Source organism: Prevotella fusca JCM 17724 (genome assembly GCF_001262015.1).
In the GTDB taxonomy this organism is placed as follows: Bacteria; Bacteroidota; Bacteroidia; order Bacteroidales; family Bacteroidaceae; genus Prevotella; species Prevotella fusca.
The window spans coordinates 313185-428527 of sequence record NZ_CP012074.1; the positions used below are offsets into that span (position 1 = coordinate 313185).

Annotated in this window: 81 protein-coding genes, 1 tRNA gene, 1 other RNA gene and 9 pseudogenes (2 of these 92 cut by a window edge); 38 read left to right on the top strand and 54 right to left on the bottom strand. The window is 44.8% G+C overall.

Going from position 1 to position 115343, the window contains the following annotated elements:
* From ADJ77_RS01250 to lysS, 3 genes are all read right to left on the bottom strand, one after another.
* Window positions 1–468: the beginning of a glucose-6-phosphate isomerase gene (locus tag ADJ77_RS01250; protein ID WP_050695947.1), read on the bottom strand. It extends 888 nt beyond the left edge of the window; the window shows 468 of its 1356 coding nt (coding positions 1–468); the start codon lies at window positions 466–468; its stop codon lies beyond the left edge, outside the window.
* Window positions 469–475: 7 nt separating this feature from the next.
* Window positions 476–1471: an NAD(P)H-dependent glycerol-3-phosphate dehydrogenase gene (locus ADJ77_RS01255; protein ID WP_025077964.1), complete on the bottom strand. Its 996-nt coding sequence runs from the start codon at window positions 1469–1471 to the stop codon at window positions 476–478.
* A gap of 154 nt (window positions 1472–1625) precedes the next feature.
* The gene (lysS, locus tag ADJ77_RS01260; RefSeq protein ID WP_025077963.1) at window positions 1626–3362 is read right to left on the bottom strand and encodes a lysine--tRNA ligase; all 1737 of its coding nucleotides are present in this window, start codon (window positions 3360–3362) and stop codon (window positions 1626–1628) included.
* Window positions 3363–3801: 439 nt separating this feature from the next.
* Here lysS and ADJ77_RS01265 point away from each other — a divergent pair, with 439 nt between their 5' ends.
* From ADJ77_RS01265 to ADJ77_RS01275, 3 genes are all read left to right on the top strand, one after another.
* Complete coding sequence (locus tag ADJ77_RS01265) at window positions 3802–4656, top strand: NgoPII family restriction endonuclease (RefSeq protein ID WP_025077962.1); 855 nt, start codon at window positions 3802–3804, stop codon at window positions 4654–4656.
* Window positions 4653–5663: a DNA cytosine methyltransferase gene (locus tag ADJ77_RS01270; RefSeq protein WP_025077961.1), complete on the top strand. Its 1011-nt coding sequence runs from the start codon at window positions 4653–4655 to the stop codon at window positions 5661–5663. The genes ADJ77_RS01265 and ADJ77_RS01270 overlap by 4 nt, the downstream gene beginning before the upstream one ends.
* Before the next feature lie 154 nt (window positions 5664–5817).
* Window positions 5818–6972: a TlpA disulfide reductase family protein gene (locus ADJ77_RS01275; RefSeq protein ID WP_025077960.1), complete on the top strand. Its 1155-nt coding sequence runs from the start codon at window positions 5818–5820 to the stop codon at window positions 6970–6972.
* A gap of 1303 nt (window positions 6973–8275) precedes the next feature.
* On the opposite strand, the gene ADJ77_RS01280 is transcribed toward ADJ77_RS01275, so the two are convergent.
* From ADJ77_RS01280 to ADJ77_RS01290, 3 genes are read right to left on the bottom strand one after another with little or no spacing between them, the layout of a single operon-like run.
* Window positions 8276–9367, bottom strand: coding sequence for a DNA/RNA non-specific endonuclease (locus ADJ77_RS01280; RefSeq protein WP_025077959.1), 1092 nt, complete (start codon window positions 9365–9367; stop codon window positions 8276–8278).
* 12 nt (window positions 9368–9379) lie between these two features.
* Complete coding sequence (locus ADJ77_RS01285) at window positions 9380–9589, bottom strand: hypothetical protein (RefSeq protein WP_234398068.1); 210 nt, start codon at window positions 9587–9589, stop codon at window positions 9380–9382.
* A gap of 16 nt (window positions 9590–9605) precedes the next feature.
* On the bottom strand, window positions 9606–11339 hold the full coding sequence (locus tag ADJ77_RS01290; RefSeq protein WP_050695948.1) for a hypothetical protein: 1734 nt from the start codon (window positions 11337–11339) through the stop codon (window positions 9606–9608).
* Between the two features lie 36 nt (window positions 11340–11375).
* Between ADJ77_RS01290 and ADJ77_RS14530 the strand changes: the two genes are divergently transcribed.
* Window positions 11376–11744: a hypothetical protein gene (locus ADJ77_RS14530; RefSeq protein ID WP_025077957.1), complete on the top strand. Its 369-nt coding sequence runs from the start codon at window positions 11376–11378 to the stop codon at window positions 11742–11744.
* A 617-nt stretch (window positions 11745–12361) separates the two neighbouring features.
* Here the strand turns inward: ADJ77_RS14530 and ispF are convergent.
* From ispF to rplM, 8 genes are all read right to left on the bottom strand, one after another.
* Window positions 12362–12865 carry a 2-C-methyl-D-erythritol 2,4-cyclodiphosphate synthase gene (gene ispF / locus ADJ77_RS01300; RefSeq protein WP_025077956.1) on the bottom strand — a complete coding sequence of 168 codons (504 nt, stop codon included), beginning with the start codon at window positions 12863–12865 and terminating at the stop codon, window positions 12362–12364.
* Between the two features lie 186 nt (window positions 12866–13051).
* Window positions 13052–14218 (bottom strand): type IX secretion system outer membrane channel protein PorV, encoded by a 1167-nt coding sequence (gene porV / locus ADJ77_RS01305; protein ID WP_025077955.1) that lies wholly within the window; start codon window positions 14216–14218, stop codon window positions 13052–13054.
* 193 nt (window positions 14219–14411) lie between these two features.
* Entirely contained in the window at window positions 14412–17984 is a 3573-nt protein-coding gene (gene porU / locus ADJ77_RS01310; protein ID WP_050696206.1) for a type IX secretion system sortase PorU, read from the bottom strand.
* A gap of 203 nt (window positions 17985–18187) precedes the next feature.
* Window positions 18188–18805, bottom strand: coding sequence for a fumarylacetoacetate hydrolase family protein (locus ADJ77_RS01315; protein WP_025077954.1), 618 nt, complete (start codon window positions 18803–18805; stop codon window positions 18188–18190).
* A 430-nt stretch (window positions 18806–19235) separates the two neighbouring features.
* Window positions 19236–20234, bottom strand: a complete 999-nt coding sequence (gene tsf, locus ADJ77_RS01320; RefSeq protein WP_025077953.1) for a translation elongation factor Ts — start codon at window positions 20232–20234, stop codon at window positions 19236–19238.
* 124 nt (window positions 20235–20358) lie between these two features.
* Window positions 20359–21174: a 30S ribosomal protein S2 gene (gene rpsB, locus ADJ77_RS01325; protein ID WP_025077952.1), complete on the bottom strand. Its 816-nt coding sequence runs from the start codon at window positions 21172–21174 to the stop codon at window positions 20359–20361.
* A gap of 236 nt (window positions 21175–21410) precedes the next feature.
* On the bottom strand, window positions 21411–21797 hold the full coding sequence (rpsI, locus tag ADJ77_RS01330) for a 30S ribosomal protein S9 (protein WP_021671639.1): 387 nt from the start codon (window positions 21795–21797) through the stop codon (window positions 21411–21413).
* Window positions 21798–21808: 11 nt separating this feature from the next.
* Window positions 21809–22273: a 50S ribosomal protein L13 gene (gene rplM / locus ADJ77_RS01335; RefSeq protein WP_025077951.1), complete on the bottom strand. Its 465-nt coding sequence runs from the start codon at window positions 22271–22273 to the stop codon at window positions 21809–21811.
* Window positions 22274–22727: 454 nt separating this feature from the next.
* On the opposite strand from rplM, the gene ADJ77_RS01340 reads away from it, so the two are divergent.
* On the top strand, window positions 22728–23825 hold the full coding sequence (locus ADJ77_RS01340) for a lactonase family protein (protein WP_025077950.1): 1098 nt from the start codon (window positions 22728–22730) through the stop codon (window positions 23823–23825).
* A gap of 472 nt (window positions 23826–24297) precedes the next feature.
* On the opposite strand, the gene ADJ77_RS01345 is transcribed toward ADJ77_RS01340, so the two are convergent.
* From ADJ77_RS01345 to ADJ77_RS01355, 3 genes are read right to left on the bottom strand one after another with little or no spacing between them, the layout of a single operon-like run.
* Window positions 24298–24720, bottom strand: coding sequence for an RNA-binding S4 domain-containing protein (locus tag ADJ77_RS01345; protein WP_025077949.1), 423 nt, complete (start codon window positions 24718–24720; stop codon window positions 24298–24300).
* Window positions 24721–24751: 31 nt separating this feature from the next.
* Complete coding sequence (gene pth / locus ADJ77_RS01350) at window positions 24752–25324, bottom strand: aminoacyl-tRNA hydrolase (protein ID WP_050695949.1); 573 nt, start codon at window positions 25322–25324, stop codon at window positions 24752–24754.
* Between the two features lie 32 nt (window positions 25325–25356).
* The gene (locus ADJ77_RS01355; RefSeq protein ID WP_025077948.1) at window positions 25357–25962 is read right to left on the bottom strand and encodes a 50S ribosomal protein L25/general stress protein Ctc; all 606 of its coding nucleotides are present in this window, start codon (window positions 25960–25962) and stop codon (window positions 25357–25359) included.
* A gap of 263 nt (window positions 25963–26225) precedes the next feature.
* Between ADJ77_RS01355 and nusB the strand changes: the two genes are divergently transcribed.
* The 5 genes from nusB to ADJ77_RS01380 all read left to right on the top strand — a co-directional run bounded on the left by nusB (window position 26226) and on the right by ADJ77_RS01380 (window position 29940).
* Window positions 26226–27290: a transcription antitermination factor NusB gene (gene nusB, locus ADJ77_RS01360; RefSeq protein ID WP_025077947.1), complete on the top strand. Its 1065-nt coding sequence runs from the start codon at window positions 26226–26228 to the stop codon at window positions 27288–27290.
* Window positions 27291–27542: 252 nt separating this feature from the next.
* Entirely contained in the window at window positions 27543–27872 is a 330-nt protein-coding gene (gene yajC / locus ADJ77_RS01365) for a preprotein translocase subunit YajC (protein WP_025077946.1), read from the top strand.
* 32 nt (window positions 27873–27904) lie between these two features.
* Window positions 27905–28915, top strand: a complete 1011-nt coding sequence (locus ADJ77_RS01370) for a CdaR family protein (protein WP_050695950.1) — start codon at window positions 27905–27907, stop codon at window positions 28913–28915.
* Entirely contained in the window at window positions 28912–29475 is a 564-nt protein-coding gene (gene coaE, locus ADJ77_RS01375) for a dephospho-CoA kinase (RefSeq protein WP_025077945.1), read from the top strand. Before ADJ77_RS01370 ends, coaE begins: the two co-directional genes overlap by 4 nt.
* Before the next feature lie 27 nt (window positions 29476–29502).
* Window positions 29503–29940, top strand: a complete 438-nt coding sequence (locus ADJ77_RS01380; protein ID WP_025077944.1) for a DUF5606 family protein — start codon at window positions 29503–29505, stop codon at window positions 29938–29940.
* A 137-nt stretch (window positions 29941–30077) separates the two neighbouring features.
* On the opposite strand, the gene ADJ77_RS01385 is transcribed toward ADJ77_RS01380, so the two are convergent.
* Both ADJ77_RS01385 and ADJ77_RS01390 read right to left on the bottom strand, forming a co-directional pair.
* Window positions 30078–30908, bottom strand: a complete 831-nt coding sequence (locus tag ADJ77_RS01385; RefSeq protein ID WP_050695951.1) for a DUF4846 domain-containing protein — start codon at window positions 30906–30908, stop codon at window positions 30078–30080.
* A gap of 585 nt (window positions 30909–31493) precedes the next feature.
* Entirely contained in the window at window positions 31494–31901 is a 408-nt protein-coding gene (locus ADJ77_RS01390; RefSeq protein WP_025077943.1) for an Hsp20/alpha crystallin family protein, read from the bottom strand.
* Between the two features lie 332 nt (window positions 31902–32233).
* Here ADJ77_RS01390 and ADJ77_RS01395 point away from each other — a divergent pair, with 332 nt between their 5' ends.
* Window positions 32234–35080, top strand: coding sequence for a choice-of-anchor J domain-containing protein (locus tag ADJ77_RS01395; protein WP_050695952.1), 2847 nt, complete (start codon window positions 32234–32236; stop codon window positions 35078–35080).
* A 326-nt stretch (window positions 35081–35406) separates the two neighbouring features.
* Here ADJ77_RS01395 and ADJ77_RS01400 read toward each other — a convergent pair whose 3' ends face one another.
* The gene (locus tag ADJ77_RS01400; RefSeq protein WP_025077942.1) at window positions 35407–35748 is read right to left on the bottom strand and encodes a DUF488 domain-containing protein; all 342 of its coding nucleotides are present in this window, start codon (window positions 35746–35748) and stop codon (window positions 35407–35409) included.
* Between the two features lie 396 nt (window positions 35749–36144).
* On the opposite strand from ADJ77_RS01400, the gene ADJ77_RS01405 reads away from it, so the two are divergent.
* Window positions 36145–36816 (top strand): Crp/Fnr family transcriptional regulator, encoded by a 672-nt coding sequence (locus ADJ77_RS01405; RefSeq protein ID WP_025077941.1) that lies wholly within the window; start codon window positions 36145–36147, stop codon window positions 36814–36816.
* Window positions 36817–36864: 48 nt separating this feature from the next.
* A complete protein-coding gene (locus tag ADJ77_RS01410) occupies window positions 36865–37800 on the top strand; it encodes a calcium/sodium antiporter (protein WP_050695953.1) in 936 nt (311 codons plus the stop codon).
* A gap of 1019 nt (window positions 37801–38819) precedes the next feature.
* Here ADJ77_RS01410 and ADJ77_RS01415 read toward each other — a convergent pair.
* On the bottom strand, window positions 38820–39656 hold the full coding sequence (locus tag ADJ77_RS01415; RefSeq protein WP_025077940.1) for a peroxiredoxin family protein: 837 nt from the start codon (window positions 39654–39656) through the stop codon (window positions 38820–38822).
* Between the two features lie 401 nt (window positions 39657–40057).
* Here ADJ77_RS01415 and ADJ77_RS01420 point away from each other — a divergent pair, with 401 nt between their 5' ends.
* The 5 genes from ADJ77_RS01420 to ADJ77_RS01440 all read left to right on the top strand — a co-directional run bounded on the left by ADJ77_RS01420 (window position 40058) and on the right by ADJ77_RS01440 (window position 44592).
* Window positions 40058–41725, top strand: coding sequence for a hypothetical protein (locus ADJ77_RS01420; RefSeq protein WP_025077939.1), 1668 nt, complete (start codon window positions 40058–40060; stop codon window positions 41723–41725).
* A gap of 17 nt (window positions 41726–41742) precedes the next feature.
* Window positions 41743–41949 (top strand): hypothetical protein, encoded by a 207-nt coding sequence (locus ADJ77_RS01425; RefSeq protein WP_025077938.1) that lies wholly within the window; start codon window positions 41743–41745, stop codon window positions 41947–41949.
* 243 nt (window positions 41950–42192) lie between these two features.
* On the top strand, window positions 42193–42885 hold the full coding sequence (locus tag ADJ77_RS01430; RefSeq protein WP_025077937.1) for a queuosine precursor transporter: 693 nt from the start codon (window positions 42193–42195) through the stop codon (window positions 42883–42885).
* Between the two features lie 121 nt (window positions 42886–43006).
* Window positions 43007–43462, top strand: a complete 456-nt coding sequence (queF, locus tag ADJ77_RS01435; protein WP_025077936.1) for a preQ(1) synthase — start codon at window positions 43007–43009, stop codon at window positions 43460–43462.
* Between the two features lie 32 nt (window positions 43463–43494).
* Window positions 43495–44592 carry an SGNH/GDSL hydrolase family protein gene (locus ADJ77_RS01440; RefSeq protein WP_025077935.1) on the top strand — a complete coding sequence of 366 codons (1098 nt, stop codon included), beginning with the start codon at window positions 43495–43497 and terminating at the stop codon, window positions 44590–44592.
* A 364-nt stretch (window positions 44593–44956) separates the two neighbouring features.
* On the opposite strand, the gene ssrA is transcribed toward ADJ77_RS01440, so the two are convergent.
* Window positions 44957–45357, bottom strand: a transfer-messenger RNA (tmRNA) gene (gene ssrA, locus ADJ77_RS13125).
* 211 nt (window positions 45358–45568) lie between these two features.
* Here ssrA and mfd point away from each other — a divergent pair.
* From mfd to ADJ77_RS01460, 4 genes are all read left to right on the top strand, one after another.
* Window positions 45569–49099: a transcription-repair coupling factor gene (gene mfd / locus ADJ77_RS01445; protein WP_025077934.1), complete on the top strand. Its 3531-nt coding sequence runs from the start codon at window positions 45569–45571 to the stop codon at window positions 49097–49099.
* Between the two features lie 516 nt (window positions 49100–49615).
* Window positions 49616–49945, top strand: a complete 330-nt coding sequence (locus ADJ77_RS01450; RefSeq protein WP_050695954.1) for a nucleotidyltransferase domain-containing protein — start codon at window positions 49616–49618, stop codon at window positions 49943–49945.
* Complete coding sequence (locus ADJ77_RS01455) at window positions 49939–50337, top strand: HEPN domain-containing protein (protein WP_025077932.1); 399 nt, start codon at window positions 49939–49941, stop codon at window positions 50335–50337. The genes ADJ77_RS01450 and ADJ77_RS01455 overlap by 7 nt, the downstream gene beginning before the upstream one ends.
* Before the next feature lie 32 nt (window positions 50338–50369).
* Window positions 50370–51731, top strand: a complete 1362-nt coding sequence (locus tag ADJ77_RS01460) for a dipeptidase (protein ID WP_025077931.1) — start codon at window positions 50370–50372, stop codon at window positions 51729–51731.
* Window positions 51732–52307: 576 nt separating this feature from the next.
* Here the strand turns inward: ADJ77_RS01460 and ADJ77_RS01465 are convergent.
* The 9 genes and pseudogenes from ADJ77_RS01465 to ADJ77_RS01510 form a co-directional block, all read right to left on the bottom strand.
* The gene (locus tag ADJ77_RS01465; protein ID WP_025077930.1) at window positions 52308–53054 is read right to left on the bottom strand and encodes a polyprenol monophosphomannose synthase; all 747 of its coding nucleotides are present in this window, start codon (window positions 53052–53054) and stop codon (window positions 52308–52310) included.
* A gap of 266 nt (window positions 53055–53320) precedes the next feature.
* The gene (locus ADJ77_RS01475) at window positions 53321–53536 is read right to left on the bottom strand and encodes a hypothetical protein (RefSeq protein ID WP_050696207.1); all 216 of its coding nucleotides are present in this window, start codon (window positions 53534–53536) and stop codon (window positions 53321–53323) included.
* A gap of 70 nt (window positions 53537–53606) precedes the next feature.
* Complete coding sequence (locus ADJ77_RS01480) at window positions 53607–54428, bottom strand: lysophospholipid acyltransferase family protein (protein WP_050695955.1); 822 nt, start codon at window positions 54426–54428, stop codon at window positions 53607–53609.
* Window positions 54429–54440: 12 nt separating this feature from the next.
* Window positions 54441–55619, bottom strand: coding sequence for a metallophosphoesterase (locus ADJ77_RS01485; RefSeq protein ID WP_025077927.1), 1179 nt, complete (start codon window positions 55617–55619; stop codon window positions 54441–54443).
* A pseudogene (locus tag ADJ77_RS01490) lies at window positions 55616–55913 on the bottom strand (vitamin B12 dependent-methionine synthase activation domain-containing protein); the annotation flags it as partial. The pseudogene ADJ77_RS01490 and the gene ADJ77_RS01485, both read right to left, overlap by 4 nt.
* Window positions 55909–57258, bottom strand: a complete 1350-nt coding sequence (locus tag ADJ77_RS01495; RefSeq protein WP_025077926.1) for a dihydroorotase — start codon at window positions 57256–57258, stop codon at window positions 55909–55911. The gene ADJ77_RS01495 and the pseudogene ADJ77_RS01490, both read right to left, overlap by 5 nt.
* Before the next feature lie 109 nt (window positions 57259–57367).
* Entirely contained in the window at window positions 57368–58219 is an 852-nt protein-coding gene (locus ADJ77_RS01500) for a DUF4369 domain-containing protein (RefSeq protein ID WP_025077925.1), read from the bottom strand.
* A 107-nt stretch (window positions 58220–58326) separates the two neighbouring features.
* Window positions 58327–58761 (bottom strand): hypothetical protein, encoded by a 435-nt coding sequence (locus tag ADJ77_RS01505; RefSeq protein ID WP_025077924.1) that lies wholly within the window; start codon window positions 58759–58761, stop codon window positions 58327–58329.
* On the bottom strand, window positions 58745–59089 hold the full coding sequence (locus ADJ77_RS01510) for an FtsB family cell division protein (protein WP_025077923.1): 345 nt from the start codon (window positions 59087–59089) through the stop codon (window positions 58745–58747). The genes ADJ77_RS01505 and ADJ77_RS01510 overlap by 17 nt, the downstream gene beginning before the upstream one ends.
* Window positions 59090–59245: 156 nt before the next feature.
* Here ADJ77_RS01510 and ADJ77_RS01515 point away from each other — a divergent pair, with 156 nt between their 5' ends.
* Together ADJ77_RS01515 and ADJ77_RS01520 are read left to right on the top strand one after the other, a co-directional pair.
* Window positions 59246–61057: a DNA polymerase III subunit gamma/tau gene (locus tag ADJ77_RS01515; protein WP_025077922.1), complete on the top strand. Its 1812-nt coding sequence runs from the start codon at window positions 59246–59248 to the stop codon at window positions 61055–61057.
* A gap of 382 nt (window positions 61058–61439) precedes the next feature.
* The gene (locus tag ADJ77_RS01520; protein WP_050695956.1) at window positions 61440–64286 is read left to right on the top strand and encodes a putative LPS assembly protein LptD; all 2847 of its coding nucleotides are present in this window, start codon (window positions 61440–61442) and stop codon (window positions 64284–64286) included.
* 123 nt (window positions 64287–64409) lie between these two features.
* Here the strand turns inward: ADJ77_RS01520 and ADJ77_RS01525 are convergent, their stop codons facing one another.
* The 8 genes and pseudogenes from ADJ77_RS01525 to ADJ77_RS01555 form a co-directional block, all read right to left on the bottom strand.
* A complete protein-coding gene (locus ADJ77_RS01525; protein ID WP_050696208.1) occupies window positions 64410–65207 on the bottom strand; it encodes a class I SAM-dependent methyltransferase in 798 nt (265 codons plus the stop codon).
* Window positions 65208–65217: 10 nt separating this feature from the next.
* Window positions 65218–65751, bottom strand: a complete 534-nt coding sequence (locus tag ADJ77_RS01530; protein WP_025077921.1) for an HXXEE domain-containing protein — start codon at window positions 65749–65751, stop codon at window positions 65218–65220.
* A gap of 25 nt (window positions 65752–65776) precedes the next feature.
* Window positions 65777–66328 (bottom strand): GNAT family N-acetyltransferase, encoded by a 552-nt coding sequence (locus ADJ77_RS01535; protein ID WP_025077920.1) that lies wholly within the window; start codon window positions 66326–66328, stop codon window positions 65777–65779.
* Between the two features lie 59 nt (window positions 66329–66387).
* Window positions 66388–66546 (bottom strand): annotated as a pseudogene (locus ADJ77_RS13130) (ClbS/DfsB family four-helix bundle protein); the annotation flags it as partial.
* 6 nt (window positions 66547–66552) lie between these two features.
* A complete protein-coding gene (locus tag ADJ77_RS01540) occupies window positions 66553–68823 on the bottom strand; it encodes a cation:proton antiporter domain-containing protein (protein ID WP_050695957.1) in 2271 nt (756 codons plus the stop codon).
* Window positions 68824–68973: 150 nt separating this feature from the next.
* Entirely contained in the window at window positions 68974–70197 is a 1224-nt protein-coding gene (gene pepT, locus ADJ77_RS01545; protein ID WP_025077919.1) for a peptidase T, read from the bottom strand.
* Between the two features lie 185 nt (window positions 70198–70382).
* A complete protein-coding gene (locus ADJ77_RS01550) occupies window positions 70383–71549 on the bottom strand; it encodes a dicarboxylate/amino acid:cation symporter (protein ID WP_025077918.1) in 1167 nt (388 codons plus the stop codon).
* A gap of 190 nt (window positions 71550–71739) precedes the next feature.
* Window positions 71740–71813, bottom strand: a tRNA-Arg gene (locus ADJ77_RS01555).
* Between the two features lie 1040 nt (window positions 71814–72853).
* Here ADJ77_RS01555 and asnA point away from each other — a divergent pair.
* On the top strand, window positions 72854–73891 hold the full coding sequence (gene asnA, locus ADJ77_RS01560) for an aspartate--ammonia ligase (RefSeq protein WP_025077917.1): 1038 nt from the start codon (window positions 72854–72856) through the stop codon (window positions 73889–73891).
* A gap of 73 nt (window positions 73892–73964) precedes the next feature.
* Here asnA and ADJ77_RS01565 read toward each other — a convergent pair whose 3' ends face one another.
* The 4 genes from ADJ77_RS01565 to ADJ77_RS01580 form a co-directional block, all read right to left on the bottom strand.
* Window positions 73965–74849 carry a carbon-nitrogen hydrolase gene (locus tag ADJ77_RS01565; protein ID WP_025077916.1) on the bottom strand — a complete coding sequence of 295 codons (885 nt, stop codon included), beginning with the start codon at window positions 74847–74849 and terminating at the stop codon, window positions 73965–73967.
* A gap of 99 nt (window positions 74850–74948) precedes the next feature.
* Window positions 74949–76007 carry an agmatine deiminase family protein gene (locus tag ADJ77_RS01570; RefSeq protein WP_025077915.1) on the bottom strand — a complete coding sequence of 353 codons (1059 nt, stop codon included), beginning with the start codon at window positions 76005–76007 and terminating at the stop codon, window positions 74949–74951.
* A gap of 1112 nt (window positions 76008–77119) precedes the next feature.
* Window positions 77120–78601, bottom strand: coding sequence for a hypothetical protein (locus ADJ77_RS01575; protein WP_025077914.1), 1482 nt, complete (start codon window positions 78599–78601; stop codon window positions 77120–77122).
* Window positions 78602–78723: 122 nt separating this feature from the next.
* Window positions 78724–81051, bottom strand: coding sequence for an outer membrane beta-barrel family protein (locus ADJ77_RS01580; protein WP_244148547.1), 2328 nt, complete (start codon window positions 81049–81051; stop codon window positions 78724–78726).
* 602 nt (window positions 81052–81653) lie between these two features.
* Between ADJ77_RS01580 and ADJ77_RS01585 the strand changes: the two genes are divergently transcribed.
* The 3 genes from ADJ77_RS01585 (at window position 81654) to ADJ77_RS01595 (ending at window position 84439) form a co-directional block, all read left to right on the top strand.
* Window positions 81654–82562 carry a Cbp1 family collagen-binding glycoprotein adhesin gene (locus ADJ77_RS01585; protein ID WP_025077913.1) on the top strand — a complete coding sequence of 303 codons (909 nt, stop codon included), beginning with the start codon at window positions 81654–81656 and terminating at the stop codon, window positions 82560–82562.
* Between the two features lie 86 nt (window positions 82563–82648).
* Window positions 82649–83464: a Nif3-like dinuclear metal center hexameric protein gene (locus ADJ77_RS01590; protein ID WP_025077912.1), complete on the top strand. Its 816-nt coding sequence runs from the start codon at window positions 82649–82651 to the stop codon at window positions 83462–83464.
* 150 nt (window positions 83465–83614) lie between these two features.
* Entirely contained in the window at window positions 83615–84439 is an 825-nt protein-coding gene (locus ADJ77_RS01595) for a zinc ribbon domain-containing protein (RefSeq protein ID WP_025077911.1), read from the top strand.
* 795 nt (window positions 84440–85234) lie between these two features.
* Here ADJ77_RS01595 and ADJ77_RS01600 read toward each other — a convergent pair.
* Window positions 85235–85981 (bottom strand): peptidylprolyl isomerase, encoded by a 747-nt coding sequence (locus ADJ77_RS01600; RefSeq protein WP_025077910.1) that lies wholly within the window; start codon window positions 85979–85981, stop codon window positions 85235–85237.
* A 227-nt stretch (window positions 85982–86208) separates the two neighbouring features.
* Window positions 86209–87027 carry a DnaJ domain-containing protein gene (locus ADJ77_RS01605; RefSeq protein ID WP_050695959.1) on the bottom strand — a complete coding sequence of 273 codons (819 nt, stop codon included), beginning with the start codon at window positions 87025–87027 and terminating at the stop codon, window positions 86209–86211.
* Window positions 87028–87256: 229 nt separating this feature from the next.
* On the opposite strand from ADJ77_RS01605, the pseudogene ADJ77_RS01610 reads away from it, so the two are divergent.
* Window positions 87257–87677 (top strand): annotated as a pseudogene (locus ADJ77_RS01610) (IS1380 family transposase); the annotation flags it as partial.
* Between the two features lie 200 nt (window positions 87678–87877).
* On the opposite strand, the pseudogene ADJ77_RS01615 reads toward ADJ77_RS01610, so the two are convergent.
* Window positions 87878–88639 (bottom strand): annotated as a pseudogene (locus ADJ77_RS01615) (IS1595 family transposase); the annotation flags it as partial.
* Window positions 88640–88772: 133 nt separating this feature from the next.
* Between ADJ77_RS01615 and ADJ77_RS01620 the strand changes: the two are divergent.
* From ADJ77_RS01620 to ADJ77_RS13150, 3 pseudogenes are all read left to right on the top strand, one after another.
* Window positions 88773–89207, top strand: a pseudogene (locus ADJ77_RS01620) (IS1380 family transposase); the annotation flags it as partial.
* 564 nt (window positions 89208–89771) lie between these two features.
* Window positions 89772–90682: pseudogene (locus ADJ77_RS01625) on the top strand (IS1380 family transposase); the annotation flags it as partial.
* Between the two features lie 166 nt (window positions 90683–90848).
* Window positions 90849–91019 (top strand): annotated as a pseudogene (locus ADJ77_RS13150) (IS5/IS1182 family transposase); the annotation flags it as partial.
* A 119-nt stretch (window positions 91020–91138) separates the two neighbouring features.
* Here the strand turns inward: ADJ77_RS13150 and ADJ77_RS01630 are convergent.
* The 6 genes from ADJ77_RS01630 to ADJ77_RS01655 form a co-directional block, all read right to left on the bottom strand.
* A complete protein-coding gene (locus ADJ77_RS01630; RefSeq protein ID WP_025079113.1) occupies window positions 91139–93457 on the bottom strand; it encodes a glycoside hydrolase family 3 N-terminal domain-containing protein in 2319 nt (772 codons plus the stop codon).
* Window positions 93458–93507: 50 nt separating this feature from the next.
* A complete protein-coding gene (locus tag ADJ77_RS01635) occupies window positions 93508–94494 on the bottom strand; it encodes a hypothetical protein (protein ID WP_234398182.1) in 987 nt (328 codons plus the stop codon).
* Window positions 94495–94579: 85 nt separating this feature from the next.
* The gene (locus tag ADJ77_RS01640) at window positions 94580–96355 is read right to left on the bottom strand and encodes a SusD/RagB family nutrient-binding outer membrane lipoprotein (protein ID WP_050695961.1); all 1776 of its coding nucleotides are present in this window, start codon (window positions 96353–96355) and stop codon (window positions 94580–94582) included.
* Between the two features lie 58 nt (window positions 96356–96413).
* Window positions 96414–99590 carry a SusC/RagA family TonB-linked outer membrane protein gene (locus ADJ77_RS01645; RefSeq protein WP_050695962.1) on the bottom strand — a complete coding sequence of 1059 codons (3177 nt, stop codon included), beginning with the start codon at window positions 99588–99590 and terminating at the stop codon, window positions 96414–96416.
* 27 nt (window positions 99591–99617) lie between these two features.
* Complete coding sequence (locus tag ADJ77_RS01650) at window positions 99618–100832, bottom strand: glycoside hydrolase family 5 protein (RefSeq protein ID WP_025079111.1); 1215 nt, start codon at window positions 100830–100832, stop codon at window positions 99618–99620.
* A 230-nt stretch (window positions 100833–101062) separates the two neighbouring features.
* A complete protein-coding gene (locus ADJ77_RS01655; RefSeq protein ID WP_042741104.1) occupies window positions 101063–105079 on the bottom strand; it encodes a hybrid sensor histidine kinase/response regulator transcription factor in 4017 nt (1338 codons plus the stop codon).
* A 465-nt stretch (window positions 105080–105544) separates the two neighbouring features.
* On the opposite strand from ADJ77_RS01655, the pseudogene ADJ77_RS01665 reads away from it, so the two are divergent.
* Together ADJ77_RS01665 and ADJ77_RS01670 are read left to right on the top strand one after the other, a co-directional pair.
* A pseudogene (locus tag ADJ77_RS01665) lies at window positions 105545–105964 on the top strand (IS1380 family transposase); the annotation flags it as partial.
* Window positions 105965–106553: 589 nt separating this feature from the next.
* Window positions 106554–107452, top strand: a pseudogene (locus tag ADJ77_RS01670) (IS1380 family transposase); the annotation flags it as partial.
* A 214-nt stretch (window positions 107453–107666) separates the two neighbouring features.
* On the opposite strand, the gene ADJ77_RS01675 reads toward ADJ77_RS01670, so the two are convergent.
* Entirely contained in the window at window positions 107667–108116 is a 450-nt protein-coding gene (locus tag ADJ77_RS01675) for a type I restriction enzyme HsdR N-terminal domain-containing protein (protein WP_025078386.1), read from the bottom strand.
* Window positions 108117–108341: 225 nt separating this feature from the next.
* Here ADJ77_RS01675 and holA point away from each other — a divergent pair, with 225 nt between their 5' ends.
* Window positions 108342–109367, top strand: coding sequence for a DNA polymerase III subunit delta (holA, locus tag ADJ77_RS01680; protein WP_025078385.1), 1026 nt, complete (start codon window positions 108342–108344; stop codon window positions 109365–109367).
* 837 nt (window positions 109368–110204) lie between these two features.
* Window positions 110205–110675 carry a helix-turn-helix domain-containing protein gene (locus tag ADJ77_RS01685; protein ID WP_025078384.1) on the top strand — a complete coding sequence of 157 codons (471 nt, stop codon included), beginning with the start codon at window positions 110205–110207 and terminating at the stop codon, window positions 110673–110675.
* An 849-nt stretch (window positions 110676–111524) separates the two neighbouring features.
* Here the strand turns inward: ADJ77_RS01685 and ADJ77_RS01690 are convergent.
* Window positions 111525–112904 carry a hypothetical protein gene (locus ADJ77_RS01690; protein ID WP_050695963.1) on the bottom strand — a complete coding sequence of 460 codons (1380 nt, stop codon included), beginning with the start codon at window positions 112902–112904 and terminating at the stop codon, window positions 111525–111527.
* An 872-nt stretch (window positions 112905–113776) separates the two neighbouring features.
* On the opposite strand from ADJ77_RS01690, the gene ADJ77_RS01695 reads away from it, so the two are divergent.
* Both ADJ77_RS01695 and ADJ77_RS01700 read left to right on the top strand, forming a co-directional pair.
* A complete protein-coding gene (locus ADJ77_RS01695) occupies window positions 113777–114553 on the top strand; it encodes a dihydroorotate dehydrogenase electron transfer subunit (RefSeq protein WP_025078383.1) in 777 nt (258 codons plus the stop codon).
* 170 nt (window positions 114554–114723) lie between these two features.
* Window positions 114724–115343: the 5' portion of a dihydroorotate dehydrogenase gene (locus ADJ77_RS01700; protein ID WP_025078382.1), read on the top strand. 289 nt of this gene lie beyond the right edge of the window; only the first 620 of its 909 coding nucleotides appear in the window; the start codon lies at window positions 114724–114726; the stop codon falls past the right edge of the window.

Here is a 115343-nt window from a genome sequence, read left to right on the forward strand (position 1 = left end):
CAAAAGACGGAATGCGAGTGCTGTCTCTGTTGTTGTACCTGACTTAGATATGTTGATAACACCGAACTTCTTGTCCTTCAGATAGTCTGTCAACTCAGCGAGGTAATCCTCGCCAATATTGTTACCTGCAAAGAGAATGGTCGGATTCTTCTTGTCATTTACAAGCCAAGCAAAGCTGTTACCTAATGCTTCGATGACAGCGCGGGCACCGAGGTAAGAGCCACCGATACCAGCAACGACAACCACTTCGCACTTCTCACGGAGTGTATTGGCTACCGCCTGAATCTCACCGAGGAATGCTGGAGTAATGCTTGATGGCAAATGCAACCATCCAAGGAAATCATTACCAGGACAAGTAGCTTTCTCCAAAGCGTCCTGAGCAGCAGCTACGTGAGGAGCATAAGCCTCTACTGCGCCCGGATTCAAGAACTGGGCGGCTTTCGTGATGTCTAACTTAATACTTTCCATATTCTGTTTATCTAAATGAATCTGTTAATAATTTTATTTCTATTTGTGGACTGATACGCTCATAAAGGATGTTGTAGACAGCATCAAGGATAGGCATATTGACGTGCAGACGACGGTTAATCTCCTTCATACACTTTGTTCCGAAATATCCCTCAGCAATCATTTCCATCTCAATCTGTGCCGACTTGACGCTGTAACCCTTACCAATCATCGTACCGAAGGTATGGTTGCGAGAGAACTTACTGTATCCCGTCACCAATTGGTCACCAAGATATACGCTGTCAATGATGGAACGCTGAATTGGATTTATCGTATTGAGAAACCTGTCCATTTCCTGCATTGCATTCGACATCAGCACTGCCTGGAAGTTATCACCATATTTCAAACCAGAACAAATACCAGCCGATATGGCATAGACATTCTTCAGAACAGAAGCATACTCAATTCCAAGAACATCGGGCGAGGTCTTGGTCTTGACATAGTTTGATACCAATACCTCCGTAAAGGCACGTGCCTTCTCAAGGTCGGAACAGCCTACAGTAAGATAGGTGAGGCGTTCCATCGCTACTTCCTCCGCATGGGACGGTCCACCAATAACTGCAAGATTGTCGTAAGGAACACCGTATGCCTCATGAAAATACTCTGAACAGACGAGGTTCTCATCAGGAACAATACCCTTGATAGCCGTTACTATCAGCTTTGTACTGAGCTTTGTCTTCAGTTTCTTCAGCAAGGCTTTCAGATAAGGAGAAGGAGTTACAAACACCAAAGTATCATACTCCTGTACAATCTTGTTGATATCCGAAGAGAGTACCACCTCATTCATATTAAACCTCACACTTGTAAGGTAAGAAGGATTGTGTCCTCTGCGCTTGAACTCCTCTATCTTTTCGTCACGTCGGAAGTACCAACCGATATGGTGCGTATGCTCCACAACAATCTTAGCGATAGCCGTTGCCCAGCTACCGCTTCCAATGATTGCTATTTTACCAACGTCGAACATAGGCGTTAAGAATAAGAGTAAAAAGGTGAAGAGATGAAACTGTAAAAGGTATGAGCATCGTATTATAACCTAATATTATTTGTTATAATAGTACTTCTCCTTTAACTATTCGTCCTGCTTTCTACCCTTTTTACTTTTTTATCCTTTTACTTTTTTACTTTTCCTTAGCTCCGTCAATCCACTGCTGAATATCGTCGACAGAGGGCTTCTCATAACCGAGCTTGTACTTCTTGTTGATTTCTCCGAGCTTCTGCTGCAAGCCTTGAGCCTTCTCGTCTCTGATATCAGAGATGAGGTTGAAGCCTGCCTTGCGCAGAACATATACCCAGTCTTCAGCAACACCAAGCTCAGCCCATTCCTTGACAGAAGACTGCGGAATCTTTGGCTCTGGCTTCATCTGTGGGAAGAGCAATACTTCCTGGATGTATTCCTTGCCAGTCATCAGCATTACCAGACGGTCAATACCGATACCGATACCAGAAGTTGGAGGCATACCATACTGCAAAGAGCGGAGGAAGTCCTGATCGATTATCATCGCCTCATCGTCACCCTTGTCTGCCAAGTGCATCTGATCGAGGAAACGCTCCTCCTGATCAATCGGGTCATTCAGCTCTGAATAGGCATTTGCAAGTTCCTTACCGTTCACCATCAACTCAAAACGCTCTGTCAGTCCTGGCTTAGAACGGTGCATCTTTGTCAGCGGTGACATCTCAACAGGATAGTCAGTAATGAAGGTTGGCTGAACGTATGTTCCCTCACAGAATTCACCGAAGATTTCATCAATGAGCTTACCCTTACCGAAACTTTCGTCAATCTCTTCCAACTTCAGCTCGTTGACGGCGATATGGCGGATTTCCTCCTCTGTCTTTCCATTGAGATCGAAGCCTGTCTTCTCCTTGATAGCATCGAGGATAGGCAGACGACGGAATGGAGCCTTGAAGCTGATAACCTTGTCACCAACCTGTACTTCCGGCTTGCCATTTACCTCTGTACATATCTTCTCAAGCAGACGCTCTGTGAAAGACATCATCCAGTTGTAGTCCTTGTACTGTACATAAAGTTCCATACAAGTAAACTCTGGATTATGGAAACGGTCCATACCCTCGTTACGGAAGTTCTTGCCGATTTCATATACACCCTCGAAACCACCAACGATCAGACGCTTCAGATAAAGTTCTGTTGCGATACGCATATACATATCGACGTTGAGGGCATTGAAATGGGTAATAAATGGACGTGCGCTCGCACCACCTGCAATACTCTGTAAGGTGGGAGTTTCAACCTCAGTATAACCAGCCTCATCGAAGAACTGGCGCATCGTACGCAATACGGTTGCACGCTTCAAGAAAGTATCTTTCACACCTTCGTTCACAACGAGGTCAACATAACGCTGACGGTAACGCTGCTCCGGGTCCTCAAACTTGTCGTATGCCTCGCCGTCCTTGTACTTAACAACTGGCAGTGGCTTCAAGCTCTTTGCCAGGAGGGTAATCTCTTTGGCATGCACAGATATTTCTCCCATCTGTGTCTTGAACACTTCACCCTTCACTCCGATGAAGTCACCAATATCCAGCAACTTCTTGAACACCTTGTTATATAATTCTTTATCCTCACCCGGACAGATGTCGTCACGAGTGATATAAACCTGGATTCTGCCCTTGCTATCCTGTAATTCTGCGAAGGAAGCCTTGCCCATGACACGGCGTCCCATCATACGACCAGCGATTACAACCTCACGCTGTTCGTCCTCCTTGAACTGCTCTTTGATATCAGTAGAGTAAGCATTCGTTGGAAACTCTGCTGCTGGATAGGGGTCAATCCCCATCTCACGCAATTCCTGCAGGCTTTGGCGGCGACCAATCTCCTGCTCAGATAATTCTAAAACGTTCATATTTATATTTAAATCGAATATATTCTTATAGGTTGCAAATTTAATAAATTATTCGCAAACTATAGCTGGTTTTTTGTTTTTTATGGCTTTGTTACTCACCATATAATTGCAGTATGAGGATAATAAAGCCGTGACTGTGGGGGGCATACCTTGCTTTGACATTGTTTGAGACTATGTTCTGGTAACGATTTCCAGTGAGTTTGTCGAATTCTTTTCATGAAAACAATTCCATGAAGGTCATTTTGTTTTTATTTGAAGATTCAAAAAACATACATAATGAGTCCCATATAGAGATTTTTTAGTACCTTTGCTAATCGGTTATCATGGTAGTCATTTGCTCTATTGTTTTTAGATGTAGACGAAAGTGGGGGTATTTAATGACATGTAGTGATTAAAATAGTTTTCAATGTACAGTGTTTAACTAATTGTTTAATGACTTATGGGAAATATTCTAACAGCTATAACAGCGATTGTGGGCAACTCCTTGGACCTCTCTGGAAATACTCCTGGGCAAATACAGAATAGGGTAAATCAGATGGGGGCAGCTCTTGAAGATTATGTGAAGAATGCCTTTGCCGATTGTATTGGGAAAGACCAAAGAACAATTAATTCTCAACGTAACTCTACATTCTCGTATTTAGGCAATAATACAAATCCTCCTGATGCGATGTTAAAGGATAGCGATGCTATAGAAATAAAGAAGGTAGAGTCTGTTAAAAACACCTTACAGCTTAATAGCAGCTATCCTAAAAATAAATTAAGTTCAGGTAATCCGAAAATTTCAGTAGAGTGTAAGAATTGCGAAGAATGGAATATAAAAGACATGATTTACGTTGTAGGACATGTTCGAAAATCCATTTTACATAATATATTCTTTGTATATGGAGATGTTTATTGCGATGCCCACAATGTTTATGAAAAGGTAGAGAATACTATAAAAGAGTGTGTTCAGACGTTGGAAGGTGTAGAGTTGTCTGAAACGAAAGAGCTTGGAAGGGTAAACAAGGTTGATCATCTTGGCATTTCAAGTCTCAGGGTAAGGGGTATGTGGGTTATAGCTTCACCTTTCAAGCAGTTTGAGTATTTGTATGAAGATGAGGATAAGGAGGAAAAAACTTCTTTCAGATTAATAGCTGTCATTCCCGAGACTAAGTATAACAGCTTTGGGAATAAGTCGGATTTTGAAACTTTCTGCATGAGTCATGGCGTTGTTGTCAACGATGAAGATGTGCCTAATCCTCAGAATCCAGCGGAAATGATTAAGTGTAAAGTAATAATATATAAGGTACAGTGAATTTAATAAGTTTGTTTTCTGGTGCCGGTGGTCTTGATAAGGGCTTTCACAATGCTGGTTTTAGGACTGTGGTTGCTAATGAGTTTGACCCGAAGATATGTCCAACTTTTAAGGCAAACTTCCCTGATACAAAGTTAATTGAGGGAGATATAAGGAATGTAAAGGACGGTGAGTTTCCTAAGCATGTTGCAGGAATCATCGGTGGTCCTCCCTGTCAGTCATGGAGTGAAGCTGGCAGTTTGAAAGGTATTGACGATGCACGTGGTCAGCTGTTTTATGAGTATATACGTATTTTGGAGGCTGTTCAACCCTTGTTCTTCGTTGCGGAAAATGTATCTGGTATACTTGCAAAGCGTCATTCGGAGGCGGTCAATGGCTTCATGAAACTTTTTGACAAGGCTGGTTACGATGTGAACTTGAAGATGATAAACGCCAATGATTTCGATGTTCCTGAGGATCGTGACCGTGTTTTCTTTATCGGTTTCCGTAAGGACTTGAATATCCATGATTATGAATATCCAATTCCATGTAAGCATAAACCAACGCTTCGTGAGTGTATTTGGGATCTCAAGGATAATGCGATTCCTGCACTTGAGAAGAATAAAACCAATGGCGACAAATGTGCCGTACCTAATCATGAATACTTTACTGGGGCTTATTCTCCGATATTTTTATCCCGGAACAGAGTCAGAAGTTGGGATGAACCTGGGTTTACTGTTCAGGCAAGCGGTCGTCAGTGCCAGTTACATCCCCAGGCTCCAAAGATGATAAAGGTTGAAAAGAATAAGCAGATATTTGTGCCTGGCAAAGAAGAACTGTATAGACGCATGTCGGTTCGTGAAGTTGCAAGGGTGCAGACGTTCCCGGATGACCACATTTTCTTATATACTGATGTCAATATGGGATATAAGATGATTGGTAATGCTGTTCCTGTAAACTTGGCTTACCATGTCGCAATGAGTATCAGATATATACTTGACAAGCATGGTATAGCTTATGGTGATTAGGAGGACTGTATGGACATTGCGCCATTTTGGTGCTACAATGATTATTTGTTGTATGTTAGTTTGACAATATTTGCACGTATTTGCTTTGCAGTTTTATCAATTTACGTTACCTTTGCACGAAACATAAATTTTAGAACGTAATATCTATTAAGTAATGAAGCATAAAACCGGAAGAATATTGGCGGCAGGATTTGCTGTTGTGGGGCTAGCTGCACTGGCAAGCTGTTCGGGTGAGCAGTTCCATGTGACAGGTTCTATTGCAAATGCCAAGGACTCGGTGCTCTATTTTGAGCATAACGGACTGGATGGGTTCTCGACTGTTGATTCGGTGAAACTCGATGAAAAAGGTACTTTCTCGTTCTCGGGTGACAGGATTGATAACCCTGAGTTCTATCGTCTGCGTATTGCCGGACAGATTATCAACATCGGTATTGACTCGACTGAGACGGTCGATGTGAAGGCTACCTACCCGCAGATGGCAACTGATTATACGGTGAACGGCTCCTATGAAAACGAGAAGATCAAGGAACTGGCACTGAAGCAGATTAACCTGCAGGCACGTTGCCAGTCAATCCTTGCGGAGCGTCCTGACCTTGCTGACTCCATAATCAATGTGTTGATGAGCGACTATAAGCAGGATGTGTCACGCAACTATATTTTCAAAGAGCCGATGCGTGCGTACAGTTACTTTGCTTTGTTCCAGTACATTGTTATCGGTAATCAGGCACATTTGATATTTGATCCGACCAAAGACCTGTCTGACAATAAGGTGTTCGGTGCTGTTGCTACAAGCTGGGATACTTATTATCCCGGTTCGGAACGTACACAGAACCTGCATAACATCACCATCAAGGGAATGAAGGACGAACGTATCGTGAAGGCACAGAACAAACCTGTGGAACTGGAGGCAAAGGAGATGGGGGTTGTTGACCTTCCGTTGCGTGACAACCGTGGTGCAGAACGTCATCTGACCGACTTCAAGGGAAAGGTTGTCCTGCTCAACTTCCACGTCTTTGCAGTCAAGGGCTCTACAGAGTATATCATGCAGATGCGTGACCTTTACAATAAGTATCACGACCGCGGACTGGAAATCTATATGGTTTCATTGGATGATAATGCCCACTTCTGGAAAGAACAGGTGGCTAATCTGCCTTGGGTCAATGTCTATGATGATACGGGGATCAGTCAGGCTTATACTGCTCCGGCACAGGCTTTACCTATCATTTACCTCATCGACCGTGGCAACAACATCGTGAAGAATCCTTCACAAATCAAGAATCTTGAGGAGGAAATAGAGAAACTGCTGTAGAAGTTGTGGCTTGTAAATACTTGTCTTTTAAGTTTACACGTAAAGAACAAGCACAGTATCTTATAGGAAAGGAAATAGGGATGTAGCACACATCCCTATTTCCTTTTATAGGTTCTTCCGTTAAATGCGTGGATGCTTTTCGTATAGGATTAACGGAAGAACCGAAGCTGTTTATTAAGCAAAAACATAGCCAAGACCGTCTTGGCTGTCTATTCCGTCATCATCCTCCGCAACAAAAACCTTTTCATTTTAATACGTTGAAAACATAGATAGGGTTTTGAAAAATCATGACATAATTTCGAGTAAAACACCTACAGATAAAGGCAAAAACACGTGTAAGAAGCAAGTTTGCAACCAACAGTAAATCAGTTAGTTATAAAGCAGTGCAAGAAAAGGTGCTTAGTTGGACTTCAAAAGGGCGTTAGTAAGACCTCAAAAGGGCATCTATTGCAAGTCAATTGGGCGTCTTTTCAAAGCCAAGAGACCATGTGTTATCTTTGATTTACATGAAAATAGTTTACAAGTGCCGATGATATGGGGACAAGTTGTTTGTAGAAGACGAAAAGACATGCTAATGGAAAGACATACTATCTATTTGCCTTTTCTGCCTTTTATCTTGTAGTTTATCCCCCCTTGTAAGACCATCTGATTTTGGATAGTCATACCATGCAGGTGGATAAGCCTTTATTCTATTTCCAATCTATGCGTTTATAGGAAGAGTCCTTTTGCAGGTAATCCGATAAAACAGTCCCATATAGGTTAGGCATTAGGGGCTTACAATACCTTATTATAATGACAATAATACTCCTCTCTTCCCATTTTCTGCCAATGTGCTGTTGGCAAGCACCAATGGTGCTGTTGGCAAACACGTAGGGTGCTGTTGGCAAACACCAATGGTGTTGAATACTGAACACCTTACAATATGTTGTCGAGATAGAAGCAGTTGGTTGTTAGAAAAGGATTATACTACCATAAGCAAACTATTTGATAGGGGGACTTACTTTTCCAACGGCAATATGATATGATCAGTTTAAAAGAGAATCCGCATAAAGGAGAGTATGCTATTTGAATTTTATCGGACAGCAATAGCTTTCTTTATGATTGAACGAATGTTGGCTGGAAAAGGTTACGGATGAGTTATCAATACGAAAGATGATGGCTCACCCGGTTTTTCTTGTCGTTCTAAATTATGATGCACCCAAAGTAATATACCGTTCTTGGAGGGTAAAATGATGGTCTTGGATTGATTGTATGGACGCACAGATTGTGCGCCCATACATTTATGTTTGATAAGCCTTCAGTGTTAATACTGCCAGAAAGCGTGGTCTACGGTTTCTTCTACGGCTTGCTCTATGTCATCGTCAAGGTTACAGAAGAAGTCAATACCTGTACGGTTCTGTAGTTCCTTGATGGTGATATATTCTGGTTGGCTTCCATTGTAGTGAGGAGACCAGATGCCGAGGGCACGATAGGTGTTCGTGTTTTTGTCGTAGGCAAGCAGTGCCATATAGAAGAATTTAGGTATGACACAGGGGAAATGAAGTGACTTGCTCTTTCCCTCTTTCTGTGCCATTTCTTTTAGATCAGCTTGATTGCATATATACTCATCTTTATCAATGGTTGCAGCCTTCACAACATAGAGTGTATCGCATTTGTCACTCCATACACGCACCTTACTTTCAAGTTTTCCCCATATACCTCCATTGTGTCCTTGTATTTGTGGTTGCATATTACTTAGGTAGAATGTTTGCTCATTCTGTTTTGTGGAGTAGACTCTGTCACCTGATGGGCAGAGATGTCCACGGGCGAATCCAGAACCTTTGTAATCTTTAAGGGTGGGTTGTACATCTGACGGGATGTCTGGATCCTGTTGGAAAGCATCTTTTCTGTTTACTTTTTTCTCTGTTATTGGACTGTACATCTGGTAGCAGCTCCAGCGGTTAGCTTTTAGCGTACCGTCCCACTCTACAGAGTAGTTAACCAATTTCCCCAGTGTTCCCTCTGTGGTATAATGGGTAATCTCGTAGGTTTTATTTGTTCCTTGATAGAACCGTGGGAACTCCAGACGCCATCCCTCAGGGTTCTTGCGTAAGTCATTATCCGTGTTGCGGTTGGCGTTCTTACCTGATGGATTGGGAGTTGGAGTAGGGGTGGTTTCCTCTGTAATTGTGTAAGCAATCTGCGAGAAGAGGTAGTCCTCCGATTCCTTTTTCCCTTTAAGATAAACCTTGATACCCACACCCTCAATGACTCGGGTACTATCAATGGTTTCACCTACGACGTAGGTATGAACATCACCAAGTTTAGTAGTAATGGTAATTGTCTGTTTCTTGTTTTGTGCCGTCGCTACTATACTAAGGAGCAACAACAGTGAAGTGAGAATGTTCTTTTTCATTTTTAAGTATATTTAGTTTTGGTAGTTATAATCGTCTGTGCTCCAAGGGTTCTCCTTTGCACATCCGCCTTCCCAAGCATTACCAGATCCGTGATCATTTCCAGTGTTCACATTTGATCCGTTTTCATTTACATCCTTGTTACTTCCAGTGAGCATGATGGAATTAGCTGTATCAGCGAGAATGTTAGCAATAGCAGGAGTTATATAGATTTTCTTTTTCATAATTATGTGTTTCTGTTTAGTTGATGATAAGTTTTTTCCCATTCACGATATAGATGCCCTTTGGCAGGTTCTCAAGGCTGTTGCCAATGTACTGCCCATTGAGGTTATACACCTTGAACTGGTTAGGAGTAGTATGTACTTCTGGGATGGTGATACCTGTGGTTTCGCCGAAGAAGGCGATTTTGGCTTCAGTTGTGGTAGGTATGCGGTAATAGGCACGTAGTCCCTTCAGGAGGTTAGCCTTGTTGTCTGCGCTTGCAGGATAATAAAGATTGCCGTTTTTGGCAAGATAACGTTCGGTCTTGTTGAGGGCGAGTTGGGTTGGTCCGTATGTAGCTATGAAGCAGAATCGACCATCGTCTGATTTCACAGTCTTCGCTTCTGTAGCTTTGAGTGTTACTCCCTCAAAGGTAGGGTCTTTTATATCCCATTTCACGATATAGGGTACACCTGCCTCTATATGGGTCTGTCCATTCTCAAAAATCATACTGCAGCCTTCCACTTTTCCTGTAAACTTGGCAATCTGCGCATCTTCCACATCTTCACTTTCTATGTCGAATGGAACAGCAAAAGTGTTCCAATATGCAGCGGAGAGGGTACGCTTCAAACGAACAGCTGCATCTGCAATGTCTTGTTGAGGTGATACGAATGCTTTTTCCTCATCAACAACGAAGACGATAGGTCGCAGGCTGTTCTGATAGATAGGATTGATTTCATGCTTCACTCCATTAGGTACGGCAATACCTGCAAGGTCAACAATAGCCCCCTTATATGGCTCTGTGTACTTATCTTTATTGGCAGTGCTGTTAAAACGATTGCGTATGATAATACCCTCTTGTGTAGCGAGTTCTTCGTTGATAAGACTCTGATTCTTCAGGAGAACCCAATCCGCAATATTGTTGGAATACTCGGTGGCTTCAATCTCTTTTGGTTGTACCTCTTTCTCTGTTATAGGAGCAGCAATGATAAGATATGCTGTATTGGTCTTGTCACTGATTGCCTTAAAGCGTGGAATGCCATTCTCCAAGACATATTCACCTGTAATCTGTCCTGCCAAATGCTGATTGCAGGCAAAGGGTACATTGGGGTTGATGCCGTAGAAGCACACCGCACCGGTGTTATCACGTATATATATCTCCTGCGTGTTGCCAGTGCCGTAAACATGCAGTACACGAGCCATACTGCCATTATTGCCATCGGTAAGGCTGAGTGTAGCATAGCTTCCGCTTTCTAAGGCTTTGAGTTCCTGGATGCTATTTACCTTGACAATAGGTTTTGCTGGTTTCGCACTTGAATAGGTGATTTTGATTGTTTGGATATTGTTTGTTTCTTTTGCGGTAAAGGTTACAGTGTTAGTGGGTGTACCGTTGTCAGTCCATTCAAGCCGATTAAGTGCTCCTATAGTACATTTACATTTCAATGTTCCATTAAAAACAACGTTTGTAACCTGTTGCCCGGTCGGTACGGTGAAGGTAATGCTACCACCTTTTTTATAGAAACGCAGTTCAGTTGTGCCCTTAGAGTTCCATATACGAGTAGTGGCAGTGCCATTTGTGTATGTCATGGTGACATCTCCGATGGTATAGGCTTTGTCTTTTAAGTTCGTACCCTTACCATTATCAGGCTTTTCAATTCCTAAAGCACTGATTCCTTGGTCAGTACTAAAATCAAAAGTAACAGTGTCAGCAAGTACTCGCAATGGCGAGACTAATACAAACGTTAGTACTAAAATGTGTAAAAAATGTTTCATTTATTTTATAAAAAGTTTATTGATCTTTGTTATCGTATGCAAGCTAAGTCCTATGTTGTTAGGTTTTTATGTTCACACTGCAAAGTTAATATTTTTTTTAACAAATACAGGCTAAATAAAGAAGAATGTTTCACTTTGCAATGGATTTATGGTTCATCCGTTAAATGCGTGGACACTTTTCGTATAGATTTAACGGAAAAAATGAAGTTGTTTATTAAATTAAAACATAGCCAAAACAGTCAACTACCTACTTTTATTATCATCCTCCGACACAGAAAACCTTTTCATGTTAATACGTTGAAAAGCGCAGACAACGGATTGAAAAATCATGACATTATTTCGGGTAAAACATCTACAGATAAAGGCAAAAATACGTGTAAAAAGCAAGTTCGCAACCAGCAGTAAATCAATTGGTTATGGAGTCGTGCAAGAAAAGGTGCTTAATTGGACTTCAAAAGGGCGTCAGTTAGACCTCAAAAGGGCATCTATTGCAAGCCAATTGGGCGTCTTTTCAAAGCCAAAAGACCATGTATTAGCTTTGAGCTGTATGAAAATAGTTTACAAATATCGGGTAGTATGGGAATAAGTTGTTTGCAGATGACGGAAAGACATCGTATTTGTTTGCCTTTTCTACATTTTACCTTGCCTCTCTCATGTCCTCTTTTCTAACAACAATCGGGCATAACCTTGCCAGCAACATATTGCAGGGTATTAAGTTTTCAACCCCATTGATGTTTACTGACAAGCACCACATGTAATGGACAACAGCACACTGGTTAAGAATGGGAAGAGATGTTCATTATTGTCATTATAATGAATGTATGACACCATGACTGGCTTTATGGGCTGTGTTTACCAGACAGTACTAAGACTTAATTAAACGACAATAGGGACACGTAAGGTGTCCCTATTGTCGTTTAACAACCGAATGTCGTGGTAGAACGTTTGTGTATAAGCACTGACGGTAATTAATGCACTCTATGATGATTATAGTGTTTTATAAAGCAGTTTAGCCTATAAACTTATGCCTTTACGATGAGGCAGACGGCATAAGCAGCCATACCGTCCTCACGACCGACGAAGCCCATTCGCTCAGAAGTGGTAGCCTTGATGGACACGGCATCCACGTCACAGCCGATAATCTCAGCCAGACATTCGCACATGGCAGGGATATGTGGGTTAATCTTCGGGCGTTCCGCACATACAGTAGCATCGATATTGCCCACACGATAACCCTTTGTTGCCAGGAGGTCTATGGTCTTGCGGAGGATGACTTTTGAGTCCATATCCAGCGTGTCAGCGGAGGTGTCAGGGAAATGATAGCCTATGTCGCGCATGTTGGCTGCACCGAGCAGCGCATCACAAATGGCGTGGATGAGAACGTCGGCATCACTGTGTCCGAGGAGTCCGAGGGTATGCTCAATCTTTATGCCACCGAGATAAAGGTCGCGTCCTTCTACGAGTTTGTGTACGTCGTATCCCATTCCGACGCGGAAAGATGGGATGGGTTGAGCAGAAGTTGTCATGTTTTATATAAGGGGAGTCTCCTCGTTTCCCTCCAAAGGAGGAGATGTCTGAAATACAAGCAGGAGACCCTCTGTTATTTAATGTTTAAATAATTAGTAAAAGGGATAAGATGCGATAGCCAAGCTATATCTTAACAAATTCCCGTTAGGCTTTCCCCCTCCCTTTGGAGGGGGGCGGGGGAGGCTTTACCTTCTCTTAAACAAATCCTTGATACCGTCCATGTCAAACGAGAGAGAGAAACGGAGGGTCTGGTCAAGTGGGTTGTTCTTGGCTGTTGCAATGACGTAGCCGGCATCCAATGCAAAGACATTCATCTTGAAGCCTGCACCTACTGTGAAATACTTGCGGTTACCTTTGTTCTCGCTTTCATGATGGTAGCCGGCACGGAGTGAGAACTTGTCATTATAGGTATATTCGGCACCTAAGCTCCACTGTATTTCCTGCAACTCCTCGGAGGCACCGTTAGGTGCATCACCGAAGCTCTTGAAGATACCAGAGATAGATGATACATCATAATACTCTTTCTGAAGACGGTTGTCATAATCAACCTGTGACTCATCAGCCTTGCGCTTCGGATAGGTTGGAACGAGCAGCTTGTTGGCATCGGCAGCAATGGTAAAACGGTTGAATTCGTCGATAGGAATCATCAGCGAAGCACCTAAGCGGAGATTGGTCGGGATGAATTCAGAGCGGTTGTCACCACCGAAGGTAATCTTTGAACCGATGTTTGAGATGTTCATACCTAAGCCCAGCTGGCACTCACGCTCACCGATGTTGATATAGTTCTGGTAGTAGCAGGACAGGTCGGCTGCAAAGGCAGAGCCCGGTGCAGTATCATCCGTATAGTTATAAGTAAGGTCGGAGTATATCCAGCGTACTGCAGCACCCAGTGAGAAGTGCTCGCTCAGCATCAAGGAATAAGCCACATCCAATGACATTTCATAAGGATTGATGGTCATGTTGGAGCCGTCAGTCATCTGTACTTCACCCAAAGAGAAGTAACGCATGGATGCAGAGACTGCACTGTAGTCACCGATACGGTAGTAACCAGCAAGGTAAGCCAGGTCAATGTCACTCACCAACTGCCGCAGCCAAGGGGTATAGTTCAGTGAAACACCTGCACGGGAGATGTTGAACGGATACTTGGCAGGATTCCAATACTGTGAGTTTACGTCCGGGTCAGTGGCTGCACCAACATCACCCATACCTGCAGAACGTGCGTCAGGAGCGATGGACTGTGAGGTAACTGACGTATTGACAGGGTTGAATATGTCTTTCTTCTCCTGCGCAAAAGCGGCAGATGAAGCAAGTACCGTCAGTGAGAGGATGGCTATACGAAGCTGTTTAATCATTCTTTTTTAATTGGGTTGCTTGTTTAATGTTGCTATATGAAAATCCATGAGACTGAATCAAGAGCAGTAAGGCACGGCCTGACTGTCTGCCAGTAATGCTGGTTGTGAGGTGCAAAAGTGGTGTATGTCGCTACAACTTACAAACTATTTGCCCGTTTGATACCGTCTCATGGATTGAAACGTTATTCTTGTGTTATTTATTGTCTAAGATAATCAGTTTCTTAGCTTTCGACACCTTTGTCGCACCATTGCTGCTGAGACGGACACGATAGAGGTAAACGCCAGTCTGGAGTCGTGCTCCATTCTCAACGATAAGGTCCCAGTTGGCAGTGATGGCATTGCCCGATGCAACTCCCGAATCGCTGTGACGCCACAGCAAGTGTCCACTCATGTCAAACACTTCAATGTCTATATCCACGGCTGAACCAATGTAGTTGTGGGTAACAATGAATGTGGTTTCGGTCCTGGCAGGGTTCTTTGAGGCATTGATACTATAGATTTCCGGTGCCAGTCCCTTGACAACCTTGAAGTGGAGCGTAACGGTTGAGGGGTTGTTCTGTATGTCCCATGCACGGAACTGGAGGGTGTGCGGACCTTCAGAGAGTTCAGGCAGGCTGTAGCCTGTTGTGCCTGAGGTATAGCTGCCGAAGTCATAACGGAAGTTATCGTTGAGAATATAGGTCTGTGTCAGCTTTCCGTCTATGGTCAGCTGCATGTCATGACCGATTCCATTGCCTGAAGCGTTGATGCCGTCCTTGTCGGTTATCTGTGCGAAGAAGTAAGGGGTACTATTGACTTCACCGCCATCGACAAACGATGGAGAGTTGAGATAAGCATATATGGATGGACCGATAGAGTCGTTATATATGGCTTCTGACCCATCAATACAGAAGCCCTCTTCATGTCCTTGTGCCATGAGAGTATGGCTGTCATTGATGGCAGACAGGTTCATCAGCCCCGTTCCTGAAGCATAGTTGATGTCGCGTGGCACGGCAAAGGTGAATGTGAATTCACCGTTGCGGATGCTGTCTGTGCCGTTGTAGAGCACCTTCTGACGGTCGTAATACTGAAAGGCTTTCTTTGATGTCTCTTCCTGTTTCTTGCAGGTGATGAGTTCCTTGGTATCACGTACAGTAGCATTGAGCAGTCCCTTGAAGTCAGTTTGCTTGCTGCCGTTCTTTGTTATGTGTCCTTTGACAGTGACGACTGAGCCACCTTTGAGCAGGACAGAGCCCGTTGTGCTTGGTGCTTGTCCGTTAATTGTCTCTACTTTGATTTCAAGTGTAGGGAGATTCAGCGAGAGTGCAGGGTCGCCTAATAGGGCATATTGCAGCTTGTTGGGGGTAAGGTCACTGTTAGAGTTAATCAACTCACACTTCGCCAGACGCTGTGCTTCGCCGAGTGTGGTCGGCTTACCGTCAGTGAAACTCAGTACATGCTTGAGGAAGGCGGTGTTGATAGCCTTGTTATAGTAGGCATAAACAGTGCGTGTAGTGCCCCAGAAAGCGACGGAGCCGCCCTTTTTGTTCAGCATTGCTGCCTCGCCGATGGTAGGGATTGTGCCGTCATAAGGCATGATGTCGCAGCTGGCGGTAATCCATAGAGGTAGGTTCGCATTGGTGAAATTGGCAAAGTCGGTCAGTCGGAGTACTGCTTCATGGGATATCTGGTCTTCCTTTCCGTGACCAGCATAATCCATGATAAGTGCGCCCTGTGCCTGTTGTTGTTTGATGATGGTACTTGCCTCTGGATAGCTATGACCTGTTGCGGACGAAATACGGGTGTAGGCATCCCACATCACCTTCTTCACCTGATAGTCGGGATAGGTTGCCATGATGGTTTCTGCTGTCTCATTGACATCATTCATGTGGAGATTATTGTTGCCGTCATCGCCCATGAACATGATGACATTCTCCCAACTTCCGCCATTCTTGTTCTCGGCATAGCTGATGGTTTTGTCGACCATAGTCTTTGCATCGGATATTTCTGTAACCGGGAAGCGTCCCACCCCGAGGTCTTCCTTGTCACGTCTCAGCAGGTCGCCTCCTTCACCATCATCCATCAAGGTAAACCAACCGTCGTTGACATAGCAGTCGGTCTCGCTGAATGAGTTTTCACTTTCGTATGCAAGGAGATAGTCGTCGGGGTTGAGATTGCGGCAGGCACTGCTCAGCATGCGGTTATCCCATACGCAATCACCGAAAAGCAAGAGCGACTGTGGGAGGTTGGTGCTGGTAGCACGGTCGTAAAGCATCTTCATGTAACGGCGGTAGGCCATGGCATCAGGAGTTCCACTGGAGAACTCGTTGTAGATTTCGTCCGCTGGAACGATTCGTACCGAGATGTTGTCATGCCTGCGGTGGAAGTCAGCCAGGCGTTCTGCCTGCTTCAACAACTTCTGACTTGTAGGGATGATGATGACCATATTGACGGGTTCGTCAGCATGAAGGTCCTGATTTGTTATGTTGTAGACATATTCTGGTGCGGGAAAAGCTGCCTTCAGTGAAGGTGCCAGTGCTGGTGTGGGATAGGTCATGACGAGATAGTCAAGGCGTGCCGGACCGCCCTCTGTGGTTGTCAGCTTGATGCTGTCGACAGCATGGAGCGTGTTGAGCGTATAGCTTCTTACTTCTTCATAGCCCTTGTCGAAGGAGTCATGAGGTGTGACTCTTATCTCGCCAAGATTCTGTCCATTGGCTTCAACCTTCACGGTTGATGTATAGGTACCTGTTGTTATGGCTACGGTAAGCCTTCCACTTGTAGCCCGTGCTTTGTTGGCAAGGGTGAAGACTTTGCCTTCATTCAGTTTCAACGGTGTTTCTTCAAAGAGATTTCGTCCTCCATGATACCAGCTGAAGTTGTCCACCTCGTGCAGACTGTGATAGTCATCAGCTGACGGATAGAAGCTGTTGAGGAAGGTGGTGCTGTCTGTAATGGCTGCAGGAGCGCTGCTGTTATCCTCTGTCAGGAAATAATAACCATAGTTGGAATAAGGATTGCGGATTCTCTTTACTGATGTATTGCTTTCCCAGCTGACAGGACCACGGGCGTAGAAGAGACGTCTGCCGTTGCTGTTGTAGGTTGGAACTTCCTTCAGGTCATCATGTCTTTTGATGTAGTCAGCTGTAAGGACTTCCTTCTGCAGGTTCCCTCCATAGCCATAGATTTTCACCTTATCTATGTTTGAAAAGCCTGCACGACGGATGAGTTCATTGGTCAGCTGGTAGACACCATTGGACGGAACACGTATCTTTGCCCATTTCCCACTGGTAAGAACAGAGTGCTGGGCATAGCGACTGGCGGCAGAAGATGCCGATACATTGCCTGCACGGGTAGCAAGGGCTTTTGCTTTTCTTGCCGATGATTTCTTGGGACGGGAGGTGAGTGCTATCATGAAGCTGACGAGGAACTGCTTCTTTCCGTTGCGCTGAACGATGGGCATGAGCGAAATCTCTAATACGCCACGCTTGCGTTCCACCGTCATTTGCTGGTGTGTTTCCGGCCATGAAGGTGGGGCAATATTGGTCAGGGCATTGTATCGTTCTACGTCTGCCTTGCTCATGTCAATGAACTCCGGGTAGCGTATTTCCAGCTCGTAGGTGGAATCAGCATACTGTTCACCAACGGGGATGGCATAGTGGAAGTGTGGCAATATCGAGTCTATTGTCACGTCTTCAACTGTCAGATTGAAGAATCTTTGCTGTTGGGCTGATAGTTTTATACACCCCAGCAGAAGTATGAAGCAGAGTATTGCTGAACGTTTCATTGTCAGCTTGTTTGTTCCTTTCGTCATATTATTCACGTAATTCCCTCAAAGTCTTTTTGTGTCAGTTGTTTGCAGTGTTGTGTATGCTGTATCTGTTTGGAAGAGAGAATAGTTACTTGTGTCATAAAGTACTTGGTGGATGCTTGTAAGTCCGATAATTCCCGGCTTTGTCACTGATTAATCTGTAATGTAACCTGTTGCACTTATTTGCAATTGAAGTCAAGGACTTTTCTCTCTCCTATATATCCTTCCAGATGGTCGTTGATATGAACGGGACCACAGCCAGACGGACAGCCTGTGTATATGATGTCGCCTGTCTTGAGGGTGAAGTAGCGGCTGATATAACTGATGAGCTCATCCACCTTGTATAACATCTCACTTGTGCAGCCTTCCTGTACAGTCTGACCGTTGATGTCAAGATGGAAGTGCAGCCGTTGCACGTCAAGGAATTTCTCCTTTGGTACCCATTCGCCTAAAGCTGCAGCACCATCAAAACTCTTGCAGAGCGTCCAAGGCAGTCCTTGTGCCCTTAGCTTTTGCTGTAGTTCGCGAGCCGTGAAGTCAATTCCCAGCGTTACAGCATCGTAATAACGATGAGCAAAACGCTTGGAGATGGTCTTGCCCAGACGGCAGATGCGCACCACAAGTTCCGTCTCATATTCAATCGTTCCCAAGTCATCGGGAATGAAGAAAGGCTTTCCGTCTTTCAGCAGGGCTGAATCAGCCTTGGTGAAGATGACAGGTCTTTCCTTTGTTGATAACGTTTCATTCAGTGATTTATTATGTTCGGCATAGTTCATGCCTATTGCAAAGATTTTCATTGTTCGTAGTTTCTGTTGGTGCTTGTTGTTCTATAATGCCAATTAGTGCTGTTCGGTAAATATTTCTCGCACGAATTGGCCATCAGCGTCTTACTTATATAATGACAATAATGAACTTTCTACCGATGTGTTGTTGGTAAACACGTGTTGTGTTGTTGGTAAACACATGTTGTGCTTATTTGTAAACACCAATCGTGTTGAGGCTTCATTCCTTTGTAATACATAGCTGGAGAGGGCGTAATTTGTTTTGGAAAAGAGATGTGAGGGCGTGCAATTTAAGTTTTATCGGGCAGCAATTAATCTTAATAAGCCTCATTGGGTTGATAAGTCTAATAGTACTAAATGGCCGTTCGTTTAATGAAAAAGGAGCTGCAGGAGCCTGATGGCTTTCCTGCAACTCCCATATCTTTCTTTTAAAGAAGCTCTGTGATTACTCAGCAGAGAGTGTGAAACGCTTGTAAGCAACAACCTTGAGGTCCTTGCCCTGAGTCTTGAGCCACTCGCCTACGCTCTGTTTGTCGCCATCACCGAACTGGAACTCCTGGTCAATGAGACAACTCTCCTTGAAAAACTTGTTCAGACGACCCTTAGCGATGTTCTGAATCATATCCTCATTGAGGTTTGCAGCCTTCTCGGCAGAAACAGTGTTGCGAATCTCGATAGCCTTATCAGCCTCCTCACGGGTCAACCAACCCTTCTTGATGTTAGACTCGATGTGGTCATCGCTGTCAACGAGGTTAGCATTGATGCCAGCCTTCTTGATAGCAGCAACAACAGCCTTCTCAATCTGCTCTTCCTTGGTCTTCTCAACAGCAACCTTGAATTCCTCGTCCTTTACAGACTGTGGAACTGCTGTCTCGTCGAGTGCCAGTGGCTTCATAGCTGCAACCTGCATAGCTACCTTGTGACCAGCCTCCTCGTTATTCTCGTTGAGCTGAACCATAGTAGCGAGAGTGTGCTTGTTCATGTGGTCATAAACAGAAACGTTCTCACCCTCAAGGAAGTTGTAGCCGTCAAGCTCCATTTTCTCACCAGTAATACCAGAACGCTGCTGAACGGCAGTAGCAGCATCCTCACCGTTAGCGAGCTTCAAAGCCTTAACCTCGTCAAGGCTCTGGCACTTGTTAGCAACAGCAGCGTCCAGAATCTCCTGAACGAGAGCGATGAAGTCCTGACCGTTAGCAACGAAGTCAGTCTCACACTTGATAGCAACCATAGCAGCGAAGCCGTCAGCCTGCTTAACGAGTACACAACCGTTTGATGTCTCACGGTCAGAACGCTTTGCAGCGATAGCCAGACCACGCTCACGGATCAGTTCCTTTGCCTTGTCGAAATCGCCTTCAGCCTCTGTGAGTGCCTTCTTTACGTCAGCCAGACCTGCGCCAGTCATAGCGCGGAGCTTCTTGATATCTTCAATAGATACAGCCATTTTTTTGTTTTCCTTTTCTAATATTGTTAAATATTGTGGGCGTTGATGAGGGATGATGAACTTCACGTATCATGAAGATACAGAAGCTCATTAGCACTCACCAGCGCCCACTATGTTTCATTTATTACTCAGCAGCTGGTGCCTCGTTCTCAGCCTTTGGTGCCTCTTCAGTCTTGCGTGCAGCACGCTTTGGCTTTGCCTCAGCAGCCTCTTCAGCCTGCTCAGCAGCAGCCTTCTCGTCAGCCTTCTCAGCCTTGCGCTCCTCAAGACCCTCTGCGATGGCACCGCAGCAAGCAGCGAGGATAGCCTCTACAGAATCCTTTGCGTCGTCATTAGCTGGGATAACGTAGTCGATGTGCTTTGGATCAGAGTTGGTATCAACGATACCGAATACTGGAATGCCGAGACGGTTAGCCTCCTTGACAGCGATGTGCTCCTTCATTACGTCTACAACGAAGAGTGCAGATGGCAGACGAGTCAGGTCAGAGATAGAACCAAGGTTCTTCTCGAGCTTAGCACGCTGACGTGAAATCTGCAGAAGTTCACGCTTAGAGAGGTTGGAGAATGTTCCGTCGTTCATCAACTTGTCGATGTTCGTCATTTTCTTCACTGCCTTACGGATTGTTGGGAAGTTGGTCAGCATACCGCCAGCCCAACGCTCGTTTACGTATGGCATGTTTACTGCTGCAGCCTTCTCAGCTACAACTTCCTTAGCCTGTTTTTTAGTAGCGACGAACAGAATCTTCTTGCCACTCTTGGCAATACCCTTGAGTGCCTCTGCAGCCTCGTCAATCTTAGCTACAGTCTTGTGAAGATCGATGATGTGGATACCGTTGCGCTCCATGAAGATATAAGGAGCCATTGCTGGGTTCCACTTGCGACGGAGGTGGCCAAAGTGGCATCCTGCCTCCAATAACTGGTCAAAATTTGTTCTTGACATCTTGTTTGTTTTTACTTGTTTACTTTCTTTTTAATTCTTTCTTGGCGAATGAGCTTCGCCAGGCTTTGTTAGAATCAACTGACGGGTAGTCCCCCGATAAGGAATCGCATCAGTTTAGATACTAAACCATTTTCTTTTGTCTTTGACCTTTGACTTTTGAGCTTTGGAGATTGCCTATTCTGTTATTGAATAAAGCATATCATAAAGTTCAATGTTCCAAAGAACAAAAGAAAATATTAACGCTTACTGAACTGGAAGTGAGCACGAGCCTTTGGCTGACCTGGCTTCTTACGCTCAACAGTACGGCTGTCGCGTGTCAGGAATCCGTGATCCTTCAGGTTCTTCTTGTCTTCGGCGTTAACCTTAACCAGTGCACGAGCGATAGCAAGACGCAGTGCCTGGCTCTGACCAGTAAAGCCACCACCATCGAGGTTAGCCTTAATGTCATACTGACCTTCTACACCGAGCAACTGCAGTGGCTGCTTAACCACGTACTGCAGGATAGCTGATGGGAAGAATTCAGTTAAATCTTTCTTGTTGATAGTGATCTTGCCGGTGCCCTCTGAGAGGTAAACACGCGCTACTGCGCTCTTACGGCGACCAATTGCATTAATTACTTCCATCTTTCTCCTTATTATTTATACTGGTTAATATCAATTGCCTTTGGCTTCTGTGCCTCGAGACCGTTGAGCTCTGTACCTTCGATAACATAGAGGTTATCCAACAGGTGACGACCTAAAGGACCCTTTGGTAACATACCCTTTACGGCATGGCGGATCATCTTGTCGACACCGTTCTTACGAGTGCGAAGCTGTGCAGGAGTGTTGAAACGCTGACCACCTGGGTAACCAGTATAACGTGTGTAAACCTTATCAGTCTCCTTCTTACCAGAGAATACAACCTTAGCTGCATTGATAATGATTACGTTGTCACCACAATCTACGTGTGGGGTGAAAGTTGGCTTGTACTTTCCGCGAAGCAGCTTAGCTACTTTAGAGCAAAGGCGACCTACAATCTGATCGCTGGCGTCAATAACGACCCACTCCTTCTTAGCTGTTTCCTTGTTTACGGAAATAGTCTTGTAACTTAAAGTGTCCATTCTAAAAAATTAATAATTTTACTACTAAAAAACGTTTTCTGTTTTACGACTGTGCCTTTCCTAACCATGCTGCCCGGCCAAAGACAACACTATTAACACGCATCGTACGGGGTTCTAAGACTACCCCTATAATAATCGGACTGCAAAGGTACTTATTTTCTACATTTATAATTATATTTGAATGTTTGATGGCGTGTTGTTTATGATTATTTAACTAAACTTCATAAACTGGTTTTGATGAAAGTTGATTATTAAAGCTATGATAACCTTCCTAAATGCTGTACATCCCCCACCACGAATGTTATTGAAAACTTAAAATCAATTCGGAGATGCAAAAAATAGCAAAAAAGATTGAGCGTTATGAGAGTTTTACTTATTTTTGTAACAATGAAAACAGACATCTTGCATTCTGATAGGAAAAATCAAAACAACATATAAAACATATTTAATAGAAATGAAAGTAAAATCTTCTTTGTTAGGTATGGCTTTAGCCATCCTCCCTGTTTTCGGCTTTGCCGGTAACAACATCAAGATGGTGGTCGGAACCTATACGGATGCCGGCAGCCAGGGTTTGTATTCCTTCTCTTTCGACCAGTCAACGGGCGAAGTATCTGCACTCAGTTCGCTGAGCGTTGACAATCCTTCTTACTTCACTTTCAGCAAGAACGGGCGTTTCATTTATGCTGTCAGCGAGCAGAACAGTTCCAAGGCTGTGCTCAACTGCATTGGCTTCGACCCTGTTACCGGCAGCTTTTCATTCATGAACTCACAGCTGACGCATGGTGCCGACCCTTGCTATGTTGATACGGATGGACGGATAGCCCTTACAGCAAACTACTCAAGCGGCACCATCTCAGTCTTCCCAATCCTCAAGAACGGAACACTCGACAAGTCGCAGTTGCAGATTAGCAGCAGGAAGGGCGGTCCTAACCGCTCACGTCAGGGAATTCCACATGCGCACTGTGCTGTATTTGCCCCTGACGGAAACATCTTTGCTACCGATTTCAGTGGTGACCGCCTCCTCAGTTTCTATTATAATAAGGATGAGCAGAAACTCGAGGACCATGGTATTGCAGCTCATGTGAAGGCTGGTTCTGGTCCACGTCATCTCGTCTTCTCGCCCAATGGCAAGTATGCTTACCTGATGAACGAGCTGTCAGGCAAGGTGATTGTTTACAAGTATACGGAAGGAAAGCTGAAGGAAATCCAGTCTGTCCTTGCTGATAATGCACAGGCAAAGGGCGGTGCAGACATCCATGTCAGCCCTGACGGTATGTTCGTCTATGCCAGCACACGTCTGGAGGGTGATGGCATCACCATCTTCCGTACTGATTACAACGGCAAATTGACACGTGTCGGCATGCAGCCTACTGGTCGTCATCCGCGTAACTTTGCCATCACTCCAAATGGCAAGTTCCTACTTGTTGCCTGTCGTGACGACAACAAGATACAGGTGTTCTCACGCGACAAGAATACTGGTATGCTCCAGAATACCAATCAGGACATTAGTCTCAGCCGTCCAGCCTGCGTGAAGTTCTACCGTATAAAATAGAATCAATCTCCTGGTGTTATTGGAAGTCAAAGGAGTTAAGCCATCACCGGCAGTCAGTTAAAGGCTGATGTGAAGGTGTTGGCTTGGCTCCTTTGCTTTGTCACGGAATTCTTTTCATGCAAAGAAATATTTATTTTTACGACAAGAAATATTTTTCTTCATGAAAAGAAATATTTTTCTTCACGTAAATAATTCACAAGTGTGGGGCAGGGCAAGTCTTTCCCATTCGTTGAAAAGACGTTTGGAGGCGGTGTTTTCAGAAAGAAAGAAGTGTATTGGACGGTGTGTTTGTGTCAAGATAATTGTCGGTACAGTGTGGAGATGCATGGTTTGTGCGCCCGTGAAGAATGTTAGTGGGCTGATACACGAACCATGCGCTCCTATACTTGCAGCAGCATTTGTTGCTGCGTGGGATAATATCGTTCTGTTTTATGTTGTTGTAAGACCAGGTCTACCTGTTCGGTTGCTGTTGTCAGAAGATTTCGTCCTCGTCCTCTTCCTCCTCAAAGCCAAATAGGGCAGGGTCGACAAAGGCATCTATCTGGCGGCGGTCCTTCTTTGTCGGACGACCAGTCCCACGTGCTCTGTCGACGAAGCCGCTGATACGGCTCATCTCCAGCAGTTCGTACTGTTTTGCATCGGTTACGTTCTCGTAGACTTCTGGGATGAGCTTTGCACCGACCCGCTGTTCAATGGTCTTGAGAACCTTGAACGAGTAGGTGACAGGCGGCTTCTTGACGCTCACTACTTCACCCGCCTTAATGGTGTGTGAAGGCTTTACGTTGATGCCTTTTATCGTGACACGACCGTTCTTGCAGGCGTCTGCAGCGAAGGAACGGGTCTTGAAGATGCGGGCAGCCCATAGCCATTTGTCAATTCTTGCAATGTCGTTCATCGTTTCATACTATGTTTAAAATTGCGTGATACTATTTCTTTCCGAGCTTGTTAAACTGATTCATCGTGATGTCAATGCCTGCAAGGGCAAAGCTCTTGATGATGTCCACGCCCAAGTCGATAGCCGGCTGAAGTTCTTTCATGTCTTCTTCAGAATAATGCCCCAGCACCCAGTCAACCTGTCCGCCACGTGGGTAGTCATTGCCGACACCCATTCGCAGTCGTGCATAGTTCTGTCCGATGAGTTGCTGGATATGCCCCAGTCCGTTGTGTCCGCCATTTGAGCCGCTTCCCTTTAGTCGGAAAGCACCTAACGGCAGGGCTACATCATCGGATATAACCAAGAGCCGGCTCTGGTCGATATTCTCCTTGTTGAGCCAGTAACGCACGGCATTTCCCGAGAGATTCATGAACGTAGTGGGCTTCAGAAGAATAATCTTGCGCCCCTTGACCGTCGTTTTAGCAATGAATCCGTAACGCTTGTCCTCAAAAACAATATTGGACGCTTTAGCGAAAGCGTCCAATACCATAAATCCTGTATTGTGTCTGGTTCCCTCGTACTCATGTCCGGGGTTGCCCAGTCCACAAATCAAATACTTGTCCAATTCTTTATCTGAATTAACTGGTTTCGTTATGATTACTCTGCCTCAGCAGCTGCGGCAGCCTGTGCAGCCTGGATAGAGTTACGTGTTGCCTTGATTGAGCAAACAACAACCTCTTTTGGAGTTATCAGCTCAAGACCCTCGAAGCTCAGCTCGCCAACCTTGATGCTCTTGCCAAGACCAAGCTCGGTAACGTTGATGTCGAGGTGCTCTGGAATCTGCTGGAAAGGAGCCTTTACGTTAATCTTACGGATAGACATGTTCATACGACCACCATCGCGGACACCCTGTGCCAAACCAACGAGCTTAACTGGTACACCCATAACGATTGGCTTCTGGTCGTTCACCTCATAGAAGTCTACGTGAAGCAGAGCATCTGTTACTGGGTGGAACTGAAGTTCCTTGAGAACTGCAGTGTGTCTCTCGCCATCGATAAGCAACTCTACAACGTAGATGTGTGGAGTGTAAACCAACTTGCGCAGCTCTGACATTGAAGCGGTGAATGACATTGCTACTGGCTTGCCGTCCTGCTGTGCCTCACCATAGAGGTTACATGGAACCAAGCCCTCCTTGCGGAGCTGCTTTGAAGCTTTCTTTCCAAGGTCTGTACGCTTCTGACCTGCTACTTTAATTTCCTTCATAATTTTGTGTTACTCTAAATTAATATGAACTTTAATTCGCCATCACACACTGAGAGATCAAGGAATTGGAAATCTAATGAATGTCACAACTTTCAATCCTCAATTTGCAAAAAGCGGTGCAAAGTTACTTCTTTTCAATGGAATGACCAAGTATTATCTAAAAAAACATAGAAAAAGACGGTATTGTTTGCATGTACGAAGGAAAATTCCTACATTTGCAAAATAAAGTATTCAATATGAAACACAATCTTTGAGAACAGACAATGATCAATAGGGAATTAATAAGAATTAAGATTGTCCAGTTAACCTATGCATACTATCAGAACGGTAACAGGAATATGGACAATGCTGAGAAGGAACTGCTTTTCAGCTTGGCGAAAGCGTATGATCTCTACAATTACCTCTTGGCGTTAATCGTATCTATTACGCAAGAGGAGCGTCATCGTGTGGAGATTGCTGCCAATCGTGCTACCCGTGAGGGGGCAGAGGCTCCTTCGGCTCGTTTTGCAAACAACAAGTTCGCTGTTCAGTTGGAGGAGAACAAGCAACTCAACCTTTTCATGGAATCACAGAAACGCCGTTGGGAAGATGACATGGAGGCTGTGCGTAAGCTCTGCGACCAGATAGAACAGAGCACTATCTATCAGGAATATATGGATAGTGATGATGATTCATACGAGGCAGACCGTGAGGTGTGGCGTAAGATTTACCGTACACTCATCCAGGAGAATCCTGATTTGGATGCTGTCTTGGAGGAGAAGAGTCTCTATTGGAATGATGATAAGGAGGTCGTTGATACTTTCGTCATCAAGACCATCAAGCGTTTTGATCCGGCTAACAAGGCTGATCAGGAGCTTCTTCCAGAGTATCGTGATGAAGAAGACCGTGACTTTGCGCTCAAGCTCTTCCGCTCTACAATCCTCAATGCTGACGACTACCAGCGTTATATGAGTGAGTCGAGCCGCAACTGGGACTTCTCACGACTGGCTTATATGGATGTTGTCATCATGCAGATAGCTATTGCCGAGATGCTTACATTCCCTAATATCCCGGTAACGGTGACCATCAACGAGTATGTTGACTTGGCTAAGCTGTACAGTACACCACGCAGTGGCGGATACATCAACGGTATGCTCGATACGATTGCACGCCACCTCATACAGACGGGCAAGATGATGAAGACAATGCCAGAGCCTCGTCCTCGTCGTCCTCGCAATGACTGTCAGGATGAAAGGGCACTACGCCGTGAGGGGCGTCGCCCTACAATTGCGCAGACTTCTGCCCAGCGTGTGGCAAATCGTCAGCAACCAGAAACAGAACAACAGTAGGGATATGGGGCGTTAAGCTCACAGGCTGATGGGCTGGATGGGATCTTGATAAGACAGGTAAGTGTTTATAAGTGCTTGTGAAACCTGTTACAAGTACTTATGAAATGTGTTGTAAGTGCTTATGAAACCTGTTAGCACTTATTCTTAAGTGCATTATGCTTGCTTTATCTGTCACTCCCCTTTCTCGTTAGTCAGCGTTTATCACCTCCTATTTACTCCTAATAAAATTAAGAAAATAATAACTGATAAATAATGAATACAGCATTTATCCTCGCAGCACAGGCTGCAAGTCAAGGCAGCCCGATGCCTATGATTATCATGATGGTAGCTATCTTTGCCATCATGTGGTTTTTCATGATTCGTCCACAGCAGAAGAGGCAGAAGGAAATCCGTGCTTTCCAGAACAGCCTTTCAGCAGGCGACACTGTCGTTACTGGTGGCGGTATCTATGGAACGGTAAAACATATTGATATGGCAACTAATAAGGTTGAGGTTGAGATTGCACGTGGTGTAGTCATTACTGTTGACAAGAACTACGTCTTTGCAAGCGTACAGGCTTCTCAGCAGAGCCAGACGAAGTAAATCTTATTGGTGGTAAAAAGGGAAAGCATTTGATGAAAACAGGCAAATCGCTTCATACATTCAGTACCTTCAGGAACTTCTTGTCGAGGATATTCAACAAGGAGTTTCTGATTTTTTTATTCTTCTTGGTACTGAGTGGTGGGTTCTGGTTGATTATGACGCTGAATGAGACGTATGAGCGTGAGTTCAGCATTCCACTTCGCCTGACTGGCATGCCTCGCAACGTGGTCATCACCAGTGATCCTGACTCTGTAGTCCGGTTTACTGTTCGTGACAAGGGGTATATGCTTGCTTTTTACGGACTTGACGATACTTTCCACCCCATCTATATCGACTATCAGCATCATAATGACGGGCGGAGCAGGGGCGATATTTCTGTAACTGACATCCAGCGTCAGATTTATCCTCAGCTTTCTAAAAGCTCAAAGATTACTTCTGTCAAAGGTGGCAAGTTCTCTTTCTCTTTCAACTTCGGTCGGCATAAGAAAGTACCCGTGCGCCTTTTGGGAACGGTCACCCCTGGTGACAACTATTATCTCGCACGTGTCGACTTCATTCCAGACAGTGTTCAGGTCTATGCAGCACGGAATGTGTTGGATAGTATTCAGACTGTATATACGATGCGGCAGCATATTACAAACTTTACGGATGTCAAGGAACTGACGGTAGACCTCCGCAAGTTTACGAATGCCAAGTGTATTCCTTCCAAGGTGAAGATGAAACTCTATCCGGATGTGCTCACAGAGGAGAGTGTTGAAGTGCCGATCGAGGCTATCAATATGCCCGATGACAAGGTGATGCGTACTTTCCCAAGCAAGATAAGGGTGAACTTTGTCGTGGGAGCCTACCGTATGCGCTCAATGCCGAAGAATGCCGAGACCAAGGAACTTCTCCCTGTCGGCTTCCGTGTAGTAGTAAACTACAAGGAGGTGGAAGAGAATAGCTCCGAGAAATGTCATGTCTATGTGCTCACTTCGCCCAATGGGGTTCGTAACGTTCGCACGGCGGTAAATACCGTTGATTACCTCATTGAGCAGCGATGATAGTAGCTTTGACTGGTGGTATAGGCAGTGGGAAGTCTTACGTCTGCAGGCTTCTTGCCGAGCGTGGAGTCTCTGTTTACGATTGTGATGCTCACGCCAAGGAACTGATGCGCACTTCCCTCCAGCTCCAACAGCAGCTTTCCGCCCTTGTCGGCGATGGCGTGTTCTGTGATGGTGTCTTGCAGAAAGCCGTTCTTGCCGAGTATCTCCTTCGCAGTGAAGAACATGTGCTGGCGGTGAATGCCGTCATACACCCCGCTGTTGCCCGTGATTTTGAGCAGTCTGGACAATCATGGCTTGAGAGTGCTATCCTTTTCGACAGTGGCTTTGACCGCCGTACCCATATTGACAAGGTGGTATGTGTTACAGCTCCAGAAGAAGAACGTATCCGACGAGTGATGGTGCGTGACGGCATCAGTAGAGAGCAGACCCTTGGATGGATGGCTCGCCAGCTGCCACAGGAAGAAGTGTTGCGGCGCAGTGATTACGAAATCATTAACGACGGCATACGTCCGTTGGCTCCACAGGTAGACAGTCTTCTTTCGCTTATCTCAGAATAATTAAATTATAAACAAGAATAGATTAAAATGTTACAGACAATCCTTTCAATCGCAGGCAAGCCAGGTCTCTATAAGCTGGTAAGCCGTGGTAAAATGAATCTTATCGTCGAGGCACTTGACGAGACGCACAAGCGTCAGCCTGCATTCGGCACAGACCGTGTGACGAGTCTTGCTGATATAGCCATGTTCACTGAAACTGAGGATGTTCCTCTGGGAGATGTGCTGGCTAAGTTGCGCGACAAGGAAGAGGGCAAGGTGGCTTCTCTCAACTGGCGCAAGGCTTCTGCCAAGGAGTTGCAGGATTACTTTGCAGAGATTCTGCCCGACTTCGACCGTGACCGTGTACACGCAAGCGACATCAAGAAACTCCTTCAGTGGTATGAGATTCTCGTCAAGGCAGGCATCACCAACTTCGAGGAGGACATGAAGCCGACAGAAGGCGATAATATTGACGACAGAAAGTAAAAGTTCTTTCAGGTCAGAATACAAAAATATAAAAGCACTGTGAGTCAGCTCACGGTGCTTTTTTCTTGTCTGTTGTTTTCCTGATGAGGCTTGTGGATGCGGTTCTTGAAAACGAATCCTGCAGATTCCTCCATGTTTTACTGGAAGCGTTTTGCATAGTTTCCACGGAAATACCAGCCTGGAGTTTCAAGGTATTTCACCTGCGGATTGATGCAGAACCACTGGTTGAAAATCTCAATTTCCTGGGCAGGTGTATAGCCCTGTGCAAGCAGGTAGACGGCTTCTCCAGCCTTGTTGACCGCCTTGTCTACGATAATGACCGTATGACCGGGATGACCACCATTGATAATCACGTCACCAACCTGCAGTTCCTTGCCGGTGATGGTGGATAGTTCCTTTTCCAGCGATGCCGTTCCTGCATAGGTGAAGACGATGTTCAGATACTTGCGGAACGTCTTGTAGGAATAATCAGCTCCTGTATCCTTGCTGTACCAGCACTTCCACGTGTTCTTGTCAATGTGGATTCGTTCGCCTTTTGCCCAGCGGGCATAGTCTGCCCGGAAGCCGTTGGTGAAGTTGAAGTGAATCTTGTCATACTGCTTCGTCCGCCAGAGCCATACGGCTCTCAGGTAGATAACCGCATCGGCACACTGGTCTGCAACTCCATATCCAAAGTCAACGTCAACAACCGCTCCGTCATAGTTGCGCTGTTTGACACTGCCATTATAATAATGTAGATCACTTCCGGCTTCCTTTAGGGGGAGATGACGTAGGAATGAGGCGAAAGAACCTTCCGGGAGTTTCACCTTTTCATAACCACGGGGTGGTGCCAGGCGTTGTGGTCTTGCTGTTTGATGCTGCTCGTCCAGAGTTTTCTGAACGCTCTGTTGCGGTTGTCCGTTGGTCTGTCCTGTGCAGGAAAGCAGAAAAACGGTCAGTATTACGGAGATAGAATGTATTGTCTTCATTGTTTTTAGTGTACTGAATGTTATGGTCTTCACCTGCAAATATACGCAAAATCTCCTAACCAGTCAAGTCGGTGTTATTAAAAGATGTTTTGTGATTTCCTGTCTGTCGGGTTTAAGGTTGTGTCTTTCTTTGATTATTTTGTATTGATTTTATGTCTTCTTTTCTTGTCATTTCCATGGCAGTGTGGCGTCATCACGGAATTATCTTCATGAGAAGAAGAATTTTTTTTCATGAAGAAAAATATTTATTTTCACGAAGAAAAATATTTATTTTCATGAAAATAATTCGCAGCTGCGGTTTTCCTGCATGAAAAAGTACAGCTTTTCAGGATTTGTCTCCTTGTTCTTCAGTCCGTTTTCAATGGTATAATGATGGGGGAGAGAGTGCCGGGCTGCTTGGGATGCATGGCTTGTAAGTCCGTCATAAATCATTGTTTTTGTGGTATATGCAGTACTTTGCAGGCACAAAAATCCCCCAGGCGTATTCGGTCTGGGGGATAATCCACAATAACTAATCCATTTCATCAAAGTTCCTCAGCTTGTTGCATTGGAACAAAATCCTCTCATCAGGGGAATATGGCAGGTTTAACCTACCGTAATCTGCCTTGCAACCTTCTGCTCCTGAACCTGAATCTTAGGCAGGGTGATGGTAAGTACTCCGTTTGCGACGCGTGCAGCAATACCGTCCTTTTGAACATCATCCGGCAGAATCAGCGTCTGCTCATACTTGCTGTAAGCGAACTCGCGACGGAGGTAATGAGCCTTCTGCTCCTTCTCCTCGGTTTTCTTTTCCATCTTGATGGTCAAGTCGCCATCGCCGTTGATGTTTACATCAAAGTCATCCTTGCTCAGTCCCGGTGCTGCAAGTTCTACGGTGTAATCCTTTTCTGACTCCAGTACGTTGATTGCAGGTGCTGTCGGGTTTGCCTTTGGCATATTTGCTGTGTTCAAAAAGTCATTGAAAACTTCTGGTAACCATGAATTTCTATACATAACTTAATCTCCTTTACTTTAAGATGTTTATTAATGTTTTGTACTGACTAATATACAAGGAATGTACCATTGGGTGTTTTCTGTCAATTTGTCGGTTGTTGCTGCCAGTTTGTCTTGTCTGCTTTGTTGGGCAAGTCCACTAAATAAGGCAGATAAGCCTTGCAGGACTTATCCTACAATACTTTCTTTTGTAATAATAAGTGTGTGTTTATACACTTTACTGCAATTTATTTTCTTTTTTATAGTTCAAAATGAAATATTATATCATTAAACTTTGATTTTATTTACATATTATTTATATTTGCAACATGTTAATTAACAAATAAGTGTGAATGAAACATTTTTACTTATCTACAAAGCTATTTGTAAGTCTTTGCCTGGCTGGTCTTACAAACATGGCATCAGCACAGAAAGTAGTACCTCAAGTAACTAACACAGCTGCACAGGCTGCTTCTGCCGGCGCAACGAAGGAGTTGCTGGAGGACCCCTACTTCTATTCTTTTAATAATGGAAAGCCCGTACAGTGGCAGACAGCTGGAACAGTCACCCAGCTTAGTAGTGGTGACCGATACAGTAGCGATACAGGTTTCGGTGTAGGTATTGAGACAGCGGCAGGCGTTGAGGGATACCTCAAGCAGGTCATTGACCTCAAGCGGACAGGACAGGAAGTTGTTGCCGGCGATGAGCTGGAGTGCCTCGTGCATTATTGTACGATGGCGAGCAAGCGTCCTGAAGGACCGTTCCGACTCGCTTTGCGTTGGTTGGATGCCGCAGGGAAGGAGGTTTCTTCTGCTGAAAAGGATTTCATCAACAATCCGGAAATCTATTTCGGACGTATGAAGGCATATGCCGAACTGAAGTTCCGCACCGTCTGTCCTGCAGGAGCGGTGAAGTTGGAGTTTGCCCTTCTGGTAGCTCCGGAGAGCCAGGTACGCATGGACGACTTCAGTGTTCTGCGCCTGTCGGAGAAGGACAAGACCCCACTTGTGGCTGTTCTTCCACAGTTCCGCACGATGACTGGCGAGGTAGGACAGCCGACGGTTTTCCCAGTTGCGTTGCAAGGTATGCACCTTGCAGCCGACCAGAAGCCGAACTTCGCTGGTACAGAGTCGTCTTCAGTGATGAAGCTGGATGTAGAGAAACTGCCAAAGAACGGAACTCTCAAAGCCAATCTTACCGTTACTCCGAAGGTAGCAGGCGTCTATGTAGGTGGCAACACCTATAAACTTCGCTTCTCAGGTGCCGAGGCAGAGAACAGTGGTTCACTGAATCTTACGGGCTATTTCAAGAAGGCTAGCACCACACCTTCTATCCGTCTAAAGGGCGGATTGCAGGCTCGCACGATGAATGCTGTTCCTGGAAAGACGGATGTGCAGACGCTTGAGTTTGACATCAATGATGTTATCACGAATGTAAACCTTGCTTTGGTACAGAAGGCAAACGGTCCTTTCCGTATTGACGTGGGGCAGTATTACTACGCAACAAAGGCTGGTAAGCTCTATCAGCGTCCTGTGAAGGTAACCTTTGCACCGCGTGAAGCAGGCGAGTATGACGCCGTATTGAAGGTGTCAAGTGTCCTCGCTGATACGCTGGTTATCAATCTCAAGGGTGTCGCACAGGCTGCTGCATCAGCTGAACTGGTCGAGAAGTTCAGTGAAGACCGTGTGATGGACAGCCGCTTTACTGGTGCAGCATGGACTGGCTATCATAAGTTTGACTTAGGTTACTGGCGTCTTGATGGCAAGTGGAATGGTGCTGGAAATGTTACGCTTTCAGCAAAAGATACGCTCTATTATGACGAACTGCTTGCGGATGGTGTAAGTACACTTCAAATGACACCTGCTGCCAGTGCCGGGAAATGTACGGCTGAATATTCAGTTGACGGAGGCGGACATTGGACTGCTCTGGCTGCTGCTGATGCGGAAGGTAAGTACGTAGTCAATACACATCGTCCGACACTTGTCCGCTTTGTTTCCTCTGCCAGTGCGGATGTTCAGAGTGTGACCATCACTCCGAATACGACGGAAACCCGTCAGGTGTTTGTAGAAATAGAGGATGCAATGTTAAAGAATGCTGACAATGAACCTTTGGAAGTCCTCAATGAAACCTTCTCCGGCTTACGTCATACACGTATTCTCGGACTCAAGGGGTGGCAGAATCTTACCGTACGTGGCGAACGTCCGTTCTACGCATGGCAGCAGAAGGATGCCGCACAGACGGTTGTCGAGAATGAAGTGGCACAGATTTCCTTCCTGAAATACGGTGTAGTGGACAAGCGTGAGCATGAAAGCTGGCTTATCTTGCCGACACTCTCTTACAAGAAAGCAAAGAGCAAGGACTTGACCTTCAGTCTGATGTATCGCAACCAGACAGCCAACGGGCAGGAACAGTTCGGTTTCTATATCATCACGGAGAAGGATGGTAAGGCTCAGCCTTATTATTTAGACCTTTCTTCCTATGTGCCTGCTGGTGTCAAGTTGGAGGCTGATATGTGGTTCGACTATCGTATAGACCTGTCTAAGGTAGAGGGACTTGACATTGACGACAACTTCCATGTGGCATTCTCTTACTATAGTCCTGTGGGTGGCAATGGTACTTCTCTGAACTTCATGATAGATGATGTGACCTTCGGTCGCATCGATCTTCCAGAATTGAGTGTTGACAATGATTTCATCAGGTTCAATTTCCAAGCCGGACAGGAGATGACACCGCAGACTCTTAACATCTTCACAGACCGCACTACAGCACCTGTGACCATTACTTTAGCTCCATCTACCCAGAAAAAGTATTTCAAGGTTTCACATGACAAGCTGCCTGTTGACGGTGGTACAATCGCCGTTGGTTTCAAGAGCGATGACACCAAGACGCATGCTGCAGCACTGCTTGTCCAGACACGTGGTGCAGAGCCAATCATCGTGAAGTTGCTTGCACAGCCTGTCACAGCCGGTATCAGCAATGTTTCAGGTAATGGTGAGAATGCTCTCTTGCCAGTTGTTACAGGTTCAGAACTGATGGTTAACGGTAAGTACCAGCAGTATCAGCTTTTTGCAGCAGACGGTAGATTGTTGCAGCAAGGCGGTTACCAGCAGCGTATTGACCTGTCAGGTATCCAGTCGAAGATTGTCATTCTGAAGCTCAGAACTGATGATGGCATAAAGACCTTCACGTTAAAGCGTTAAGAAATCATCCTCTGATACTTAGGAAAAGGGTGTCAGAAAACATAAAAAGCAGGGACAGACACTATCGTCTGTCCCTGCTTCATTATTATTCCTGTCTGATAAAAAATAAAAAGCACAAGCTCCTATGCGGAGTTTCTTTTAAATGGATTATATCCTATAGGTCTTGGTGAAGTAAGCCCACTAATCAAGTATGTTTTATTTGTTTTTGGTAATACAACTCTTTTCTAATAACAAGTTGAAGCCCACATCGGTAACCCATTGCATGGTCGGAGTGGCTTGACGTCTCCTTTTTCAGAATCTCCAACGCAGTTTTGTGGAGTAAATTGCTATTCCGTCTTGAGCAGGTTCTGCAACACGACAGCATTGTTATGTTCTTCATCGTGTGCAGCGAATAGCAGGGTAGCAACAGGATGTGCCTTGAGTATGGCACGCAGCTCCTCCAAGGCCCCACTCTCTGCCAGCTCTGTACGGAACCGTTCGGCAAACTCGGGGAACCGTTCCGTATCATGTCCGAACCACTTTCGTAATTCATTACTTGGTGCAACCGACTTCAGCCAGAGGTCGATTTGCGCCTTTTCCTTGCTGATTCCCCTCGGCCATAATCGGTCAACGAGGATCCGATAACCGTCAGTTTCTTCTGTTGGTGTATAGATACGTTTGATTTTCATTGTCTTCTATGTTTCAAAAGAGGGTGATACGATGGAGTTATGATTGTGTGATTGCTATAAATATAGGTGTGCTGCATTGAATGCAAGTATGTTTCTTTGTTGTTTTCTTCCTTGCTTTACCGATGTGTTCAAGCCTTTTTCAGTCAGTCTTTCAGCTTAACGGAGGAATAGGGTGGTGCTGCAATGGCTGATGAGAGATAGCAGAATGACAGAAAGCAGGCTTGGACCTGTCGGTAATTAATAATGAAAACCTATTTGTATATACATTATTCTTACTTGTTTTATGTGTGCAAAATTACAGAATATCATTCAGAAAGCAGGGTAACAAATGTGTCTGGGTGAGGTTAAAACGAGTTAAATCCGTCGGAATAGAGAGAAACTTCGTAACTTTGCGTCATGGAAAGTAATGTAATGAACGCACTCCGTTCCTGTCCGCTTTTTGCAGGAATGAGTGAGATTGGGATAGAACTGACACTGGGAAATGTCACACACCAGCTTGTTTCCCTGCCATCACATGAGGTGTATGCCTTGGCAGGCATGCCTTGCAAGTATGTTGATATCGTAGTGAGTGGAAATCTTATCTGCCGCATGGCAGCCTTGTCGGGCAAGCAGGTAGAGGTAAGTCGGCTGCGCAGTGGCAATATGGTTGCCCCGGCTTTCATCTTCTCAAAGGACAGGAGTCTGCCCGTGAGCGTCGAGACAGACGGCAAAGTGCAGCTTTTCCGTATGCGTCCCGAGGAGCTGAAGCGGCTGATAGACATGGATGAAGCCATCCGCATGAACTTTATCCGCATCCTCTCGAACATAGATGTGTTCCTCACGCAGAAGATGAAAATCCTAAGTCTGTTCACTGTCCGTGAGAAGGTGGCTTATCTGTTGATGGAATGTGCAGGCGAGCAGGGCAGCAATGAGGTTCATCTTGAGCGTTCACGGCAGGAGATAGCAGACTCGTTCGGCATACAGAAGTTCTCGTTGCTTCGTGTACTTTCCGACTTCGAGAAAGAGGGCGCAATAGAGATTGACGGGCGAAACATCAAGATTCTTGACCGTAGGAAGATGTTGAAGTAATCGCTCTTATCGTCCAATTCCATTTGTTTTTTATATTCCAAAGATGTAATGATACTTAATGTTTTGTTTATTCTCACGGGGATTGTCCTCGTGTTGTGGGGTGCTGACCGACTTACTGATGGTGCTGTGGCTGTAGCGGAGAAGATGAAGATGCCACAGTTTGTAATAGGACTGACCATTGTCGCAATGGGTACAAGCATGCCGGAGTTCTGTGTGAGTCTGATTTCTGCGTTGCGTGGAACGTCAGACCTGGCAGTGGGCAACATCATCGGCTCAAACATATTCAATGCGTTGCTCATAGTCGGCGTGGCGGCACTGGTTGCCCCGATGACGATTATGAGGAGTACGGTGAGGAAGGACATTCCTTTTTCACTTGTTGCGTCAGCAATGCTGCTGATAATGTGTCTTGATGGCGACATAAACAGGATAGATGCTGCTGTCCTCTTTGCAATGTTCCTTATCTTTATGTATATGACTCTCAAGGGAGCAAGAACACAAGGTGCGAACGCCGGGGAGACTGTTGAGGCTGAAGGGAAGAAGCCAATGGCTACGTGGCTGTCAGTGGTGTGGATTTTCGTCGGTCTTGCCTGTCTGATAGGGGGTAGTAACCTGTTTGTGGAGGGTGCGACAGCTGTGGCAACAAACCTTGGTGTTTCAGAGGCTGTTATCGGTCTGACCATCGTTGCCGGGGGAACATCTCTTCCTGAATTGGCAACGAGTGTCGTTTCGGCCCGTAAGGGTAAGAGCGGTATTGCCATAGGAAACGCTCTCGGCTCTAACGTGTTCAACATCCTTGCCATCCTTGGTGTTACGGGCATGATAACCCCGATGAAGTTGCAGGGTATCACTGCAACCGACCTCTCCATGCTGGTTATTTCGATAGTCCTTGTATGGCTTTTCTCCTTTACCAAGTACAGGATTATGCGATGGGAAGGAGCTGTGCTGACGGCGGTGTTTATAGGTTATATCTATTCTTTGCTGTAAATAGCCACCTTGTTCAAATTAGTGCTGCCCGGTAAACCTCTCCTGTACAAGTCAGTCATTAGTATGTTCGATATGTTGTAATGACCATAATGAACTTTTCTTCCCGTTTTAAACCGATGTGTTGTTGCCCGTCACGCATGGTGTTGGGTACTAAACACGTTGCAATAGGCTGTTGGGATGTGAGCGGTCTGTTGTCAGGAAAGAATTGTGCTACTGCAAATAAACAAAACATCTTTGATTAAGAGGGGCTTACTTTTACAAAGATAATATGATATAATCTATTTGGAGAGATTCTTACCTATAGAATATGGGTGAGTATTCCTGTGTATGGAAGGTTTTGAATTATCTTTACATAATTTCGAATCATCCTTGCGTAGAAAAGGTAGAAAAGTGTGTTTTGGAAGGTGTTTGTAACCATTTGTGAACCAGTTGGTTATGAAATGCTGTTTGAAAAGGTGCTTAGTTGGGCTTCAAAAGGGCGTTAATTAGACCTCAAAAGGGCGTTAGTTGCAATGCAATTAAGGCTTAATTGGAATGCAATTCAGCGTTGATTTGATTTTGAGTAAGGAAAAAAACGGACAAAAGCATATTCTTGCTACCTCCCTGAGATGGGGGAGTTGGTTACGGCGACACTCCCTGTTTAGCCCCAGTCGGTCATTAGAGCCCGTCAGGAAACAATACGATTAATAAGGATAATGAGTCCATTGTGGCTTGATGAACTGTTTGGGTTAACCCAAGTCTATTCCGAAAGCAAAGCCATTGATAAGCAATAATGGATGTCATGGTTGTAATGAACAGGTCTGGACCTTATCTCCTTTCTTTTAAAATATTATCTAAATAAAATATTCCCAGATATTAGTATGTGAGTACCAATGCCTGGGAATAGATATGAGGAAGCTGTTACAGGGCTTTGCCCTTGCCTTAACAGGTGTTTCTGTGTACTTTGTATAATCCTTTAGGACTGTATCAGATAGCGATACAAATCTATCAGGAATAAGACTGCTTAGCGGTCTTATCTCTTATTTCAGCTTCTCAGCCAGTACCTCCAGCAACTTTGCTTCTCTGAGGTCCATGGCTACAATCTTGCCCTCTGGGTCGAGGAGAATATTGGAAGGGATGCTGCGGATGCCATAGATTGCTGATGCTGAGGACTCCCATCCCTTGAGGTCTGACATCTGAGGCCAGGTCATGCCCAGTTTCTCAACAGCCGCTGACCACTGCAGTTTCTTGCTGTCGAAGCTGATACCGATAATCTCCAGACCTTTGTCTTTGAAACGTTTGTAAGCCTCAACAACGTTTGGCATTTCAGCACGACAGGGACCACACCAGCTTGCCCAGAAGTCAACCAGTACATATTTGCCTTTGCCAACCCACTGGCTCAGCTTCACCTGCTTGCCATCAAGATCCTCCATCGTGAGATCCTTGTACATAGAGCCCGGCTGGCGCAGCTTGTAAGAGTCGAAGAGCTGCTTTACCTTTGCCATTTCAGGTTCGTTGTAGTAGCCAGTCGTTGGGTCGCAGAGTTCCTTCAGCTCGTCGAATTCCACATCATACATGATGTTTGCAACATACTTTGCTGGGAACTTTGTGTTCTTGAACTTTCTGGCAATCTCCAGGGCTGTAGTCTTCTGTGCGTTGTAAAGAGAGTCAGCTTTCGTCATGATTTCGTTTAACTTAGCCTTTTCAGCATCCGTGAAACTTGCAGGATCCTTCTTTCCGAAAGTCTGGTAATCAGCCTCAAGCGTTTTGTACTGTGCCTCAATCTGAGACATCTTCTCTTCGTATGGCTTTGTGTCTTGCGCATTGGCAGCGAAAGCAGCTGTAGCCAGCACTGTCATTAAAATAATTTTCTTCATGTTAGTCATTATTTTCGATAAGACTACAAAAGTAATGATTTTCTGTTTATCACAATGGGTAATTATGTTTTTTTATGCGTTTACCATCTTATTTATACGCAATTACAACATAGTGTTGCCTGTAAGACGGATGCTGATGAATGGTTTTTGAGTATCTTCGTTGTCCTGGTTTCTGTAAAAAGCGCACATGATGTTTAAGATGTGTATTAAAGTGTTTTGATGGTAAAATATTTGCAAATATATCGAAAAACCAACTTAAATGTAATGTAATATAATAAAACTTTATTAATAATATTGTTACTTTTTTTATAGTTTTATGTAAAGTGCTATTTTTGTATAGCTGACTCATGAAGATTGTACTCATCAGCTAAAAAAACTTATAATATATAATATAAAATCTTATGGTTAAAAGTTTACATTCAATCCTGACACTTGTATTGGGATTATTTTCAGTGACTTCAATGGCTCAGAACGCACGAGTCACACCTGTCACAGCTCCGGAAGGAGGTTATTATCGTATTGTAAATGCCAAACAGCGTACTGATGACAAGCAATATGTGTATGTAACAGGAAAGATTGCCGCACAGCCTAATGCCACTAAAGCTGGAGTTGCAACATTGGCGGGTACTGTGGTACACCTTGAAACAAAGGTTGATGACAAAGACCCAGGCAGGCTTAATGTAACAACTCTTCGCTCTCAAGGCGTTGATGTTATCAATGGGTATTTGAATCCTGCGATTGAAAAGGTGGAGGGTGAGCTGAAGAAAAAGTTGAAAGAGAAACTTGGTGAATTAGGAGGGAATCTTGCCTATGGTACTATTAAACTTGATGTGATTGGAAAGTGGGATTTGAAGATGCATATGAAGCCTGTAAAGACATCTGATAATCGTAATGCTTACTATGCCTTCGCGACAGTCCCATCTATGGTGCCTGTTGTTAATTTTTATACAAGCTATTCTCAATTCCCCATCGTCGGAGGGAAGGTTAAGAATGCAGTAAAGGCTGTCTCAATGGATTTGTACAATGCTTTGGAAGCAAAGAATCCTGATAAGGTATGGGGTGTTGTGATGCAACTTGCATTGGCGAAGATTGAAAGCAGCCCATACGCTGGTACTGAAATTGCGAACGTTGTCAAGCGTTATATTGAAGCTAAACGTATCAATCAGGGACAAACTTATTATCTGATCTCTGGTGCGCTCAAGAAGGTCACAAAAGATAAAGCGTATGACCCAAATAATCCAACTGGAACATCACATAATGAATATGATGGTACTGAAGCGAAGTTTGACTTTGTCAATAATAATACTACTGACCAGTGGTATGGCCCAGAGCTTCCTGTCACAGGAGATGCTGCTATGTGGATTCTTGAGAAGGTGGATGATGCAAACTACTTCGGTGTGAAGCCTTCTGATAAAATGAAGGGTAAGGATGGTAAGTATTATACCACACTCTATGTTGACTTCCCATTCCAGATCAAGGGAAATGTGATGGCTTATATCATTGAGGGTGTAAATGATAAGGATGCATCAGGCTACTACTATGCCAAGGTGAGGAAACTGGCTGGTCAAGGTGAGGTCGTTCCTGCACAGACAGCTGTTGTCTTAGAGTGTAACTCAACAAATCCTGCTGATAATCAGTTGTTACCTCAGGGTGATGAAAAGTTTAATCCAAGTAATAACCGCCTCTGTGGAACATTCTTTGGAGCGACTATTAATGGCTTAACAGTTAAGGATGGTACTGATACAGAACGCAATGTAACACCTGATAACATCCGTGCATTCAATATCAACGACAAGGATTTGAGCAACCCGATTGGTTTCTACAAGGTTAAGAAGGGTGTTACAACTGTTCCTGGAAACAAGGCATTCCTTGTATTGACTGACGCAGAGGCACAGGCAAAGGGCTTTATCTTGACCTTTGAAGACGGTAGTACGACAGGTATCGAAACAGTCGAGACCTCAAAGGGCAACATAGAAGACGGTGTTTACTATGACTTGCAGGGTCGTCGTGTTGAGAACCCAACCCGTGGTATCTACATCGTGAATGGTAAGAAAGTTGTAATTAAGTAAGAAGGAGGATGATTATTATGAAGAAGATATATTTAACTCCTCAGTGTGAACAGGTCGTCCTGAATGTCAATGGTGACATTCTTGATAATAATTTTGGTAATCAGAGTGGTGTGCCGGTAGAACCACAGAAACCTGGTCCAGGTGGTTCTGACGAAGGCGTAGGTGGCTTTGAAGCCAAGGAAACCGAATGGGGCGATATTCATTTCACTCCTTGGGAGGATTAAAGCCTATTCCGATAGGTCTGTAGTGTAGTTCTTGGTCTTATCTAAAGCTACATTGCACATAATGAAAAGTGTGTCAGAAGGCTGATTCTGTAAACGGACAGAGTGTCTGTTCTTGCAGTTCAGCGTTCTGGCACACTTCTCTTTTTCGGTATAAGTTAAGGCTGTTTGGATAAAATTGTGTACCTTTGCAGCCGCTTTATTGAATAGGGGTACTTGATAAACCCCCTTTAACAAAACAAGATAATGACAAAAAGTAAGCAACAAGTGAGTGTGCTGTTTATGCTTTTCAGCATCCTCTTTTGTGTTTGTCTCATCTCGGCAAACATTCTTGAAACAAAGCAGATTTCAGTGTTAGGTATCTCATTGACAGGTGGATTGATCGTGTTTCCAATCTCTTACATCATCAACGACTGTGTCTGTGAGGTATGGGGTTTCCAAAAGACACGTCTCTTGATATGGACAGGCTTTGCCATGAACTTCTTTTTTGTGGCAATGGGTGCACTGTGTGATTGGATTCCGGGTGCGCCTTATTGGAACAATGACGCTGGTTTCCATGCCATCTTCGGTCTGGCTCCACGTGTTGCAGCAGCTTCTTTCGTTGCTTTCATCGTGGGCTCATTTGCCAATGCCTATATGATGAGCAGGATGAAGATTCATGACAAGGGGCGCAACTTTTCATTGCGTGCCATCCTCAGCACTATTGTAGGTGAGAGTTTCGACTCCATCATCTTTTTCCCGTTGGCATTGGGTGGTGTCGTTCCTACAGAGGAACTTCCGAAGCTGATGCTGTGGCAGGTAGCGTTGAAGACAATCTATGAGGTAATTGCTCTTCCAATAACTATCCGTGTGGTAAAGGCTTTGAAGGCACATGAGGGTGAAGATGTTTACGACAACAACGTGAACTACAGTATCTGGAAGATATTTGCATTAAGCTGAATTAATCAAGAAGTTAAAGGAACAGAAGGAGTTAAGCCAATATTGCTTGTTGCCAACCAGGCGACTGAAACACTTGGCTTAACTCCTTTTAATTTATTCTAAATCCCATAAATAGAAGAATATGGAAAGAAATGAAGAAGGCTTGCAGTCATTAGGCTCGCAGACCCAATATAAGATGGATTATGCGCCAGAGGTGCTGGAATCATTTGTAAACAAACATCCCGATAATGACTATTGGGTACGCTTCAACTGTCCTGAATTTACAAGTCTGTGTCCTATCACTGGTCAGCCGGACTTTGCTGAGATTCGTATTTCATACATCCCAGACGTGCGTATGGTAGAGAGTAAGAGTCTGAAACTTTATCTCTTCAGCTTCCGTAATCACGGCGACTTCCACGAGGACTGTGTGAACACGATTATGAAAGATCTTATCAAGTTGATGGACCCTAAGTATATCGAGGTTACAGGTCTCTTCACACCACGTGGCGGTATCAGCATCTATCCTTATGCTAATTATGGTCGTAAGGGTACAAAGTATGAGCAGTTGGCTGAACAGCGGTTTATCAATCACGAATAACGAAGGTGTATATTAATAAAAACCATTAAGATATGCGGAAACCTATAACAGCAATCATCGGCTTTGTATGTATCCTGTCCAGTGCAATGCAGGCTCATGCACAGACTTTCTCTTGGCATAACCCTATGCAGGAAGCAGTGTCAGTAATCAATGGAAGGGCGTGGGATGGAGAAATCGGCAACAGCTATGCACGACTGCCCGAACGCTTCCAGCAGCGTGTTCCATTAAAGGTTTGGAACCTTTCAAGGAATGCTGCAGGGCTAAGTGTAAAGTTCTCTACCAACGCACGCAACCTACAAGTTAAGTACACGATTGCTGACGCACCGCAGTTGCCTAATATGTCCAGACTCAACCAGGCTGGCATAGACCTCTATGCAACTAATTCAAGCGGTCAGACACACTGGATAGGCAACCACATGCTGTGGAACTGGGGTGACACGATAACGTTCACCTTCCGCAATCTCGAAACCAAAGCGGGTGTCTACGAGTTGTTTCTGCCTCCTTATAGTACGGTGACAAGTCTCAAGGTAGGCTGTGACGAGGGTGCTTCTTTCCGTTTTATACCTTCCCGGAAGGAGAAACCTGTAATCATCTATGGCTCGTCCATAGCTCAGGGTGCGTCCCCTTCTCGTCCTGGACTTACGTGGACGAATATCCTAAAGAGGCTGACAGGCTATAATATCGTTAATTTAGGCTTCAGTGGTTCCTGTCTGATGGAGCCGGTACTCTTTGATGCAATCAGCGAGATAGATGCCAAGTGCTTTATCATTGACCCTATCCCGAACAGTTATCGCCTTACGGATAAGGAGATAACAGATCGTATCCGCTATGGTATTCTCTGTCTGCGCAAGAAGAGCAAAGCGCCTATCATCGTGTCGGAAAGCTATCCGCAGGCTGATATTGTCTTCAATCCGCATGCTGAAGAGCGTATGCGAACAGCTAACAAGGCATTGCAGGCTGCTGTAAACCAGTTGCAGAAGGAGGGTGTCAGTGGTATCTATTACCAGTTCGGTAAGGATATTCCGTTCACGGAAGACGCTATGATTGAGGCTTCTCACCCCAATGACATTGGCTGTGTGGCTTATGCCAAAGCCTATGAAAGAATGCTGAAGAAGATCTTTCGTAAATGATATTTCAGTTGATTGCTGTTCGATAAAACTTAAGCAGACTCTCCTTGCTCTCATAGGGGTAATGTGTTGCTTGGTGTTTAGCGGTCAACACCATTGGTGTTAACTAATAGCACGACACGTGCTGAGCATCAGCACGTGTCGTGCGGAGCAGCAATACATTGGTTGAAGACGGTAGTTGGTCTTTTGTGTAATCATTGAATAGTAAGATTCTAAGGGCTAATTTGTCGGACAGATGTTTGCCAGACAGCACGAAACTCAATTATACTAAGAATTAAAGCAATAGCAAAAAGCAGGGGATGCACAGATTTGTGCATCCCCTGCTTTTTATTACTGTTTCATAAGATTCTCCTCTTCGGAGAAGATAATGTGGACCTGGTGGGAGTCGAACCCACGTCCGCACAAGGAAACCATACGCTTTCTACACGTTTATTCCAGCCTTCGGTTTTCGTATGTCGGCAAGACCTGGACCACCAATCGACATCTTATCCTCTAAATTTTCATCAGTGCAGCGAGGCATACACTGACTATTCCCGATTTAACCTGCATCGCTAACTCTCTGGATTCGGAACAAGATCCTCGGAGCGATGTCTCGTCCAGCTATCTAATAGCTGGATAAAGCCAGTAATCTACTGTACTTCGATTAGGCAGCGAGAGCGTAATTGTTTTCGCCAATTAATTTTTCGATAACTGAGATTTAGGAGCCAGTCAACGATGCTCCGCGTGCTTACGTACCATCTCGTCTTGCCGTCAAATCCAAACAAGCCCATAGTACTGATGAGGAATTTTGCAGGTTAAAAGTGGTGTTAATCCAATCTTGTTTTCCTGTTGTTCCTCTGCTGTTTCCACTGAATCAGACTGCAAATATAAGGAGAGTTCACGAAACTACCAAATCTTTAAGCACTTTTCTGCTTAATTTCATAGATAATTGTCCTCTGTCTGAATTTTATTGTAACTTTGCAGGCACAACGCATTTGCGATGAAGATACAGGATATACAGAAACTATACGCTATGCTGCCACAGGCAGGAGCGATACAACAGATACAGGAAGATAAGTCGGTAAGAACTGTTTTCCTGCAAGGGCTCGTGGCATCAGCTGCTCCGATGTTCTTTGCATCAATAGCTGAACGATGGAAGTCGACGACAGTTTTCGTGCTGAATGATAACGATGAGGCTGGTTATTTCTATAATGACCTCAAGACCATAGCTATGCCATCGGATGGTGAAGGAAAGGTGGCGGAGGTGCTGTTCTTCCCTTCTTCCTATCGTCGTGCCGTGAAGTATGGGCAGCGTGATGCGGGCAATGAAATCCTGCGTACAGAGGTTCTCACACGCCTTTCTGCACTTGCTTCGGAGGATGATAGTACATATCCGCTTTATATCGTCACTGAACCATCAGCCTTGTCAGAACTCGTTGTGTCAAAGAAGCAGTTGGACGAGCGTCGTTTGACATTGACAGTTGACCAGCATATTGACATTGTTGAGGTGGAGAAAACCTTACGTTCCTTTGGCTTCACTGAGACTGACTATGTTTATGAGCCGGGTCAGTTTGCCGTGCGTGGTAGTATTATAGATGTGTATTCCTTCTCAAATGAACTTCCTTTCCGTATTGACTTCTTCGGTGATGATATTGAGACTATCCGTACCTTTGAAGTGGAAACGCAGCTGTCTGATGAGAAATTGAAACGTATTGAGATTGTGCCGGAGCTGACTACAGCCTCAGAAGAGAAAGTCCCTTTCCTGCAGTTCCTGCCAGATGATGCGGTGTTGGCATTCAAGGACTTCCTTTATGTTCGTGATGCAATTGATAATATCTATCAGGAAGGGTTTACTAATCAGGCGTTGACGGAGAAACTTGAAGGCAAGACTGAGATGGAGCAGCGCGAATTAGAGCAGGCTTTCCGTAAGGAGGGACAGCTTGTTCCTGCCTCACGGTGGATGAACGATGCGCTTGACTTCCGCCGTATAGAGTTCGGCATCAACCATTCCACCTCTGATCAGGCGAAGAAGAAGGACGGTGCACGGGCTACCATCAGCTTCAGCACGTCACCGCAACCGCTCTTCCATAAGAACTTTGACCTGCTGTCCAAGACTCTTCGTGACTATCTTCTACAAGGTTATAAACTCTATATCTTTGCTGATAGTGAGAAACAGACGGTACGTCTTAGGGATATTTTCGACTCGTTGTCTGATACCAGTGTGTCACCTGAATCAGAGAATCTATCCGTAGCCGATATGTCTGGAGAGGGTAAGGATGCGACAGTGGGGGCTCTTCCTTTCATACCTGTAAACCGAACACTGCATGAAGGCTTCGTTGACAGTACGCTGAAAGTATGTTTCTTTACTGATCATCAGATTTTCGACCGTTTCCATAAGTACAATCTCAAGTCTGACAAGGCTCGTCAGGGCAAGATGGCATTGACGATGAAAGAGTTGCAAGAGATGGAACCCGGCGACTTCCTTGTGCATGTAGACTTCGGTATTGGTAAGTTTGCCGGTCTTGTTCGTGTTCCTGCCGGCGATTCCTATCAGGAGATGATACGTCTTGTTTATCAGCATAATGACATTGTGGATGTGTCTATTCACTCACTTTACAAAATCAGTAAGTATCGTCGTGCTGACAGCGGCGAACCTCCACGATTGTCCGTTCTTGGCTCGGGTGCTTGGGACCGACTGAAAGAAAGGGCGAAGAAGCGTATCAAGGATATTGCTCGCGACCTCATCAAACTCTATGCTAAACGTCGTCGTGAGAAGGGTTTTTCCTTCTCTCCCGACTCTTTTATGCAGCACGAATTGGAGGCTTCATTCCTTTATGAAGACACACCCGATCAGTTGAAGGCTACACAGGAACTCAAACAGGATATGGAAAGTGCACGACCTATGGACCGTCTGGTTTGTGGTGATGTGGGCTTTGGTAAGACGGAAGTGGCTATTCGTGCTGCTTTCAAGGCTGCTGTGGATAATAAGCAGGTGGCAGTATTGGTACCGACAACGGTTCTTGCCTTCCAGCATTACCAGACTTTCAAGAAGCGACTGAAAGATATGCCTGTGCGTGTAGACTATCTCTCACGTGCTCGTAGTACCAAGCAGACCCGTCAGGTGCTTGAGGATCTGGCTGCAGGAAAGATTAATATTCTTGTTGGCACGCATAAGTTGATAGGTAAGTCGGTAAAGTGGAACGACCTCGGACTGCTCATCATTGACGAAGAACAGAAGTTCGGAGTGTCTACAAAGGAGAAACTCCGACAGCTGAAAACCAATGTCGACACGCTGACGATGTCGGCAACTCCTATCCCACGTACGCTTCAGTTCTCGCTGATGGGTGCACGTGATATGAGTATCATGCGTACACCGCCACCTAATCGTTATCCTATTCAGACCGAGATTGCCTCTTTCTCATCCGAAGTGATTGCAGATGCCATCAACTTTGAGATGAGCCGTAACGGACAGGTTTACTTCGTCAATGACCGCATCAGCAATCTCCCGGAGATAGCAAACCTTATCAAGAAGTACGTGCCTGACTGCCGTATTGCCATCGGACACGGACAGATGAAGCCTGAGGAGTTGGAGGAAATCGTGATGGGCTTTATGAACTATGACTATGATGTACTGCTTTCAACAACGATTGTTGAGAATGGTATCGATATTTCCAATGCTAATACCATCATCATCAATGATGCTCATCGCTTCGGACTCTCCGACTTGCATCAGATGCGTGGGCGTGTGGGACGTTCCAACAAAAAAGCCTTCTGCTATCTCCTTGCTCCGCCTTTGGCAGCACTGAACCCAGAGGCACGTCGCCGTCTGGAAGCATTGGAAACCTTCTCTGACCTTGGAAGTGGTTTTAACCTTGCTATGCAAGATCTTGATATCCGGGGTGCGGGTAACCTTTTAGGGTCTGAACAGAGCGGATTTATGGAGGATTTAGGGTACGAAACCTATCAGAAAATCCTCAATCAGGCGGTGATGGAGCTGAAAAATGATGAGTTCCAAGATCTTTATGCAGAGGAAATGGAGGAAGGAAAGCAGATTTCGGGCGATGACTTTATTGACGATTGTGCCGTGGAGAGCGACCTTGAAATGTACTTCCCTGATAACTATGTGCCGGGTAGTTCAGAGCGAATGTTACTCTATCGTGAACTGGATAATATAGAAAAGGATGAAGACCTCGATGCCTATCGTAAGCGTCTGCAAGACCGTTTCGGTCCTGTTCCACGTCAAGGTGAGGAGCTTATGCAGGTCGTTGCACTTCGTCGTGTGGGCAAGCGGTTGGGTTGTGAGAAGATTATTCTCAAGCAGGGGCGTATGCAGATGCAGTTTGTTTCTAATCCTAATAGTGTTTACTATCAGAGTGAAGCCTTTGACAAGGTACTCAACTACATCGGTTATCATCCTCGCCGTTGCAATCTGAAAGAGCGCAATGGTAAGCGTTCAATGGTGGTAAGCGATGTTGCGACGGTAGGAGAGGGCGTAATGGTGCTGCGTGACATAGAGCATCCACGGTCATAATCTTTAATGGGGCAAGGTACGCCATTGCCCCTTAATCTCCTTATTTACGCTTCAAAGGAATGTAATGGACAAGTGACTCTTCTTGCTATGAGTTTTACTCATGGACTAAGATGTTGTGTGTTGCTTTTTTATATGCCCTTTTTAAGAGACTTATGAAAGCCAGTTTAGGACTTTGATAATCAGTAGTTTATGTTTTTCTATACTACAACTTCCGAATTATTTTCATGAAAATAAATATTTTCTTTCATGAAAATAATTATTTTTCTTCACGACAATAATTATTTTTTTTCATGAAAATAATTCGCAGAATAAGGCTTTGTTGAATATTAGAGGAGCCCGTTTCTATGATGATTTATACTACTTGACAAATCAATTAATGGTTGATATTCATAGTTTTGGAGCTATTCGCATATCGTATGTAAATATATTGGATAATGCCATTATGGACAAGTAGACAAGAATAAAAGCACGGAAAAACTTGCAAAAGTCATAAATGATGCTTAAATTTGCGTACAGATGATGAAAGAAGTAAAACATAATGATGTGTTAAAGTCTATTAGTAATATTGCTATGGAACTAAAACCTGAAAACGGAAAGATTATTCTTTTCGGTTCACAGGCTCGTGGTGATGCAAATGAAAATTCAGACTGGGACATTCTTATTCTTCTTGATAAGGATAAAATTGAAGAATCAGACCATGATAAATTTACCTATCCTTTTTGGGAACTTGGATGGAAAATTAATGCAATGATTCATCCTATCATCTATACCTTGCAGGAGTGGGCTTCTCGTATTCACTCCCCTTTCCACAACAATGTTGAATCAGAGGGGATTGTATTATGCTGACAAGTGAAGATAGAAAGATACTTGTAACATGTCGCATTGAGAAAGCAAAGGCGGTTTTAGTTGAAGCACGTGATAATGCTCGGTTAGGTCATTGGAGCCTTGTTGGAAATCGTTTATACTATGCTGTCTATCACATGGCACAGGCTTTACTCCTTGACAAAGGGTTATCTGCAAAGACACACGCAGGAACTATTCATATCATAGGGCAGCAGTTTATCTCTGTTGGACTTATTGACAAGACTTATGGGAGGTTGTTTTCTCGCTTATATGAGTTACGTCAGTCAGGTGACTATGATGATATGTTTGATGCTACGGAGGAACAAGTTATGCCTTATTTTGGTCAGGTAGAGAAATTTATCTGTGAAATGGAAACATTAGTAACTTTCAAATAAAAAAAGAAAATAATCACAACAAATAAAGAATTATGATTAAGAAATATGTAGAAGAGAATAAAGACAGAATGCTCGAGGAGTTGTTCAGTCTGATACGCATACCAAGCGTAAGTGCACAACCAGCTCATAAGGAGGACATGGTACGCTGTGCCGAGCGTTGGAAGGAACTGCTGCTTGAGGCTGGTGTTGACAAAGCTGAGGTGATGCCATCAAAGGGTAATCCAATGGTTTACGCTGAGAGAATGGTTGATCCTAACGCAAAGACTGTATTGGTTTATGGTCACTATGACGTGATGCCTGCAGAGCCATTTGAGCTTTGGAAGACTGAACCATTTGAGCCAGTTATCAAGGACGGCCATATCTGGGCACGTGGTGCTGATGATGATAAGGGTCAGTCATTCATGCAGGCAAAGGCATTCGAGTATCTTAACAAGAATGACTTGCTGAAGCATAATATGAAGTTCATCTTTGAAGGTGAGGAAGAGATTGGCTCTGGTAGCCTCGGTCCGTTCATCGAGGAGCACAAGGAACTCTTGGCTTGCGATGTAATCCTCGTTTCAGACACAGGTCTTATCGGTCCTGATACTCCTTCTATTACAACTGGTTTGCGTGGTTTGTCTTACTGGCAGATTGAGGTGACTGGTCCTAATCGTGACCTTCACTCAGGAACTTTCGGTGGTGCAGTGGCTAACCCTATCAATGTTCTTTGCAAGTTGATAGCTGACGTAACTGGTCCTGACGGCAAGATTCGCATCCCTGGCTTCTATGATGATGTCGAGGAGGCTTCTGATGAGGAGCGCAAGCTCGTTGCATCTATTCCTTTCAATGAGGAGGAATATAAGAAGTCTCTCGGCGTGAAGGCTCTCTTTGGTGAGGAAGGCTACAGTACGATTGAGCGCACAGGCTATCGCCCAACCTTCGATGTATGCGGTATCTGGGGTGGTTACACTGGCGATGGTGCGAAGACCGTTATCCCATCAAAGGCATACGCAAAACTTTCTTCACGTCTTGTTCCACATCAGGATCATACAAAGATTAGCCAGTTGGTAGTAGATTACTTCAACAGCGTTGCTCCTGATTACGTTACTGTGAACGTAGAGAAGCACCATGGTGGTCACGGCTATGTTTGTCCTATCGACTTCCCAGCTTACAAGGCTGCTGAGCGTGGCTTTGAGGCTGTATTTGGTAAGCGTCCGTTGCCAGTACGTATCGGTGGCAGTATTCCAATCATCTCTACCTTCGAGAAGCTGCTCGGTGTGAAGACTGTTCTCATGGGCTTCGGTTTGGAGTCAAATGCTATCCATTCTCCAAACGAGAATATGCCTGTTGACCTTTGGTTGAAGGGCATTGAGACCATCATTAACTTCCACCTTGAGTACGATAAGGAAGCATAAGTGAAGCATCAAGACACAGTAGGTTGTGTCAAGACATAGTAACGAAGGAACGTCGTTCTCTGTAGTAACAAAGCCTTTTCGTGTAAAGGTAAGGCTTACTGCAGAGAATGATGTTCCTTTTGTTTTTATTGTAGTTCGATAAAGTTGTGTTACATACTATCTCATGTGGAGTCCTATTTAGATGGACAATCACACATTACTCTTACTGGTATAACCCATCTTTAACTATAAATCACTCCGGCATATTGTACTCGTGTTGAGTACTCACACAACTGGTGCTTAGCAAGAACACCAGTCGTGTTGGGCTGCAACACGTTTGCGGAGGATGGGTAGATACGCCCATTCCTGTCATCAAACAGTAAAGAGCTTGTGTGGGCAATGATTGCCGAATAGCATTATATTGAGGTGTAATAAATAGGAATAAGTCTTTTGAAGGGATGCTATATAGGAAGCAACCTATCCGTTTTTTTATAGAAGACAATGTATCTTATATAATTAAAAACAGCCATAGCTGCTTCCAGTTATGGCTGTTTGATGATATTTGACCCTAAAACGTTTTCTCTTGTAAAGGCTGTGTTAGTTTTGTATTTTTGGATACTTTCTGAACCATCCGTCCATACGAAGACGCATGACACCGAAGAAGGCTTCGGAGAAGATGCCACCGCTCATCTTGCTGGTTCCCTCACGACGATTGACGAAGATGACAGGTACTTCCTTTATTTTGAAGCCAATCTTGAAGGACGTGAACTTCATCTCAATCTGGAACGCATAGCCTTTGAAACGAATCATGTCTAATGGGATTGTCTCAAGGACACGGCGACGATAACATACGAATCCGGCTGTGGTGTCGTGTACGTGGAAACCTGTTACGGCACGGACGTATTTGCTGGCAAAATAACTCATCAATACGCGTCCGATAGGCCAGTTGACCACGTTTACACCGCTGACATAGCGTGAGCCGACAGCAACATCGTAGCCTTCGTCATGTGTAGCTGCATAGAGGCGGGGCAGGTCGTTAGGGTCATGGCTGAAGTCGGCATCCATCTCAAAGATGTAGTCGTAGCCATGTTCCAATGCCCATTTGAAGCCAGTGATATAGGCAGTGCCTAATCCCAGCTTTCCTGAACGCTCAATGATAAAGAGGCGGTCAGAGAACTCTGTCTTTATCAGATTATGTACAATCTGTGCCGTCCCGTCAGGACTTCCGTCATCAATTACCAGGATGTGGAAAAACTTCTCCAGTTGGAATACCGCCCGGATAATCTTCTCCATATTCTCTTTTTCGTTGTATGTCGGTATGATTACAATGCTATCGCTTGTCATAGATTTTTGTTTTTTGCAAAAGTAGTATATTTACCTGAAAGTAACAAAAATATCAGGCGGTTTCAATAATTAAATGTTTCCTTGATGGTAAATTGTTTCTGCCCATTCGGGTATCTCGCTTGTGTATTGCTTTATTACCTCTCCTTCAGACATACGGAAAAGTAATTCCATCCATTCATGATGTAGAATTCGAGAAGTAATAGTCGTTTTATCAGACCCGTTAGGTCCAGCAATGACTATAAGAACTGGGCGATGATCTTCATTTATCATAAAGAATCCGTTGGGTTGGAAATATTTTTATAATTCCATTCTTTTAATCTTTTGGCAGCTTCTTTACGAAGTTGAGAGAATAGCTGTTGGTGAGCTTTCTCGTCTCTTTTCTTAGCTATTGCAGCTGCCTCACGCATAAGTTGTGAAAGAACCTCGTCAGAAGGCTCTTCAACGCCCGTCAGTTTATATGTATCAATCGTTTGTTTACTCATAATGATTCTTTTATACTGATAAGGACAAATGTAGTATAAAAATATGATACTGATAAGTTTTTCCCAGTCTTTATTGGTCTGGATTTTCAACGAAGCCTTGGTATTCGGGTGTAAGACCAGACATGACGGAATTGTATGCCTCGGCCATGGTCTGCTTCTCGAACTCTGTACCTTTACCCTTTGGGAAGATAGGCTTGTGGATGGTGAGGCTTAGACGGTGCCATACGGGGAAGTGCCAGTCCTTGGTGCGTGGCATGACATTGAAGGAACCATTGATGGTGAGCGGGCAGACAGGCAGCTGAAGTTCATCAGCCAGCATGAAGGCACCGCGGCGGAACTTACCCATGTGACCTGTAAAACTGCGTGCACCTTCAGGGAACACCACTACCGACATACCTTCACGGAGGGTTTCGCGTGCTGTGTCGTAAGTTTTTTTAATCTTACTTGCACCACTCTTGTCCACATAGATATGGTGTGCCTTCTCGCAAGCCAGTCCGACCAATGGAATCTTTCGGATTGCCTTCTTCATCATCCATTTGAAGTTGCGATTGAGAAAACCATAAATGAGGAAGATGTCAAAGGAACCTTGATGATTGCTGACAAAGACGTAGCTTTGCTTTGGGTCAAGATGTTCACGTCCTTCAATCTTGACAGGGAGAAAAAGCAGTCGGATAATCAGCCATGACCAGCATTTTCCCGGATAGTATCCCCAGAAGTGTCCATTGCCCAGCTGGCAGCCTATGGTGGTTGTCAAAGCTGTGAGAATGGAAGCAATGGCGAAGAGAGGGAGGACGATGAGTATCGTATAGAGGTTGTACAGAAAGGTCAGGAGCAGTACCGGTACTGAACGGTGGGCTGTTGGACGCTGCTGTTGAGATGTGGAATTGCTCATAGATGGTTCTTTTTAATTCTGTTTCTTAGTATGTAGCGTTATCACTGCTATTTCATTGGGCATATTGAGACGGAAAGGTACGAGTCCGCCCAATCCTGCTGTTACGTAGAGGTAACGTCCCCCCTGTTCGTAAAGTCCGCAGTCCTCTTGCTGTCGGATACTGGTTGGACGCCACCCGAAGAACTGCATCTGTCCGCCATGTGTATGTCCACAGAGCGTCAGTTGTGCATGTGTCTTGGGAAGTATAGACCGTCTCCATGCTGACGGGTCGTGCTGTAACATGATCATAAACGAGTTCTTGCTTATTCCCTTGGTTGCTTTCTGATAGTCAGAATAGTTAGGGAAAGGAGGCTTGCCGTCGTTTTCCGTACCACAGATATAGATGGAGTCTTTGTCGGGGGAGATAATGATACTATTCTGATTGCGCAGGAGTTTCCAGCCTAATCGTTTTTCTTCTGCAGCAACCAGCCGTGCTTCCTGTGCAGCTTTCTCTTTAAAATCACCTTTTATATATTCTGTATAATCATGGTTTCCCAGAACTGCTATCGTACCTTTCATGGGCTGGCGGATTACTGACACCATCTTCTCAACCTCTTGCGGACGCATGTTCTGCAAGTCACCTGTGAAACAAATGAGGTCAGGTCTTTGCTTTTCTATGCTGTCCATCTCTGCTTTCAGAATCTTCTTACGCCATCCGTCGAATGTTCCAAGGTGCAGGTCGGATACATGTACAATGCGATAGCCGTCAAAAGACTTCGGTAAATCCTTGAAATAAAGGTCTACATGTTTTACCTGGATGGTTGAAACACCATAGGTAAGTCCATAGACAAATGCTCCGAAGGCGCAGGTGCCCAAGAGTATCCCTATGTAATGTCCCCAGTTGCGATGTGTATGCGTGATGTACTTACGCACAATCCACCCTAAGAATGATGTGAGGGTGAAGATTGCTTTTGGCCCAACAAACATACCGAGCAGGAACAGATAAGTGTTCATCCAGGTGAGATCGGCAGGTGCGAAGTTGCGAATGGATGCTAAGGCACAGGTATAGATGACCATGCCAATACATGGCATCCACCACAACAGGCGTTGCCACCAGGTGATGTGGTAACGCTTGCGGAAATAGTGCATGTCAATGTACAGGTCAGACAGCACTATTATTAATATAAGGTATATGACGATTCTGGCTATCATTTTTTTAAAAGGGCTGAACCAAGAAACTTCCTGGCAGTGTCTACAGGTAAGTTGCGGCGATGGGCATAGTCTTCCAACTGGTCTTCACCTATCTTCCCTAAGTCGAAATACTGGCTTTGGGGATGTGCGAACATGAAGCCCGATACGCTGGCATGGGGTATCCATCATGCCGGTCTCTGTCAGGCTGATACCGATGCTCTTCATATCCAGTAATTCATAAAGAAGAAAGTTTACACTGGTGTCAGGTAGGGACGGATAGCCGATGGCAGGACGTATGCCTTGGTACTTTTCAGTTATCATTTCGGAAAGTAAGTCTTTCACCACGTATAGTATGGTCGAATTCTCCTTCATTTAATAGGTGATGTCCATTACAGAAGGTATGTAATACGCGCCATTGATAGGTGTGTCCCGTCATCGGGCTCCATTTGCATTTGCTTTGAATACACTCCTCATTGACAGTCCAAGGCTGGTGAGGTGAGACGATGGTGATGTCGGCTTTATATCCTTTACGCAGGAAACCACGTCGGTCTATTCGGAAGAGACGGGCAGGTGCGTGCGACATGAGTTCCACCATCTGCTCCATGGTAAGCACGCCTTCGTCAACCAGTTCCAGCATCGTAACGAGTGAGAACTGAACCATCGGCATACCCGATGCAGCCTTGGCACACCCACCTTGCTTCTGTGTCAGTAGATGTGGGGCGTGGTCAGTGCCAATCATTGTAATGCGTCCGTCCGTGAGTGCCTGCCGAATGGCTGTGCGGTCAGCAACGGTCTTGACAGAAGGATTGCATTTGATGAGTGCTTTCTTCGTGAGATAATCTTCACTGGAGAAGGCTATGTGAGCTATTACAGCTTCTAAAGTTATTCTTCCTTCATCCTCAGGCTGATTTGCCAGTGACAGTTCTTTTGCCGTAGAGACGTGTGCAATATGGAGTTGTGTCTTGTATTTCCGTGCCAGTTCCACAGCTAATAGTGATGAAGTCCAGCATGCTTTTTCGCTGCGTATCTCCCAGTGATGGGTGATGTCAGGGTCATCGCCAAACTGTTCTTTGGCAGTTTTCATGTTCTCATTGATAATTCCTGAATCCTCACAGTGGGTCATCACGGGCAGATTCAGTTCGGCTGCGGTACGGAAAGTCAGCTCTAAGGCATCACGTCGGTCAACGAGCATGTTTCCAGTTGAGGCTCCCATGAAGAGTTTTATTCCTGGAATTGTATGGGCGTCCAGTTGAGGAAACAACTTGTAATTAGCATTGGTTGCGCCGATGAAGAAGCTGTAGTTTACATGGCTTGACTGCCGTGCACGTTCCCACTTGTCGTGCAATGCCTCCAATGTTGTAGTCTGTGGTGCGGTGTTCGGCATTTCAAAGTAGGAAGTAACACCTCCGTATGCAGCAGCACGGCTCTCACTTTCAATATCAGCTTTCTCAGTCAGTCCTGGCTCCCGGAAGTGAACATGGTCATCAATGACACCCGGTAATACAAAACACCCCGTGGCATTGACGGTTTCGTCAAATGAACCACGGGGTGTTTGTTTTCCTTCTATAATCTCAGTGATACAGTCGTTCTCTATGACGAGCGAACCGATGAAGTTTCGCCCTTCGTTGACGATTGTTCCGCCTTGGATGAGTTTCCTCATAAGTTTTTGTTGTTAGGGGTTGTTTGTGTTTATTCTGAGTTGGTGCCTCAGAATGTAGGACAATGCCTCCGCTCGCAGGAAGTAAAGGCAAGAGAACGGCACAGAGCTTTTACTCTGGGATGGAGTCGCCTGCCATCTGAGCTGGTGTTGGAGGTGCAGCGGCGTTTGGTGTTGTTCCGGCGGCATCTGGAATGACTGCACCGGCAGGTTCAGCCAAGCCGTTCATCTCCTTTTGTGCCTGTTGGAAGTCAGCGTAGAATGCTTTTATCCGTGAATTCTGTTTGAATGTATCTGTTGCCTTTGTCATGATGTATTCAACCCATGCTGGTAATTGGTTGATGGCATTGGCATACATGTAGTCGTTCATCCATATTGGATAGGCGTTTGGTGTCGTCTCATAGCTGATACGTGTGAGGAAACACCATGGTCCAAGTACATTGTCAAAGTTCTCAGTAATGAACTTTGTGAACAGCTTATCCCCTTTTGCATATACGTTCAAAGCCTTCTTGATGAGACGTGCGTTTACCGTCTCCTCATCATGTCCATTCATAATGTCAGCACTTTCCTCATGGTCAATCTCCGCATACTGATTGCGTAGCTGTGTGAATTTAGTCCAGAAATCATTTAGCTTGTCATTCAGTGGCGTGCCGCCGACACGTTGCTGTGTATTGTCCAGTTTGACAGTAATGTCTCCCTTCTCGATGACAACAGGAAACTGCAGGTTGATGTCATCCATGAAAACCTGTGCTATTTTGGCTGAGTCAACAGTCCCATGAAAAGCAAACTGACCATGAACCACATCACAGGAGTCCAAATCAATCAGCGAGTCGGCCTGGTCGGTTTTCAGATACAGCTTACGCCCATCCAGACTTGATACGTTGGATGTTCCTTGGATGTTAAAAGAGTTGGCACACGATGTGAACGCTATAAGCGACAGAAGTGCATAGAGGACTTTATTCATAGATCATTAACTGGTTCTATTTCTTCTCTGACAAAATTACATCCTATAATTGAAGTCGAGAAACTTTTTTGTTCAAATTAAAACTATCTATAACCTTTTAGCTTTTTTTAGTTACTTTCGTTTCCGCTTTCCTTTCTCAATTCATAGCTGATACGGTGTGTTGTGTACATTTCTACAATGGCAGATATGAGCAGGAGTATCACCCAATTGTTGTGGAAAATGCTGACGTAACTGCTATATCCACCCAGTGAGTTGGAGAATAGAGGACGGAGGAAGTGATGGCAGTCCTCCACCATGAAGAGTCCGGCGAGGATAAATCCCCAGCCAGCCAGCGACATGATTCTGCGCAACCGGCGGATGGAAAGCTGTGTGCCAAGATAACGTTGGCGCGACTGCATAAGTGCAAACGCAACAGCACCTGCCAGCATCAGCCAGCAGGAGGCGGGTTGAATTATGAGAAAGGCATACAGACCTGCGCCTGCAGCCATTATGATTCCCCCAATAATATAAATGGTTGATTCGAGTTTATTCAGCTGTCTCATATTTAGGTGTGTTGTCAGTCGGCTGTTCATCATCGCTCAGTACGAAGATATCTTCATTGTCAGCCTTCATGAAGTAGCGTTCGCGAGCTACACGTGCAATCGCCTTGGGGTCAGTTTTGAGAGCCTTCAGTTGTTGCATGTCATGCTGGTATTGGCGGTCATAGTTCTGAATCTCAGCCTTTAGGTCTTCGATTTGATAGGCATACTCAATACGTTTCATAAAACTGTTCTCATCCAGTACGCCTACGATGAGTGCGCCCAGGATAATGACGATATGAAACTTGAACCGACTGAAAAAACTGTAAATATGTCCAGTAATCTTGCTCACTTCTCTATATTCTTTTCTGCAAAAGTAAGGAAAAGATTGCACATGTACGCATGAAACATATATATTTTTATCAAATTAACAATTTAATTCTCCCCATCTCCGTTCTCTTCTCTTAACTTTTATTACCTTTGCATGAACAATCAGAATTTTTAAAATATGGATGAATATATTGTCTCGGCGCGAAAGTACCGTCCGATGTCCTTCGATTCTGTTGTGGGACAACTGGCGCTGACCACCACGCTGAAGAATGCTGTGAAGAGCGGCAAGCTGGCGCATGCTTATCTTTTCTGCGGACCACGAGGTGTGGGTAAGACCACCTGTGCCCGCATCTTTGCGAAGGCTATCAACTGCGAACATCCAACGGCTGATGGCGAGGCTTGCAATGAGTGCGAGAGCTGCAAAGCGTTCGGTGAAGGACGGAGCTATAACATCTTCGAGCTGGATGCTGCCAGCAACAACTCTGTCGAGAATATCAAGTCGCTGATGGAGCAGACGCGAATCCCGCCGCAGGTAGGACGCTACAAGGTCTTCATCATTGACGAGGTTCACATGCTTTCAACAGCAGCTTTCAATGCCTTCCTCAAGACTTTGGAAGAACCGCCCGCACATGTTATCTTCATCCTTGCAACAACTGAAAAGCATAAGATACTTCCGACAATTCTCTCCCGTTGTCAGATTTATGACTTCGAGCGTATGACCGTTCCGAATATCATTGACCATCTCAAGCGTGTGGCGGAGAAGGAGAATATACAGTATGAGGAAGAGGCGTTGAATGTCATTGCAGAGAAAGCGGATGGCGGTATGCGTGATGCGCTTTCCATCTTCGATCAGGCTGCGAGCTTCTCTCAGGGAAATGTCACCTATCAGAAGGTGATTGAAGACCTGAATGTACTGGATGCAGACAACTATTTCAACATCGTTGACCTCGCTTTGGAGAACAAGGTGAGCGAGGTAATGGTACTTCTGAATTCTGTCATCAACAAAGGTTTTGATGGCGGTCATCTTATCACTGGACTTGCCTCCCATGTCCGTAACGTGCTGATGGCAAAGGATGCACAAACACTTCCACTTCTTGAGGTGAGCGAGCAGCAGCGTCTGCGTTATCAGGAACAGGCACAGAAATGTCCTGTCAGTTTCCTTTACAACGCATTGATGATTATGAGCCGCTGTGACGTGGAGTATCGCCAGAGCTCCAACAAGCGGCTGCTGGTTGAACTGACGCTTATCCAGGTGGCACAGATTACGCAGAAGGATGATGATGTGCCTGCCTCGGGGCGTAGCCCTAAACGATTAAAATCCCTGTTCAAGAATCTTATTCTTAAGGCTCAACAGAAACCGGCTCCGCAGGTGGTCGGGAGCCTGAAACATAATGATGACACAGTTCGCCGTGCTGATGATGGTGGAAAGGTGTCAGTGGCAGCTGCATCTTCAGATGTAGTTCCTGTTGCCGGGACCTCTGCTGAGCGTCCTGTTGCGAAAGTGGTATCGGGGCTGCCGAAGTCCATCAATCTTGGTAGTTTGGGTCTGTCGTTTGAGAATCTGCTCAAGAATGACAAGAAGAAAACCCAGGAAGAAGATCATGAGGTTACCAACAAGGACGAGAATGAGACGTTCACACAGCAGGACCTTGTAGTAAGCTGGCGTGCCATGTGTACACGTATGCCTGACCGTATGCAGGCATTGGCACAGCGAATGAAGAATATCACGCCTACAATCACGGATTTCCCTGTCATTCAGGTGCTTGCTGAAAACAACATCCAGCTTAACGAAATGCTGCCTATCAGGTCGCGTATCCGTGCCACACTGGCAAAGGATTTGCACAACGGACAGATAGAACTCGTCATCCGACTTGCCAAGCGGGAGGAAATCAAGCCGATGCTTACTCCCCGTGAGGCATTGGATAAGCTGATGACGACAAACCGTCCTGTGAGGAAACTCGTAGAGACTTTAGGGCTGGATCTGGCTTGACACAGTGCTGACAAACCTCGCCTTTGGCGTTGGAAAACGTCAGCTGTAAGCGTAAACTTATGCTCGGGGATTGTTCCCAAATCTTGGCAACTCGTTGACCAACCGTTGGTAATGGAAGAATTGGCGGCAGGCTTGACTGTAAAATAAGCCGTCTTCAACAAACAGCATGCCTTATACAAGGCTGGCAGACAGTGTGAAGATGCCGTCTGTTCAGTGTCAGTTCTAAAGCCTGGGATAATTATGGCTGGTCGGGTAAAGCATATTCTGAATGGGTAAAAGACATTAGTAAATCAGTGCCTACGTACATTATAGAAAAAGTTAAAATAGTGTAATGGTGGTTATGTTCGGCATTATTTCAGTATTTTTGCACGTTATTTAGGCAATGAGAAATAAGAGCATTATACTCCTACTATCCTTCGCCATCGTCTGTGCGATGGCAAGTGTCAATATGCCTGTGCCTCAAGGTAAGAAAGCCCGGAAGGTAAAGGCAAGCACTGTTGTGGTTGACAGTTTGCTGCAAGGACAGGCATCTAAGGCTGGTGAGGAGGTCAATAAGCATGTTCCTGATACCACGAAGATGGATTCTCTTCAGTTGGCTATCTATCATCATAACAAGGCTATAGACGATTCTATCCGTGCCGACAGCATGATGCGGGCACGTTCTAATGGAATTGATGCACCGGTGACGTATTCGGCTGACGACTCCCTCGTCTATGATGCGGCATTGGGTACAGCTTATCTGTATGGTAACTCGAAGGTGGATTATGAGAATATGAAACTTACGAGTGATAAGGTTCACATGAATCTCGGAAACAGTACGGTGCGTGCAACGGGTACGGCTGACTCTACGGAAGAAGGGGGAATCAAGGGGAAGCCGCTCTTCACAATGGGGAAAGACGAATATAAGAGTGACACGATGGCATTTAACTTCAAGTCAAAGAAGGGTATGATTAAGGGTGTCTACACTGAGCAGCAGGACGGATTCCTCAGTGGCGAGGTGGGCAAGCGTGACTCTTCGGGCGCCATCTACTTGCAGCATGGACGTTACACCACATGTGATGACCCTCACCCCGACTTCTATATTGCTCTTTCACGTGCGAAGGTTCGTCCGGGCAAGGACGTTGTCTTTGGTCCGGCTTATCTTGTTGTGGCAGATGTTCCCTTGCCTTTGGCTATCCCATACGGTTTCTTCCCTTTCTCCAAGAAATATTCAAGTGGCTTTATCATGCCAAGCTATGGTGATGAAAGTGACCGTGGCTTCTATCTCCGTGATGGCGGCTACTATTTTGCTATCAGTGATAAGTGGGACTTGAAACTCCTGGGCGAGATTTATACCCGAGGTTCCTGGGGTGTGTCGGCAGCCAGCAACTACCGCAAGCGGTATAGGTATTCTGGTTCATTCCTCCTTAGTTATCAGGACTCGAAGACAGGTGACAAAGGACTTCCGGACTTTGTGGAACAGGAGAGTTTCAAGATACAGTGGAGCCATCGTCAGGATCCTAAGGCAAATCCGTACAGTTCGCTGTCGGCAAGTGTGAACTTTGCTACGTCAAGCTATGAGCGTAACAACCTTAACAGCATGTATAATCCGCAGACGCTCACTCAGTCTACCCGAACATCATCTGTAAGCTGGAGTACAAATTTCTCAAGTATAGGACTCTCACTGAGTGCCACAACCAACCTCGCACAGAACATGCGTGACTCGACCATTCAGATGACACTGCCTGACTTGAACATCAGTCTGAGCCGTTTCTATCCGTTCAAGCGCAAGCACGCTGTGGGAAAGGAACGCTGGTATGAGAAGATTTCAATGAGCTATACGGGTCAGTTATCTAATTCTATCTCCACCAAGGAGGACAGGCTTCTGCACTCCAATCTCTTCAAGGACTGGAAGAATGCCTTTCAGCATACTATTCCAGTGCAAGCAAACTTCACCATGTTTAATTATATCAACGTTACACCATCGTTCAACTTTACGGATCGTATGTATTCCAAGAAGGTGTCACGTGGATGGGATAATGCTCTGCAGAAAGAGGTGGTGACGGATACTACATACGGTTTCCATAATGTGTATAACTGGAGCATGAATGTGGGTGCAAGCACGAAGCTGTATGGTTTCTGGACGCCAAGCAGGAAACTTTTCGGTGATAAGATCCAGGCTATCCGACATGTCATCACGCCGCAGGTTTCGTTCTCCTATTCACCTAACTTCGGTGCACGCCGTTATGGTTACTATGACAGCTACCAGTACACGGATGCAAGCGGTAACGTGAAACTCGTTGAGTACTCGCCTTATCAGGATGAACTCTATAGTGTGCCGGGTAAGTACAAGACTGAGATGATCAGTTGGGATGTGAGCAACAACATCGAGATGAAGGTAAAGAGTGACAAGGACTCTACGGGCTTCAAGAAAATAAGTATCATTGATGAGCTGGGAGCAAGTATGTCCTATAATGCTGCAGCCGACTATCATCGCTGGAGTGACCTCAGTATGCGCCTTCGTCTGAAGTGGTGGAAGAATTATACCTTCTCAATGAATGCACAGTTTGCCACCTATGCCTACGAGCTTGATGCTAACGGTAAGCCTTATGTGGGCAATCACACCGAGTGGGGATATGGGCGTCTGCCTCGGTTCCAGGGTATGTCGCAGAACATATCGTTTACACTGAACCCTGAGAAGTTGAAGAAGTGGTTTAGTCGTAAGGATGATAAAGACGATGACAAGGTGGCAGAGGACAGTGATGGACCCGACCCAAATATTGAGTCGAACATGGATGATGACATCGAGAAGGGTAAACACGCAGCCAAGAAGAAGCGTGGCAACATTGCCGAGACTGACGAGAACGGTTACATGCGTTTCAATATGCCGTGGTCGTTGACGGTCGGTTATGGTATCACCATGCGTGAGAACACAGGTGGTCAGTTCAATACCAAGACAATGCGTTATCCTTATAAGTTTACGCAGACGCTGAACTTCTCGGGTAATATTCGCATCAGTGACGGCTGGAACATTAACTTCTCAAGTGGTTACGACTTTGAGAATCATGCCATGAGTATGACAACAGCCAGCTTGTCGCGCGATCTTCACTGCTTCAACATGAGTGCGTCAGTAGTGTTGGCACCATATACATCTTATAACTTCACGTTCCGTTGTAACGCTTCAACACTGACGGATGCGCTGAAGTATGACAAGCGAAGCGGTATCACGAATGCGGTGCAGTGGTATTAGTCAATACGGCTGATACTTCTGCACGTGTTGTTTTTGGAGTATGGGATGAGATAAGGGACGGTATAAACAGGTATATGTATATTCTCGAACTATTTTATACACTGCAAATTACTCTAATTTCTTTCATCTTGGAGGTTTCATGGCAACAACAGAAAACAGCATTGGTATTTCGCCATTCTTTCCTGCGATTTTGAACGTTCCGTTCTTTTCTGCAATCATATTCCCGAATAGGTTGAAAGGAGAGTAATCATACTCTCCGAAAGACTGGATCTGTAAGTCATTATTGAGCAAACCATTCAGCACTACAGCTAACCCATGATTCCACGTAGCGGTCTTTTGCCGATTGTCATTTTCCGAATCAGTGTAGGTCGATTCTTCCACAATGTAAGGCTCTTTGCGTGAATAAGCATATCGGACTTGCGAGAATTCTTCATTAAACATCCACAATATAGGATGGAACTCCACGATAACAAACTTTCCACCGTCTTTCAGCGTTTGTGAAATTACTTGTCCCCATTGGATTAAGTCTGGCAACCAATTAACTACACCATAAGATGTGTATACAATATCGAACTTCTGCCCTTTCAGCATGGCAGGTGCATCATAGATATTGCAGCAACAGAATTGTGCATTCAGCCCTAATTCCTCATTCAACGACTTTGCTGTTTGTATAGCCTCTTCCGAGAAATCCACACCAACAACGTTAGCTCCCATCTTTGACAGGGAAAGCGTATCCATGCCGAAATGGCATTGAAGATGCAGGATAGACTTTCCTCGAACATCTCCTAATAGAGACAAATCCAAGTCAGGAACAGACTTTACCTCTCTTTTAAACTTATCCAAGTCGTAAAATGAAGAATACAAATGATTTTTTGTTCTTGCATTCCACGCCTCTTTGTTTATCTTATAATAATCTTCCATCATTTAATTCTTATTTATTACCTTTTTCCCAACGTTGAAACCTATCCATAAAGAAGAATGCAGAAAACACGCTTAGTATGGTAAGAACAATACCAATAACTGCCCATAAAACCATTTGCGAAAAGGATAAAACTGTTACTTCTGAGAATTCAGCAAAAGAATAGATGCAGTAAGGCAATGTTAGGATGCTTGTAATGATAACCGGTACATACTTTTGATATACAATCCACTGTACGATATGCATTAGCAGGTGAACGGAATATCCTGTCAATGCAGCAAACCACAATTGATATTGACCTGTCCAAACCGAGCAAAACGAAACAACAGAAACAAGTATGAACTCGTGAGCAGTACCAACGGCAAAGGTGGAAGTGGAATAATCGAAAGGTCCTTGTCGAGTAAAGAACGATTCGATTTTAGGGAATCGTTTTCTCAATTCTTCCCTATTCCTGTCAATCCAATGCCTAAACATAATAATTTCCTCGTATTCGTGAATCATAAATACGACAGGGAAAAGCATAATTATTAAGTTTATTTTTGTCATAACCTCTCTTGTAATTTATTTCAAACTACCGATGCAGTTTCTTCCAATCTTCTAAAGTGATTTTAGTAAAATGCTCTGTGCGAACCTCATTTAACAGTGGAACAGGCTTATTGTCTTCTGTATGACTGTAAACGAATCCGCATTTCTCTTGTACTCGTTTTGAGTTCTCGTTGCCATCGTAGTATCCACACCAAACTGTAGTTCTTCCTAAATCCTCAAACGCATACCGAAGCAATTCGTTTACGGCTTCAGGAATCAAGCCTTGTCCCCAATAGGGTTCACCTATCCAATAACCTATTTCACACTCATTGTCCGCAATCTTTACGCTGTGGATTTCACTTCTTGCAGTCATTATTCCAACGCTGCCGACAGCTTCACCTGTTTCTTTCAACACAACTGCATAGGTTTCTGGAGCAGAGAGTACTGCGTTTATAATTTCACGACTGTTCTCTACACTTGTATGCGGTGGCCAACCAGCAATCGGACCAACGTTCGGATTCTGTGCATACTTGTATAATACTTCAGCATCGCTTTCTTTCCATGCTCTCAATAGCAGACGTTTTGTTTGTAGTTCCATAGTTTTACTTATCTTCCACGTTTCTTTATTAGTCTTATTGTAAAGTTTCTATCGTTTGCTTATAGTGTTCTAATACGTACTCTTATTTTCTTTATCGCCCAATCATAATGGCTTGAGGTTGCTGAAACACTATAAGAACCAAGCGTAGAGATGCCCGTTCTATCGAATATTCCCTTGTTAAAGAGCTCGTTGTCAGAGAAAACTGCAATCAATTCCATACAGCGTCAGTGGATAGATATAATACGTTCTATATCACTATGTTCTCCAACAACCCACAGTACGTCTCCAGCCTGCAGGCAGCGGGAAGGAGTAATGAGCGTGAGCCTTTTCTGTCCTTCATCAACACCCACAACCATACAGTTGTACTGGTCACGGATGCCGCTGTCCTTGAGTGTTTTGCCGATGAAGGGACTTGTCTTGGTGATAGTAAAGCTACGGAGTTTCATCTCATGCTTTTCTATCTCTGTATCTTCAGGCTGCAATTCTGACTTTATTGCATGGGAGAGTCTTGTCAGCTGTTCATCATCTCCAATGGCTTGCAGCTTATCGCCAGGGAAGAGAATCGTACTGCCATTAGGTATGTTGATGCGTTGTGTGCCACGAAGAATACTGCTGATATGTACTCCAAAACGGTTTCGTAGCTTCAGACTATACAATGTCTTGCCAGCCCATAGTGAATCGTCGGGCAGTTCAAGATTGGCAATGTGAATATCACGGTCGATAAGGTGGTCGGCAAAAAGCGGTTTCTTCTTTCCTTTCACCTGTGCTTCGATGTCACGGCTACGGAGGTTCTGGATGAACAGTCTTTCCAGTGTTATGCTTCTCTTCTTGAGTCGTCGGGATAGGAGCATCAATATCAATATGCCCACAGCAATGGCTATCATCAGTGCATTCTTGAAGCGTGTGAGGTAGTTGCAGATGTAGAAAATGAAGCTGATGGCAATGACTACACGTGCAAGGATGGTGGCAATAAGTGGTAGTCGGTTGATGCGATGGTCAGTCCACAATGCTTTGAAGGCTTCGGAGTGGTTCTGCTTCATGACAATGGAACGCAGGAAAGGCGAAATGAAAGCTATTGTGAGAAGTCCGCACACGGCATTGCCAACCCAATGGTTTCCAGTCCATTCAATTGAGAGCTTGCGGCATACGGGGAGTACTGCTGAGAACATTATGGCAATTACAGCAGAGGAAAGGATGGAATAGATGATGGTGTTAAGCAGCATCTTCTTGATGAGATATTTCCAATGGTTATCCGATGTGGCACTTTCGCCCGCAGTATTGGTCTGTATATGTGTCAGACGGCGCACCCAATGCTTGGGAAGGTGCTTGATGAGGAAGTTATAGCAAGGCTCTGCCGCACGAATCATGTATGGCGTGAGGAAGGTTGTGATAACCGAAACGGCTACGACAACCGGGTAGAGAAAGTCTGTGATGACATGTAAGGACAGTCCTAATGATGCAATGATAAAGGCAAATTCGCCCACTTGTGCCATCGAAAATCCACAGCGCATGGCATTCTTGAGGGTTTGTCCGCCAAGGAGATAGCCCAAAGTTCCAAACAAAGCCTGACCTGCGAGGATAGCGAGGACAAGTAATAGGATGGGGAGGGCATAGCTGATAAGGATGTCAGGTTTAACCAACATACCTACAGAGACGAAGAAGATGGCACCAAAGAGGTTCTTTACAGGGTCAACAAGACGGATAATCTTGTCGGCTTCAACCGTTTCTGCAAGGATACTTCCCATGACGAAGGCGCCAAAGGCAGCACTGAAGCCGACTTTTGTTGATATGACTGCCATCAGGCAACAGAATCCCAGTGCCACGATAAGCAATGTCTCATTATTGAGAATCTTGCGGACAGAACGGAGGAAGAGTGGGATAATAAAGAGTCCGATAACGAACCATAGTACGAGGAAGAAGCCGATTTTCATGACACTTCCGACAATCTGTGCACCGTCGGGACTGGCACCTCTGGCAACAGTGCTGAGCATCACCATCATCACAATGGCAAGGATGTCTTCCAGGATGAGGACGCTCATGACCGTGGAGGCAAAGCCCTGTTGGGAGAGTCCCATGTCTGCGAAGGCTTTGTATATGATGGTAGTGGAGCTCATGGCAAGCATACCACCAAGGAAGATGCAGTCCATCTGTTTCCATCCAAAGCTGTAGCCCACGATGACACCTAATGCCATCATGCAGAAGATGATGGTACAGGCGGCAATGATGGGGGAGGCTCCCATCTTGAGAATCTTCTTGATGGAAAAGTCCAGTCCTAATGAGAACAACAGGAAGATGACACCAATGTCGGCCCATGTCTGTATGTCGGCTTTGTCCATGACGCTCATCAGATAGGGCATGTGTGGCGATACGAGGAAACCTGCCACGATATATCCTAATACCAATGGCTGCTTGAGTTTCTTGAATATAAGTGTTACAAATCCTGCTACAACAAGAATGAGTGCGAGGTCCTTGACCAGCGAGGGAAGTTCTGACATAAAGCTAAATATCCGCCTCCGTATCTTCTTTCTTGAAGCTGGAGGCTTAGATTATACTTGTGGGTGTTAGGTGTTGGGGATGAATGTTGGAGGTGAAAGCTCTTTTATGTTAATTAATTCCCCCTCCCTTGAGGAGGGGAGGGGGAAGTTTTAATCATTAAACTCTGCTGTCAATCGGCAGATGTTGATGATGACCTGCATGGCTTTTTCCATAACCTGGACTGAAACGAACTCGTAAGGACCATGGAAATTTACGCCACCAGCAAAGATGTTCGGGCAGGGAAGCCCTTTGAATGAGAGCTGTGCACCGTCCGTGCCACCACGGATTGGCTGTACTTTTGGAGCAACATTCGCCTGCTGCATGGCACGGAGTACCAGCTCGATGACGTGCATGTTCGGGTCAATCTTCTCCTTCATGTTGTAATACTGGTCATTCAACTTCAGCTCAACAGTACCTTCTCCATACTTCTCGTTCATTTTTTTCACGCAGTTTTCCATGAAACGCTTGCGTTCCTCGAAGTGTTCACGGTCATGGTCACGGATGATATAGCTGAGCTTTGCCTCTTCACAACGGCTTTCAATACCAAGGAGATGGTAAAAGCCTTGATAACCTTCAGTCTGCTCTGGAATTTCTGTTGCTGGAATCATATCATTGAATTCACATGCCAGACGGCTTGCATTGACCAACTTTCCCTTTGCATAGCCAGTGTGAACGCTCACTCCATGAATCAGTACCTTGGCACCAGCAGCATTGAAGTTCTCGTATTCAAGTTCACCGAGGTCGCCACCGTCAATGGTGTAACCCCACTCACAGCCGAACTTCTCCACGTCAAAGTGATGTGCACCCATACCGATTTCTTCATCAGGGTTGAAGGCAATACGAATGTCGCCATGCTCTATTTCATCATGATCACGAAGGAAGCACATTGCCTGTACAATCTCAGCAATACCCGCCTTGTCGTCAGCACCCAGCAGGGTTGTGCCATCTGTTACGATGAGGTCTTCTCCCTTATGTTCCAAAAGCTCTGGGAACATCCGTGGAGAACTTACCATATTAGGATTCAGTTGTATGTCAGTTCCGTCATAGTTCTCTACAATACGTGCCTTGATGTTGGCTCCGCTCGCATCGAGTGCAGTGTCATAATGAGAGATGAAACCGATTGTCGGAATCTTCTTCTTGGTGTTGGCAGGGAGAGTGGCATAGATATAGCCCATCTCATCCATCTCAACATCCTTCAGTCCTTCATGTTCGAGTTCCTCCTTGAGATATTTTGCAAAGACCAGTTGCTTCGGTGTACTTGGCACTGTCCCGGAATCTTCAGCCGACTGTGTGTCAAACTTGGTGTAGTTGATAAATCTTTCTACTATTTCCATGATGTTACGGATATTTATGTTGTATGTTTTCTGTAGAGATAGTTCTGTTGGACTCAGCCTATCTTCTGCAAAGATACTATTTAATTTTGATAAAGCCTAATGATAGTACATTAGCTGTTTTTTTTTAGGATTTCTTATTAAGAAGATTGGGACTATCAGTCCAATAAGCCTTGTAAGGGCACTGGTTATTTCTTGCCAAAGAACCTGTTTACAACAATGGAAATCGCACCGTCGCCTGTTACGTTGCAGGCTGTACCAAAGCTGTCCATTGCGATATACAGTGCTATCATCAATGCTTGTGCTTCTTCATTAAATCCTAAGATACTTGACAATGGTGCCAATGCAGCCATGATAGCACCACCGGGAACACCAGGTGCAGCCACCATGATAATGGCGAGCATAAGAATAAAGTAAATGAAGAGTCCCGGGTCATGTGGCAAGCCTGTCAGCAGGCAGATTGTCAAGGCGCAGGCCGTAATCTTCATAGCACTTCCACTGAGGTGTATAGTAGCGCAGAGCGGGACGACAAAGCCTGCTACTTCCTTGCTTACGCCGTTCTTCTCCGTCTGTTTCAATGTCACCGGGATGGTTGCTGCTGATGAACTTGTCCCCAATGCCGTCAGATAAGCAGGCAGCATGTTCCATAACAGTCTGAAAGGATTACGCTTTATGATGGCACCTGCAATACAGAATTCGTAAACGAGAATGAGGATATGCAGCACAAGGATAACGATGATAATCTGTGAGAATACCAACAGCACCTGCCGTGCCTGTCCGTTATGGGTCATATTGAGGAATACACCGAATATGTAAAGTGGCAGGAGAGGTATAATGGCTTTTTCTATAACCTTTTCGATGATTGCCTTGAACTCATTGAAAACGCTTTCCATTGTGCGCAGTCCACCGTATGCAATACCGAGTCCGATGATGAATGAGAAGACCAGGCTACTCATCACGTCAACCATAGCAGGTATGTTAATGGTGAAGTAAGGTGTCAGTTCAACCGCCTTGTCAAGATGCGGCATACTTCCTCCTGTTGAGGCTATCATGGACGGGAACAGCCATGTTCCTGTTCCATACGAAAGTCCGCCAGCCACGATTGTGTCAATGTATGCAATGGCAACTGTTGCAAGCAGCAGTTTGCCAGCCCCCTTGCCGATACCGGCAATAGCAGGTGCTACCAGTCCGATGATAATGAGCGGTATCATGAAGCCAAGGAACTGACTGAAGATACTGTTGAAAGTCAGAAACGCTCTTACCGCAGGTGCCGGGAGATAATAGCCAAGGAATAATCCGAGCAGGATAGCTATGATAACTCGTGGGAGTAGTCCAATTCTGATTTTCTTTTGCATAGTCTATTCTTTTAGAATGAATTAGTCGATTTCTGAGCTAACTCGGTTAAACAAAAAAAGGATGAACAGTAAATAACCATACATCCTTTATAACAATCTGTGACCCTATTGGGGTTCAATCCTGCGTACCCTTGAGAACATTTTTCTGACCTCATTCGGCTAAATGTAGTAAGGGAACATCCCTTTTTAGTGACTCCGTTGGGATTCAAACCCAAGACCTTCAGAACCGGAATCTGACGCTCTATTCAGCTAAGCTACGGAGCCTAATGACTGTGCAAAGATACAGCAAAGTTTGCATAATTCCAAATGAACAGTAAACATTCTTGTTAAAGTTTCTGGTTTAATTGATTTGTTGCCAAGCTGCGGTAATGTGAATGCCAAATGTTAGTAATGTGACTGCCAGGGATTTGTATCATGCTTGTCAAGATGGTCATAATGCACGAATAACAACCTGTTTACATTCCGAAAACTAATCTGAAGACGTTTTTTCGGTTTATCCGTTAAACGCGTGGACACTTTTCGTATAGCTTTAACGGAAGAACCGGAGTTATTCATTAAATAAAAACATAGCCAAGACGGTCTTGGCTGCCTACTTTATTGTCATCCTCCGACGCAGAAACCTTTTCATCTTAATACGTTGAAAAGCGCAGGCAACAGTTTTGAAAAATCATGACATAATTTTGGGTAAAATATCTACAGATAAAGGCAAAAACACGCATAAAAAGCAAGTTTGCAACCAACAGTAAATCAGTTAGTTATAAATTAGTGCAAGAAAAGGTGCTTAATTGGACTTCAAAAGGGCGTTAGTTAGACCCCAAAAGGGCATCTATTGCAAGCCAATTGGGCGTCTTTTAGAAGCCAAAAGACCATGTATTAGCTTTGAGCTGCATGAAAATAGTTTACAAACATTGAGTAGTATGGGAATGAGTCGTTTGTAGAAGACGGGAAGACATGGTATCTGTTTGGCTTTTCTGCACTTTTATCTTGTGCTTTATCCCGTTTTGTGAGACCGTCTGATTTCGGATGGTCATACCATACAGGTGTATAAGCCTTTATTCTGTTTCCAATCTACACATTTAAGGCAAGAATCATTTTCTCTCTTTGGCAACGGTCGTGGAAAGTAAAGCACGAAAAGAAATAATAACCTGATAGGCTGCTCAAAGCTGTCATAAAGCTGTAATACGTTGAGAAAATATGTTATTCTGTAATATTGAAGAGGTGATTATTTCGCAGTCTGATAATTAATATATACCTTTGCGAGCAATTATAAAAACAGATAAAGACATTAACAGAAAGGAACAATAATGAGCCAACTGATAAAGCCGGAAGGGTACAAGGCTGTACTTGGCAAACGCCAGACTGAGCAGGGAATCAAGCTGATAAAGGAATTCTTCCAGCAGAACTTAGCCACCGAATTACGCCTGAGCCGTGTTACGGCACCGCTGTTCGTCCTGAAAGGATTGGGAATCAATGATGACCTGAATGGTATTGAGCGTCCTGTTTCCTTTCCTATCAAGGACTTAGGTGAAGCACAGGCTGAGGTTGTGCACTCTTTGGCAAAGTGGAAACGACTGACACTGGCTGATTATGCCATTCAGCCGGGCTATGGTATCTATACCGATATGAATGCTATCCGTGCCGATGAGGAACTGGATAACCTTCATTCGCTTTATGTTGACCAGTGGGACTGGGAAGCGGTCATCACCGAGGCTGACAGGACACGCAGCTTTCTGGAGAGTGTTGTCCGTCGTATCTATGCTGCCATCCTCCGCACAGAGTTCCTTGCCTGTGAGACTTATCCTCAGCTGGAACCATTCCTCCCACAGACCATTCATTTTATTCATGCACAGGACTTGCTGGATATGTATCCTACGATGGGAGCAAAAGAGCGTGAAGATACTATCTGCAGGAAGTATGGGGCTGTATTTATAGAAGGAATCGGTTGTAGGTTGAGCAATGGCGAGAAGCACGATGGTCGTGCTGCTGATTACGATGACTGGTCTACAGTGGCAGAAGACGGCAAGATGGGTCTGAATGGCGACATCCTCATCTGGTATCCAATTTTAGGGCGCAGCATCGAACTTTCGTCTATGGGAATCCGTGTAGACAAGGAAGCCTTGCTCCGTCAGCTGAAAATAGAGAAGCAGGAAGAGCGTGAGCAACTCTTCTTCCATCAGCAGCTGCTTTCTGACAAACTCCCGTTGTGTATCGGTGGTGGTATCGGTCAGAGCCGTCTTTGTATGATTATGTTGCACAAGGCACATATTGGTGAGATACAGGCAAGTATCTGGCAGGAAGAGATGAGAGAAGAGTGTGAGGAGGCGGGGATGGCATTGATTTAAAGCCTAACCCCTCTCCCATTACTTCCCTTCGGTCAGTGACCGTTGGTTCGGGAGAGGGGTTGAGGGTGAGGTCTTAATCAATAAATCTTTTAGTGATCTCTCCATACTCATCAATTCTTCTGTCACGCAGGAAGGGCCACCAGCGGCGCACTTTCTCGCTGTAGTCAAGGTCAATGTTGATGATAACGCTTTCCTCATCGTCGTCACAGGCACGGTAGAGGAGTTCGCCCTGTGGACCAGCAACAAAGCTGCTGCCCCAGAACTGGATGCCTCGGGTCTGTTCACTCGGGTCTGGTTCATGACCGACACGGTTGACTGCCACCACTGGCAGTCCATTGGCAACGGCATGCCCACGCATAACTGTTGTCCAAGCCTCACGCTGACGCTGCTTTTCCTCGTCCGTGTCACTGCTTTCGTAACCGATTGCTGTTGGATAGATCAGCATCTCTGCACCTTGCAATGCCATCAGGCGGGCAGCTTCGGGATACCATTGGTCCCAGCAGACGAGTACGCCAAGACGCCCCACGCTTGTATCAATTGGGTGGAAACCGAGGTCGCCGGGTGTAAAGTAGAACTTCTCATAGTAGGCTGGGTCATCTGGAATGTGCATCTTGCGGTACTTGCCGGCAATGCTGCCATCCTTCTCTATCACCACAGCTGTGTTATGATAAAGTCCCGGTGCACGCTTTTCAAAGAGCGATGTCACGATGACAATACCCAGTTCACGTGCCAGTTCGCCATAGAAACCAGTAGAGGGGCCGGGAATGGTTTCAGCCAGGTCAAACTTGTTTACGTCCTCTGTCTGGCAGAAGTACAGTGAGTTGTGTAATTCCTGTAGGATGACGAGTTCCGCACCACGCTGTGCCAGGTCCGTAATCCCTTCAGCCAATCGTTCTATGTTGTTCTTTATGTCTGCAACATTATGTTGTTGCAGGAAACCTATTTTAAGTTCTCTCATAATATAAGGTGTATGCCTTGTTTATGTTTATTGTTCAGTGTCCTAATGCCATAATACTGCCCGTTATTCACTCAGACAAGGTGGCTGGCATAGTCTGTTCTATGCCAGCTGCATTGTCAGACAGTGTATTGAACCATGCTGTCTTATGATAGTTCGGCTGTCAATGGCGATGATTTCACGGTCAGGGAAAGCCTCTTGGATTGTATCCAGTGCTGCTTTGTCCTTTTCGGGCTGGTTGTAGGTGGGCACAAGTACCGCTCCGTTGATGATAAGGAAGTTGGCATGTGTTGCTGGCAGACGCTCGTCATCATCATAGATGGCATCAGGCATCGGCAGACGAAGCAGGCGATAAGGCTTGTTATCGAGTGTGCGCAGCTGCTTTAACTGCTCCTCCAAGAGGCGGAAGTCCTCGTAATGTTCATCCTCCTTGTCGTCACACCCTATATATAATAAGGTGTCATTCGGTGTGATACGTACGATGGTGTCAATATGTCCGTCGGTATCATCGCCCGCCAACTGACCATAATCCAGCCATACGACACGCTCCACATTCGGGAAGAGCAGGTGCAGCCGCTTGTCAATATCCTCCTTTGTGAGGGGCTGGTTACGATGTGGTGCCATCAGGCAACCTGTTGTTGTGAAGAGTGTACGGTCTCCGTCACTCTCTATCGAACCGCCCTCCAGCACAAAGTCCTTGTGGTTTTCCAGTACGCCTTGGAAGAGTCCAGCCTCATAAAGCTGACGGTTGATCCTGTTATCCTTCTCCGCAGCGAATTTTTCTCCCCATCCGTTGAAACAGAAGTCGAGCAGGTGAAGCGGCTGAAAGCTACCTTTCGGTTCCTTGTCTGATACAAGTGAAATCGGTGCAACGTCACGTGCCCACGTGTCATTGCTGTCACAGGCGAAGAGTGTCACCCGCTTCATCTGTCCCTCTGCCAGCCTTTCAGCCAGCAAGGAGCGCACCAGTTCTGTGTTGCGTGCCGTGATAAGCAAAGCCTCATGTCGGGTGATGGCATCTGCCATTTGGAGATAAACCTCAGTAATCTCCTTCAGGTAAGGACGCCAGTCGGTGTCCTCATGCGGCCATATCAGCATGACGCTGCTTTGTGGTTCCCACTCAGCAGGCAATCGGAAGCTATGATATTTGTTTGTGTTCATAGTGCAAAGATAAGAAAAGAAAATGTGATACCTGTCTTTCCTCCTCCTTTTTTATCATAATATATTCGTTTTGAGCGTGTTGATATAAATCAATCAGAAGGCTTGATATAGGTCAAATCAGCCGTTTGATACGTGTCAATGTTGTTGATGCAAGTCAATTTTTAATTAAAAAACAGCGTAAACCAATAGATTTCTTTGTCCGATTTTGGAAAGTGTGCTAACTTTGCAAGCACAAAACAACACAGACTGGCACCTCATAAGGATAACAGGAGGTTGCTACCGAAGGGCTTCAGTCTCAATAGGTAAACACAGGTAAAAGATTGTATAACACAGAAAAGAAAAGAAAGGAAACGTTATGAAAGAGAGAATAAAGAAAGCTGGCATTATGCGTAAGCTGTTCCACTATCTGACAAACGTCATCAGTGAGTATAACATGGGTCGTGTAAACTGTCTGGCATAAGTCGGCAGCAGATTCAGAACTTACGCAGCAGATTTAGTAAGAAGAAAAAGTTTGAGAGAGTATAAAAAGAAGTCGGATCGGAGTCCATACGGATTCCGGTCCGATTGCTTTTATGGGTGTTTCGCCATGCTTCCTGCTTTGTCAAGTTTCACTTCTGTTTGCGTTGAGCGTCCCTGTGTGCCTCGTCTTTTCAGTGTTATACCTGTCTTTTTAACTTGATGTTGACCGCTACGCCTGCGTTTAAACTACAAACAATCTGCCCGACAGTTATACAAAATATGTTCAGATTCTGATGAACCAATTTTGGATGAATTCATCCTTGCCTTTTAAGGGAGAATCTGTGGAGATTTTCCATATCAAAAAAACGAAATATCCTTACATAAATTGCAAGCATTCTTGTCCATGAAACAGAGGAGGGGAGAGGTTGTGGGTGTTTTCTTAATAATCAGATAGTCAGTGTGTTGTCTTTGTTTTAAACAAATAGGTGCTTAATTGGACTTCAATTAAGCCTTAGTCAGGCTTCAATTAAGCACCTATTGGAGGTCAGGTAAGGTTTAGTTGCGATGCAAGTAAGCACCTGTAAGGATTGGAATAAGGAAAAAACAGGACATTATGCCCCTCCCTTTTGGGAGGGGTAGGGGAAGTCTTCCTTTTATCTTTCAGTATAATCTGCGATGAGCTGCTGGAGTCCTTCTTTCGTACGGGTATCATACTTGGCAGCATCCATGCTCGACTTATTCAGATATTCCGCAGTCAGCTTAATTCTTGTCTTCTCGCTTCGTGCACCTAATAATGCTTTGTCGCCAAGATAGATAGCTTCCTTTCTGTCCTTCAGCTTCAGATAAAGTTCATCTTTATCTAATGGATGTTCCAGGATGTAATTGCCCTTTCCGTCGGTAAAGAGTACCTCGAAGAATTGTGGGTGGCGTGTTCCGATATTAATAGAACCACTGCCGCCGGCGTTTCTTAACACACCGTCTTTTGAGCCCTTTGTACCGATATAGGTCTTGCCACCTGCATAGACGGTTACGTTGTCTGCAGCCTTGAACTTCTGTTCAGTCTTGCCGTTCGCACCGTTGTGCGTCAGTGTTACGGCTGATCCCATTGCCGGTGCGTCAAGGTCGAGGATTCCACTGGTTCCTTTACCCATCTTCTTTTCAATAGATTCATATACGATAGTGATGTTGCCTTCGTGTGTCGTGCCGTCAGCAAGTACCACCTTGCCGGGCACATTATAGATGTTCACGGAAGCATCCCTGGCCTCTTTCACCAGCTGTCGTTCCTCATCGGCAGCCTGTTGTTCCTCTGCTTTTGCCTTGTTTGCCAGTCGCTGCTTGATATTCTCCGTCATATCTCCCAGTGCATAGCCGTTTGCAAGCAGTTTTGATACCATGCGGCGCACCATCTCGTTCTCGGAGAGTTTGAATGCAGTCTTGTATTGCAGGAAGGGAAGTTTCCTGTCATCACAGGTTGTTATGTTGCTGAAATTCTCGCTGCTGCTCCAGGATTCGAGCTTAATCTCGGCTACCTGGTTGCCCACACGGTCCTTGACATAATAGTTTCTTTTGCCTAATGAAGGTTCATTGACAAGAACCTTTCCCACCATCTCTTTGTTGATGATAATGTCGCCATTGTCGTTGATGGAGAAGGGATGCTGTGCGGTAAAGTCCTCATCGGTTTTCTCCATCTTTTTGACTATGGTATAGATGCTGTCCCATTTCGTAGAGAAAGGACGCGAGCCCTGCTCGAAGAGGTCGTCAATGGTGGATTTCCTGATACCGTTCACTGCGATGAGCTGAGGCTTGCTGTCTAACAGTTTGTAGACAAAGTACTTCGTGTTGGACAGTACAATCCTGTCTTTCGGGTTTTGCAGTTCAAAGACTGCGCCTTCAGGTGATGTGAACTGGAGCCAGTCTTCTGGTGTGCTGACGCCTTGTTTTGTCCTGTTCGTAATGAAGAATGTGAATACCTTTTTCCCATCAGGCGTAGACAGGTCGCAGACTCTTTTCTCTTCTTTTACAAGTGCTACTGGTGTTCCGTCAAGTAATACCTCCCCTTTCTTTATTTTCAGGTCCTGGGCATGTGCGGAAAGCACCATGAAGCTGGCGATGAAGCCTAATACTGTTTTTCTCATTTTACTTATTTGAGTTTTAGATTGATATGAATTGGCTGCAAAGGTAGTGATTTTATATATAAAACCACTTCCTTCTGCAGTTTTTCTTTCAGCTGGTTGCCACGTGTGTTTATAGGATATTCCTACAGACGTTCAGCCTCTTTCACCTTATTCTTGTCCGTTTCAAACTTCCTGCTTCCGAAGTTATAGTGTACACGGAAGAGTACCTGTCGGCTTTCGCTGTGCCCCCAGATGTCCAACTGCAATGCCCCCTTGCGTCCGTAACTGTCCCAACGCTCAGTGTGGAGGAGGTCGGTAACCATCAAGGATAGTGAGAGACGGTCACGGAGCAGCCGTCTGCTCAGTCCGATGTCTATGCTTCCGCTTGGCTTGAGCATCTCATAACTCCTGCCTTGAGACTTGCTTGCATATTTGGCAGACAGCTCCATACGTATCTTTGCAGGCAGTTGTATGTCGTTTGAAAGGGTAAGGTTGCAGGATGGTCGACGATAATCTTCTCTGTAGGTTTCGTAGTCAAGATGGTTGACAAAGTAATAGGCACCGATGTTTGTACTGATGTCCCACCATGATGTAAGGCGTTTGTTATAGACAAGGTCAAGTGCCAGCTGCTTCTGCTTGCCGATGTTCTTGGTTGTCATGACAATACAGTTCTTCTTGTAAGTGTCGGGAAGTTGAGTGAAATAGTCATTCAGCTGGTTGTAGGATAGGGTAATGCTAAGGCTGTTCTTAGTGTAGCCTAATGAAATCTTATGGCTTATCTGCGGTTGGATAAACGGATTTCCTTTCCAGTAGGTCAGCTCGTCCAGCAGATATTCAAAGGGGTTGAGGTCTTCATATCTCGGTTTGTCCTGTCGTTTGCTGTAGGCGAGTGTGAGCTTTGAACTGTTGTCGAGGTCATAACTGACGGAGAGATTGGGGAAGAGCCTTGTGTGACAGTTCTTGTTCTCTTCCATCACTGTTCCGTCCTGATAGGATTTCAATGTCCCTACAGTCTGCATATATTCAATTCGCAAGCCTGCAGAAGCCTGCAGCCGCTTCCACTGCTGGGCATATTGCATATAGCCTTCAAGGTTTGACTCTTGATAGGTAAACCTGTTTGACCTTGTGAGGTCAAGTGCGCCTTTTGCATAGAAGCCGAATCGGTTACGGCTTTCCACCTTGGCAGCCTTGACACCTGCCAGCAGTTCTCCACCACGGCTGTTCTTCAGTCTGTAGTCTGCTGTTGACGACAGGATGTTGATTGTTTTCTTGTTTTCGGCTGGATAGTCGTCTTCACGCAGCAGCTTCCCGTCAGGAGAGTAGAACGCATTGGGCTGTTGATTCCTGCTCAATCCGTCAACGTGAATCCAGTCGGCATTTGCAGCGATGCTCTGCTGTTCTGTGATGGCAAACTGATAGCCTATGCCCGTCGTATATTTTGTATTCTCCTGTTTGGTATAGTCATTTCTTGCCTTCAATATTTCATGGAGTGTTTCCCTACCTTTATATATCCATGTAGTGGTTGCTGTAACTCCAGGTCCCGTCAGGGCATCAACCGATGTGTTCAGCGTCAGCTTGTGTCTCTTGCCAGGTTGGAAAACAAAAGCCAGTCCGCCAGCGTAGGTGTTACGCTTGTCGGTATCGTCGGTCTCCGAGAAGTTGCGGTCTCCGTCCTGTATCCTGTCAGTGCCATATTCCATGTCGTAGTGTCCGATGTTGTGACTGTAATTGATGCCCAGTTGCCATGTCCGCTTGTTGTAAGCCATGCTGAAATCGGAACTCTGGCGCAGGTGGTTCCAGAAGGAAACACCATGCGAGGTGGAAATATAGAGTCCTCGCTCGTTATTGTTCTTCAGTGTGATGTCGATAATACCGCTTGCCCCTTCCGAGTCATAACTGGCATCGGGATTGGTAGAGGTGGTAATGCTGGCAATGTTGGAAGACGGGATAGCACGCAGATAGGCAGTAAGTGCTTCACCTTGAAGTCGTATGCGCTTCCCGTTCACATAGACGGTAGCACTGCCGAGGGCAGAAAGCGACAGATTTCCTTTACTGTCAAGCCTCACACTGGGTGTATGGCGCAGAACATCTAAGGAATTACCAAGGTTGGCAAGATAAGACTGGGCAACGGAAATGCTTATCTTTCCGCTTTCCATCTTTACCAACGGGCATCGTTTACGGGCTGTGATTACAACGTTTTCCAGTTCTGTTCCGTCTGGGCGCAGGTAGATGTTATAAGTGTCGTTGTTGTCGGGGATGGAGAAGAGAACCGTGGTGTCACGGCATCCGATGGCTCCACAATACAGCTGGTAACTGCCGTCCGTGAGCTGGCAGCTTAGTTTTCCGTCTGCTTCCGTCAGTCCATTGGCAACGACTTTGCCTGTTTTCTGGTCGGTAATGATAAGCGTTGCTGCGTCAACAGGCTCTTTTGTCTGCTGCTGGATATGAAAAGTAACATTCTGTTGAGCCATAACCTGCGATGTGTTAAGTAACAGCAAGCCCATGACCAATAGCGGAAATGAAGTGAAACGTCCTGTTTGTAAGTTTGTGATTGACATAAGGTCAGTTGTAGTTTGTTCTTATCAGTTTGTTATCTGATGGGTTTGTTTGGCTTACAAAGATAAGAAAAGACGGACTTATGTAGGTGTTATTTTTTGTATAATTAACAATCTTTTCGTATTCTGTTAATGCAGTTCCGTTGAATTCTTTTCATGAAAAGAAATATTTATCTTCATGAAAAGAAATATTTTTTTTCATGAAAATAATTTCTTCTTGTCGTGAAGATAATTCGGTACAGCGTTCATAAACAGCAGATGAAGAGCTCGGAAGAGGCTTGTTATCTTTCTGGCAAGCGTCTTGATGCACCGCAGCGTGGCATGAATGTCATCAAAGAGGCAGATGGCAGGGCACGGAAAGTGGTCGTAAGGTAATATTGTCCTAACTGTCAGATACAGAGTATAATAAAAGGAGAAACTGCATCAGTTTCTCCTTTTATTAATATTTTTAATATATGTTCTGATGGTTTCTTCGTTTAATTAGAGTACCTTTGCATCGTTATTCGATGATTATACAGATGAAACGTAACAAACTAACAGCTCTGATGGCATTTGTGGGTGTTGTGGCTTGCACGTCCTGTGAGGAGGTGAAGCGACCTGCACCTGTCAGGGAACGTATCAATGTCACGCCTCCATCAAGAGAGGCTGAGGCGATAAGTCAGTTGACGGCATCGATTGATGAAATATCGGCTAACCTTGATGCCATCTCTGCCCAGGAGGCAATGCTCCGCAAGACGACCGAGCATGAAAATAAGAAGTCGAAGATTATCCTGCAAATCAAGGAACTCAGCGAACTGCTTGCAGAGAAGCAGAAGCAGATTGACAAGCTGCTGGGCGAGAAGGTTAAGAAAATGGATACTCCTGAAAAGTCCAGTGCCACGATAGATAACCTTTATAAAATGATAGGTTTCCTTTCGTCACAATTGCAGGAGAAAGGTAGCCGTGTGGCACAGTTGGAGCAGGTTGCCAGCCGGAAGGATGTCACTGTAGACCAGCTTAGATATATCGTCATGAACCAGGGCAACAGCGTTGATGGGCTGCGTTACAGGTTCAGTATGGAGGCGTTGGAACGTGAGAATGCCCAGCTGAAGGCAAAGGAAAGGCTGAAAACAAAAGAACCTGACAGTTTCACGGGAGTCTATTATATCATTGCCGACAAGGAGACTCTGAAGGAGAAAGGACTCTTGAAGACATCACTCTTCTCGAAGAAGCTGAACAATAATAATATAACAAAAGACCTGTTTGCGGAAGCTGACAGTAAAGAACTGAAGACGCTGACGATAAATTCGACGTCGCCGAAGGTGCTGTCGCAGAATCCGGAGGGAAGTTATACACTCACAAGAAATGAGGACGGAACGACGACACTCGTCATTACCGATGCTGAAAAGTTCTGGAACGTGTCGCGCTATCTGATAATACAGGAGTGATTCTGCTTTGGTGTGGAAAGAAAATAAAATAGGCTGCAAAGGTTGTGAAAATCGAATAATTTTCTTATCTTTGCAGCCTAAAACTTATGCGTAGCGTGAAAATAAAGGAAGTAATTGATGCCCTTGAACGGTTCGCGCCTTTGCCCTTGCAGGAAAGCTATGATAATGCTGGTCTGCAGGTTGGATTGACAGAGGCGGAAGTATCAGGGGCTTTGTTGTGTCTTGACGTGACGGAAAAGGTGGTAGATGAAGCCATCAGCCGGGGGTGTAACCTGATTGTTGCGCACCATCCGCTTATCTTCCGTAAGCTGGCACAGGTGACGGATGTGAACTATGTACAGCGAACGGTGATAAAGGCTATCAAGAATGATATTGTCATTGCAGCTATGCACACAAATCTTGATTCGGCTGTGGGTGGTGTAAACTACAAGATAGCTGAGAAGTTAGGACTTGGAAACGTGCGTTTCTTCGGTCGTAACAAGCAGGTGGTGAGCCCCTTGACAGGTGAGACGGTAACTGGCGGTGACGGTGTCATTGGTGAGTTTGAGGAGCCATTGGCAGCTGATGATCTGATTCTGTTACTGAAGAAGCAGTTTGATGTTGAGTGCGTCCAGACCAATGAGTTGCTTCGTCGTGAGATACGTACTGTCGCTCTCTGTGGCGGTTCGGGTTCGTTCCTTTTGCAGGATGCAGTTGAGGCGGGTGCTGATGCCTTTATTACAGGTGAGATGAGCTATCATGAGTACTTCGGTCATGAGCAGGAAATACAGCTTTGTGTCATCGGGCATTACCAGAGTGAACAATATACAACTGAGGTGCTGCGTGATGTCATTGAGCGTGAATGTCCGGGAGTAAAGTGCTTTCTGTCGGAGATAAATACGAATCCGATTGTTTATTTTTAGTTGACAAGTAGGCAAGTTGACGAGTAAACAAGTTAATTGTTGATAAGTTGGTGATAAATAAAAAACGGTAATCATAATGATGAATTTTGAATTATGAATTCTGAATTAAAGTAGTCATTCTGAATTTTGAATTAAATTAATATAAGAATTATGGCAAAGAAAGATCCAAAAGAGTTACCAGTGGAGGAGAAGCTGAAGAATCTTTTCCAGTTACAGACAACACTGTCAGGTATCGACGAGAAGCGTGCACTGCGTGGTGAGTTGCCACTTGAGGTACGTGACCTGGAGGATGAGATTGAAGGTCTGCACACTCGTATCGAGAAGATTGAGCAGGACATAAAGGAATATCAGAGTGCTGTTACTCAGAAGAAGGGTAATATTCTTGAGGCGCAGGCAAGTCTGGAGCGTTATAACAAGCAGTTGGATACGGTTGCAAATAACCGCGAATACGACACACTGACCAAGGAAATTGAGTTCCAGACACTGGAGATTGAGCTTTGTAACAAGAAGATCAAGGAAGCTCAGTATAAGGTTGAAGAGAAGCAGAAGGACTTGGAGACCAATCGTGCATTGCTCGAAGACCGTCAGCACGCCTTGGAAGAGAAGCGTAACGAACTTGACGAGATTATGCAGGAGACACGTGAAGAGGAGGGCTTGCTGAAAGAAAAGGCTGCAGAACTGGAGACAAAGATTGAGCCTGGATTGCTCCGCAGCTTCAAGCGCATCCGCCGTGGTGCCCGCAATGGTCTGGGTATCGTTTACGTACAGCGTGATGCCTGTGGTGGTTGCTTCAACAAGATTCCGCCTCAGCGTCAGTTGGATGTGAAGATTCATAAGAAAATTATCGTGTGTGAGTACTGTGGTCGTATCCTCATTGACCCTGAGTTGGCTGGTGTTAAGGTTGACAAGGCAGCAGAGGAGAAGCCGAAGAAGCGTAGAGCAACACGCAAGAAGAAGGAAGAAGAGGGAGAATAATTCATTGTCCTGTTCCTTCTGCTAAGGGTCTTTTCCTTTGGCAATAGATATAACAAAAGAGTCAGCCTCAAGACATAGGAATTGCAATTTGTGTATTCCTGTGCCTTGAGGCTGTCGCTTTGCATAAATTATCTGGATGTATGAGAAAGGTGCTGGGAGCTTTTTCCGTTTTGGTAACAAGCATAGATATTGTCAACGTCTGATAAAACTCAAATAGCATACGCTCCACAGTGGAATTTCTTTTAGGTGGAAAGTGTTGTGTTGGCTTTGGAAAAGTAAAGCTCTTAATCATATAGTTTTTGTTTGCCTTTGGTAGTACAACTCTTTTCTGGCAATAAGTTGCTCCCGCTCTGGCAACATATAGTAAAATGTTTAGCACCCAGCACCAATGGTGCTTATCAACAACACGATGGGTGATGGGCAGCAACACATTGGTAGAAGATGGGAAGAGAGGTTTGTTATTGTCATTACAATTAATGTATAGTAAGGTGCTGCTGACGAACTTATATGGGAAAAGGATTGTCGGACACCAATATTCTATTATTGGGCAATAGCATTCTTTTGTGATGTATGATTTCAAAACATTTTAATGATTGATTTCGGTTAGTAGGAAATAATGTGGCTCGTAATCTAATGATTTTTGGTTAATATCTCATCAGAATTAGAACAGACAAGAAAAAGCTCCTAACCTTTTTCGGAAAAGCTTAGGAGCTTTTCGAAGAAAGGTTAAGAGCTTTCTACGGAAAGATTAGGAGTCTTCTATATTTTGTTTAACCCGATTTGGATAGAATAGACCTATAACGTGTCTACAGCTTCAATTCTTATATCTTCTGTCGGACGGTCGTTGCGGTCGGTATTGCAGTTCTGGATACGTTCGACAACATCAAGACCTTCTTCAACCTCGCCGAAGACGGTATATTGGTTGTCAAGGAATGGTGTGCCGCCAACGGTGGTATAGATTTCTGTCTGTTCGTCAGTGAAGACGGGTTTTCCTTGCTGCTTGCAGTGGTTTTTGGTTTCTTCAATCAGCTGTTCCTGTAAAGCCTGTAGTCCTTCACGGTCACGGTTACGTCTGAAGTTCATAATCTCTTCATGATGCTTCTTGGTAAGTTGGTTGAATACTTCCTGTTCCTGCTGCATAGCCATCTGATGCTCCATTTGTTTCAGTTCGGTAGGCTTGTAGGTCTTTCCCCATACGATGTAGAACTGGCTGCCACTGCTTTCCCGCTTTGGATTTACCTCGTCGCCGGTTCGGGCGGCACTCAAAGCACCACGTTTGTGGAAGTATTGAGGGTAAACAAACTCTGCAGGGATTGTATAGTCTGGTCCGCCCGTACCTAACATCTTACCCTTAGGGGCATCCTTGCTGTCTGGGTCGCCACCTTGTATCATGAAGTCTTTTATTACTCGGTGGAAGATGGTGCTGTCAAAGTAGCCCTCTTTCGCCAACTTCAGAAAGTTATCACGATGTCTTGGAGTCTCGTCATAGAGACGGATGGTTATATCCCCCTCTGTTGTCTTTATTTTAAGTCTTGTTGCCATAATGTTTAATTCAAAACTAAATGTTATAATGGTTCATAATTCAGAGTGCATGGTAATTCATAATTCAATGACCAGATTAATCGGACTGTGGACCTGTCAAACCATTAAGTTTAAAATTATCAATGGTTATTATGAAACTGTGTATGTGTCTGCTTGTTAACTTGTTAAACTTTTACACTTAACCTTTCTACTCGTGAACCTGTCCATTTGTCCACTTGTCTACTGCTTTACAGTCCTCTTTCTTTGAAGATTCTTTCTTTTGCTTCATTAATCTTCTGAAACTTCTTCTCTGCAGCTTTACGCACATCCTCTCCGAGGGTAGCGACACGGTCGGGATGGTGTTTCAGAGCCATCTTACGATAAGCATCCTTTACTTCTTCGTCAGTGGCAGAAGGTGGTACACCCAATACTTTGTAGGCATCCTTGATATTGCTGCCGTCCTGAGCACCACTTTCCAAGTTGAGCATAGAATCTACATCCTGTTGGGAGAGTCCAAGATAATTGGCTACTTCTTTCAATGCCTTCACTTCTTTAGGGCTTATCGCACCATCAGCCTTAGCAATGAGAACAAGGTAATTGAGTAGCTGCAGGCGGTGGCTTATGCTTGTGTGTAGGGTGATTTCCATACAGCTCTGGCGGATTGTCTTCTTGAACTGATAAGGTCCTTGCTGCCTTTGCAGTTCAAATAGGTTCAGTAGGATGGACTCTCCTTGGTTTACGGCTATATCGCCGAAGTTATTATGAAGGAACTTTCGCACGTACTCCATCTCTGAGTGCATTATCTTTCCATCTGCTTTTATGATGTAAGAGGAGAGTACAAGCATGGAAAACAAGAAGGAATTGCGGTCTCCCTCCATAGAATGGTTACCTTCCCAATGACCCTGTTGCCCATAGCCACCCTGTTCGCCATTATTTGCATAACCTTCTTTGCCGGCATCGAGTACCTGGTCAATCAGGTTTCCTATGCAGAAGCCAGTGATAGCTCCCAGCGTACTTCTACTAAGTATCCAACCTAATGCGCCACAAATCCACTTTGCTATTGCCATATATCTTCTTTTTAATATGCGTTTATTGCTGTATGTTTTTTCTTCTTTGTCGATAAACAAAGATAATGCCAAGGTTTAATCTTCTGTTTTTTATAAATCCTTAATTCCGCAGCATTATTTCTTGTGAGAAATCCAAGTGCCTGAGAAACAAAGTCCTCAAAACATTTGGACATGTCAGAATTTTCACCTATCTTAGTGCTATCAAATAATAAGCAAGCAAAAATCTGACATGACAAAGGTAGCAATTAAAAACGGGAATATCACTTCTTTCGGAGGAGTTTATCACATCATGGACGTTCTTTCAAGGTTTGGCTTTGAAAAACTTACCGAATCCGTATTGGGTAGATACCGGATGCAGCGGCAAGGCATTCAGCCATGGAAGCATCCTGGGCTCTCTCTTCTTCAGCTACCTTTGTGGTGGGGATTGTCTTGAGGACATCAACGTGTTTACAGGACAATTCAGACAGAGATCTGGCGCGCTGTTACCCGGTGCCGACACCGTGGGGCGCGGACTGAAGGAGCTTGCCGAAGAGAATATTGTCTACAGGAGCGAAACCTCTGGCAGGTCGTACTGTTTCAACACTGCAGAGAAGCTGAACACCTTACTTTTACGGATGATACGGAGAATGGGGCTTATAAAGGGTTCTTCCATTAAATGCGTGGATGTTTTTCGTATAGCTTTAACGGAAGAAACGGAGTTGTTCATTAAATAAAACATAGCCAGGACGGTCTTGGCTACCTACTTTATTATCATCCTCCGATGCAGAAAACCTTTTCATGTCAATACTTTAAAAAGGCAGACAATGGATTGAAAAATCATTCTGTGTGGTGATGTTAGGATTAACAAATGTTAATATCTTGTATTATAGTTTCTCCACTTTATATCAGATGTGTAATTTGCTGCAGTCCTTATGAGTTTATAAAACAAATCATACTTCGGCAGCTTACTGTCCCGGAAGAATCGCCGATTGAACTTCCAGCAATACTCGTTGAGATGGAGTTGGAGAAATCTTTGATCCACTTCCTTATGGATAGCCTCTATTGCACTACGACATTCTCCTGTTACTAAATGTACCCACGGCAAAACCTTAGTCACCACCTCATGCACCTCCCCTTCCGTTTCCCTGTAAGATTCATGACAGAACAGCTCTCTCAACCTGATAAGATTTGTTCCTCCGTCAGTCACAACTTTAGCAGTGGGACTCACAGCCTTTTCTGAATATGGTTTTATGGAGGCATATTTACTATCGGGCATAGCGAACATCTTGACATAACGTACAACCTTCTTGACTTTCTGTGTAGAAGAGCTCCTGAGAAGTTTTGACGCCTTGTTAACGTACTTGTTTTCAGTTATATTTGTAAGATACTCGCTCAACATTTCATCAACAGACTTACTTTCTGCGATTACCAATACAGGCGTTTGTACCATTTTGGTTTCTTTGTCAATATCTTCGGGGTCAGGGTCTGTTATAACAGAGGTTTGAAAGTAAGACACATCCAGTTCTACCTGTGCTGATAAGGTATATTGTGACTCTCTTTTACCCATGATATCACGGTACTTCATCATCATCAGCCATACTGCAGGGTAATCTTTTCGTTCTAATTGATATTGACCTTAATTCCGCAGCATAAAATCTTGCAAGAAATCCAAGTGCCTGAGAAACAAAGTCCTCAAAACACTTGGATATGTCAGAATTTTCACCTATCTTAGTGCAACAAACATAACAAGCAAGCAAAAATCTGACATGACAAAGGTAGCAATTAAAAACGAGAATATCACTTCTTTCGGAGGAATTTATCACATCATGGACGTTTTTTCAAAGCTGGGCTTTGAAAAACTTACCGAATCCGTGTTGGGCAGACGCGGATGCAGCGGCAAGGCATTCAGCCATGGAAGCATCCTGGGCTCTCTCTTCTTCAGCTACCTTTGCGGTGGGGATTGCCTTGAGGACATCAATGCGCTTACAGGACAGTTCAGGCAGAGACCTGGTACGCTGTTACCAGATGCCGACACCGTGGGGTGCGGACTGAAGGAGCTTGCCGAAGAGAACATTGTCTACAGGAGCGAAACCTCCGGCAAGTCGTATAGTTTCAACACTGCAGAGAAGCTGAACACCTTACTTTTACGTATGATACGTAGAATGGGGCTTATAAAGGGTTCTTCCGTTATATGCGTGGATGTTTTTCGTATATCTTTAATGAAAGAACTGAAGTTATGCATTAAATAAAAACATAGCCAAGACCGTCTTGGCTATGTTTTTATTATCATCCTCCGATGCAGAAAACCTTTTCATGTCAATACTTTGAAAAGGCAGACGATGGATTGAAAAATCATGACATAATTTCGGGTAAAATATCTACAGATAAAGGCAAAAACACGTGTAAAAAGCAGGTTTGCAACCAGCAGTAAATCAATCAGTTATAAGGTAGTGCAAGAAAAGGTGCTTAATTGGACTTCAAAAGGGCGTCAGTTAGACCTCAAAAGGGCGTCTATTGCAAGTCAATTGGGCGTCTTTTAGAAGCTAAGAGACCATGTATTGGTTTTGGATTATATGAAAATAGTTTACAAATAGCGGTCAGTATGGGAATAAATTGTTTGTAGAAGCCGGAAAGACATGGTATCTGTTTGCCTTTTCTGCATTTTTATTTTGTGCTTTATCCTCCTTTGTGAGACCGTCTATTTTTGGATAGTCATACCATACAAGCGTATAAGCCTTTGTTATTTTTCCAATCTACGCATTTAACGGGAGAGCCTTATAAAGGCGGACAGCCATGTTGACCTGGACTTTGACCACCAGTTTGTTCCTGCCCACAAGTTCGATGCAAAGTATTCCTACAAGCATGACCATGGCTATTTCCCGGGCTAGGCTTCCATCGGGGGCATCATAGTCGGAGGTGAGAACCGTGATGGAAACACCAATGTGAAATTCCCCATCAAGAAGACACGCTTCGCCGAATTATGGACCGTGTGACCTCCGAGCTTAGTGTGGTGATAGAGCGTTTCCGTGCCGACTGCGGGTCGTTCTCAAAGGAAATCATCCAAACCGTAGAGCAGCGCTGCAACACGTTCTATATACGTGCTGCCAACTGCGGCAGCCGGTGCGGGGAGTTCCGCCAGCTGGAAGAATGGAAGAGCGTTGAGGTTGGCTATGAGAGGTGCGATGTCACCTCCGTCAGCATGGACGACCTCATCGAAGGAAAGTCATACAGGCTTGTCGTACAGCGTACTCCCTTGAAAGACAGGCACGGCAGGGAACAGACGGATATGTTCGGAGTGATATACACATACCGCTGTATCCTTACCAACAACCGGACATCCACTGAGAAGGACATCATCACATTCTACAATGAACGCGGAGCGAGCGAAAAGAACTTCGACATACAGAACAATGACTTCGGCTGGGCACATCTGCCCTTTTCCTTTATGGCTGAGAACATGGTTTTCATGATGGTTACTGCCATGCTGAAGAACTTCTATCTCTATCTCATCCGTAATATCAGCGAGAAGGTCAAGCCGTTGAAAAAGACAAGCAGGCTGAAAGCCTTTATCCTGCATTTTGTCAGCGTGCCGGCAAAATGGGTGAGAACAGGAAGGCGGAACGTCCTGAACCTGTATACAAATAAAGCATACTACTCTGAAGTATTCCTTGAATAGGCAGCATTTCTTTGTGGTTTTTCATACTTCCCCATTGGTTTGGGTGGGGGATTTCATGCCCAGACAAGACCCAGGAAGCCCCGAAGAGCCTTATATCAGCATATAGAGCCTCAAAAAGACATCTCAACATATAAAATCGACTCACAAGGAAAAACGCTGCGGAATTGAGGTGTATAAAGAAAGGTACAGCATAGAAAGAACAAATGCGTGGTTGGATTCATACAGAAGTCTGTTGAACAGATTTGATGTTACTTTGACAAGTTGGCAAGCATGGAATTATATAGCATTTATTGTTATTCTGATGAAGAAAGTGAAAAAGAAACAAAAGTCAAGATAAGTTCAATATGAGCAATATATTTCTCTACCCCATATTCACCAAAGATTTCCCCAAAATCCATTCCTAACAAGAATACATAGAATATTCTTGCAGGAATGGATCCCAATCTTTATATATGCTTATCTATTGGCTGTCTGCCACAGATAAGTATCTGCACAATGAACAGAGGCAGTTTGGTCGGCAATCATCAACTTGAAGTCGCCTTCCTCCAATCTCCATTTGCCATCCCAACCTACAAAAGCCAAGTCGTCTGCCTTTAATTCGAAGGTCACAGTCTTGGTCTCACCTGGCTGAAGTTCCACCTTGTCGAAGGCACGGAGACGACGACCATCTGGCACCATGCTGGCGACGAGGTCGCTGCTGAACAGGAGAATGCTCTCCTTGCCTGCCACCTTGCCCGTGTTCTTCACATCCACGCTCACCTTGATAATGTCGCCGTGGCGGAAGTCAGACTTGGAAACCTTCAGGTTGCTATATTGATAAGAGGTGTAGCTCAAACCATATCCGAAGCCCCACTGCTGGGTAATCTTCGCATTGTAGTCGTAAGCCCCTTCCATCGTACCCACCTCCTCACTCTTCTTGAAGTCGTAGTTAGCGAGCGAATTGATTTCCTTAGGATAGGTGTAAGGCATCTTGCCACTGAAGTTTGACTTGCCCGATACCAAGTTTACCAAGGCATCGCCGCCCATGTTGCCAGGGATAAGGATATCGATGATACCCTGTGCCAATGGTTCGATGTCGGCGATGAGACGTGGACGTCCTTCATTCAGTACCAAGATGACAGGCTTGCCTGTCTGAGCCAAAGCCTTGACCAGATTGCGCTGGTTTTCAGAAAGCCAGAGGTCTGTCAGGTTGCCCGGAGTCTCGGTATAGGAGTTCTCGCCAATGCAAGCCACAATGACGTCGGCATCCTTCGCTGCAGCCACTGCCCCCAGAATCTGAGGTTCGTTCTCCTCCCAATACTTGCCCTTTTCATTATAGGTAACACCCTGGTTCAAGATAACATTCTCCTTGCCGTACTCATTGCAGAATGCCTCATAGATGGTATTGTACTTGCCGGCAAACTCATCGGCACGATGCCCCTGCCAGGTATAGCTCCATCCACCGTCCAGACAGCGCATCTGATTGGCATTAGGACCCGTGAGGAGAATCTTCTTGCCATGCTGCAAAGGAAGGATATTACCCTCGTTCTTCAGGAGCACCATACTCTCGGTAGCTCCCTCCAAGGCGAGCTTGGCAAACTCCTCGCCACCAAACTTAGGATAATTCTTCAGTTTCTGGGTTGGGTTCTTGAAGAGATCGAGACGGTACTTCATACGAAGCACACGGCGACAGGCATCATCGATGCGACTCATCGGAATCTTGCCTTCCTTCACCAATTCAATAAGGTAGCCACAAGCATCGCAAGAATAAGGTTCCATAATCATGTCGATACCAGCATTGATGGCGATGCGGAGTGCATCCTTCTTGTCCTTTGCCACCATCTCACGAGTATAGAGATTGTTGATGTCTGCCCAGTCGGTGATAAGCACACCATCCCATCCTGTCTCTTCCTTCAGCCATCCTGTCAGGATTTCCTTGTTGGCGTGCATCGGCATACCGTTGACGGAAGCGGAATTCACCATCACGGTCAAGGCTCCAGCTTGCAGACCTGCCAGGAAAGGAGCGAAGTGCTTCTCTCGCAAGTTGGCAGGAGAGATATAGGCTGGTGTACGGTCTTTACCAGTCCAAGGCACACCATAGCCCATGAAGTGCTTCATTGAAGTGGCGATGTGATATTGGTCGATGTTATTTGGGTCCTCGCCCTGGAAACCATAGACCATCGCCTTGCCCATTTCTGAACTGAGGTAGCAATCCTCGCCAAAGTTCTCCCAGATGCGAGGCCAACGGGCATCACGACCGAGATCAACGGTAGGACTGTAAGTCCAAGGCACACTCACCGCACGAGTCTCATAAGCAGTAGCCTCAGCCGAATGGCGAGCAATCTCACGATTGAAGGTGGCAGCTACATTGATGTTCTGCGGGAAGAGGGTACCGTCTTGTGTATAAGTAGAACCGTGGTTCTGATCGAGACCGAAGACGCAAGGGATGCCGATGCGCTTCATCGAAATCTTCTGGATTTGCTCGATGTACTTCTCCCACTGCTTGGCGGTTGGCGCGCAAGTGTTAGGAGCGTTGAGGATAGAGCCAATCTTATAGCGAGAAAGGATAGAATCGGTCTTGTGCTCGTCGATATAGAACACACCGTTCTTGTCGTTGGCACCAAAGAGGTCGGTCACCAATTCCATCATCTGACCTATCTTTTCCTCCAAGGTGAGTTTCTTCAGGGTTTGTTCTACTTGAGCCTCTATCTTAGGGTCGCTCTTGATAACTGGAACATTGGCACTGGTTGTATAAGCAAATGCCAACATTGAAATAGATAATAATAATTTCTTCATAAGTTCAAAGGTTTGACGTTTTATGATAAAACGGAAATCTTTCTAATATTTTATTCGATAGTTACTTTCTTTACGGTGTAACCGTCACCCACGAGGAGGAAACCATCCTGCTCTGTCAAAAGTTGGATAGATAAGTCGGTCAGTTCAAACTCCCATTTAGCAGGTCCATCCACCATGATGTCGCCACGTTCTGGGTCGCCCTTACCAGTAAGGATGTTGTTCCACCAAGCAGTGGCAGCAGTACCCTGACCATTTCCATTCACATAGACACGGAGGATGGTGCCAGCCTTCACCTTTGAGAGGAAGGTATCCTTCAAGGCATCGAATGCTGTACCCCATGTCACGGCAAACTCACCTTCCCAGATGGTGTTCTCCATAGATGGGCGAGCCTCGGTGGTTACCTTGATGGTACCGCCAGCAAACTGTACACCATTGCCATCTACCAATGTGATGTCGTAATCGCCATTGGCGAGGTCGGAAGGAGCAGTAACTTTCAATGTCGTACCCTCATCGAGAACTTCGAAGGCAACCTCCTTATCAGCGATGAGAACTTTCTGAACGAGACCCAGGTTCTTGCACTCGTGGATGGTTGTAGTTTCTCCTGGAGCTACCCAAAGCTCGATGGCATTGGTACCCAAGGCTGGGTCATCGGCAGCAGGAGTCACGGTAACGTTCAAGGTGCGGGATGTGGTCTTGCCCTTGGTGGTGGTTGCCACAATCTTCAGTTCATGATTACCTACAGGCAAAGTTTGGTCGATGGTAGTACCTTCGGCAATCTGAGTGCCGTCGAGCAACCATGTCACTGTGGTGTAGTGAACAGGAGTCACCTTGATTTCCAACTTATAATTTGTCTTGCGGTCTATCTTGGAATCAGCCAAGTCGGTGTTCAAGATACGTGGATCGTCATTTTCGCTGACAGTGAAGTATGGATCATCGTCAGAAGAGCAAGAAGACAAGGTAGATGTACCAGCCAGTGCGAAACTCATGGCGAAGAGCATCATCATACCCTTCAAGACTTTTCCCTTATATTGTTTCATTGTCTTATTCATAATTAATTATTCTATCTATTGTCCTATAAAACTTAACATTTAACACTTAACACTTAATATTTAACATTAAACACTACTCTCTGTATCCCTTTCCGAATGGAGGATTGAAGTCTGGCTGAAGGTTTACATCAGCCTTGTCCCACCAGAGGCGCTTGTGCCAGTCGTCTGTACCACCCATGCGGTCGATGACAGCCTTGTAGTTGGCACTGTTGTACTGACCTTCCAACTCAGGATACTGCAAACGGACAGGCATTGACCAGTTAGAATCTGTGTAAGTAAAACCATTCTTGGTCAAGAAATCACGATTCAAGATGGCAGGATAGTCAGAGCGGCGCATGTTTGCCCAACCCTCAGAAGGGTTCATCATGTGGAGAATCCAAGCCTGGGTGTTGATGGTCTCCTTAGGATTGTCACCCAACGGATTATTGGCAATGAACGCATCTATCTCTTCCTTGGAAATTTTGTTGGATGTAAGATAGTAGTTGTTGAGCAACTCCATGCTGGCACGAACACCAGCCTCGTAGTGGCTCTCTGCATCATCACCCCCAACATTCCAATCCTTGGTTGCAGCCTCAGCCTTGAGGAACTCCACCTCGGCATAGCTCATCAAGTCGCCAGGACAAGAAGGCATCTCGAAGTCGATGTTCAGGCAAGGACGACCTGCTCGGGCTATATAATCAGAGTTGGCATAAGTGTTCTCGTCTATCTCCGCATACTTCTTCAAAGTGGGAAGGTCATCAACCGTAGCTGGATTCATCCAGTCTGTGTACCAGGTAGCACCAGGGTTGCAAGGCTCTTCACCGAGATTCTTGCTCCGGAAGTAAGCCAGGAAATCATCGGTCAAGTCGATGTTCTGCTCTTTGTCTGGCTTCACCTGACTACGTTTGATATTGTAGTAGTGACGGCAGATGCGATAGAGACGAGGGTCGTTGGTATTCTGCAACTGATAGAACAAGGTAGAGCATACCATGGTAGGCGATGTGGCATCCTGACCATAGAGAATCTCTCCTAAGGCATTGGTGCGGAAATCGTAGTCGTTGGCTCCATCATAATAAGTATAAGGAGTATCGGCATATCTGATGTAAGCATCATCTGCTGCACTGGCGATAGCACCGGCAGCAACAGCCTTCTCAAACTCTTCCTTTGCCTTCTGTGGATTAACATCTGAAATGCGCATGGCATAGCGCATACGGAGCGCATTGGCATACTTCTTCCACTTGGCTACATCACCACCCATGCTGGTGACATCACCAGAAATGCGGTCGGTACCGGTGCCAAGTTGCTTCTCGCAAGCGTCAAGCTCCTCAAAGAACCAGCTGTAGAGTTCCTCTACGGTATCATACTTAGGGGTGGAGATGCCTGAGATGTAACCCAGACCTGCCTCCAAACAAGGCACGTCGCCGTAGGTGTCTGCCAAGACTGCCGTGAGATAGACACGATGGATACGAAGTGCCGCATTCAAGTTTGCCTTGTCTGCTGAATTGTGGATGGCATCCACAAGGTTCTTGATGCTGACCTCATAGTAGCGGTCCCAGACACGACGAGCGATGTCGTCCTCACGGAAGTTGGAACCTGCATAGTTGGTTACGTTCCAACCACCAGCGAAATACTGTGGAAAACCTGAGATATAGTTACGGTAGGTATCCATCAAACTGAAGTCACCGTAAGTCTGCAACAAAGCAGTAGTCAACTGTGCGTTAGGGTCGAGCTCGCTCACCTTGGTCTTGTCGGTATTGATGTTGCTCAAGGTTTCATCTGAGCAAGAAGTCATCGCAGTGCCGGTTGTCATCAGGGCGAAAGCCATCAGCAGGCTGCTCTCACCTATATATTTCTTGATTATATTGTTCATTTTCTTACATTATTATATATTAGAACTCTTCTAAAGAAATTGATTTGTTTTTTCGAGATTAGAACTTCACGTTCACGTTTAAACCATAGCTCTTGCGAGATGGTAGAGAGCCATATTCCAGACCGAGACCAGAGGTATTGTAACTGGAGTCTGGGTCGATGTTAGGAATATTCTTCCAAATAATGAATGGGTTACGAGCCACGAAGGATACGGTCAAGCCCTTGACATACTTGCCCAAGATGCTCTCTGGGAAGGTATAGCCGAAAGTAATCTCACGACACTTCACGTAAGAGTTGTCGTAAACGAAGGCACTCTGCACGCCATTTGCCACATGCTTCCAGTAATCCTCAGGGTTCACGGCGATGTCGTTCTTGCGATAAGTACCATCGCCATTGTCGATGACACCCTCTACGACAAATCCCTTGCAGTTACCTGCTTCACGCCATGTGCCAAGGTCCATACCCGAAGCCTTGCGAGCCTCCTCGGAAGTGTACCACTCCTCACGACATGCCAATGTTCCCTTTGCCTTACCTGTCTGGTATGCGGAACGCATGGACATTGAGTAGATGTCGGCACCTACCTTCACATCGAATGCAGCAGAGAGGCGGAAGTTCTTGTAACTGAAGGTTGAGTAGAAACCACCTGTCCAGTCCCAAGAAGAGTTGCCTATGGTCTTGATTTTCTGGTCAACCTTTGGAAGACCAGTAGCTGCATCGACAACCATCTGTCCCTTGTTGTTGTAGAGGAAGTCGTGTCCACGGATGGCTCCATAGTTCTCTCCTACCTTGGCACCAACAGAAACACCGCACCAGTATGCCTTCGCCAACTCGAAGTAGTCCATGCCATTGGTGAGCGACTTCACCTTGTTGGTATTCTTCGAGAAGTTGGCCCCCAAGTCCCAAGCGAAGTCCTTGATCTGCAAGGCACGGGCATTGAGGGCAATCTCGATACCCTGGTTCTGAATCTCACCGGCATTGATGAGGCGGTAAGCATAGCCAGAGGTGGTGGTTGAAGCCAAGCTTAAAATCTGGTCCTTGGAGTTCTGGTTGTAATAGGTGGCATCCAAGCTCAAGCGTCCGTTGAAGAACTTCATCTCCAAACCTACCTCGTAAGAATCTGTCATAGTAGGCTTCAAGTCCTTGTTTGGCTGTGTTGAGTTGGCTATCATACCGATGGTATAACCCGAGTAGCTGTACTTGCCCGTGGTGTAGTTGAGTGCCAACTGGTATGGATCAGTATCGCTACCTACCTTTGCCCAAGATGCGCGAATCTTACCGTAATTGATGAACTTCTTGTTCTTGATAAACTCGGAGAATACCAAACTACCAGATACCGAAGAATATACGTATGTATTGTTATTGGTAGGGAGCGTAGATGACCTATCGCCACGGAGGGTTCCCTCCAGATAGTAAGTATGTTTGTAGCCGAGGCTCGCACTGGCATAGAGAGAAGAAATCTGCTTCTTATACATGCTCTCACGAGTATTCTGCTCCAGATAGTTCATGATGTTCTGTATTCCATTCATCTGCTGGTTGAGACCGACGTTGGTAGTGGTCTTGTTGTTCACCTTGAAGATATTACCACCAGCGGTAGCATTGACATCGAAGTCGCCCCATGAGTTGTTGTAGAGGGCGAGTATCTCGGCGTTGAGTGTGCGGTTGTTGAAGATTTGGTCGGTAAGCTTTCCGGCAGGAGTACCTGGAGTTGTCTTGGCGATGAAGTCCTCGAAGTTCATGCTGTTGATGTCGGTACCGATGGTACCCTGCAACTTGAGGTGGTTGTCGATGTTCCAGATGGCCTTACCCGTAAAACGGAACACGTCCTTGTCGGATGTATTGCTGTTCTTATAGAGATCCCAGTATGGGTTCTTGTTATACTGGTCGTTACCATTCCAGTTGGAATAGTTGCCGTCGGCATCCTCATAGTGCTTCAACCAAGCCTGGTCGTAGGTACCCGCCAGGGTCATGAGGTTCTTACCCACGTTGCTCTGGGAATCGCCAAGGGCAGGACGATTCTTCACCTTCTCACGAGTATAGTTGGCGGTGAAATCGAAGTCAACAGGACCTGCGGAGGTATTAACACGGAGGTTGAAGTTGTCACGACTCATATTGGTGTTAGGCAGGATGTCCTTGTTGCGCATATCGGTAACAGAGAAACGCATACCCGTCTTACCGGAATTAACAGAGAGGATGGCAGAGTTTTGGGTGGTGAAACCTGTGCGGAAGAAATCGGAGGCGTTGTTAGGGTGCATCAAGAATGGACGCTCCTCGCCATCGAAATACTTGAACATGAAATCATCGGCCTTAGGTCCCCAACTGGTATTGGTACCAGAGGTGCTGGATGTAGGCAGCTCGCCATTGTAACCAGCGCCATATATCTCCTGGATGTCGTCCCACTTAGCCAACTGGGTATCGACAGTGTAAGAACCATTGTACTCCACGGAAATCTTATCCTTCTCCGCCTTCTTGGTCGTAATCAAGATAACACCGTGGGAAGCACGGCTACCATAAAGGGCAGAGGCAGCAGGACCTTTCAATACGGTCATCGTCTCAATATCATCAGGATTGATGGCAGAGATTCCATCACCCAGATCATAACCGCCACTTTCACCAGCACTGCCAAAGTTTGTATTATCCAAAGGCACACCATCCACCACATAGAGAGGCTGGTTGTTGCCTGCCATTTCTGTATTACCACGAAGGAGCACGCGGGTAGAACCAGAAGCACCGCCAGCCGTATTCTGCACGACGAGACCAGCCACCTTACCTGAAAGAGAGTTGATGACGTTGGTTTCCTTCGCCTTGCTGAGTTCCTCACCCTTCACTTCCTCCAAGCCATAGCCGAGAGCCTTGCGGTCTCGTTTGATACCGAGGGCGGTGACAACTACCTCATTCAAGGCTTTACTATCCACTTGCATCTTGATTTTCATACCATTAACAGCTTTCACGGTCATCGTCTTGTAACCGACGTAGCTCACTTCGAGTGTAGCTCCAGGCTTGCAATTCAGCGTAAAGTTACCATCCAGATCGGTAACGACACCGTTTGTTGTACCAGCCACCTTCACGCTTGCACCAATCAAGGTTTCGCCAGTGGTATCCACCACTGTACCCTTGATACCTTGGTTCTGCTGAACGCTCATAGCAGCATTGTTCATCTGAGCAGCGAGGATGGCAGAAGTAGGCATCCACATCAAACCTGCACCGAGCATGCCGAGAAACATGGTTTTCTTTCTCATAATAGATATTTTGTTTTTAGTTTAACATTATTCTTTCCCAAAGATTCCTTCGAGAATCCAAGGAGCATTCACCTTCATACTCTTGAAACGGTCGAAGATGCCATACTTCTCAGAGCCGTTGCCAAAGTGGTTGTTGTCCCAAACGAAAGTAGAGAAGCCTCGTTTGCGAGCCTCCGTAGTCAAGAACTTACAGTAGTAGGTCATGTTTTCATGCACTTTCACAGAGTTTGACTTATAGTGGTCGGTTACTCCCCATTCTCCTATTACGATACCCAGTCCTTTGTTGCTCCAGGTATTCATCGCCTTATCGAAGAAATCCGTCATCGTCTTCTCGTTTTCAGCAGGTATCTTGCCAACATCCTTGTAGGCATCACCCCAGTAATCGTAGGCGCAATCGCCGGCATAGCTCCATGGCTGATAGTAGTGGAATTCCACACTCATATAGTTGTTGCCATTGCCTTCGGCATCCTTCGGAATGATGAATCCTCCATTCTCGATGCCAAACCAAGGGTTGCAAACGTAAGTCTGTAAGATGAGGTGGCGCTTGGCATTGTTGCCGCCTGTGGCACGAACCATATCCACGAATATCTGATTGTAAGCATTCTGCACTTCGAGGTTCTCGGCAGTAGGCTTGCTCCAGTTGTCCCTGACGTGAACCTCATTGGTACCGGCGAAAGCCAAGCGGCTGTCATAATTGGCAAACTCAGAAGCGATATTCATCCAGAGGAGCGCAAGCTTTTGGCAGTTTACATCCTTATATTGATAGGTAGGACGACCTTCGAGCCATTTTTCATGATGCGCATTGATGATAACCTTGAGGTCATTATCCAGACACCAACCCACTACCTCCTTGATACGAGCAATCCAAATCTTGTCGATGCTCATCGCCTGAGCATTGGTAATGTGGCACTGCCAACGGATTGGAATACGGATGGCATTGAAACCTGCCTTCTTCACGGCTTGTATCATTTTTTTGGTGACAACGGGATTGCCCCAAGCTGTCTCTGCATGGATGGAACCATCAGGGTTGCCAATCTGCATCGACTCGCCATCCTGTCCAGGAGCTGAGCACTCGAATTCATTGCCGAGATTCCAACCTACTACATCCTTGTTCCATTGCTTGGCGGTAGGAATCGATTCGCTTGTATCAGGCGTATCCACCACCGAAGGACTAGCACTGCAAGAAAATGCAGTAAACATACTTACAAATAGCAAGCAGATTTTCAAAAGGTTCCTTTTCATTATTAAGTTTATTGTTGTTGTTTATGTTTAATTGTTTATTCATTGCGAGTTATTGTTTGGACTTGGCTGCAAAAGTATAGAAAAGAGAAAAAAACTAGGTTAGAATGCAAACAAAAAAGGTTTCAAATCTAACTTATCGCCAGGTTTGAAACCTTACATTTGTATATAACTAACTGAATATCAGATAGTAGTAATTTTACTTTCTTTACCAACAATTTACACTGCTCATTTTATTCATACTTACTCGGTGACACCCCGAAATGCTTCTTGAAGACTGTACTGAAGTACTTTACGTTTACAAATCCTGTCTTCACAGAGACATCCAAGACGCTATCGCCTTGCTTCAGATACTGGGCTGCCTGCTCCAAACGGATGAGTCGTATGAAGTCTTGCGGTCCTTGCCCCGTCAGAGTCTTCAACTTGCCATAGAAGAGGGTGCGGCTCATCGCCATCTCCCGGCAAAGGCGGTCGATGGTGAAGTCGGTGTCGCTCAGGTTATCGAGGACGAGACGGGTTGCTTTCTCAACGAAAGCTTGGTCCATCGGATCCAATTCCGGTTCTTTTTCATCGGAAGATTTATTCTTTTCATCGGAAGCGGATGGCACGGAAGGTTCGCTTGGCAACAGGCTCTTTTGAGACGATTGCCCAGAGTCCTCTCCTCTGACGATGGCGAGACTTCGCTCCATATAGTATTGACTCAGACGACAACGGTTCTTCAACATGCTCGCTATCTTGCTGGCAAGAATGGCAGAGTCGAATGGCTTGGCAATGTAATCGTCTGCTCCAAGTCCTAGGCCTTCTATCATGAAGTCGCGACCAGCCTTCGCCGTCAGGAGAATGACAGGCAGCCAACTGGTCTCCTTGTTTTCCTTGATGCGACGGCAGAGTTCGTCGCCCTGCATACCCGGCATCATCACATCGGATACCACGATGTCGCACTCGCCATTCTCTGCCAGATAGTTCAAGGCTGCCTCACCACTCTCCACATCCACCACATGATATTGGTCAGCGAAAGCCATACGGATGTATTGATGGAGGTCTTCGTTGTCATCTACAAAAAGGAGCGTGTCCTTAAGGGATTCCTCTGATTTTATTTTTTCATCGGCAGACACGGAGGTATCTGAAGTTTCTGGCAGACTTGCTGGCTTGGAAGAAACGGGAACATCAACATTTCCGTTATCAGGCAACACAACCAAGAAAGCAGTTCCCTTGCCTTCCTCGCTCTCGAACGTTAACTTTCCTCCCAGTTTCTGCACAAGCTGGCGAGTGAGCATCAAGCCCAAGCCACTGCCCATCTCCTGAGAGTTGACCGCATTGGAGGCACGGAAAAAACTCTGGAAGATATGCCTTGCCTCGGATTTCGGGATACCGATGCCGGTATCGCTTACCTGGATGCAGACCTGCTTGCCAACCTCATCGATCGAAGCAGAGACGGTGATGGTTCCACCCACCGGCGTATATTTTACGGCATTGGAGAGCAGATTCTCGAATATCAAATCCATCATAGAAAGATCGGTAGAGAAGGTATGCTGTCCACAGGTTGTCAACCGAAGACTGATATGTTTCTCCTGGGTAGACATCTGGAACTTATCCACCTGCTGACGCAAGAGGACAGACAGCTCCACATTCTGCAAGTGGACTTGTGTCTTCGCTACGGCTATTTTCTGGAAATCAAGCAACTCGGTCACCATCCTCAGAAGCTTGTCGCCATTACGCAGTGCCATCTCCAAGAACTTTCGGCTCTTATCGCCCAGTGTAGTATCCTTCGACAAGTCGGCAAGAGGTGCCAGCACAAGACTCAAAGGGGTACGGATGTTATGAGCGGTATTCACAAAGAAGTTGATCTTGTCATCGTAGTACTTGCGATGCAAACGCTCCCTGTAGTAATCCCAGCCGAAATAGACGATAGCACCAAAGATGCTGAGATAGACAATCCATGCCCACCAAGAGTTCCACCATGGTTGGGCGATATGAATACGCAAGGTAGATTCTCCCAAAATGCGTCCGTTGCTCCTACCCATTGCCTTGACATACAAGGTGTAACTGCCAGGAGGCAAGGTGGCGAAACGAGCCTGCTGGTAGGCAGAAGGCACACTCCACTGATGGTCATACCCCTCCAAATAATACTGGTATTGGATGTCGTGCTGATACTGGTAATTGATGCTCTCGAAATGCACGATGAGAGTATTCTCGCTGTGTGAAAAGCTCATCTTGCCAGTCTGCAACATCTTGAAGAGTTCTGCATTCCAATCTTCCTGTTGGGCATCCTCATCGAAAGTCTTTCCTTCCACCTCAACACCCGTGATATGAAGAGGAGCCTTGTAGTTCAATCCTCTGGCAAACTTGGATGCCAAGACCACAGCTCCTTCACTGCTTCCGAATATCATTCGCCCGTCTTGGGTTCGGACCACAGCCATACGCTTGTACTCCCGCTCCAATCCCTTGAAGAAGTTGAGATTGGTCACCTTTCCATGATCTATGAAAGCCAGTCCCTTGTCGGTACTCATCCACACCTTGCCAATGGGAGTCTTGACCAAGGCATAGACGGTGTTGGAAGGCAAAGACTGCGAGATGGTATAGTTCTTAACCTGGTGCTTCTGCCAATCGTAGAGGTACAAGCCTCCTCCATCGGTGGCTATCCAGATATGCCGTGCATCCTGAAAAGCCATCGCATTGACAAAGAAATTATAATCGACTGACGGAAATTCCGACGGATAGAAGAATCGACTGACACGAAGGCTTCGCTTGTCGATACGATAACATCCATGGGTCGTTCCCACCGCAATAATCTTCTTATCAGGAGACTCCACGATACTCTGAACTTCATTGATTGGCAAGTAGTTAACGGAGTTATCCACATTTCCATTCTTTTCTAATGATGATGGGATATGTACCAAGTCTCCATCCAAACAACCTATCCACAAGCCTCCTTCGCTATCCTTGAAAATGCTATACACATAGTCGGTCTTTAACTTGCCATTCGACACAGAGTAAGCCCAACTACTGCTTCCATCGGCATGAACCTGAAAGATGCCATCACCATAGGTTCCCACCAAGACCTTGCCATCGGCAGTCTGACAAAGGGTAAGCGCCACCTTATTATATAGGGAATGATGCCACAGATGGGTTTGCTCGTCATAGATGCTCACCCCCTTGTCGGTAGCATACCATATTTTGCTATTGCGGCCCTGTGTATCCACGCTCTGCATAACATCGTTCACACCATTATTGATAAGCGACTGGCTGTTGAGATACTCATGGCGCACAAACTCCAAGGTATGCTCCATAGGAATAGCCATATCCACACCTCCTGAATAGGAGCCCATCCAAAGGTCGCCAAGATGGTCCTTGCAAAGGGCATAGACGCCATTGCCATGCAATACATTTTCCAGTCTGCCATCCGTATTCAAAAGTAGATTCGTCTTACAAGTCTTCTTGTCGTAGGCATAGACACCTGCTCCATCCACCGCCATCAAGATGGTGGCTGCATCGTAGGGGATAATGGAACGAACAGGGATGAGCGGAATATCTGATAAGGATGAGAATTGCGTGAGAGAAGACAATGGCTTCCATGTTCTGTCATCGAGCAAGAGAATGCCACGATGGAAAGTTCCCAACCATATCTGATGAGCCTTCACGTCGTGATAAGACGAAAGCACGGAATACCCTCGCAAGAGCAATCGAGGCTGGGCTGCATTTTGTGAATAGACGAAGACTCCCGAAGGAGAACCTATCAATAATTGTTTGCCGAAGAATCGGATATGATTGACATATATGTTCTTCAGAATGTATTTTCCTTTGTTCGGCGAACTATACGCTGTTTTGTCTTTGCTACCAGCAATAGATAGAGGAGCCATCATATACACGCCCCTATCTAACGCCATCCAAAAGCATCCCTTGTCATCAACCAACAAGTCATTGAGCACCACACTTCCTCCAAGTACATTCATCAGATTGACCTGGAGTTGGAATGTGTCTTTCACCTTATTATATATATAGATCTTTCCTTTATTATCATAGGCATAGATATGCTGTTGGCTATCCTTAGTCAACTTGATGTTTCTACCACTGGCATCACTAAACTGCATATCCGTAGCCAAGGTATAGTTCCGTACCTGTTGACCATTGTACCTGTCAACGCCTCGCTTGGTACTGATCCACATAGCAGCATCCTCAGCCTCAACTATCGAATACACACGGGCACTGGAGAGCCCATTGTCCGTATTGAGATTCGACAACATCAGCATATTGCGGGTCAAATGTTCCTGAGCATGGAGCTGCGAACACAGCACCATACACAAGAGCCACAGGAAATCAACCTGTAATCTTAGGAAATATGATAAGCCTTTATTTTTCATTTATCGGTCCAATGTATTAATTTCTTCCAGTCCCTTGGTTTGCTTCTTCGGCGTTATGCCGAGTCCCTTCAAGCTCTCCACCCTGCGCATCACGTTGCCGCTTCCATCGTAAAGCTGCTACCTTGTCTTATCGAAGGTCCTGGAAAGACGGGTTATCAGATCGTCGATACACAGGAAGAAGCCGATGGCAAGCCCTATAACGATTCCTATTACTTTTTTATACCTTAATTCCGCAGCATTATTTCTTGTGAGAACTCCAAGTGCCTGAGAAACAAAGTCCTCAAGACACTTGGACATGTCAGAGATTTCACCTATCTTAATGCTATCAAAATAATAAACAAGCAAAAATCTGACATGACAAAGGTAGCAATTAAAAACGAGAATATCACTTCCTTCGGAGGAATTTATCACATCATGGACGTTTTTTCAAAGTAGGGCTTTGAAAAACTTACCGAATCTGTGTTGGGCAGACGCGGATGCAGCGGCAAGGCATTCAGCCATGGAAGCATCCTGGGCTCTCTCTTCTTCAGTTACCTTTGCGGTGGGGATTGTCTTGAGGACATCAATGCGCTTATTGGGCAGTTCAGGCAGAGACCAGGTACGCTGTTACCCGGTGCCGACACCGTGGGGCGCGGACTGAAGGAGCTTGCCGAAGAGGATATTGTCTATAAGAGCGAAACCTCCGGCAGGTCTTACAGTTTCAACACTGCAGAGAAGCTGAACACCTTACTTTTACGGATGATACGGAGAATGGAGCTTATAAAGGGTTCTTCCGTTAAATGCATGGATGTTTTTCGTATAGCTTTAACGGAAGAACCGGAGTTGTTCATTAAATAAAACATAGCCAAGACGGTCTTGGCTACCTACTTTGTTATCATCCTCCCATGCAGAAAACCTTTCCATTTTAATACTTTGAAAAGCGCAGACAACAGATTGAAAAATCATGACATAATTTCGGGTAAAATACCTACAGATAAAGGCAAAAACACGTGTAAAAAGCAAGTCTGCAACCAACAGGAAATCAGTCAGTTATAAGGTCATGCAAGAAAAGGTGCTTAGTTGGACTTCAAAAGGGCGTTAATTGGACTTCAAAAGGGCATCTATTGCAAGTCAATTGGGCGTCTTTTCAAAGCCAGAAGACCATGTATTGGTTTTGAGTTGTATGAAAATAGTTTACAAACATTGATTGATATGGGAATAAGTTGTTTGTAGAAGACGGAAAGACATAGCCTCTGTTAGCCTTTTCTGCATTTTTTTGTGCTTTATCCTCCTTTGTGAGACCGTCCGATCTTGGATAGCCATACCATACAAGCGTATAAGCCTTTATTCTGTTTCCGATCTACGCATTTAACGGGAGAACCCTATAAAGGCGGGCAGCCATGTTGACCTGGACTTTGACCACCAGTTTATTCCAGCTTACAAGTTCGATGCAAAGTATTCCTACAAGCAGGACCATGTCTATTTCCCGGGCTGGGCTTCCATCGGGGGCATCATAGTCGGAGGTGAGAACCGTGACGGGAACACCAATGTGAAATTCCCCATCAAGAAGACACGCTTCGCCGAATTATGGACCGTGTGACCTCCGAGCTTGGTGTTGTGACAGAGCGTTTCCGTGCCAGCTGCGGGTCGTTCTCGAAGGAAATCATCCAAACCGTAGAGCAGCGCTGCAACACGTTCTATATACGTGCTGCCAACTGCGGCAGCCGGTGCGAGGAGTTCCGCCAGCTGGAAGAGTGGAAGGGCGTTGAGGTTGGCTATGAGAGATGCGATGTCACCTCCGTCAGCATGGACGACCTCATCGAAGGAAAGTCATACAGGCTTGTCGTACAGCGTACTCCCTTGAAAGACAAGCACGGCAGGGAACAGACGGATATGTTCGGAGTGATATACACATACCGCTGTATCCTTACCAATAACCGGACATCTACCGAGAAGGATATCATCACATTCTACAATGAACGTGGAGCGAGCGAAAAGAACTTCGACATACAGAACAATGACTTCGGCTGGGCACATCTGCCCTTTTCCTTCATGGCTGAGAACATGGCTTTCATGATGGTTACCGCCATGCTGAAGAACTTCTATCTCTATCTCGTCCGCCATATCAGCGAAAAGGTCAAGCCGTTGAAAAAGACAAGCAGGCTGAGAGCCTTTATCCTGCATTTCGTCAGCGTACCGGCAAAATGGGTGCGAACGGGAAGGCGGAACGTTCTGAACCTGTATACAAACAAAGCATACTATTCTGAAGTATTCCTTGAATAAGCAGCATTTCTTTGTGGTTCTCATATTCCCCATTGGTTTGGGTGGGGGATTTCATGCCTATGCAAGAACCAAGAACCCCCGAAAAACCTCATATCAACATATAGACCCCCAAAAAAGACATCTCAACATATAAAATCGCCTCACAAGAAAAAACGCTGCGGAATTGAAGTAAATGTTTATTACTGATTTATGTAGGTATAAAACGGTATGTTTGTTAAATATTTTGATAATCTGGAATGGTCTCGATAAACCTGTATGTCTGGTTTTCATAATCCATTTTGCAGATATAGGTTTCCAGTCCGTTTGATACGACGAGGTAGTCGACGTGTAGTAGAAGATTGTAAACAGATATCTGGTCGAATACCTTTTGTGTCAAAGCTATGGTAGGAGCTTTGTACTCAACAATCATTCTCGGTCGAAGCTGGTTGTCATAAAGAACACTGTCTGCACGGACTTTCTTTTCTCCAACTTGCAGCGGGACTTCGTTGGCAAGCAGAGCGACGGGGTAGTTCCTGTGTTCAATCAGGTAATGAATAAAGTGCTGGCGCACCCATTCCTCTGGAGTGAGTGTTACATATTTCCTGCGAAGTATATCGAAAATCTGCTTTCGTCCGTTTGCCTCCTTTACCCTGGTTTGATAAGGAGGAAGGTTGAGCTGCATCATATTTGAAATGTACTATATATAATAAGGTGTAAAGTGTGCGGTTGAAAGTCAAATGAAAATTTTGTTTTCTATCTCTTTTCTATTAACTTTGCATGAAAGACCGTACTGCACATGTCTTAGAGGCTGGTTTTCCCCAATGGATATTTTATCATTATTGCTTGCTTGCCCCATTGCCATTGCTTGCACATACGGTTTATCTATTATGCAAAGTTAATAAAAAAGTAAATGCCAGCAAAGCAAGGACCAACATTTCAGAGTATAATGCAGGATCTGAAGAATAGGAATTTTGCTCCCATTTATATGTTGATGGGGGAGGAATCCTATTATATTGATCAGATTTCCAGCTATATTGCAGACCATGTTCTTTCTCCAGAAGAGCGTGATTTCAATCAGACAATCTGCTTCGGATCGGATATTACAGCTGTTCAGATAGCTGATATGGCACGCCGTTATCCAATGATGGCAGAGTATCAGGTGATTATTGTCAAGGAAGCACAGAATGTCCGTTCTTTAGAAGCTCTGGAGAAGTATCTCAAAAATCCCGTAAAATCAACCATCCTTGTGTGGTGTCATAAAAACGGGAAAATTGATGCACGTAAGAAAGCTGTCGGATTAGCACAGGTTGCAGGTGTCGTGTTTGAAAGCAAGAAGTTGCGCGACTACCAGCTGCCAGATTTCATCCAAAATTATCTGAAGCAGAAGAATGTCAGCATTGAGTCAAAGGCATGTCAGATGATAGCTGATCATATCGGTGCTGATCTTAGCCGGTTAACATCCGAACTGGATAAGGTTCTGATTTCTCTTCCAGCAGACAATCTTCGGGTAACACCAGATGTGGTGGAGAAGGAGATAGGGGTTAGTAAAGACTTCAATGCATTTGAACTTAGAAATGCCATCGTTCAGAAAGATTGTTTTAAGGCAAATCAGATTGTGAAATATTTTGACAATAATCCTAAAGCAGGCTCTCTTTATTCTTTCCTTCCGTTGCTTTTTTCTTATTTTCAAAACCTGATGATAGTTCATTATGCTCCCCGGAAAAACTCTGAGCAGGAGATTGCAGGTGCTTTGGATTTACGTAATACATGGGGCGCAAAAGATTTTATGACGGGTCTGAGGAACTATTCCGCTCGTAAAACGATGGATATAATTTCCAAGATTCGGGATATAGATGGCAAGAGTAAAGGGCTGGATAATCCTAATACTAGTGCAGGGGATTTGATGAAAGAGCTTATTTTCTTTATTCTTCATTAAAAAACAGAGGGATTTTGGTGCTTTCAGGGCATCAAAATCCCCTTTTCTTATCAGAAAACATATAATTTTAATCTAAAAGGAGCGCTTTGAAAAAGGTGCTTTTTTTGTGTTTCTTATTGAGTAGTAGGGGAGTTAGCGCATTTCATCATCGTCATTTTTCGCATATTTCAAAGTCTCTTTCCTCCCGTTCATAAATACTTTAAGCACGCTAAAAATGGCTGTTTCATCAAAACTGTGATTTATAATTCACATTTATTATCTTTTTTAAATGTAAACAGCAGTAATTGTTTCTTGATAGTTTTTGTTTACGTTTGTAAATATAATGAGTGTATCTAAAAGAATAAAAGCGCACATACAAATATTAATTTTGATAATAAAATCTATATATATAGGTTGCTAAACCTAAATGGATTTTTATACACTTCACGCAATACCTATGTAATCCTATATATACCAGTTATTTATGTATAAAGTATATTGCTTTTGAATCAATGTTTACTTAAAAATTGCCCTAATTATTGTATATATCCCATTTTTACGTTTGTACATTAGATATAAGGTGCTTTTTAGCCAGTAAATTACGCTTTTTGCTTAATTAATTGATATTATCTTATACAGAAGTGTATATTTTGTTTTGCAAATGTATATACTACTTGCACACTTCTGTGCCTTTTGTTTTGTAAAATGTAAATATCAAAACAAAGATATACAAACGTATGTTAGCATAAACATTGTTTTGATATTTAAAATATTATGTTTACCTTTGTAAAGTTCTTAGAGAAGTGGGCAAACAGCTTTCAGACTCCTCTATTTAGTAACAAACGATAGTATTTTTATATGAAAGATAGAATCAGACAGCTCATGGAGAGTCAGCACATGACTCAGCAAACCTTCTCAGATTTCATAGGAATCTCATCTGCATCTCTCAGCAGTATTTTTACAGGAAGAACAAAACCGACTCTAAATACTGTTGAGGCAATCAGAAGTAAGTTCACCAAGATTAATCTTGATTGGCTTATGTATGGACAAGGACCTATGTTTAGAGATCAGGTTGCTGACCTTAATTCTTCTACGGGAGAGTCTGGAGTGATGCAACCTGGAGTTGCTGAGGGCGCACTTGATTTCTCTTATCCTACTACTCCACCCCAAGCAGGTGCGGAACAGGTAAGCTCTCCATACTGTGATAATATGTATAAAAGCCCATCTCGTGCAGAGGTAAAGTATATTGACAAACCGCAACGACGCATCACAGAGATTCGTATCTTCTTTGATGATCAGACATGGGAAACTTTTGTTCCCAAGAAATAAGTCTTTGAAATGTGAATTTGATATTCATAGTATAGCACTCGGAAGTTTGTAAACGTATTAATTAACTTCCGAGTGCAAAGTTAGATTGGATGTCTCTTAAAACGATTTCTATGTAGGGTACAATACCCCATAAGAAACTATGTAGCCCTTCTTACAAGCCTTTGTTCCTATTTTGATGTATTTGCTCTTACTATAAGAATAGATGTTTATAGCACGCAAACGGACTTTAAAGCCACAATGTCTTTTCCCTTATTAATACTACTGGTTTCTTACGGCTTTTTCCATCCATAGTTTGGAGTGAAACGATTGACTTAAACTAAAGTGCTTACTTACAAATCTACTTTTAATTTAGTTTGCTGTCATTTTAACATTTCGTATAAACTCATTGTAAACTAAATAGTTAGATACTTTATGCGGATGACAGTAGTGACAGGAAAGTGTAATTCTATGGAGTCGTATGTTGGTACCGGACTGTTTACTTAAACTTGATAAAGCAACCATATAGTGTCTTGTCGTCTCTTTTCTTACTCTTTGAGTCATATATAGAGTGTCTTGTTCAATTTCGTTTCATACTTATTCCTATCATGTTCCAAATCTATAATGAATGATATACTACTCGAAATGTCGGATAAACTATTATTTTCGCTCAGTATAATTTGGTAACTCAAAGAACAATCTAAGCTGAATATGCAAGATTGCTCAAAGCAGGCAGAGATGAAGGCAAGATGACACAAGCTATCAGTTAAGACATGATTGCTGAAGGGATTTCATATTTTCAAACTAAAAAAATATCTGGAAAACCCATTCTTTTGTTAGTTTACGTATTTTAATGCTTTGTTTATAATAGACTCAAAAATCTATTTCTGTACACTGAATTACTCCTACCATCTCGTTAGATATTGAAAGTATATTGTCTACAATCAGTTTCTTATTCCCATCTATGTTAAATGTTATGTAATACGGTTGTCCATTATATTGTATGTAGTTTGCTTTTGTAATAAAACTTTTATCTAAGGCAAAGCTGCTCAACAAACGTATTATCTCCTCATTTGGTTTTATCTTTTGGATAACTTTTGGCATATTATTTCTCTTTACTCCCAATCTGCTTAATATGGCAAGGATTTTAACAAGAGGTGTATCCGATAAAAACTGCACATCATCAGTTATTTTTACCACTTCTTTTCTATAGGAATTTGTAAACCCATCAAGTACTCTAACGATGTCTCTTACAGAGAGTTCTAAATTCTTTATCTCATCTGTTAAAGTTTCAAACATTGTTTCTCTGTCTATTCCGCATTCGTGATAGATATGTTCACTCAATCTCAATCGTGCTGTTTCTGTTATAGAATATTCAAAAATACGTTTAGAGATAAATTTACTGATATATCCCTTATAATTATAATTTCCATAGAACTTCTCGTAAATAGCCTTAGTAGCTTCTGCATCCATGACAAAAATGATTTTCTTAAATCCAAATTTATTTGGAAGTTGGTCTAAAGGCTTCTCTGTGCCATCTTCTATTATGTTCTGGTCACTTAATAGATATTGCCTGTCTATGTGGGCAGAGAAGATGTTGAGGATTCTGAACAAGTGTGCAGGGTCAATACGGTCAAGATCTTCTATGATGAGGACGGGTGTTTTTCCTTTCTCAGCAGTAATGCTTTTAGCAATGAGCCAGCTGATAGGGTCTAACTCGTAGATACTACCAGCTTCGTTATTGAAACGCCCAATATAGTTCACCCCTTCTTTAAAACTATTATTGTTGATTTCTTCTTTGAAACCCTTAAATTTCTGATATTGCTTGATGATCGTTTCTGCAAGTGCTGTTACGCCCCTTAATACCACTTGGTATTGCGCCATTGTCCCAATGAGTGATGGAGCAAATTTCATACAGTCCCGTATGATGTCAAACGTATTGTTACAGAGGTACCATTGGAATGCGATAGGGTTCGGAATCTCTATACCTGGTTTAATTTTTTCGTTGAGAAGCAGTTGGAATAGCAGGTCTCTTTTTATGTACTCAATTATCTGTTCGTTTGGAGCAATCTGATAGTTGACAGGGTATAAAGTATAGAAGTCGTATTCATCTTGGTATTTTTCCTTGAATTGTTTTAGGAACTCTGTTTTACCATCACCGAATCTTGCTGAAAAGATAGTTCTGTCTATAGTAGCTTCGTTCAAATGATGGTAGAAATCTTCTAACTCTTTGGTTATATCTATTTTTTCCATAAGTTTATGTTTTTATCAGGTGTTGACCTTGAGTTCGTAATGTTTTGATTTAAGTGTTGTTATAAGTGTTTGAGGGAGACAGAATATTGCCCCTTTATTTAGTCATGTTGCAGAAATTTATTGACTTTGTGTTGAGATAAAAGAATTAAACTATGCAACCGACAAGGCAAAAGTACAAAGAAAATCCGATAATCTCACCCCCTTTTAGAGGAATATTTCCTGTAATGGAGAAGTTTGAGTAGGCTGGTAAGCCTAATTGTCAATCAGACATTCGGATAAGTGGTTTATCATCAAGCTAATGCAATAGTGAGATATTCCGTACCATTATAGATTGTCTACTTCTGTGGAGGCGCATTTTGGTAAGACTTGCTTTTAGCTATATAACTCCTTCCAGACAATAAATTACGTGCTTTTTAGAGTTATATTCTGAGATATTTAGCCCTTAGCACGATTGGTGCTTACCATCAGCACCACGTGTGTTAGCTACTAACACATTATGTGCTGGGTTATAGTACATAGACTGAGAAGCGTAAGATTGTTTCTTTCTGATTATATATTGTAAGGTGTTAATTCCATTGTTAATGCGATAGATGTTTATGGAAAGCACTCGTTTTGGAAGGATTTATTTCTGTTTTTTACCTCAATCAGCTTATAATCGGGATATTTTATCTATATTTGCATAAAATATGCTGCACTCGGCAAATAGAGGTTGTATCTGAATGCAGGGACGTGCAGGGTGTGCGTTCGGGAGCAATGTTCCAATTGTTAACACACGAGCCGTGTTTCCAGTGGATTACTGTGGATGACAATTCTGATACATGCCAGTCTGCCTTTACTTGCAGTATTTGCATGGTATTAAAAAGCAAAGCAAGATGAAGAAGTATGTCCTCGACTTGAAGGTATCTTCCGTGGAGCGTGTCAATGCAAGGAATGTCCTTATTAAGCTGACAGACGACAAGCCCCTTCCAGAGATGCTTCCCGGTCAGTTTGTAGAGGTGAGAGTGGACGGCTCGCCTTCTACTTTTCTTCGCCGTCCTATTTCCATTAATTTCGTTGATAGTGACCGTAATGAGTTGTGGCTGCTTGTTGCAACTGTAGGAGAAGGTACGCGCACGCTCGCACGTCTACACGAGGGAGACATATTGAATTGTGTTCTTCCTTTGGGCAATACATTTACGCCTTTGTCTCATCCTGCAGAGCGTATTCTGCTTGTTGGCGGTGGTGTCGGCGTTGCCCCATTGCTCTATTTCGGTAAACAAATCAAGGAAGCTGGTGGAAGTCCTGTCTTTTTGTTAGGTGCCCGCACAGCAGCCGATTTGGCAGAGGTTTCACTTTTCGAGAAGTATGGAAAGGTATGCATAACTACGGAGGATGGCTCTGCGGGGGAGAAGGGCTTTGTCACAAATCACCCTGTTCTCTCCACGGAGTGTTTTGACCGTATCTCCACCTGTGGTCCTAAGCCAATGATGGTGGCTGTGGCACGTTACGCTCATCAGAAGTCCATTCCTTGTGAGGCATCCTTGGAGAACATGATGGCATGTGGGGTCGGTGCTTGCCTTTGCTGTGTGGAGAAAACCACAGAAGGTAATCTCTGTGTCTGCAAAGAAGGACCAGTCTTCGATACCCGACGGTTGTTGTGGGGCGAATAAGGTGGATGGAAAAGGTCAGGATTATCTGATTTATTAGAGCCGGTTAGTTGGGTTAGTTCGATTATCCTGACAGGGCAAATAAGGATGATTCTACAGAAGAAAGAACTTTATGTGGAGACAGTAAACCTTATGAGTTAAGGTGTAATAATGTAAAAAAAGATGATTGTAGTATGGCTGATTTAAATGTAAAGATAAATAACTTACATCTCAAGAACCCTGTAATGACAGCCAGTGGCACGTTTGGTTATGGATTGGAGTTTGCTGATTTCGTGCCGTTGGAAGAGATAGGAGGTATCATTGTCAAGGGAACGACGCTGAAGCCACGTGAGGGGAATGACTATCCACGTATGGTGGAGACGCCTCAGGGAATGCTTAATTGTGTGGGCTTACAGAATAAGGGAGTGGATTATTTCATCGAACACATCTATCCCGAGATAAAGGGTATTGACACTAATATGATAGTCAATGTGAGCGGAAATTCCCCCGAATCGTATGCTGAGACGGCTGAGAGGCTCGATGCCCTGGATGGTATTCCTGCCATTGAGGTCAATATCTCCTGTCCTAACGTGAAAGAAGGCGGTATGTCGTTCGGTGTTACCTGTTCCGGTGCCGCTTCTATAGTGAAAGCTGTTCGCCAACATTATCATAAGACAATGATTGTGAAGCTCTCTCCCAATGTCACGGACATTGCCAGTATAGCACGTGTCTGTGAGGATGAAGGTGCCGATTCTGTATCTCTGATTAATACTTTGATGGGCATGGCGATTGATATTGAGCGTCGTTGTCCGAA

Coding starts and splice junctions, on each gene's coding strand:
- ADJ77_RS01255 (WP_025077964.1), bottom strand. CDS start 1,471: ATGTTCGACGTTGGTAAAATAGCAATCATTGGAAGCGGTAGCTGGGCA.
- lysS (WP_025077963.1), bottom strand. CDS start 3,362: ATGAACGTTTTAGAATTATCTGAGCAGGAGATTGGTCGCCGCCAAAGC.
- ADJ77_RS01265 (WP_025077962.1), top strand. CDS start 3,802: ATGGGAAATATTCTAACAGCTATAACAGCGATTGTGGGCAACTCCTTG.
- ADJ77_RS01275 (WP_025077960.1), top strand. CDS start 5,818: ATGAAGCATAAAACCGGAAGAATATTGGCGGCAGGATTTGCTGTTGTG.
- ADJ77_RS01280 (WP_025077959.1), bottom strand. CDS start 9,367: ATGAAAAAGAACATTCTCACTTCACTGTTGTTGCTCCTTAGTATAGTA.
- ADJ77_RS01285 (WP_234398068.1), bottom strand. CDS start 9,589: ATGAAAAAGAAAATCTATATAACTCCTGCTATTGCTAACATTCTCGCT.
- ADJ77_RS01290 (WP_050695948.1), bottom strand. CDS start 11,339: ATGAAACATTTTTTACACATTTTAGTACTAACGTTTGTATTAGTCTCG.
- ADJ77_RS14530 (WP_025077957.1), top strand. CDS start 11,376: ATGCAAGCTAAGTCCTATGTTGTTAGGTTTTTATGTTCACACTGCAAA.
- ispF (WP_025077956.1), bottom strand. CDS start 12,865: ATGACAACTTCTGCTCAACCCATCCCATCTTTCCGCGTCGGAATGGGA.
- porV (WP_025077955.1), bottom strand. CDS start 14,218: ATGATTAAACAGCTTCGTATAGCCATCCTCTCACTGACGGTACTTGCT.
- porU (WP_050696206.1), bottom strand. CDS start 17,984: ATGAAACGTTCAGCAATACTCTGCTTCATACTTCTGCTGGGGTGTATA.
- ADJ77_RS01315 (WP_025077954.1), bottom strand. CDS start 18,805: ATGAAAATCTTTGCAATAGGCATGAACTATGCCGAACATAATAAATCA.
- tsf (WP_025077953.1), bottom strand. CDS start 20,234: ATGGCTGTATCTATTGAAGATATCAAGAAGCTCCGCGCTATGACTGGC.
- rpsB (WP_025077952.1), bottom strand. CDS start 21,174: ATGTCAAGAACAAATTTTGACCAGTTATTGGAGGCAGGATGCCACTTT.
- rpsI (WP_021671639.1), bottom strand. CDS start 21,797: ATGGAAGTAATTAATGCAATTGGTCGCCGTAAGAGCGCAGTAGCGCGT.
- rplM (WP_025077951.1), bottom strand. CDS start 22,273: ATGGACACTTTAAGTTACAAGACTATTTCCGTAAACAAGGAAACAGCT.
- ADJ77_RS01340 (WP_025077950.1), top strand. CDS start 22,728: ATGAAAGTAAAATCTTCTTTGTTAGGTATGGCTTTAGCCATCCTCCCT.
- ADJ77_RS01345 (WP_025077949.1), bottom strand. CDS start 24,720: ATGAACGACATTGCAAGAATTGACAAATGGCTATGGGCTGCCCGCATC.
- ADJ77_RS01355 (WP_025077948.1), bottom strand. CDS start 25,962: ATGAAGGAAATTAAAGTAGCAGGTCAGAAGCGTACAGACCTTGGAAAG.
- nusB (WP_025077947.1), top strand. CDS start 26,226: ATGATCAATAGGGAATTAATAAGAATTAAGATTGTCCAGTTAACCTAT.
- yajC (WP_025077946.1), top strand. CDS start 27,543: ATGAATACAGCATTTATCCTCGCAGCACAGGCTGCAAGTCAAGGCAGC.
- ADJ77_RS01370 (WP_050695950.1), top strand. CDS start 27,905: ATGAAAACAGGCAAATCGCTTCATACATTCAGTACCTTCAGGAACTTC.
- coaE (WP_025077945.1), top strand. CDS start 28,912: ATGATAGTAGCTTTGACTGGTGGTATAGGCAGTGGGAAGTCTTACGTC.
- ADJ77_RS01380 (WP_025077944.1), top strand. CDS start 29,503: ATGTTACAGACAATCCTTTCAATCGCAGGCAAGCCAGGTCTCTATAAG.
- ADJ77_RS01385 (WP_050695951.1), bottom strand. CDS start 30,908: ATGAAGACAATACATTCTATCTCCGTAATACTGACCGTTTTTCTGCTT.
- ADJ77_RS01390 (WP_025077943.1), bottom strand. CDS start 31,901: ATGTATAGAAATTCATGGTTACCAGAAGTTTTCAATGACTTTTTGAAC.
- ADJ77_RS01395 (WP_050695952.1), top strand. CDS start 32,234: ATGAAACATTTTTACTTATCTACAAAGCTATTTGTAAGTCTTTGCCTG.
- ADJ77_RS01400 (WP_025077942.1), bottom strand. CDS start 35,748: ATGAAAATCAAACGTATCTATACACCAACAGAAGAAACTGACGGTTAT.
- ADJ77_RS01405 (WP_025077941.1), top strand. CDS start 36,145: ATGGAAAGTAATGTAATGAACGCACTCCGTTCCTGTCCGCTTTTTGCA.
- ADJ77_RS01410 (WP_050695953.1), top strand. CDS start 36,865: ATGATACTTAATGTTTTGTTTATTCTCACGGGGATTGTCCTCGTGTTG.
- ADJ77_RS01415 (WP_025077940.1), bottom strand. CDS start 39,656: ATGAAGAAAATTATTTTAATGACAGTGCTGGCTACAGCTGCTTTCGCT.
- ADJ77_RS01420 (WP_025077939.1), top strand. CDS start 40,058: ATGGTTAAAAGTTTACATTCAATCCTGACACTTGTATTGGGATTATTT.
- ADJ77_RS01425 (WP_025077938.1), top strand. CDS start 41,743: ATGAAGAAGATATATTTAACTCCTCAGTGTGAACAGGTCGTCCTGAAT.
- ADJ77_RS01430 (WP_025077937.1), top strand. CDS start 42,193: ATGACAAAAAGTAAGCAACAAGTGAGTGTGCTGTTTATGCTTTTCAGC.
- queF (WP_025077936.1), top strand. CDS start 43,007: ATGGAAAGAAATGAAGAAGGCTTGCAGTCATTAGGCTCGCAGACCCAA.
- ADJ77_RS01440 (WP_025077935.1), top strand. CDS start 43,495: ATGCGGAAACCTATAACAGCAATCATCGGCTTTGTATGTATCCTGTCC.
- mfd (WP_025077934.1), top strand. CDS start 45,569: ATGAAGATACAGGATATACAGAAACTATACGCTATGCTGCCACAGGCA.
- ADJ77_RS01450 (WP_050695954.1), top strand. CDS start 49,616: ATGATGAAAGAAGTAAAACATAATGATGTGTTAAAGTCTATTAGTAAT.
- ADJ77_RS01455 (WP_025077932.1), top strand. CDS start 49,939: ATGCTGACAAGTGAAGATAGAAAGATACTTGTAACATGTCGCATTGAG.
- ADJ77_RS01460 (WP_025077931.1), top strand. CDS start 50,370: ATGATTAAGAAATATGTAGAAGAGAATAAAGACAGAATGCTCGAGGAG.
- ADJ77_RS01465 (WP_025077930.1), bottom strand. CDS start 53,054: ATGACAAGCGATAGCATTGTAATCATACCGACATACAACGAAAAAGAG.
- ADJ77_RS01475 (WP_050696207.1), bottom strand. CDS start 53,536: ATGAGTAAACAAACGATTGATACATATAAACTGACGGGCGTTGAAGAG.
- ADJ77_RS01480 (WP_050695955.1), bottom strand. CDS start 54,428: ATGAGCAATTCCACATCTCAACAGCAGCGTCCAACAGCCCACCGTTCA.
- ADJ77_RS01485 (WP_025077927.1), bottom strand. CDS start 55,619: ATGATAGCCAGAATCGTCATATACCTTATATTAATAATAGTGCTGTCT.
- ADJ77_RS01495 (WP_025077926.1), bottom strand. CDS start 57,258: ATGAGGAAACTCATCCAAGGCGGAACAATCGTCAACGAAGGGCGAAAC.
- ADJ77_RS01500 (WP_025077925.1), bottom strand. CDS start 58,219: ATGAATAAAGTCCTCTATGCACTTCTGTCGCTTATAGCGTTCACATCG.
- ADJ77_RS01505 (WP_025077924.1), bottom strand. CDS start 58,761: ATGAGACAGCTGAATAAACTCGAATCAACCATTTATATTATTGGGGGA.
- ADJ77_RS01515 (WP_025077922.1), top strand. CDS start 59,246: ATGGATGAATATATTGTCTCGGCGCGAAAGTACCGTCCGATGTCCTTC.
- ADJ77_RS01520 (WP_050695956.1), top strand. CDS start 61,440: ATGAGAAATAAGAGCATTATACTCCTACTATCCTTCGCCATCGTCTGT.
- ADJ77_RS01525 (WP_050696208.1), bottom strand. CDS start 65,207: ATGGAAGATTATTATAAGATAAACAAAGAGGCGTGGAATGCAAGAACA.
- ADJ77_RS01530 (WP_025077921.1), bottom strand. CDS start 65,751: ATGACAAAAATAAACTTAATAATTATGCTTTTCCCTGTCGTATTTATG.
- ADJ77_RS01535 (WP_025077920.1), bottom strand. CDS start 66,328: ATGGAACTACAAACAAAACGTCTGCTATTGAGAGCATGGAAAGAAAGC.
- ADJ77_RS01540 (WP_050695957.1), bottom strand. CDS start 68,823: ATGTCAGAACTTCCCTCGCTGGTCAAGGACCTCGCACTCATTCTTGTT.
- pepT (WP_025077919.1), bottom strand. CDS start 70,197: ATGGAAATAGTAGAAAGATTTATCAACTACACCAAGTTTGACACACAG.
- ADJ77_RS01550 (WP_025077918.1), bottom strand. CDS start 71,549: ATGCAAAAGAAAATCAGAATTGGACTACTCCCACGAGTTATCATAGCT.
- asnA (WP_025077917.1), top strand. CDS start 72,854: ATGAGCCAACTGATAAAGCCGGAAGGGTACAAGGCTGTACTTGGCAAA.
- ADJ77_RS01565 (WP_025077916.1), bottom strand. CDS start 74,849: ATGAGAGAACTTAAAATAGGTTTCCTGCAACAACATAATGTTGCAGAC.
- ADJ77_RS01570 (WP_025077915.1), bottom strand. CDS start 76,007: ATGAACACAAACAAATATCATAGCTTCCGATTGCCTGCTGAGTGGGAA.
- ADJ77_RS01575 (WP_025077914.1), bottom strand. CDS start 78,601: ATGAGAAAAACAGTATTAGGCTTCATCGCCAGCTTCATGGTGCTTTCC.
- ADJ77_RS01580 (WP_244148547.1), bottom strand. CDS start 81,051: ATGGCTCAACAGAATGTTACTTTTCATATCCAGCAGCAGACAAAAGAG.
- ADJ77_RS01585 (WP_025077913.1), top strand. CDS start 81,654: ATGAAACGTAACAAACTAACAGCTCTGATGGCATTTGTGGGTGTTGTG.
- ADJ77_RS01590 (WP_025077912.1), top strand. CDS start 82,649: ATGCGTAGCGTGAAAATAAAGGAAGTAATTGATGCCCTTGAACGGTTC.
- ADJ77_RS01595 (WP_025077911.1), top strand. CDS start 83,615: ATGGCAAAGAAAGATCCAAAAGAGTTACCAGTGGAGGAGAAGCTGAAG.
- ADJ77_RS01600 (WP_025077910.1), bottom strand. CDS start 85,981: ATGGCAACAAGACTTAAAATAAAGACAACAGAGGGGGATATAACCATC.
- ADJ77_RS01605 (WP_050695959.1), bottom strand. CDS start 87,027: ATGGCAATAGCAAAGTGGATTTGTGGCGCATTAGGTTGGATACTTAGT.
- ADJ77_RS01630 (WP_025079113.1), bottom strand. CDS start 93,457: ATGAAGAAATTATTATTATCTATTTCAATGTTGGCATTTGCTTATACA.
- ADJ77_RS01635 (WP_234398182.1), bottom strand. CDS start 94,494: ATGAAACAATATAAGGGAAAAGTCTTGAAGGGTATGATGATGCTCTTC.
- ADJ77_RS01640 (WP_050695961.1), bottom strand. CDS start 96,355: ATGAACAATATAATCAAGAAATATATAGGTGAGAGCAGCCTGCTGATG.
- ADJ77_RS01645 (WP_050695962.1), bottom strand. CDS start 99,590: ATGAGAAAGAAAACCATGTTTCTCGGCATGCTCGGTGCAGGTTTGATG.
- ADJ77_RS01650 (WP_025079111.1), bottom strand. CDS start 100,832: ATGAAAAGGAACCTTTTGAAAATCTGCTTGCTATTTGTAAGTATGTTT.
- ADJ77_RS01655 (WP_042741104.1), bottom strand. CDS start 105,079: ATGCTGATGTTGTCGAATCTCAATACGGACAATGGGCTCTCCAGTGCC.
- ADJ77_RS01675 (WP_025078386.1), bottom strand. CDS start 108,116: ATGATGCAGCTCAACCTTCCTCCTTATCAAACCAGGGTAAAGGAGGCA.
- holA (WP_025078385.1), top strand. CDS start 108,342: ATGCCAGCAAAGCAAGGACCAACATTTCAGAGTATAATGCAGGATCTG.
- ADJ77_RS01685 (WP_025078384.1), top strand. CDS start 110,205: ATGAAAGATAGAATCAGACAGCTCATGGAGAGTCAGCACATGACTCAG.
- ADJ77_RS01690 (WP_050695963.1), bottom strand. CDS start 112,904: ATGGAAAAAATAGATATAACCAAAGAGTTAGAAGATTTCTACCATCAT.
- ADJ77_RS01695 (WP_025078383.1), top strand. CDS start 113,777: ATGAAGAAGTATGTCCTCGACTTGAAGGTATCTTCCGTGGAGCGTGTC.